Genomic DNA, 113441 nt, shown 5'->3' with positions numbered 1-113441 from the left:
AATCTAACCCTATCTCAGGATTTTTATGATCGATTTAATGAAGTTATTGTCGTAGACCATCACCGCCGAGATGATGACTTCCCTGAAAATGCAGTTTTGACTTTTATTGAAAGTGGAGCAAGCTCTGCTTGTGAATTGGTTACGGAGTTGTTACAATTCCAAGGGGCTCCAGAACGTTTGAGTAAAATCCAAGCTTCTATCCTTATGGCGGGTATAATGCTGGATACCAAGAATTTCTCTACGCGTGTTACTAGTCGAACATTTGATGTTGCCTCTTACCTTCGTAGTTTAGGAAGTGACAGTGGAGAAATTCAAATGATTTCTGCTACTGATTTTGACGAATATCGACGTATTAATGAGTTAATTCTTGCAGGCGAACGAATTACTGATGATATAATCGTTGCTACAGGAGATAACTATAAGTGTTATAATAATGTTGTGATTTCTAAGGCAGCAGATACTATGCTTGCAATGGCTGGAATCGAAGCAACCTTTGTTGTTGCTCGAACAAGTAATTCTACTGTAAACATATCTTCTCGAAGCCATAATGCGATTAATGTACAACGCATTATGGAAAAATTAGGTGGAGGAGGACATTTCAACCTAGCTGCCTGTCAGTTACGAGACTGTAGTGTTGCTCAAGCGCAAAATAAATTAATTGAAACTATTATGGGAGAGTTGGCTCCCAAGGAGGATTAAAATGAAAGTTATTTTCTTACAAGACGTTAAGGGTAAAGGAAAAAAAGGTGAAATTAAAGAAGTACCATCAGGTTATGCTCAAAACTTCTTGATTAAAAAGAATCTTGCTAAAGAAGCAACAAACCAAGCTATCGGGGAGTTGAAAGGAAAACAAAAATCAGAAGAAAAGCATGCTGCAGAGTTGTTAGCTGAAGCAAAACGTGTTAAAGAACAACTTGAGAAAGAAGAAAATCGTCTTCAATTTACTGAGAAGGTTGGACCAGATGGTCGTACATTTGGTTCAATTACAGCTAAAAAGATTGCGGAAGGACTTCAGAAACAGTTTGGAATCAAGATTGATAAACGTCATATTGAACTTGAACATCCTATTCGAGCGATTGGTTTGATAGAAGTTCCTGTAAAGCTTCATAAAGAAGTGAATGCACAAATTAAGATTAACATCAAAAATAGTGCTGAGTAATTGTTGACACTATAAGTAAATCTTGTAAAGGAGGGAATAATTGTGGCAGAAGCTCAAGAATTACGAGTGCAACCTCATGATTTAGTAGCGGAACAGTCTGTTCTGGGGGCTATTTTCATTAACCCGGAAAAGTTAATTACAGTTCGAGAGTTTGTCGAAGCAGATGACTTTTACAAGTATTCCCATCGTGTCATTTTTAAAGCAATGGTAACGCTGTCGGATCGAAATGATGCCATTGATGCCACGACAGTACGTACTATTCTAGATGACCAAGATGACCTCCAAAACATAGGGGGGATTTCTTATCTTGTAGATTTGGTAAATAGTGTTCCAACATCCGCAAATGCTGAGTACTATGCTAAGATTGTGGCTGAGAAAGCCATGCTTCGCCGTATTATAAATAGGTTGACAGAAACTGTAAACGAAGCATATGAGGGGGCAACTGAATCTGATGAAATTATTGCAAATGCTGAGAAAGCCTTAGTTGATGTTTCAGAGCATAGCAATCGTAGTGGTTTCCGTAAAATATCTGAAGTTCTTGATGTCAATTTTAATACTTTGGAGATGCGTTCACAGCAAACATCAGATGTTACTGGGTTACCAACAGGTTTCCGTGATCTTGACAAGATTACAACAGGTTTACACCCTGATCAATTAATTATTTTAGCAGCTCGCCCTGCAGTTGGTAAAACAGCCTTTGTATTGAACATTGCTCAGAATGTTGGCACCAAGCAAAATAAAGCTGTTGCAGTCTTTTCACTAGAGATGGGTGCAGAAAGCTTGGTTGATCGTATGTTGGCAGCTGAAGGGATGATTGATTCCCATGCTTTACGTACAGGTCAATTGACAGAGCAAGATTGGAATAATGTGATGATTGCTCAAGGGGCATTGGCTGAGGCACCTATTTATATAGATGATACCCCTGGTATAAAGATTACTGAGATTCGTGCACGGTCCCGTAAATTGTCACAAGAAGTAGAAGGTGGTCTCGGTCTCATTGTGATTGACTATTTGCAGTTGATTACAGGGACGCGACCAGAAAATCGCCAACAAGAGGTTTCAGATATTTCAAGGCAGTTAAAAATCCTGGCCAAGGAGCTCAAAGTTCCTGTAATTGCCTTGAGTCAGTTGTCTCGTGGGGTTGAACAACGTCAGGATAAACGTCCAGTCTTATCTGATATTCGTGAGTCAGGATCTATCGAGCAGGATGCCGATATTGTAGCCTTCTTATATCGTGATGATTACTACCGAAAAGAGGGTGAAGAACCAGAGAATGCGATTGAAGATAATACAATCGAAGTTATCCTAGAAAAAAACCGTGCTGGTGCGCGTGGAACAGTCAAGTTACTATTCCAAAAAGAATACAATAAATTTTCATCGATTGCTCAGTTTGAGGAATCATAATTTTCAGATTTAAGGAGATATATATGAGTGATGCATTTGCAGATGTTGCTAAGATGAAAAACATCAAGGAAGCTATTAAGTCACATGAAGGTCAGCTAGTAGAATTGACCCTAGAGAATGGACGTAAACGTGAAAAGAATAAAATTGGTCGATTGACAGAGGTTTATCCATCATTGTTTATTGTTGAATATCAAGATTTCAGTTCTCAAGCAGGAGCTATTAATAATAGTTATGTTGAATCTTACACTTATTCAGATATTTTGACTGAGAAGACTCTCATTCGTTATTTGAGTCCTGAGGAACAAGCTGAAATCGAAAATAAATAAGAAAAAGCCTTTACTTGGTTTTTTTTTCGTGGTATACTACTAAAGTATGTGAAATAATAGCAGGATAAAATGAAGCTCGTCAACAGGAAGTCGGCTAGAAAAGTAACCTTTGCTGTTTGGGCGAAGTCTTTCTGAACGAATCAGGTTTATCTAAAACGTTATTTCCTAAAAATATTTTTTATAGGAGGACATTATTAATGTCACGTTATACAGGTCCATCATGGAAACAATCACGACGCCTTGGTTTCTCACTTACAGGCACAGGTAAAGAATTGGCACGTCGTAACTACGTACCAGGTCAACACGGTCCAAACAACCGTTCAAAACTTTCAGAGTACGGTTTGCAATTGGCTGAGAAACAAAAACTTCGTTTCTCATACGGTTTGGGTGAAAAACAATTCCGTAACTTGTTCGTACAAGCTACTAAAGTTAAAGGTGGAACACTTGGTTTCAACTTTATGGTTCTTTTGGAACGTCGTCTTGACAACGTTGTTTACCGTCTCGGCCTTGCAACTACTCGTCGTCAAGCACGTCAATTCGTAAACCACGGTCATATCCTTGTTGACGGTAAACGTGTTGATATCCCATCATACCGCGTTGAAGTTGGTCAAGTAATCTCAGTTCGTGAAAAATCAGCTAAAGTTCCTGCTATCCTTGAAGCGGTAGAAGCTACTATCGGACGTCCAGCATTTGTATCATTCGATGCTGAAAAACTTGAAGGTTCATTGACCCGTCTTCCAGAACGTGATGAAATCAACCCAGAAATCAATGAAGCACTTGTCGTTGAATTCTACAACAAAATGCTTTAATTTTAAAATTATTGTATCGAAAAGCCCATTGTTATGGGCTTTTTTGTTTATCTTAAATCATTGATTTTTAGGTTTGTTCAGTTATTTGTTTAGTTACAAGTTTGTTTTCTAATATAAAAAAGTCCCTAGTCTAGTACAAGTGACTGGGGATTCGTAATATGATGATAGATGATTTTGAGGTATAAATTATTTATTATCCAATCCGCCTTCAAAATCTGCTGAAACGTTTGAAACGTAGTTGGTGAAGTAGCTTTCAAAATCTTTTTTTAGTTGGTCGTACTCCTCTTCGGAGTAATCTTTATCCTCTATATAAGCCTGAAATCTAGGAATTCCCAAATCTTTTTGGAGACGTTGGATTACTTCTGTCTTTGTCATAAGAACCTCTCTTTCATTCTTTATTTTACCACATTTCAAATTGTATGAAGCATACATGTTGTTTTTAAGGTTTACTTTTGATATACTGTCAAAGTTATTTAAGAAGGAGGCTACTATGTCTATTATTACACTAATTTTAGCTGGGATTGTTGCTTTGGAGCATCTCTATATCATGTATTTGGAAACTTTTGCGACACATTCAGACACGACTAGTCGTGTTTTCAATATGAGCAAAGAAGAACTTCAACGTGATTCTGTTACAAACTTATTTAAAAATCAAGGAATTTACAATGGCTTGATTGCTGTATTCCTCTTGTATGGAATTTTTACAAATAGTCAGCTACTTGTAACTGTTTTTGTACTCAATGTTTGCTTTGCTGCTATTTATGGTGCTATAACTGCCAATAAGAAAATTATTTTAACGCAAGGCGGACCCGCAATTTTGACCTTGCTTTCACTTATCATTTCCTTATTTTAAGGATTTTATTGTAAAAGAAAAAAGCTGCTTTAACTATTGAAATGGTTAACAGCTTTTTATGATTTTGAAGTTATTTTATTGTGGAATAAAGCGTAGAAGAAAGTCTGTCATTTCTTGAGGTGATTCTTTTTTCCCTTTATTTATCCAGGCTTGACAAGCACCAAAAATAGCATGCGCAAAATAAATACTGGCATAGTCTTTCTCGAATCCTTTGAGAGTTCTTTCTTCAGCAGTGGGATCAATGAAGTCCTCAGCTATCATACGCTGAAGTTTATGTATCAGAAAATCTTGAATTTCTTTTGATCCATTGGTAGACAATAGAGCTGATAGGAGCTTTTCACGAGTGAGAAATTCAAAGATTTCGAGAAAGGCTCCCTCTTTCTTTCCTTCATATTTATCAAAGATGTATTCTAGTTTATGAAAAAGCTCTTTCTGATAACTATCAATCATTTCATACTTATCTTTGTAGTGGGTATAAAAACTCGAACGGCTAATCCCAGCTGTTTGAACCAGACGAATGGTAGTAATATCATTGAAATCTTGGTCTTCAAGACATATTACTAAAGCATCTAAAAGAGCTTTTTTTGTTTGCGCGCGTCTTTGATCTTTTGACATACAAATCTCCTTTTATACACTTTTAGGCCATGTGTCCAAAAAGCGATTGTTTAACATTGATTTTCAGGTAAATGAGTTTATAATTGATTATATCATAAAAATAAACACAGTGTCTAAAAAGGAGAAATATGTTAGCAGAATTAAAGGCTCTTCTTAAAAGTCCAAAGCTCTGGATAACTATTATTGGTGTCTCATTGATACCTGCTTTATATAATCTAATCTTTTTGTCTTCTATGTGGGATCCTTACGGTAATGTGAAAAATCTGCCAGTGGCAGTGGTGAACAAAGATAAGAGCGCTAGTTTTCAAGATAAGACTCTGAATATTGGTCATGATATGGTAGACAATATGTCTAAAAACAAAAATCTAGACTATCACTTTGTGACTGAAAATGAAGCCCAAAAAGGAATTGAGGATGGTGATTACTATATGGTAATCACTTTTCCAGAAAACCTCTCAAGTAATGCAGCAAGTCTTTTGACAAATGATCCTAAGAAACTGGAAATTTCTTATCAAACAACAGCAGGACATAGCTTCGTTTCTTCAAAAATGAGCGATTCTGCCATGTCTAAGTTGAAGGATACCGTTTCTAAAAATATTACGTCAACTTATGTTGGAGCTGTCTTTAGGAGTATGTCTCAACTTCAGGGTGGTATGGGAACTGCAGCGAATGGGGCTAGTCAATTATATGCAGGTGCAGGCGCACTTCAGTCAGGGAGTCAGACCTTATCAAATGGCCTAGGGACTCTTGCTGGCTCTACTCAAACATTGGCTACAGGTGTTGATACCTTGAGTTCAGGCGCATCTGCCTATACTTCAGGTGTGTCAACTTTGTCAGGCGCTTTGTCACAGTTAAACGCGAACTCTGAGGCTGTTAATTCTGCTGCAGGTCAATTTGTATCAGGAGCAGAGGCCATGAATACCTTAGTTACAGGTGCAGATTCGTTGTCAACAGCGCTCAGTCAAATGGCTACAGCAACAAGTTTATCTGAAGAACAGCAAGCACAGCTGTCAACCCTGTCAACTAATTTAACTGAATTAAATACAGCAATTCAAAATCTTAATACAGCGGTAAGTAACACATCATTACCAAGTGGAACATCAACAACATCAGTAGATACAAGTTCAATAGCGACTTATCTTTCAAATATTTCTTCTGCAGCTAGCTCTATAGCTACAGCTAGTGCAACTGATAAAGCAAATGATTTGGCTGCGGTACAAGGAACAGCTGCTTATCAAAGTTTGACTGCAGATCAACAAGCAGAGATTACATCGGCAATTAGTAATGCAGGATCTACAGCTAGTAGTTATGCTTCAACTATTGCATCTGATGTGTCAAGTATGTCAACTGCTTTATCTAGCTTGACAGGTACGACAACAACTAGTAGTGGAGATTCAAGTAGTTTGGCTTCTCTACAAACGTCTATTTCAGGCATTGCAAGTTCGGCGAATGCTCTTCTTCCTGTAGCTTCATCAACGGTATCATCAATGCAAGCTAATATTGCTAATGTCAATTCAGTACTTGTCAATCAATTATCACCAGGAGCAACTCAAGTGGCATCAGGTGTGTCAACCGCTCAAAGTACTCTAGCAACAGGTGCAAGCGCACTTTCAAATGGTTTGTCAACTTATACTGGTGCTGTGTCAACGATTGCCAGTGGTGCTCAAACTCTAGATGCTAACAGTAGTAGTTTAATGAATGGTTTTTCTACTCTTCAAAGTGGAGCAAGTGCTCTCAATATAGGTGCCCAACAATTGGCAACTGGAGGAAATACCTTAACAAATGGATTGACAAGTCTGTCAACTAATCTTTCTACATTATCTGATTCATTAAACAAGGCTAACCAGCAACTCTCTCTTGTTTCTGTAAACTCAGACAATGCAAAAATGGTTAGTGCTCCTCTCAAAGAGAAGAAAACTGACAAGGATAAGGTTGACACTAATGGTGTGGGAATGGCTCCATATATGATCTCTGTTTCTCTTATGGTTGTCGCCCTTTCAACTAATGTTATCTTTGCTAAGAGCTTGACAGGAAGAAACTTTACGAGCCGTTTTGATTGGGCTAAGAATAAGTTACTTATCAATGGTATTATTACAACTATGGCTGCTATTGCCCTTTATATTGCCATTCGATTTGTAGGAGTTGAACCAAATCATCCATTAGCTACATTTGGTATGATTCTCCTTGCAGCATGGACTTTAATGGCGCTCGTTACAGCCCTTGTGGGTTGGGATGATAGATATGGTGCGTTTGCTTCCATGATTCTACTCCTTTTGCAGCTAGGTTCTAGTGCAGGGACTTATCCAATTGAACTTAGTCCTAAGTTCTTTAGGGTCGTCCAACCATTCTTACCAATGTCCTACTCCGTATCAGGTCTTCGTCAAACTATTTCAATGACAGGACAGATCTCAGATCAAGTACGTATGTTATTCATTTTCTTACTTATTTTTGTAGTTGTAGGTATTATTATTTATAGACCAAAGTCTGAAAATGAATAAACTAAAGGCCAGCTCTAATGTGAGCTGGCTTTTTATGTTATTCAACAGTTATATCACCGAGGTCTGAGGTAATGGTTAGTGTGTTATCCTTTGAGATCTTAAGGTTATTTGTGATATCTACCTCTCCTGAATGACTATCGGCTTGAACATTGAGCATGTAATCTTTAAGAGCTAGTTCAATATTGCCAGATGTAACATCCAGTTTATTGTGACCATTGAAAATCAGGTTATCTCCAGAGTAATCCCCCATTGCAATAGATAAATCTGAGTTAGTAAAAAGTGTACGATCACTATCAACACTACCAACATCAAGGTTAGCTTTTAGGTTGCTGACAATCATTTTAGTAAAAGTTAGGTCTCCTACATTTAGATTGATGTCTGCTTGTTTGATGGTGCTATTACTTAAATCTAGATTTCCAGTTGCTAAATCAACCTTTAAAAAATCAATCGTTTGTTTTTTAGGGAGTGTAATGACAATGGTTTTATTTCTGACTTCCTCGTTGAGAGTAGAAAGCCTTACTAAATCTTTTAATCCAAAAAAGTTAATATGTTTGTTAGAAGTCGAATCTAATTCAGAGTTGTTATCATTGATAGTCAATTTACCATCCTTTACAGATGTGTCAATTGGATTTTTTGTTTTTTGGTAGTAAGAAAGCGTTGCTTTGTTAACGTCACCATTTTTTATAAGCACATTGTAGCTACTACTTTTAATATCAATTTTATTGAAGTCCTTAACTTCTTTCTTGACATAATCTTGCTCACTTTTAGTTTGATTTTGTAAATCTGTTAAGCCACCTTGGCTATAACCCCAAGCTACTAATCCTCCTCCTAAAAATAGAGAGATAAGAGACACTCCGAGGATAATCTTTTTCCAAGTTTTCATGATTTTCTTCCTTTCTTGATGAGCCAATTAATCAATAGGGTAATTAGCTTTACAATAAGTTTACATATTTCAAATGAAACCCAAAGTAGTAAGAGTGCTCCTCCAAACATCAATAGACCTAGACCTATTCCAAACAGTGTTGAAGCTAGTGAAACATTTAAGAGAGAGAAGCTTGTAAAGAAAGTGTAAACACCACTAATGAGTAAGGCAAAAGTAAGAGATAAGGCAGTCACTATAACTGCAAAAATAATCAAAAGAAGTGTCAATAGCATAGCTAGGAAGAATAGTAGAATTGGTAAGGCGACTGGACTGGCTAAAACAGCTAGAATCGCAATCCAAAGGATAGTCGTTTTATTGCGTAAGCTACTCTCATCCTCAATAATCTTTTCGTCTAGAAGACGGCTAATGACTTCATGTGCGGCTTCCTTAGGTGTACCTAATTCTGCAATAACCTGAGCTTCATTTTCAGGTCCGGCCTCTTCAAAATATTCCATGAAATACTCGAGAGCCTCTTCGTAGTCCTTTTGTGGTAATTTTCGTAGATATTTTGTTAATTTGGCTATATATTCAGTCCTTGTCATGTCTTAATCTCCCTTCAACAATACCATCCAGAGTTTCTTTGTAGGTTAACCATTCTTCATTAAGAAATTGAAGTTGATTTTTTCCCTCTTGGGTAATACTGTAATATTTACGTTTACGCCCTTGATACGCTTGACTATAGGTGGTCATATAGCCTGCTTTCTCAAGCTTTTTGAGAATAGGATACAGTGTTGACTCCTTGATATTAGCCGCAAGCTTTATGGTTTGACTAATCTCATAGCCATAGGAGTCTTCTCTATCGATAATAGCTAGTATTAGGAACTCTATCAGGATTGACGATGTTGGAAAATACATAGTGTGCTCCTTTGTTTTTAGGATATGTATAAAAATTATATATAATTATTTTACACATTGAGTGTATCTCTTTTAGATAGATATGTCAATATTTTATATATAAAAATTTTATATAATAGGGATAATTTCTTTTTTATGATAATATGAAATCAAGGAGTTCTTATGACTATTAAAGATAAACTAGCTCATTACGAGCCGAAGCCACTAGGGGAGAAAGGACGCTATGCAGTGCTTATACCCTTGATATATGATGTCAAAACTGATAAGTATCAAATCCTTTACCAAGTACGAAGTGAGCATATTTCTCAACCAGGTGAGGTCTCTTTTCCTGGTGGCCGTGTCGAAGATGGTGAGACTTTTCAGGAAACTGCTATACGAGAAACGTGTGAGGAGCTAAACTTAATTCCTGACCAAATTGATATTTGGGGAGAGATTGATTATCTGATTCATCAGGGGAGAACCATCCATTGCTTTGTTGGAAAGATAAATATAGAAAATTGGGAGGATATTCATCCGAATGAAGAAGTGAAACGGTTGTTTACAGTTTATGTTGACACTTTGTTGACAGAGGAACCGATTTATTATAAAGTGACTTCTACCTTGAGTGGTGCGAAAGATTTCCCATTTTTTCTGGTGAAAAATAGAGAAAAATACAATTTTGGGTACAGTGAACGTCATATTCCTTTTTACAGAAACTTGACAGAAAATATATGGGGGATGACAGCTATGTTTACACACAGATTTACAGATATTCTGAAAGATTTAGAGTAAAAATAAAAGATCAACAATAATATGTTGATCTTTTTGCTATTAGTTAGTTTGTTTACTAGGTGTAAAAGAAGTAAAATTTATTTCTGAAATAGGATATCGGGTAGGTCTTTAAAGCTTAATGTATGGGTAGTTAGAGTATCGTGTTAGTAGAGGTTATGATGTTTTAGTGCTATTTATCCTAAGATTGATAATTCTATTAATTTTTCTTAGGTAGCTAACTATGTTGAAGAGTAAGTAAAACATATAACTATAAATAGTAATGCTCCAAAAATCCGGGACAATACTGAGACTATAGATAAATAAAACTGTTGAAATAACAAAAATTAAACAGCTACATATCATGGAAAGTAGAGGACACTCTTTTGAAGATAATAGGCTTTCTATGATTAAGGCAAAAGCAGGTAGCAACAGAGTTAGAATGATAATAATAAAGATGAAGCGTTGTGTATCATCTAGCATCAAGTTACCCAATGATTTACCTAGGTAAAAACGAGAATCACTCCCTCCAGGATAAATCAATTCTCTTGTCAAGGGACTAACTAGGATTAGGGTGTCAAATAGTGAGAAAGCCGCCCATCTCCCAATAGGGAAAGACCACCCTTCCTCAGATAATTCTCTTTGAGTTCTTTCTTCAGTTAATTCGAATTTGATTGTCATCAATATGTACCTCTTTTGGAAAGTCATTTTTTTGATTCAAGATATACCATCCATCTGGTAGTTCTGATTTTTTAAGTACCTGTTCTAATTGAGAATGTAAGTCAATTTCTTTGGAAGGGAAACTAGAAGGAAAATTCAATTGTACAACAAGTTTTTTGTTTCGTAAAGCATCTTTAAGTTAGCCGCCCAGAGCTTTAGAATGTCCCCCTTCATAAGTAGATAGCGTCGTGTCTGGTACAGGTTCTATCTGAACAATAATATTTTTAAAATCTTTATCAGTGTTTAAAGTTTTAGAGATGTCATTAATAAATTTTTGATTTTTAGGGTTGATCTTAATAGACTTTTTAACAAAGTCGTCCCAATATTCTCTTTCATCAGGTAAAATCTTATATTCACTATTTTGGCGATTAAAATCTGAGTCGCTTTCCGTTGGGCTGGCAATGAGTAACAAAAGTTAAACTTTAACCAGATAAAAACGAGATGAAATAGAATTTTGAACATTAGAAAAAAGCCTAGAAACATGCGTTTCATAGGCTTCTTTCTTAAAATGTTTGTTTCTTAATATGGCTTACTTTAGTGATGAAAGTCAAAAGAAAGAGTAGTGTAGATAGGATGATAGCTGGAAGGAAAAGACCTGTCCAATTAGTCATTCCCATTTTCAACAATTTGAGTGAATGGTTCATCAGACCAATCATTGCAAGGTTAATCACTAGGGAGATAAAGAATGCTAGTCCCGTTATAATAAGACTTTCCCAAAGTTTTGTATGCAACAGTTGAGCAGGGGAAACTCCTAATGTGGCTAACTGTTCTTGCTCTTTGGCCTCCTGGCGGACAGACAATAATGTCATGGAGACTACGTTTGCTAATATTAATAGTACAGGAGCTAGGAAAAAGGCAATAGAGGAAACTAATAATTCTAATTCACCGTCTTTTTGAAAGAAAGAAAAGATATTTTGTGAGAGTAGTTGAAAACTCCCAACCAATGTAATTCCTGTAACAACCGAAGCGTTAATGGCTTTAAGATAAGATTTTTGACTTAGAATTTGCCATTTTGCAAGGATTGGGGCGTACCTGTGGCTAAGTAGTATGGGTGATAAAAGTTTGATAATACCAATTTGAAGATAGGGAGATAGAGCATAGATAGCAAAAACATTGACTAGCATGAGGTAAAGCAAGGAACCAGTACCCAATATTGGTTCTGAATGATAAAACATAAATAAAAGGGAAGCATATAGGGCAACTAAAATAGCCCATGGGACTGCTTTCTTAACAATTATCCAAAATTTAAAAGTTTTTCGTTCGACTTTCTGTTTAAGGAGTTTACTGGTATAGAAGTACCCACTAACAAAAGCGAGACTTGAAATTAAAGCTACGGTAGCAAGCAGTGCCAACGGTTGAGAACCAAAGTTTAAATCTGGCATCATACCTTTGCCAAAATACTTCTGTAAATAATAATAGTAGTAACGGCTTATCGGTGTTGCAATGAGAGCACCAGGTATACTGGAAATAAATGCCATTAAACTAATTTGTCCAGCAACTAAAATTGACAACTGCCAGCGGTTAGCACCTAAAATTTCCCAAAGTTGATAATCCGATTTGAAATAATCTAAAAGACTAGCAGTGAGACTGGAAATAATAAGAAAAAGAGTTAACCCGCCAAAGAAAATGGGCATAAGGAATACTGGGCTTGGGTCTGTTTGAACACTGAGTAGTACGTCCTTGTTTGCTATAATATTAAAGTCGCCTGAAAGGGATATCCCTGAAATGAGACTTGCCATAAAAAAGACAGGTACAGTTGCGGTCCATTCTTTCCAACTATATCTCCATTGGTAATAAATGAGTTTTAACATGATTTATCTCTCCCTTACATCAGTCTCTATACCTAAAGCCTTAGTTAATTCTTCAGATTTAGGTTTTATAATTTCTTGGGAAATCAAACCATCCTTAAGGATGAGTGCTCGGTCAGTTTTTGAAGCTAGCTCAATATCGTGAGTAACCATGAGGATACATTTTCCCTGATTAGCTAGTGTTCTTAAAATATCAAAAACAATTTGACGAGAGGTACTATCAAGCGCACCAGTAGGCTCATCTGCAAAAATAATCTGACTATCTGCTAAAATAGCTCGTGCAATAGCTATTTTTTGTTGTTCACCACCAGATAAGGTTGAAGGGAAGGCTTTGCTATCTGCCTTAAATTGCAATTTTTCCAGTAAATCAAGTATCTCTTGGTTGTTGACCTTTTTGCCTGATAATCTTAAAGGTAAGGCGATATTTTCAATAATAGGTAGTGCAGGTACCAAATTATAGGATTGGAAGATAAATGCTAAGGACTCACGTCTTAGTTTAGCAAGTTTATTAGGACTAGTTTGATAGGGATCTAAACCTTGAATCTCAACCTTTCCTTGACTTGGTTGCAATAGACCTGACATACATTTTAATAGTGTTGATTTTCCAGAACCACTGACACCTAATATAGATATAAATTCACCATAGTTAGCTGATAAACTGAGACCGTTTAAAATCTGAATAGTCTTACCCTTGCTTAATTCAAACGACTTAGCAAGGTTTGTTACTTCGATTGCCTGTGTTTTCATAGTCATTCTCCTATAAGTTGACTTTTTTCTATTGTATCATTTTTAATAAGCTGTTGTAAGGGAATAAGTTGTAAGGGAATAAATAGTTTGGTAAATAAAAGTTAGAAATAATTCAATCAGACAAAACCGCAATTTAAGCACGAAAAAAGCCTAGAAACATGAGTTTCATAGGCTTTTCTTATCTTAATTATTTTACCTCAGTAAGGAATACTTAAAATCTATTTTAGTTGCTAGAAACCTTATTAAATCAACGTTTAAGGGTTGTTGATTTTGATAAAACTATCAAAGGTTGCCAAAAAGGTTGCTATGGGATTAAGGGGTTAGCTCTGCTATTTTGTTTAGATAAATATCTACCGCTTGAGTTTTATTTTTAGGAGCAAGTTCGGCATAAATGTCCATTGTAGTCTTGAGTGACTTGTGCCCCATCCGAACTTGTAATTCTTTCCAATTCATTCCAGCATTCAACATCATGGATGCGTGAGTATGGCGGAATAAGTGGAAACCATAATCTGGGAGACTAGCTTCACGCAATCGCTTTTTGAGTGTCGCACGTTCGTTTCTATCACACATATAGTTACCATAAATAGTAGGGAAGATTAACTTACTTTTTGGAAGACCATTTTTCTTGAAATAGAGGTTCATCTCATCATGGAAATTTTGAAGCTCCTCAATGATTTGGTACGGAACAGCTATTCGTCTGTTACCTGAATCAGATTTTGGTGTGTTTTTACAAACGACTTCGCCTTTCAAACCTAATTTTGGTTTTGCATTTTTCCAAACAAGTGTTTTACTAACTAGTATTTCGGAATTATCAAAATCAAGGTCATAGATAGTCAATGCTAATAGTTCATTGATTCTCATACCTGAAGCAAGTAAACTATCGCAAATAACTTTAAATCGGCGATTAGCTCTAGTATTAGGGAGACTGGTAACTTTACTTAGCCAAATTGATAAATCGTCATCATGTAGTACCATAATACGTTTTTGGTTGCTTTTGGGCTTTGGTGGGATTTTGATAGACTGAACGGGGTTAAATTTGAGTTCAAAATGTGTTATTCCAAAATCAAAAATATCACTTAATTTATGGGCAATAGCTCCAAAATCTTTAGCTGAACCCTTTTCAGCTCTCTTGATACCTGCATCCACAGATTCTTTAGATTTTTTTGCTAGTTGATTAACCCAGTTTTGTATATCTGATGAAGTAATTTTATCAGGTTGATACTGCCCAAATTTCGGAAGTATATAGGTATCAAGATAATTTCTTACTCGGTTTAGCGTGTTATCTGAACTAACCCAAGTCTCGTAATTTGAAAACCAAAGTTCTGCTAAGTCTGATAAAGTAGTAAGACTAACAGTTTCTTTCCTTGTTGAACCATTTTCTTCAAAATCAATTTTAGCTTGTATGATTTTTCGGTCTAAAGAACGTAAGGTTTTAGCTGTAATAGTTGTTTTGACTGGTTTTCCAGTTTTAGAATCAAGTCCTAAATAAATACTTTTAGCTGAATAACTAGTCTCGCCATTGTCCTTTGTTCTCTTTAAAATGCTTTTTCCTTTATGGATAATTTTTTCTGTATTCATGGTTGCTCTCTTCAATCAATCGAAGGATGAAAAAAGCTAAAATAGATTGTATTTCTCACTTTCTTTTTTGATACATCTATTTTAGCATATTTCTCTTCTAGTTACTGCTTAGAAAGTCAATTACATCATCTATACGGTAATAGACTGTCCTAGTACCCTCAATAGGCGGCTCTAATCGTTTTAGACCTTTGTTTTCCCATGATTTAAGTGTGTTGGGAGAAATACTGAGTAAGGAAAGAAGTTCTTTTTGCGTATAGATACCTGAAATACTCTTTTCACTATTCAAGTGTTTTAGCAACTCAATAATGGTATGAAGCATGTGTCCAATTTGCTTTAATTCAAAATTATTACTAGCCATACTAGTCTCACTTTCTTTGGAAAAATTTATTGAAATATGAGATACTAGCAGTAGGGGTAAGCTACTGCCTATCTCTCAATTTGTAGCATCACTCTTTGGCTTCTTGGCGGAATCTTTAGGGGTGATGTTATTTTTTTGATAAAAAATTTGGAAAGCGTCTTCAAGGAAGTCTTTGAAATTGAGTTTCTCAAGTTCTGCTCCAAATTTATTTAACCATAATCCTACATCTGGATTTGGAGTGTAGTTGGTCTCATACTCTTGAATTAGTCTAATGATGAAGTGATTGCGGGCTTGTGTTCCCCAAATTTCTTCAACTTTTTTCAGAAGAGGAAAGAACCCACTCCCTTTCATTAAATATGAAATCGTTGCTAGTAGGTCATTATTTCTAGAGTTCAAAGATTCAAGTTCTGGAAAGCTCCCGAATCCTTTAAGCAAGTCACTAGTGAATGGCAAAGGCTTACCAGACTCTGTATCATGAAAGCAGTACTTATCAATCATTTTATTGACAATAAGCTTGCTCAAATCTTGAGGGCTATCAACTTCAAGCAGTAAGGCTAAAATTTGATTACTGTATGTCCCTTTATAGGAGGCTTCCATACGAACCCAAGAATCGCAGTATTTGGTTAAGTGCATGTAACGACCTTGATTGTCTAGTTGCTCTTGGTATTTATTGTAAATACGTAACAGAGAATTGACATTTTTTTGCTTACTGCCCAGATAAATGGTTTGTGCATGGCCGTTTACTTCTTGAGCGCTGACTTTAGATACGTTCTTACGCCCCTTGTGATTCGTGACGATATATTGCCTTTTTTTTAGGCCTTGGTAAAGGTCATTGACAGACATTGGGTAGTTAAAGTAGTCAACAGCAAGGTCAATACGAGACAGGCGCAAATCATAATAATCAGCGTATAGCAATTGTGCGATATTGTGAACGTCAATCGCTTCACCGTAATAGTCTTGATAGGTGGCTTTATAGTGAGACAAAGCTGATGCGGAATATTTCAGTATAATTCCCATTGTGAAATTCTTTTCATGCCAGGCAATCGCAAAGTAATAGGGGAGTTGCTGAAAGGTAAAGCCATCTGTATAACCAGCTGGTGCTGTTTTCAGCGGAATATAGTCTCCAAAGAGAGTAGGCAGAGAGAGTCTCTCAGAAACCGTTTCTGCAATTGATGTTGCAATTTGAAACCATTTATCGGGGTATTCTCCTACGGTGTCTTCCGTGGGCTTGATAACAAAGGTTGCTTCATCAATGCTGGTCATAATAACTGGTTTGTGGTTGTTGTTTTTGTGAAGATATTTTTCAATTTCGTATTTACAATACATAAAGTACTTTCTTTCTATACGCCTAAAAAGTGATAATTAACTGGGCGGTCAAGTTTATTTTAGTTAACTATTGCCAATAAGGCAGTGAAATTCCTATGCTTTAATCATATCGTTTTGTGAAGTCAAAGTCAGCCTAAGTTTCATTTGGCAGGTAAATGCTTGATTTGATAGGCTTTTGGAGTAGTAGAAAGTTCTTTCCCTAAAGTGGGATATGTAAAATTTAAAATATAACAGGGAGTGGAACGGGGGTCTTTACATGTCCCCCGTATAACAGCCAGCTAAAGCTGGCGAGGCTGTAGGCCTGATCCTCCGCTTTTGAGCTACGGGGCAACAGCCTCTTCATCAAGAAAATAGCAGTCTGAACGTTGAATAGCTTCTCGAATCAGATTTTCTAAAGGAGACATGTTGTAACTTGGTACAAGAATATGGCGACTATTTTGACCATCTATCTTCATGTAGCCGACACCTCTGGAGTTGTTTCGAGCAATATCATCTTTTTCATCAGAAAAAAGCATGGCGACTGTCTCTTTAGATAATTTACCGAGTGCGATAACTGTACCGATAGAATCACGAGATAATCCCAGACTAGATTTATGAGCATCTTGCTGGGAAACAATGACATAAATCGAGAAGGAACGTCCCAATTGGATAAGACGAGTATAATCTTTAATGGCTTGTTCACGCTCTTTTTTATCTAGACTATTCTGCCATGCATTGAACTCATCAAAGCAAATCACGACAAATTCTCTGGAGGTATCCATTCCCTTTTGGCGGTTTTCAAGAATTGATAATGCTAAAGTAAGGAGCTCAGAGACTTCTTCAAAACGCTTAAAACCTTTACATCCGTCTAAAAAGGCAAAATCCGAGTCAGCCTTGTAGTCGCCGATTAGGAACGTGGCTCTTGGGTAGGTGTGAGCAAAGCGAGCCAATAATATTTTAGTCGCAAAAGTCTTACCTGACCCACTGGAACCTACCAAAAGAGCGTGGGGTACACGCTCAACAGGTATATCCCAGAAGAAATGGTTCCCATAATCAGCTAGATTTTTATCAAGAAAACATTTCATCTGTTAATCCTCCTATTTAGAAGTGTAAGAAAACCGAATTCCTAAATTTAGACAATACTGATCATTATACCGTAATCGTTCTCCGAATTGAGGCGTAACAGAAAGCCACTGCCCTTTGTCTGACCAGCTTTCATAGGTTGTAGATTTAGCTAGGTACTTGTTAAACTCTATTAAAAAGACTTGTTGAACATAGCTTTCTTCATTATCGATATCAATATCCTTTGATAACATAATTGGAAAACTAACAAGGTGAGAGCTATTGTCATCGTTACTTTGCAAGAATCGAATGTTGCGACTATCTAAAAGAAGTTTTTGACCTGAAACAGTGGCGCTTTTTTCAATTACCTGTTCAATATCTGCTGTGATTGTTGAAAGGTTTAACTGAAGCGCCTGAGCCTGTTTCTGCTTTTCTCTAATTTCACTTACCCTAAGAGCTAAATAAAGAAATCCAGCAAATAAGATTATCAACCAAGATATAAACGACATATAATAATTCCTTTATAAGGATAAGGGGAGATACTCCCCATTATCCATTAAACCAACTCAATAAAAGCAGACTTAGCTTTTATTGAAAGCGCAGCACGATTCCCGTTGGTGTATGCGTTGATAGAAACATTTTCGATAATGATTTCTACCTTCTCATCGAACAAAGAAGCAAAGTCAGAGACATTAACCGTATCAGCTTTGATATTTGTTTGATTGAATCGACCATCTGGAGTTCGTACACCGATAGTTAATTGGGTTTGACCAGTGCTTAGACCAGAAGTGAAATCTTTTACTTCTGATGCACCGATTAAACGCCCTTGAATTGTTACTTGTGTAGCTTCCATGAGCCACCTCTTCTCTAACCGTTTTGTTGAAAACGTCAATAAATACACGGCTTTTTATATCTATTGAAGATATGTAATTTTGTGTGATAGCTACCTCACACTATTATTGTAAAAAATTGGACGGTATTTTGTTACCTAACTAAAGCCTTTGCTTAACACATCCTGCTATAATAACTAATTGAAAGCAAAAAACTTTATTACAAGATGTTTGAAAGCGTTTTACCATAAACTTTTCATCACCCATTTAATTGTTAGTGATATAAATGATACAATAGGTTTATCAAGCTCAGGAGGTCCTTTTTTGTGATTAATAAAGTTAATAAGTTAGAAAAACGTATGTTAGTAACAGTTACTGTGAATCTGATGCACCGAATGGAAAGTTTTCAACGTTTCAAATTAGAACAACAAATTAGTGGTGATTATGATGCAAAGATTGCTTATTTAGTAGATAATTTTCGTGTTCATGAAAAAACAGCTGAAAATCTATTGTCTGGAAACATAGTTTCTTCAAATAATTATTTTGAAATTTTTACTTCTTTTGACCCTGATTCGCAAGACAAGGAGAGAACAGACTTAGAAAAACTCGCAGAACAAATCACTAATGAAATCGAGCAGGGAAACAATAAAACCATTGAAGAAGTTAATAGTATACTTATTAATAAATTAGAAAAAAATGATTTAAAAGAATTAGCCAAAAATAGCTTATCTACGTCATTAGAAAAGTCTGTATCTTCAAGTTTTGAAAAGGTAAAAAAACCAAGTAAAGGGACAAAGATTTCTGATTATGCATTAGTAGTGTGGAATAGTTATTTTTATAAATTTATTTCTGAGAAAGAAAATCTATTTCAAATTATTAGTAAATTTGATGCAGTCTCTAAAGTTTTTGACTACCTCCCTCTTGTTGAAACAATTTTTGAATCGGAAGATACAATTGCTATATTTTCTCAAGTAGCTGAGCGTTTACCTTTGTTCCGAATTGTTCAGGATTGGGAGGATTGGGATAATGTAGAAAATTTCATTAGGTCAGTTCAAGAACGAAATGGCTTTGACAACTACTTAAATTAGAGCGTACAAAAAAGCCAAGTCATTTTAGACTTGGCTCACTCTATCTGTTTTAATATGTCTCTGAGAGCTTTGATTGTTGGCTCTCTTTTTTCTTTAGGAAGATTTTCAATATCTTCAATGAGTTTAGTAAACTCTGTTTCTCTATCTTGTGTTTCTACATTAAAAAAGGTGCTGACATCAACTTGTAATGCCTTCATAATTTTCTCTATAGTATCTATTTTAACGTTTAACTGTTTGCTTTCTAAACGGTAAATGTAGTTAAAGCCAAGATCGGCTTTTTCTGCTAGATACTCTTGTGTTAGTCCTTTTTCCAGCCTTAAATGTCTGATTTGTTTAGCTACAAACTCTTTTAAACTATTATTATTTGTCATGACGATACCTCTCTATCATCATACAAGGTTACTTCATGAAAGTTACCACCCTTAGGAGACTGAACAATATATATCAATAGTATACAAAAGACTGTATAGTGTGGTATAATTCCAGTGAAACAGTCTTTTAAGATAGTTAATGAAAAAGGAGAAAACATTCATGTTTAAAGACAAAGTTCAGGGTCATGGCTCTATTAAGAAGTTGCGTACTGGTGCGGTAGTGTCTGTATTGGCGCTGTCGGTTGCTGGTGGGGTATCTGTCGTTAGTGCTGATGAGACAGCCCCAGCTAATACTACTGCAGGTAATGTAGAAGTGGTTGCGAAAGATGCTAAGGCTGAAACAGCCCCAGTAGCAAAGACTACTGAAGTTACGGCTCAACAAGTTGCTGATGCTAAGGTTGTAGCTAACCAGGCTAATCAAGCATTGAACGCTCAAGAGGGTGTTGTTGCTAGTGCTGAGAAGGCTGTTGCTGATAACCAAAGCACTATTTCTGGTTTAAATAACCAAATTACAGAGGTTGAGAAAGTTACACCTGAGATAGTTGAACAAGCTAAATCAGATCAAGCGAAAGCTAAAGAAACACTAGACCAAGCTACAACAGCTACGGCAAGTGCTGAGAATAGTCTTACTGATGCTACTAGCAAAGCTGAGGCTCAGAAAGACGTAATTGCTAAAGCTGAGTCAAATGTTGAAAAAACTGCGAGTGCCATTGATGATGCTGAGAAGAAAGTAGAGGCTCTTTCGGCTACTTCTGACACTGCTAAGTTGGAGCAGGATGTTAAGGATTTGACTGCAAAGGTTGCAGGGGATACTACTAGTGTAAAATCTGCTAAGAACTCTCTTGAGGCAGCTAAGTTGTCTGTATCTAACAAGGAACAAGCAATCAAAGACCAGAAATCCGTTGTAGCTACTGCTGAGGGTACTGTTGAAAGCTCTTCTAAAGCGTATGATACTGCTAAAGGAGCCCAAGAAGGTACTCAAGCGATGGAAACTTCTGCTAAGTCTGCTCTTGATGAGGCTAAGAAGGGTAAGGTTGTAGTAGAGCCTGTTAAGGTAGGCGAAATCACAGCTGTTACGGCTGATGGGGTATCCCTAAACAAGGGTGTTGCTTATTCTAACTTCTTAGAGACTAATGGTATTGTTGTAAATCAGGAGTATTTGGTTGCCATTAAAGCCCTTGCTAAGGGTACGGGGTCTGTTCAGGCTGTTAAGGACGCTATCAAGAAAGGTGATAAAAACGGGAATAGATTAGATATTGTTTCAGGACCTGCTTCCTCTAGTTATAAATCATGGGTTAAGGACATGTCTTTCGCTAACACAGATGCTACGACTAAGTTGGATGTTAACAATCTTTCTGACAGCCAGTTAACTGATTTGGCTTTGTTCTACACTGCTTTGCTTAATGATGTTCGATTTAAAGTGGGTACTAATTTAGTAACTGTAACCGATCAAAGTGTTGCTGAGGCTAAGAAGGTAGTGACTTCTATCTTTAACAAAAGGTTCCCAGATTACAAAGGCATGAATAATGCTCAGCTAGAGGCTAATGGTTTTTGGAATTCTATGTCTAACCCTAGCAATCCTTTGAAGGTTAACGGTACAACATTGATGAACGCTGTTAAGAGTACCGACTCAGAAGATACGACTATTATTGGGCAGGAGCCTGCTAATAGCGTAAACTATGATAACAACGATGGTCGTAAGCAGACTATGGCTGAGTTGAAAGCTAAGATTTTTGCTAATTTGGGTAATCAGCTCTTTGGTTTTGAGGGCAAGGGGTATCTTGGTAACGCTTATGGTGGTGTTGATGGTAAGCGTTCTGATAACTTTGATCTAGCTATGGAAGTTCTTGGTCTTAAGGGTACTTCTACTACGGCAGGTGTTGATCTTGGTTTCACAGATATTTTTAATGGTATGGTTGACCGTGCACCGAAAACTTATACTGTGTTAGGTAATGCTTACGGTAAGGCTATTAGCAACCCTTATCAAACACTTAAAAACCCTAAAGAAACTGTAACTCCAGTCTATAAGGACGTTGAACGTACAGTTGTGGATGATGTAGCAGTTGCTAAGGCTCAGGCAGACTATGATAAGACTGTTAAATCTAACCAAGATGCTAAGGCTAAGGTAGCTACTGCTGAGACTGCTTATAACACTGCTAGGGAAGCTCTTGCTACAGCTCAGAAACGTTTGGCTGATTTGGTAGGGGGTACTGTAGATATTCCAGGTCTTGAGAAAGCGTTGGCTGATGCTCAGACTCAACTTGAATCAGACCAAGCCTCTCTTCAGACTGCTAAGGAAACTCTTGCTTTGGCTAAGGCTAGTGCAGCAGACAAGTCCAAGGCTTTGGAAGTAGCTAAGAGTGTACTTGCTGAAGCTAAGAAATCAGACGTTATGGCTAAAGGGGTACTTGCTAAAGAGAAAGAAACTCTTGAGATTCTTTCTAAGGCTGTAGCAGTTGCTCAAACAGCTTTTACAGACGCTCATACTAATCAGGGAGTTGCTAAGACAAACTTTGTCACTGCTAGTGCTAAGGCTGACGACCTTGCTACTAAATTGGCTAATAAGGCTACGGTATTGGCTGACTTGAATTCTAAGCTTGCTGACGCCAAGGCTAAGTCTAGTGTACTTCGTGCTGAGCTTGAGACTGCTAGGGAGCGTTACGAAACTCTTAAGAAAGACTCAAACGCTAAGAACGTAGAATACCTCCGTTTGGCAACCTTGAAAGCTGAACAAGATAAGGCTGAGGCTGAAGTTCAGCGTTTGCAGGCTCTTAAAGATAAGGCTGATGCTATCGTTGCAAATGGTGGTGTTGTCGTACAGGTAGTCGATGCTAACGGTGATGTCATTGACGTAGTAGATGGTACTAAAGCAGTTAAGAACGCTGATGGGTCTATCGCTATTGGGGGTACTCATTATACTCTTAACAACGATGGCACTGTATCTAGGGTAGTTGTTCCTACGGCTGACAATGGGGTATCTTCTACTGGTGCTGTGAAGCAGGCAGGAGTGACACAAGTTGACGACAAGACCACTTACTCACGTGTTGAACGTGCAAAAGCACTACCAAACACAGGTTCACAAGAATCACTACTTGGTTTGTTTGGTGCAAATATGATTGCAGGACTAGGGATTGGATACGTAGGTAAACGTAAACGGAAGAATTAGGAGATAACTCATGGCGATAGTAATTCAGGAAGTCAGTGATGAACCAGGATGTACAGGTTGTGGGTGCGTACTTGCGCTGATACCTTTAGCGATTATTTATTTTAATAGAGATGCTATTATTACTGGCCTTATTTCTTTCTTAGGTGGACTAATGACAGTTGTAATCTGGATAATAGGAATTATAGTAGTATCTATTTTAGGTTACCATTTAATTAAGTATTTAATACAATACTTAAAAAATAGAAACAACTAAAAAGAAACTCTTCTTACATTAAAGTGTAGGAAGAGTTTTTGCAATATGTTATAATGTTCATTGTAGAAAAGTGAAGACGGTGGCTACTGTTTCTGAAAGTGAGGTGATGCCTATGGGCAACTCATCAAAATCTGACAGAAAGGAGGTAGCCTTGGTTGACCGCATTTGAAGTGGTGCAAACTATGTTAACATTTGGCAGTTTTGTCATTGGTTTAATAGGTTTGTGCTATAAAATCTTCAAGGACAACGACAAAAAATAATCCGTCCCCACTTTTGAGCGAGTAGGACGGATTAAATCTGTTATACGAGCCACCGTCTTAAACGGTTCTACATAGGAGTTGAGTTCCCGCTCAGCTCCTTTTCCTATTCTCATTATAACATTTATTTCTAAAAGTACCAAGAGAAAGCAAAAATCCTAGAAAAAATCTAGGACATTCTATTCTTCGATTGATGACTTTCTTTTTTATACTTTCAAAAAAGGTTGCCAAAAAGGTTGCCATAGAACTGATTTCAAATGATTTATAGTGAAATTCAATGTTTCAAAAACCCTATAAAATCAAGCTTTTTCAGCGTGCACTGAAATGTAATGAAACCTTATTTAACTTCAGTAAAGATTACGTGTTTACGCAATTTTGGTGAGTATTTTTTCAATTGAAGACGGTCTGGAGTGTTACGTTTGTTTTTTGAAGTAAGGTACAAGCGTTCACCAGATTCTTTGTGTTCAAGTGTAATATTTACGCGCATGGTATCTCCCTTCTATTATTTAGCTGCGTTAGCTTTAGCGATTTTACGTCCTTTGTAGTATCCTTTAAGTGATACACGGTGTGAACGTGAGTAATCTCCAGTTGTTTCGTCAAATTGTACTGATGGAGCAGTCAATTTGTAGTGTGTACGACGTTTGTTTTTCTTCGCTTTTGAAGTGTGACGTGCAGGTACTGCCATTTCTTTATTTCCTCCGAATTAATATTTATGTTCTTGATTTTAAATCAACTATAACAGAATAACATATCTTTTTTGTAAAGTAAAGTTACTTGACAAAAACTTTTTATCAACATATATAGTTAAAAGTTATATAAATTGATAGTAAATACATATTTCACAGCTATAACGGCAAGTGCTAGAATAGGCTTATTATAACATTAAATGAAAGAATAAAAAGGAGTAAATAACTATGAGTAAAGTACATTATCATTTTGATCATGTTGGTTCTTACCTTCGTCCACAAGCTCTAAAAGAAGCACGTGAAAAATTTGCCAATGGTGAGATTTCGCAAGAAGAATTACTGAAAGTGCAAGATGAATTGGTTAAGGAATTGGTTCATCATGAGATAGAAAATGGCCTTCAAGTCGTTTCTGATGGTGAATTTGGTCGTTCTTGGTGGCACCTTGATTTTCTATGGAATTTAACTGGTTTTGAAGCTTACCAACAAGAGGATTCATATAAATTCCATGGAGCTAAGACACGTACAACTAACGTTCGTATCAATGGTAAAATTGCTGAAAATCCTAATCATCCTTTCTATCGTGACTTTGAATATCTTAAATCAGTGACTCCTGAAGGAATTACTCCAAAAGTAACTATTCCAAGCCCATCACTTATCATTAACCGTGACCACCGTAGTGATCTTTATGCAGACTACTATGATTCATGGACTGATTTTCTTGATGATTTGGCTAAAGCTTATCATGATACCATCCAACATTTCTACGATTTGGGTGCACGTTATGTGCAATTGGATGATACAACTTGGGGTTATTTGATTCAACAGTTTGAGAATGAAAAAAATAATCCTGATAAAACAGCTGAGTTGGCAAAAATTGCTGAGGATGATGTGTACACTATCAATAAAGCTTTGAAAGGTCTTCCAGAAGATTTGACTTTGGCTACTCACATTTGTCGTGGGAACTTTAAGTCTACGTACCTTTTTGAAGGTGGCTATGATTCAGTAGCTAAGTATCTTGGTCAATTGAACTATGATATTTTCTTCTTGGAATATGATGATGCGCGTTCAGGTAGCTTCGCACCACTTCCAACGATTTGGAATAACCGTGACCATGTTGAATTGGTACTTGGTGTGATTACTTCTAAGGATCCTAACTTGGAAAATGTAGATGCTGTCATTGATCGTATCCATGAAGCGGCTGAACTTGTACCACTTAAGAACCTTGGGATTTCAACTCAATGTGGTTTTGCCTCAACTGAAGAAGGTAACATCTTGACTGAGCAAGACGAGTGGAATAAATTGCAATTGATTAAAACTATTACTGATAAGGTTTGGTCATAATAGAGAAAGTTCAGGGAACAGGCTCAGCTTGTTCTCTCTTTTTATGAATATAGAAAGGAAGTGTCATGAACTATAAAGAGGCAGGACAGAAGATTAATCATTGTGGCGGGCAAAGAGGTCTGTTTCTTTCTTACGTTGAAAAATCCTCCACCATTTCCCAAAAGCTGTATAAATTATGATAGAATAGAGTGATTATATCTGTAATAACGGAAAAGGAGGGCAGGTCTATTTGAGGCCTGTATCATCATTATGAAACTTCAAAAACCTAAGGGAACGCAGGATATTTTACCTGCGGATAGTGCCAAATGGCAGTACGTGGAAAATGTTGCACGTGAAACATTTAAGAAATACAATTATGGTGAAATTCGTACACCTATGTTTGAACATTACGAGGTCATTTCACGTTCAGTAGGTGATACAACTGACATCGTTACTAAGGAAATGTATGATTTTCATGATAAGGGAGACCGTCATATTACACTTCGTCCAGAAGGGACAGCACCAGTTGTACGCTCTTATGTAGAAAACAAACTCTTTGCGCCAGAGGTACAAAAACCTGTTAAAGTTTATTATATTGGATCAATGTTCCGTTATGAACGTCCTCAAGCAGGACGCTTGCGCGAGTTCCACCAACTAGGTGTAGAGTGCTTTGGATCAAAAAATCCTGCAACAGATGTTGAAACCATTGCTATGGCCTACCAACTCTTTAATACGCTTGGCATTAAGGATGTTACCCTTCATTTGAATAGCCTTGGAAATACTGAGAGTCGTCTGGCTTATCGTCAGGCCTTGATTGACTATTTGACACCAATGCGTGAAAGTTTGTCAAAAGATAGTCAACGTCGTTTGGATGAAAATCCTTTGCGAGTACTCGATTCAAAAGAAAAAGAGGATAAGGTTGCCGTTGAAAATGCTCCATCTATCCTTGATTATTTAGATGAAGAAAGTCAAGCGCACTTTGACGAAGTACGTACTATGCTCGATAGTCTTAACATTCCTTACGTGATTGATACTAATATGGTACGTGGTCTTGATTACTATAACCACACGATTTTTGAATTTATTACCACTATTGATAAGTCTGAATTGACAATCTGTGCAGGTGGTCGTTATGATAGTTTGGTTGAATACTTCGGTGGTCCAGAAACAGCTGGTTTTGGTTTTGGACTTGGTTTAGAACGCTTGCTTTTGGTTCTTGATAAACAAGGTATTGAGCTTCCGGTGGAAGAAAGTCTGGATGTTTACATTGCAGTACTTGGTTCAGGTGCCAATGGCAAAGCTCTTGAGTTAGTTCAAGCTATCCGCTATCAAGGATTTAAGGCTGAACGTGATTACCTTGGACGTAAGATTAAGGCGCAATTTAAGTCAGCAGATACCTTCAAGGCCAAGATGGTTATCACATTAGGTGAGAGTGAAGTGGAGTCAGGTCAGGTCAATGTCAAAAATAATGCTACTCGTGAGGAAGTTACTGTAAGTTTCGAAGAGCTAACTAAAAACTTTGCTGCAGTCCTCGAACAGTTAGAAAAGTAGGGGGCATATGGTTAGTATAGTTGATATGCTCAAACGGAGTGAAAAGTTCAGTTTGGCTTTTGATCGTAGTATGCCCATTCGTTTCCAACAACAGTTTTGGCAGTTGATTGCCTTTCTTGATAAACATGACATTACTTGGTTCAATGATGAGCCTGCAGGTGATCATGCGATGTGCCAGCAATTACTTGGTCAAGTTTGGCGTCAAGACTGTCAAGATGTGGTCTTGAGTTTTGAAACTCAGGAACGTTATTTGGGATGGCAGGTAGACGAGGAAACTGATGAACTTAGTGTTATCATTGAAGATGTTTACGGATTCCGTTGGAATAGTTTACTTGACTTAGAAACAGCTGATTATCGTTTTGAAGATTTTGAAGAGTTTGCTGAGGATTACGTGGATACTAGTGATTTGTTGAAACAATTTGGCAAATAGTTTTATAAAAAAGAAAGTCTATTAAAATTCTAACCTGAAATGGGTGGGGTTTTGATGGGCTTTTTGCTATAATAGTTAAGACTAAAAAATTAACGAAAGAAGTGTATTTATGGAACGTTCTATGTATGCCGGACGTGTTCGTAGTGAACACATCGGAACTACTATTACTTTGAAAGGTTGGGTATCTCGCCGTCGTAACCTCGGAGGTTTGATTTTTATCGATCTTCGTGACCGTGAAGGTTTGATGCAGTTGGTTGTTAACCCTGAAAATGCGGATGCTAATGTTGTTGAAACAGCTGAAAGCTTGCGTAGCGAATTTGTTATTGAAGTAACAGGAACTGTTGAAGCGCGTGAACAAGCTAATGTTAATTTGCCTACAGGTGCTGTCGAGCTTAAAGTTGAAGACCTTAAAGTCCTTAATGCTGCCAAAACAACACCATTTGAAATCAAAGATGGTGTTGAGGCTAGTGATGATACACGTATGCGTTACCGCTACTTGGATCTTCGTCGTCCAGAGATGTTGGAAAACTTTAAGCTCCGTGCAAAGGTAACCCACGCTATCCGTAATTATCTTGATGACTTGGAATTTATCGATGTTGAAACACCAATGTTGACAAAATCTACACCAGAAGGTGCTCGTGATTACTTGGTTCCAAGCCGAGTTAGCCAAGGTCACTTTTATGCTCTTCCTCAAAGTCCTCAAATTACTAAGCAATTATTGATGAATGCTGGCTTTGACCGTTACTATCAAATTGTTAAGTGTTTCCGTGATGAAGATTTGCGTGGAGACCGTCAACCTGAGTTTACACAAGTTGACTTGGAAACGTCATTCCTTAATGAGCAAGAAATCCAAGATATTACAGAAGGCTTGATTGCTAAGGTTATGAAAGAAACTAAAGGAATTGAAGTTACACTACCATTCCCACGAATGTCTTATGATGATGCCATGAATAACTATGGTTCTGACAAGCCAGATACACGCTTTGACATGCTTTTACAAGACTTGACAGAGGTTGTCAAAGGTGTAGACTTCAAAGTGTTTGCTGAGGCGCCAGCTGTTAAGGCGATTGTTGTCAAAGGAAATGCAGACAAATACTCACGTAAAAGTATTGACAAGTTGACAGAGTTTGCCAAACAATTCGGCGCTAAAGGTCTTGCTTGGGTTAAGATGACTGATGGAGCTCTAGCAGGTCCAGTTGCTAAATTCTTGACAAGTATTGAAGATAAGTTGACAAATGCTTTACACCTCGAAGAGAATGATCTAGTTCTTTTTGTAGCAGATACCCTTGAAATCGCTAATAACACACTAGGTGCTTTACGTAATCAAATTGCTAAAGAACTTGACATGGTTGACAACACTAAATTCAACTTCCTTTGGGTTGTTGATTGGCCAATGTTTGAGTGGTCTGAAGAAGAAGGACGCTATATGTCTGCTCACCACCCATTTACTTTGCCAACAGAAGATTCTGAAGCAGAGCTTGAAGGGGATCTTTCCAAGGTACGTGCTGTAGCTTATGATATTGTCTTGAATGGTTATGAGCTTGGTGGGGGTAGTCTACGTATCAATCATAAAGACCTACAGGAACGTATGTTGAAAGCCCTTGGTTTCTCTGAAGAATCAGCCTATGAGCAATTTGGATTCCTTCTTGAAGCTATGGACTATGGTTTCCCACCACATGGTGGTTTGGCTATCGGTCTCGACCGCTTCGTCATGCTTCTTGCAGGTAAAGATAATATTCGTGAAGTGATTGCCTTCCCTAAAAATAATAAGGCATCAGATCCTATGACTCAGGCTCCAAGTCTTGTGGCTGATAAACAGTTGGAAGAACTTGCCCTTCATGTAGATTTAGAAAATGAATAAAGCACCTCTTCATAAACATGTTAAATTTGTAGCGAAAAAGTCTGCGAAGAAAATGGGCGTTTTGCAGGCTGCACGTAGTATTTCCCGTGAAAAATATACTGAAAAAGTCTCAGCTTCTTTACTTTACGGGCTCTTATCGTCAATCGCCGTTAATTTCTTTTTTCAACCTGGACATGTTTACTCCAGTGGAGCAACAGGTTTGGCACAGGTTTTATCGGCATTGAGTGTTAGAACTTTGAGTTTTGAGATACCAGTATCATTGACTTTCTATGCGATTAATATTCCACTTTTGATTTTAGCTTGGTATAAGATTGGTCACAAATTTACCATCTTCACCTTCATTACGGTAACAATGAGCTCCCTTTTTATTCAGGCGATACCTCATGTGACCTTAACGGAGGATCCATTGATTAATGCTATTTTTGGTGGTCTGGTCATGGGAACAGGGATTGGTTTCGGTCTAAAATCACGTATCTCTAGTGGAGGAACAGATATCGTCAGTCTTACTATTCGTAAGAAAACGGGTCGTGATGTTGGAAATATCTCCTTGATTGTCAACGGGATTATCATGATTTTTGCAGGTATACTTTTTGGTTGGAAATATGCCCTTTATTCAATGGTGACAATTTTTGTCTCAAGCCGAGTAACAGATGCGATTTTCACAAAACAAAAGAAAATGCAGGCTATGATTGTCACAAGTAATCCCGACCCAGTTGTACGAATGATTCAGAAAAAACTCCACCGTGGAGTAACGATGATTAATGATGCGGAAGGGACTTATAATCACGAAAAGAAAGCAGTATTACTGGCGATTATTACGCGTGAAGAGTATACTGACTTCAAGCATTATATGAGAAAGGCAGATCCCAAAGCCTTTGTCTCCATCGCAGAAAATGTACATATTCTAGGTCGTTTTGTTGATTTAGATGACTAACAAAAAAGGAAGTTGACGAACGTTAGCTTCTTTTTTGTTGGAGAGAATTCTTGACGAAATGCCTGCTTGACTTTACAATATCAGTATGATTAGATTTTTAATTCCAACCGCAAAAGAAATGAAGGCCAGTAAGGAAGTTCCGTCTCAAAAACTATCCGAAAAGAGTGCAGCTATCCTAACTGAAATAGCAAAATTATCCACAGATGACTTGTCCACAGTTTATAAAATTAAACCTGAGCAGGCTGAGAAAGAGAAGCAGCGCTGGGATGCCATTTTATCTGGAGAAGCAAGGAGCTATCCAGCAATAGAGCTTTTTAATGGCTTGATGTATCGCCATATTAAACGTAGTGACTTATCCACATGTGAAAAAGATTTTTTAAGCCAACAGGTATTTATCACATCTTCTTTTTATGGGATTATTCCCGCTTTTTATCCGATTCAGGAACATCGTCATGACTTTCATACGAAGATTAAGGTTAATGGTCAGTCATTAAAAAGCTATTGGCGTGCTGAATATGATCAATTTTTGGAGGAGAATCAAGTTCCAGTTGTTTCTTTGCTTTCGAGTGAATTCGAGGATGTTTTTAGTCCAAGTCTTCGTAAGCAGTTATTTACGGTTAGTTTTATGGAAGACCGCAATGGGGTTCTTAAGACTCACTCTACGATTTCAAAAAAGGCAAGAGGGGCTTTCTTGACAGCTGTGATGGAGGAGAATTGTCAAACGATTAATGCTTTACGAAAATTGTCCTTTGATGAGTTTAACTATCGTGAGGATTTATCCTCTAATAATGAGCTAGTTTTTGTTAAAATCGTCTAAAAAAGTCTGAGTTATAAACTCAGACTTTTTCTTATAGCATATCTTTACGATCGACTTGTTCATAGTTGGTTTGACCGTCATTTAGCTTGTCCCAAATAACGACTTCTCCTTGATCAAGAGATTTTTTGACATCAATAATACGTTGATTAGATGATCCTCGAAACTGGAGCATAAGGTTCTTTTTAGTGATGTCAAAGCGGCCGTCAACGAGAATGTCAACGAGTTGAAGAAGTTCTAATTTATCAGGAGTTTCAAGCATCAACTCCTCCCAAGTATAACCAGTCCAAGACCAGATATCTTTTTCCGGGAGTTCCTTACGAATGCGTTTGACTAGGGGAATGAGAATTCCTGTGTTTAGGAAGGGTTCACCACCAAGTAGCGTGAGACCTTGTACGTAAGGTTGAGCTAGATCCCTCATGATTTGTTCTTCAAGTTCTTTAGTATAGGGAATTCCTGCCTTAAAGGACCAGGTGGCAGCGTTATAGCATCCCTCGCAATGAAACATGCAACCAGAGACGTAAAGGGAGTTACGTACGCCTTCACCATCAACGAAATTAAAGGCCTTATAGTCAATAATGCGTCCTTGGCTAAGGTCTTCAGACTTCCATTCTTGTGGTTTTGGTGTATTCCATGTCATGATTTTACTCCAAATCTATCCAATAGCGCTCAGTTTCGTTACGAATGTCCTCAAGTTGACCACCGTTGGCTAAGATAACAGCTCTGCTGGCAGGATTTTCCGTGCTACATGTCACCAGAGCACGATGAATGTTCTTTTCTTTAGCCACTTGCAGACCTTGATGAAGAGCTTCTTTTGCATAGCCTTTGCCCCTTTCAGAGGGACGGATGGAGTAGCCAATATGGCCAGCATGATTCAGCAATCCCTCATTTAGTCTCAGCCGTAGATTCAAAAAACCTAAAGCATGGCCTGATTTATCAAATGATACGAACTGAATTGATGGAACACGATTTTCCAGCAATCCTATTCCCAATTCTTTATTCTGGCTAGTTTCTAGCCACTCCTCATAATCAAAGTTCTCAGCATCCCAAAAGCCGCCGTCGTGGGCCGACTGGGTCTCTTCGAACTCTGTCATCATGTTAAGAATGGTTTCTTTATCTGCTAATGTCGGTCGGCGTAAAATCATATTATTTCTTCTTTCCAGCTTTTTTCAAAAGGGCTTGGACACGTGCTTTTTTATCGTTTTTGACGGTTGCATTTTTTTCGTGGTAACGTTCCACTTGTTGCATACCTTTATAATCTAATTGATATTTTCCCATTATATTCCTTTCTAAAAATGAAATAAGCAAAGCAGTTGGAAGGTATCATCCAGCTGCTTCTAGTTTATTATAATGTATTCTAGGTCTTATTAAAGGTGTTTACCTTCATATTTTATGGTTGAACCATTCATATGTTTCACACGGGCAGAGATTTCTTTGTGGCGTCCTTTAACCATTGGGCGTGCCTGTGGATTTCCTAGATAGCCACAAGTACGTTTGACAACATCAACTGTTTTAGGATCTGTGTTGCCACAGTTAGGGCACATGAATCCACGTTCTGTTGGGGTGAAGTCCCCTTCAAAGTCACACTTGTAGCATTTATCAATTGGAGTATTAGTGCCAAGATAGCCGACACGGTCGTAGGCAAAATCCCAGACAGATTCAAGTGCCTTAGGATTTTGTTGGAGGACTGGATATTCACAATAATGGATAAATCCACCGGTTGCACCAGCTTCTGGGTAAGCTTTTTCGAATTCTAATTTTTCAAATGGTGTTGGATTTTTACGGACATCGTAGTGGAAGGAGTTGGTGTAATATTCTTTATCTGTGATATCAGTTACGACACCGAATTTTTCAGTATCCAAGCGACAGAAACGATCTGTTAAACTTTCCGATGGTGTTGAATAAACAGAGAAATGATAATCATATTCGTCAGACCAACTTTCACAAGCATTTTTCATAGATTTAACGATATCTAACGTGAACGCTTTGGCTTCTGGATTAGTCTCCCAGTCACTACCATAAAAAACGGATGCTACTTCATAAAGCCCAATATAACCAAGTGATACAGTTGCACGACGATGTTTGAAGAGTTGATCTACATTATCGAATTTACCTAGACGTTGGCCAAAGGCCCCGTACTGATAAAGGATAGGTGCATTAGCAGGTGTAGCTTCTTTGACACGTTCAACTCGGTAAACAAGAGCATCTTTAGCAATTCCCATTCTTTCTTCAAAAATTTCCCAAAATTTATCTTGGTCTCCTTTAGACTCTAGGGCAATTCTAGGAAGATTAAGGGTGACTACGCCAAGATTCATTCGTCCAGAATTAACTTCAACGCCATTTTCGTTTTTCCAACCCTGAAGGAAGGAACGACATCCCATAGGGGCTTTAAAGGAACCTGTCAATTCAATGATTTTATCATATGATAGGACATCTGGATACATACGCTTTGTTGCACATTCAAGAGCTAGTTGCTTAATATCGTAGTTAGGTGAGCTAGGCTCTAAGTTAAGTCCACGTTTTAAGGTAAAAATGAGTTTAGGGAAAATGGCTGTACGGTGCTCGGAGCCAAGTCCTAAAATACGAACTTGTAGGATAGCCTTTTGGATTTCACGCTCAAACCAGTTTGTCCCTAAACCGAAACCGAGAGAGGTAAAGGGAGTTTGTCCATTCGAAGTGAAAAGCGTATTAATCTCGTATTCAAGAGATTGCATAGCATCGTAGATATCTTTACGCGTTTTGGCGCGTGCATAATCTTCACGTTTTTCTTCAGCTACCCACTCTTTAGCATCAGCTAAGTGTTTTTTGTAGTTAAGTTCTGCGTAAGGAGCTAAAAACTCATCGATACGGTCTGCAGTACAGCCACCATATTGACTAGAGGCAACATTTGCGATGATTTGTGAAATTTGAGCTGTTGCAGTTTGAATGGATTTAGGACTTTCAACTTCAGCGTTACCAATTTTAAAACCATTTGCCAACATGCCTTTGAAGTCAATCAAACAACAGTTGGTCATAGGTGTGTAAGGGCTGTAGTCTAAATCGTGGAAATGGATATCTCCCTTTTGATGAGCGTTTGCCACGTGTGGAGGAAGCATCTTAAGTCCTACAGATTTTCCAACAATACCTGCGGTTAAATCACGTTGTGTATTGTATAAATCACTATCCTTATTGGCATTTTCATGGACAACAGCCTGATCTTTATTAACCAGTTTGTTAATGGTAAAATTGATGTCAGTAGCCTGAGAACGCTCAAAATCACGTTTGGTACGGTAGTTAATGTATTCTTGAGCGATAGCGTATTCGTTAGCTTCGAGTAACTCATGCTCTACTATGCTTTGGATTTCATATATTTTAATATTGTGAGAGAAGCGATCATTGATTTCGGCCACAACACGGTTGGCAATTCCCTCCAATTTAGTCTCAATTAATGGTGTGATAGGTGTAATAGCTTTGCTTGCTTTGAGAATAGCTTCATATATTTTACTTGAATTAAAAGTAACCATACGCCCATCGCGTTTGATAACTTTGATATCGGGGTTGACTGTAACCTTTTCTTTTTCTAATGTAATCATCTAAAAATCACCTCGTTACTAATTATAGCACTAGGTAAAAAAAAATCAATATATTGTGGTACATTTTTATCTCAACCACTATATATTGATTTTTCTAACTATTTTAGGACATAGACAGTATATCGTTCAACGCCTTTTAAAGGTGCTTTTTTATAGTTTTTTGAAAGTGTCGATTTAACCTCAGAAGGCAATTGCGTATCTTGCTGGACAACGATATATTGTGCAGAATCCTGAATAAGAGTGTCTAAAAGAGCCTTTTGATGACTTGATTTAGCTGTATTAAGTTTTGGAAGAACAAATTGTGAGGCTGCTTTACGACCGCTTTCCAAATAAATTTTTGCTGATGAATCGTAAACGTAGATAGTTTCATCTTTTTTGGTATTTTTAGCGAGGTAATTTGCAACAGTACTACGTTCAGTATTATTTCCTAAATTAAATAGGAACATAATGATTGGCATCGCTAAAGCAAATGCAAAGACTGCAATAGGTAAGAAGTAATTACGACTAAGGAAGATATCAAAAACTTTAAGTGTGTGAATATGGTTACCATTACGACGTCGGTGAGAAGTTCGCTCTGCTCTCTTTTTAATAGCATCATCTAAAGAAAGTGCTGTCAAGACTAGACCATAAGGTACGATGTTGAGAATACTGTAAAGTCCAAAACTTTGAGAGAACAAGCTGTAAACCACTGTAAAGATAAAACTAAGGAGTAGTACCCACTTGATACTCTTATCTTTAGCATCGCCCATAAGGTGGTTGCTTGTAGTCAGTGCACCAATAAGTAATCCAGAGCCTATAACAGCAAAACTTTGGTAAGCTAACGTAAGTAGGAAGTCATTTTTTTCTATAGCGAGTTGTGTAAAGTTGTAAACCAAAACTTGGTTAATATAGTCCGACGTAATTTGTAAATTTAGGATAAAGTAAAGACATAGATACAATACTAGAATGTTACCAAAAATAATACAAAGAACTTGATAAAAACCACGAGCAAAGTGTTTGTTGACAAGGTTGTAAACGAAGATTGTCACAAGTGACAATATCCAGAAAATAAGAGTTCGAGCTTCAAAAAGAGCTCCCGCAGTGCCAGCGAAGCCGTAAAGAATAAAGGCTTCATCACGACTGTGACCCGCAAAGTAACGAGTTAAGAAGAAGATGGCACCTAGGACAAAAGGCATAGCAAATTGGATAGGGTAGAGTCCACCAAAGCCTATTGTTCCATTAGTGACATAGAAAATAATACTAATTAGAGTGGCAATTTCCTTCTTATTTGTCATGTGCATGACAGTCTTGTAAAGGTAACTTCCAGAAAGATAGTAGGTAAGGCATTGAATAGGAATCAGCCAAAGAGTTGATCCTAAACGGAAAGCCAGAGAAACTAGGAAGTAATAAAAGAACCCACCTGTCGCAAAAAAGTCAGAGTAAGGTAAGCTACCATTGGCAAACATTTTTGCAATGTAAAGGTTTTGAGACTGTATATTATTGGCAAAGTCTGTAAAGCAGGGAACTGATATACTAAAAATACTCAAAATCAAACTGAGAATCAGGATATGACCTTTATGCTTCCGTGGAATTGAAATCTTAGTTTTTTTCTCTGTTTGAGAAGAATTAGAATCTTCTGTTTGTCCCTGAATTGTCACTTCAATCTTTTCGGATTGATTATCTTGTGTATGAGATCGATGGTGGCTTCGATGATAACCTTGGTAGCCACTTGAATCTAAAGTATTGTCTTTGTTGTATGGACTCACAATTAAACTCCTTTGTTGACATTTAGAAAGTTATAAATAAAAGGGTCTTATCCCCTAATTGTCTTATTTAAAGTATATCAGATAATATCATTTAGTCAATTTTCCTCTAATTTCTTACATTTAAGAAAAAATATCTAAAAAAGAGACTGAGATACAATATCCCAATCTCTTTTGAACAAGTCATTTCTTTGACTATGGCATTGATTATTTTTTAGTTTTCGTCGATGAAACTATTGAAAACTTCTTCAATCATATCCCATTCAGCATCTGAATCTTCAGGGATTGGTTGAAGGTCGCCTTCAGTACCATCTTCATTTTCAGTGAATGAGTATGCTTGGATCTCGATTTCTCCATTAGCATCTTCTTCAGCACCAGCTGGTACCAAAAGAACATAGTTTTTACCAAATTCTTCGCGTCCATCAATAGTCAACAAGATTTCAAAAAGTGTTTCATTTCCTTGTTCGTCTACTAAAGTGATGACTTCATGATCATGGTTGTGGTCGTGATTGTGTGACATATTGTTCTCCTTTTTGAAGAGAGCGCTGAATAGTGATGAAAATCTAGTATATTTGCCTGGCAGTTTACTAGATTTTCGCATGGCTATTAGGTCTCTATTACACTTTCTTAAAACATTCGATCGAGGTAGTTTTGTAGAATAAGTTGGGCAGCTAATTTATCAATAACTTTTTTACGTTTACCACGGCTGACATCTGCTTGTTCAACTAACATACGCTCGGCTTGAACAGTTGTCAAGCGCTCATCTTGGTAATCTACAGGAATTCCAAAGGTTTCCCTGATTTTGTCACCATAAGCTTTGCTTGCCTCAACACGTGGTCCTTCAGTGTTATTCATATTTTTAGGAAGACCAACAACAAATTTTTCTACCTTATATTCTTTAACGAGCTCGCCTAGTCGGTCAAAACCAAACTCTTCAGCCTCCTCGTCAATTTTGATAATTTCAACGCCTTGGGCTGTAAAACCGAGGGGATCACTAATCGCAACTCCTACTGTTTTTGAGCCAACATCAAGTCCCATTACTCGCATTAGAGGTCAATTCCATTTCCTTTAAGATAATAGCGAACGAGTTCTTCAACGATTTCATCACGTTCGTATTTACGAATCTGGTTACGGGCGTCATTATAACGCGGAACATAAGCAGGGTCACCGCTCAGAACATAACCGACGATTTGGTTGATAGGATTATAACCTTTCTCAGCCAACGAACGGTAGACATTTGTCAAAGTATTACTGATTTCATCTTTGCTACCGTCGTCTAGGTTGAAACGAACAGTTTCATCTGTAAATCCCATACTGACACCTTCTTTCTATAAGAATTATCTGTTAGTTCTTTATTATAACATAAGTATAGTCAAAAGGGAAAGACGATGAACAAAAAAAGAGATGACTAAAGTCATCTCTCTTAATATCCAATAAGATTAAACGCGTTCAACTTTACCAGATTTAAGCGCACGAGCTGAAGCCCAAACTTTTTTAGGTTTACCATCAACAAGGATAGTAACTTTTTGAAGGTTAGGTTTAACGGCACGTTTAGTTTTGTTCATAGCGTGTGAACGGTTGTTTCCAGAAACAGTTTTACGTCCTGTAAAGTAACATACTTTAGCCATTTCGTGTTTTCCTCCTAGGTAGAATTTATTACGGATGTGCTAGCACCACATACCAAAACATTCTATCATAAGAATTTAGGTTTGACAAGAACTATTTATAATTTCTTTTTATAACAAAATAGTATATGCTTATTATAATAAGAAAAAATCAGTTAAAAAAGGAGAGAAGATGCCAGATAATCTTGCTCTACGTATGCGTCCACGTACAATTTCAGAGGTGATTGGCCAGAAGCATTTGGTTGGTGAGGGTAAAATTATTCGCCGTATGGTAGAAGCGAATATGCTGTCGTCAATGATTCTCTACGGGCCACCTGGAATCGGGAAGACCTCAATAGCTAGTGCTATTGCAGGAACAACAAAATATGCCTTTAGAACCTTTAATGCTACTGTTGATAGCAAGAAACGCCTACAGGAAATTGCGGAAGAGGCTAAATTTTCAGGTGGCTTAGTTCTGCTTCTAGATGAGATTCATCGTTTGGATAAAGCTAAACAAGACTTTTTATTACCACTCTTAGAGAATGGTAATATTATCATGATTGGGGCTACAACGGAGAATCCGTTTTTTTCTGTCACACCAGCCATTCGTAGCCGTGTACAAATATTTGAGTTGGAACCCCTCTCTAACGAGGATATTAAGGAAGCTATCCAAGGTGTTATAGAGGACAAGGAGCGTGGCTTTGACTTTGATGTCCAGTTAGATGAGGATGCTCTAGACTTTATTGCTACAGCTACTAATGGAGATTTACGTTCGGCTTATAATTCCTTAGATTTAGCTGTCATGTCGACGCCAGCTTCAGAAGATGGGCTTCGCCATATTACTTTAGATACAGTGGAAAATAGCTTACAGCGTAGTTATATCACTATGGATAAAGATGGTGATGGACACTATGATGTGCTCTCTGCCTTGCAAAAATCTATTCGAGGCTCTGATGTTAACGCCAGTCTTCATTATGCAGCACGTTTGGTTGAAGCAGGAGATCTTCCTAGTTTAGCCCGTCGATTGACAGTGATTGCTTACGAGGATATTGGTTTAGCCAATCCCGATGCGCAAGTTCACACGGTCACGGCTCTGGAAGCTGCACAGAAGGTGGGTTTCCCAGAGGCACGTATTTTGATTGCCAATGTAGTTGTTGACTTAGCTTTATCTCCTAAGTCGAATTCGGCTTATATGGCTATGGATGCTGCCTTGGCAGACCTTAGAAAATCAGGGAATTTACCTATTCCTCGTCATTTGAGAGATGGACACTATGCTGGAAGCAAGGAACTGGGCAATGCACAAGATTACAAGTATCCCCATGCTTATCCTGAAAAGTGGGTCAAACAACAATATCTTCCAGATAAATTAAGAGGTGTGAATTATTTCCAACCCAATGAAACCGGGAAATATGAAAGAGCTCTTAGAGCTAATAAAGAACGGATCGATAAGTTATCTAGGTAATACGAGAGGGATCAACGAAAACGATTGCAAAAAAATTGATTTTTCCTCTTGCAATAATTTTCAAAAGTGGTATTATAAAAACATAGAAATTGCTGTGGTATACGAATCCACATATAAGTGTTGACCGACTAATTTTTGTATTATCGGGAGACAGAGGTCTATTAACAGTGTGCATGCTGGCTCACCCAGAAGCAACTGAAGTTAGTAGCGAGTCGCCCACCTGCTTTTTTACGTCGCGGGTTCAATACAAACCGTGGATCATCGGTACCAATACAGCATCCAGCCTCCTTAGCTCAGTTGGTAGAGCAGTGGACTCTTAATCCATGGGTCACAGGTTCGAGCCCTGTAGGGGGCAGTCTAATATCGAAAAGAGACTTGATTGTAGGTCTCTTTTTTATTTTTCTAAGAAAGAACTCACTTTAAACAGAACTTTACGTGCTGGCTTGTCCAAACGATAATTCCTTCTAAGATATATGCTTTGTGTTATGATATTAGTCAGGAAACAGAATTGAAAAAGGAGACATGTGTTGAAAATTGCAATCATTGGCTATAGTGGTTCTGGAAAGTCGACTTTGGCAAGTTTTCTAGGTCAACACTACAATTGTGAGGTGCTTCATTTAGATAAAATTCATTTCACATCAAACTGGAAAGAGCGGACAGTTAATGAAATGACTGATGATATCTCAAAATTTATGTTACAAAAGGATTGGATTATCGAAGGGAATTACTCGACTTGTCTTTATGAAGAACGTATGAGAGAAGCTGACTGTATTATATATTTCAACTTTAATAGAGTTAATTGTCTCTATCGGGCTTTTAGGAGATATTTAAAATACAAGGGGCGGACGCGTCCTAGCATGGCGGAAAATTGTAATGAAAAATTCGATTTCGAATTTGTGAAATGGATTCTATTAGATGGACATTCACAAAAGAATGTAACGAAATTTAAAGTTGTTGTAAAAAAGTATCCTGACAAAACAATAGTTTTAAAGAATCAAAAGCAGTTAAACGATTATATTATGAAGAAGGTTAAATAACTGCTATAATAATTTAGTCATAAAATAGTTGGGAGCTCTACATAAGATGTGAGATTAAAAATATATAGTAAGAAATTAGTTGCAATCTTGGTTGTAACTGTCAGAATATTTTGATATAAACGCTTTCATCGTTGAACAATTAGTCTCTTTTCTGATATAATAAAATGTAACGCAAAACTTGTGGGTGAAATTCCCACCGTGAAGTTTTTCAAGAAAGGTGGGGACAGCCTCGTAAAGGTGGAGCTGTCCGTTATCAAAATAATATGACATCAGTAGTTGTTGTGGGTACCCAGTGGGGTGATGAAGGTAAAGGGAAAATTACAGATTTCCTAAGTCAAGATGCCGAAGTGATCGCACGTTATCAAGGTGGAGACAATGCAGGTCACACGATTGTTATCGATGGTAAGAAATTTAAATTGCACTTGATTCCATCAGGTATTTTCTTCCCAGAGAAAATCTCTGTTATCGGGAACGGTGTAGTGGTCAATCCTAAATCACTTGTCAAAGAGTTGGAATATCTTCATGCCGAAGGTGTGTCAACAGAGAGCCTTCGTATTTCTGACCGTGCGCACGTTATCTTGCCGTACCACATTAAACTTGATCAACTGCAAGAAGCTGCTAAAGGTGATAATAAGATTGGTACAACTAACAAAGGTATTGGTCCTGCCTATATGGATAAGGCTGCGCGTGTAGGTATCCGTATTGCAGACCTTTTGGACAAAGAAATCTTTGCTAATCGTTTGAAAACAAACTTAGCTGAGAAAAACCGTCTTTTCAGTAAGATGTATGAGTCAGAAGAGTTATCATTCGATGAGATTTTCGAAGAATACTACGCTTACGGACAACAAATTAAACAATACGTCACAGATACATCTGTTATCTTGAATGACGCTCTTGATGCAGGTAAACGTGTCCTCTTTGAAGGAGCTCAAGGGGTTATGCTTGATATTGACCAAGGTACTTACCCATTTGTAACGTCATCAAACCCAGTTGCGGGTGGTGTTACAATTGGTTCAGGTGTTGGACCTTCTAAAATTAATAAGGTTGTGGGTGTATGTAAGGCCTATACGAGCCGTGTTGGTGATGGTCCTTTCCCAACTGAGTTGTCTGATGAAGTGGGTGAACGTATCCGTGAAGTTGGTCATGAATATGGAACAACAACTGGACGTCCACGTCGTGTAGGATGGTTTGACTCAGTGGTGATGCGCCATAGCCGTCGTGTATCAGGTATCACAAACCTCAGCTTGAACTGTATCGATGTTCTCTCAGGTCTTGACACTGTAAAAATTTGTGTCGCTTATGATCTTGATGGTGAGCGTATTGATTACTACCCAGCTAGTCTTGAGCAATTGAAACGCTGTAAACCAATCTATGAAGAATTGCCAGGTTGGGAAGAAGATATCACAGGTTGCCGTAGTTTAGATGAGCTTCCTGAAAATGCCCGTAATTATGTTCGTCGTGTTGGTGAGTTGGTCGGTGTACGTATCTCTACCTTCTCTGTAGGACCTGGACGTGAACAAACAAACATTCTTGAGAGTGTTTGGTCAAATATCTAATAATGAAGACAAAGAATCTAGAAAACTAGGTTCTTTTTTCTTTAGTCAGTAAACAGAATAAGGCCATATATGACTTGATAACTGTTAGAAAAAACGCGTGCCAATTTTTCGATAGTATTAGGAAAGAAGTCTTTCTATTTAATTAGTTTTTCGGTATAATATGGTTTGATTAAATGAAAATTAACGAGAACCTACTTTCATAATTTAGGAGTATGTTCACAATTGTAACAAAGAGAATAAGTGAACAGATTTCTTAAGAGCTTTGGGTAAGAGGTGAGTAATGAATAAGGTTGTATTTGTTTGTCTGGGAAATATTTGTCGAAGCCCTATGGCAGAGTTTGTAATGAAAGCGCTTGACCAGGATGGGTCTTTGCATATCGAAAGTCGTGCAACTTCTTCTTGGGAACATGGAAATCCAGTTCACCAAGGAACCCAAAAGATTTTAAGGCAATATGCGGTTTCTTTTGATTCTTCCAAAAGTTCACAACAGATAAGTCGGTCAGATTTTGAATTCTTTGATTTGATTTTGGGGATGGATGAGTCAAATGTTGAGGATCTTCTACAAGTATCTGCGGGTCGTTATGACGATAAAATTAAGCTCTTTAGACCTGGCGGGGTTCCGGACCCATGGTACACAGGTGATTTTGAAGAAACATACAATTTGGTAACTGCAGGTTGCCAAGACTGGTTACAGTGGATTAAGGATAGACAATGAATTTTAAACAGCTAAAGAATTTTGATTTCAAAAATATTGATCGTAATCGATTTGAGCATATCACGGTAGGGATTATTATTTTATGCGCTCTGTCCTTGTTGTTGGTGACTATAAAAACGCAACATTCTATTAAAATTGATGGGACTAAAATTACCTATAAAGGCCAGATGCAGAACCATCGTTTAAACGGCCAAGGAACTCTGACTTATGATAATGGTGATACCTATACGGGTGGATTTAAAAATGGTTCCTTTAATGGTAAAGGAACTTTTAAATCTCACGAAGGTTGGACTTATGAAGGTGAGTTCAAGTCTGGTCAAGCAGATGGGCAAGGAAAATTGACTACTGAAAATAAGGCTATCTACAAAGGAAAATTTAAACAGGGGATTTTTAAAGGATGAGAATTAACTGGTTTTCTTATATTCGTGTGACAGGGCTTTTTTTGGTTCTTGTCTATCATTTCTTCCCAAGTATTCTTCCTGGGGGATTCATTGGTGTTGATGTCTTCTTTACCTTTTCAGGCTATCTAATCACGGCACTTTTGATTGATGAGGTATCTAGGACGCATCGCATTGATTATCTTGGTTTTATGCGACGACGCTTTTACCGTATAGTACCACCACTTATACTGATGGTGCTTATATGTACCCCTTTAGCACTCTTGGTTCGAAATGATTTTATTGCAGGCATCGGGCGCCAGATCACCTCTGTTATCGGTTTTGTAACTAACTATTATGAAATTTTAACTGGGGGGAATTATGAGAATCAGTTTAACCAGCATATCTACCTCCACACATGGAGTCTGGCTATTGAGGTTCATTATTATATTCTCTGGGGTGCCTTACTTTGGTTCCTAGCAAAGCGTGTTAAGCATCAAAATCAATTTAGAAGCCTAGTTTTCATGCTATCTCTTGCTTGCTTTACGGTGAGTTTCCTCTCAATGTTTATTGGTGCTTTCTTTGTTGATGGTTTTTCCCGTTTGTATTTTTCTTCAATTACGCATGCTTATCCTTTCTTTTTAGGTTCGCTATTTGCGACGCTTTCAGGTGTACATGAGACGACTGCTAGATTCAAGAAAAATGTTCGCCTATGGGAACTTAAAAAGGCAGTCCTTTATATGGTTGGTAGCTTTGCTCTGCTCTTATTGTTGGGCTTAGTCCTTCATTTTGAAGAACGTATTACCTATCTATTTGGGTTTGTTTTGGCTAGTTTGTTTACGGCTGTCATGATTTACTCTGCACGTATTCTCCATGAGAAGTTACTTGGTAAATCAGAGCCTGCTGTTATTAGTTATTTAGCGGAAATCAGCTACAGCGTCTATTTGTTCCATTGGCCCCTATATATTATCTTTAGCCAATTAACCAATAATATCATTGCAGTCATACTGACAACAATTTTGTCAATTGTTTTTGCGACACTTTCCTACTATATAATAGAGCCATTTATTGCAGGAAGAAAGGCAAGTATCTTTGGAATAGATTTGGACTTGACACCTTACCGACATATTGTGCTCTATGTCTTCAGTGGGCTCACCTTAATTACAGTGCTCATTTCTCTCTTTGCACCAGCTGTTGGGGACTTTGAGAAAGACTTGGAAGCTAACGGATTGTCACAAGCTCAAACTAAGATGAAATTGACGCGTACCAATGCGGAGAATAGTCAGGCTACTTCATTTGGTGTGAATAAAGGAGTGACAATTCTAGGGGACTCTGTTGCCCTTAGGTCGAAAGATCAGATTGAATCAAGTATTGATAATGTCACTATAGATGCAGTAGTCAGCCGTAATCTATCAACAATCAATGACTTACTTAAAGATTATGCGGATAGTAACGCTCTTGCCAAGGATGTTGTTATTGCTGGTGGTGTTAATGAGATTGATGATTACAAAGGTGTTATTAATAAAATTATCAAGAATTTACCTAAGGGTCACCGCATTATCTTTGTGACACCATACAATGGTAGTAAGTCTGGAAATGAAGCTGAATCTCTAGTTCAGTTACGTAAGTATGAGTTAGAGATGGCTAAGAAATATGACTTTGTGACGGTTGCTGATTGGTATCAAATTGCTAAAGAAAATATTACTATTTGGAATCGTACAGATGGGGTTCACTTTGGTTCCGATAGTGACTCTATTAACCGTGGTGCTAAATTATATACTAATACAATCAAAGAGGCTATCGCGAAAGCAGATAAGAAATCTGTTAAAGGTGGTAAAAAATAATCCAAATAATAAAAAGAGAAGGCAAGGGTTGTCTTTTCTTTTTGTGAACAAATTTTGACTCAGTTTTTTGTTTTGTGCTAAAATAAGCCTATGGCAAGAATATTGGATAATGACTTACTAGGAGATGAAGAGTACGTTGAACGTACCCTTCGCCCTCAGTACTTTAAGGAATATATTGGTCAAGATAAGGTTAAGGACCAATTAAAAATTTTTATAGAAGCAGCTAAACTCCGTGATGAGGCTCTAGACCATACCCTTTTGTTTGGCCCACCTGGTTTGGGTAAAACGACTATGGCGTTTGTAATAGCCAATGAGATGGGAGTGAATTTGAAGCAAACGTCTGGGCCGGCAATTGAAAAGGCTGGTGATTTAGTTGCCATACTTAATGACTTGGAGCCGGGGGACATCTTATTTATTGATGAGATCCATCGTATGCCTATGGCAGTGGAAGAAGTTCTTTATAGTGCTATGGAAGATTACTATATCGATATTATGATTGGAGCAGGTGAAACAAGTCGTAGTGTTCACCTAGACCTGCCTCCCTTCACTTTGGTTGGTGCGACCACACGAGCAGGTATGTTGTCAAATCCTTTGAGAGCTCGCTTTGGGATTAATGGTCATATGGAATATTATGAGTTACCTGATTTGACAGAGATTGTAGAACGTACTTCGGAAATCTTTGAAATGACAATAACACCAGAGGCAGCGTTGGAATTAGCACGTCGTAGTCGCGGAACACCACGTATTGCTAACCGCCTACTTAAGCGCGTGCGAGACTATGCTCAAATCATGGGTGATGGTATCATTGACGATAAGATTGCAGATAAGGCATTGACTATGCTTGATGTAGATCATGAGGGGTTAGACTACGTTGACCAAAAAATCCTCCGAACTATGATTGAGATGTATGGGGGAGGGCCCGTTGGCTTAGGTACTTTATCAGTTAATATCGCTGAAGAGCGAGAAACAGTAGAAGATATGTATGAACCTTATCTAATCCAAAAAGGTTTCATTATGCGTACACGAACAGGACGTGTCGCAACGGTTAAAGCCTATGAACACATGGGGTACGACTACACTCAAGAAAGTTGATAAAAAATCCATCTAAGGTGGATTTTTTGTTTACTCAAAAAAGAAAATAAAGAAAAAGGAAAAAAACTTTAAAAACCCCTTGCAATGAGTGGGTTCTTTTGTTATTATATTATGGTGCTGTAAATACAGCGCTTAGCTATGATACAAGAGGTTGCGACACGCCTGGTTGCACTGCCACGCAATCCGTGTTGGTTTTCTTGAGGAGCTAGCCTATTATCTTAAATAGACGAAAGAGGAGAAAAAATGGCAAACAAAAAAATTCGTATCCGTTTGAAAGCTTACGAACACCGTACGCTTGATACAGCGGCTGAAAAAATCGTAGAAACTGCAACTCGCACTGGTGCGACAGTTGCTGGACCAGTTCCACTTCCAACTGAACGTAGTCTCTACACAATTATTCGTGCGACTCACAAATATAAAGATTCTCGCGAACAATTTGAAATGCGTACACACAAACGTCTTATCGACATCATCAACCCAACTCAAAAAACAGTTGACGCTTTGATGAAACTTGATCTTCCAAGTGGTGTGAACGTCGAAATCAAACTTTAATTTAAAGATTGATTCATTGAGCATAAAAAACGCTCGTTAAAAACTTTTTTGAGCATGAAAAACGCTCATAAAAAACTTTTTGAAATATATTAAAGTAAAGGAAATATTTTCTCATGACAAAAGGAATCTTAGGGAAAAAAGTGGGAATGACTCAAATCTTCACTGAAGCAGGTGAATTTATCCCTGTTACTGTCATCGAAGCTACTCCAAACGTTGTGCTTCAAGTTAAAACTGTTGAAACAGACGGTTACGAAGCAGTTCAAGTTGGTTTTGACGACAAACGCGAAGTATTGAGCAACAAACCTGCCAAAGGCCACGTAGCGAAAGCTAACACAGCTCCTAAGCGCTTCATTCGTGAATTCAAAAACATTGAAGGCTTGGAAGTTGGATCAGAAATCACTGTTGACACATTCGAAGCTGGAGATGTTGTTGACGTAACTGGTACTTCAAAAGGTAAAGGTTTCCAAGGTGTTATCAAACGCCACGGTCAATCACGCGGACCTATGGCTCACGGTTCTCGTTACCACCGTCGTCCAGGTTCAATGGGACCTGTTGCGCCTAACCGTGTTTTCAAAAACAAACACTTGGCAGGACGTATGGGTGGCAACCGTGTGACAATTCAAAACCTTGAAGTTGTACAAGTTATCCCAGAGAAAAACGTTATCCTTATCAAAGGTAACGTACCAGGTGCTAAGAAATCTCTTATCACTATCAAATCAGCAGTTAAAGCTGCTAAATAATAAGAAAGGAGAAATCAGTTAAAAATGGCAAACGTAAAACTATTTGACCAAACTGGTAAAGAAGTTAGTACAGTTGAACTTAACGACGCTATCTTCGGTATCGAACCAAACGAATCAGTAGTATTTGATGTCGTAATCAGCCAACGTGCTAGCCTTCGCCAAGGTACTCACGCGGTTAAAAACCGTTCAGCAGTATCAGGTGGTGGACGTAAACCATGGCGTCAAAAAGGAACTGGACGTGCTCGTCAAGGTTCTATCCGCTCACCACAATGGCGTGGTGGTGGTGTTGTCTTCGGACCAACTCCACGTTCTTACGGATACAAACTTCCACAAAAAGTTCGTCGCCTTGCATTGAAATCTGTTTACTCAGCTAAAGTTGCAGAAGATAAATTTGTAGCAGTTGAAGCTCTTTCATTTGCAGCTCCAAAAACTGCTGAATTCGCAAACGTTCTTTCAGCTCTTAGCATCGATTCTAAAGTACTTGTTATCGTTGAAGAAGGAAACAAATTTGCTGAACTTTCAGCACGTAACCTTGCAAACGTAACTGTTGCAACTCCTGCAACTGCAAGTGTACTTGACATCGTAAACGCAGATAAACTTCTTGTTACTAAAGAAGCTATCTCATCAATCGAGGAGGTTCTTGCATAATGAATTTGTATGACGTAATCAAAAAACCTGTTATCACTGAGAAATCTATGATTGCTCTTGAAGCAGGAAAATACACTTTCGAAGTTGATACACGTGCACACAAACTCTTGATCAAACAAGCAGTTGAAGCTGCATTTGAAGGTGTTAAAGTTGCTAGCGTGAACACTGTAACTGTTAAACCAAAACAAAAACGTGTTGGACGTTACACTGGTTTCACTTCAAAAACTAAAAAAGCTATCATCACTCTTACAGCTGATTCTAAAGCAATCGAGTTGTTTGCAGCTGAAGCTGAATAATCAAAGGAGAAATTAACGTGGGTATTAAAGTTTATAAACCAACGACAAATGGCCGTCGTAACATGACTTCTTTGGATTTCGCAGAAATCACTACAAGCACTCCTGAAAAATCATTGCTTGTTTCTCTTAAGAACAAAGCTGGTCGTAACAACAACGGTCGTATCACTGTACGTCACCAAGGTGGCGGACACAAACGTCACTACCGTTTGATTGACTTCAAACGTAACAAAGATGGCGTTGAAGCAGTTGTTAAAACAATTGAGTATGATCCAAACCGTACTGCAAACATTGCTCTTGTACACTACACTGACGGGGTTAAAGCTTACATCATCGCACCTAAAGGTCTTGAAGTAGGTCAACGTATCGTTTCAGGTCCAGATGCGGATATCAAGATTGGTAACGCTCTTCCACTTGCAAACATCCCAGTTGGTACAGTTATCCACAACATTGAGCTTCAACCAGGTAAAGGTGCTGAACTTATCCGTGCCGCTGGTGCTTCTGCTCAAGTTTTGGGTCAAGAAGGTAAATACGTACTTGTTCGTCTTCAATCAGGCGAAGTTCGTATGATTCTTGGTACTTGTCGTGCAACTATCGGTACTGTAGGTAACGAACAACAATCACTTATCAACCTTGGTAAAGCCGGCCGTAATCGCTGGAAAGGTATTCGCCCAACAGTTCGTGGTTCTGTAATGAACCCTAACGATCACCCACATGGTGGTGGTGAAGGTAAAGCACCAGTTGGACGTAAAGCGCCATCTACTCCATGGGGTAAACCTGCGCTTGGTCTTAAAACTCGTAACAAGAAAGCTAAATCTGACAAACTTATCGTTCGTCGTCGTAACGAAAAATAATTTAGTCGCTTAGCACATAACATCCGCCAACTCGGTAGCACTTCTTAGTGCAAGCCGCTGTGGTACATTCAATTTAAAGGAGAAAACTACAAAATGGGACGTAGTCTTAAAAAAGGACCTTTCGTCGATGAGCATTTGATGAAAAAAGTTGAAGCTCAAGCAAATGACGAAAAGAAAAAAGTAATTAAAACTTGGTCACGTCGTTCAACGATTTTCCCAAGTTTCATCGGATACACTATCGCAGTTTATGATGGACGTAAACATGTTCCTGTTTACATTCAAGAAGACATGGTAGGTCACAAACTTGGTGAATTTGCACCAACTCGTACTTACAAAGGTCACGCAGCTGACGATAAGAAAACACGTCGTTAATAGGAGGAGGACACAATGGCAGAAATTACTTCAGCTAAAGCAATGGCTCGTACAGTGCGTGTTTCACCTCGTAAAACACGTCTTGTTCTTGATCTTATCCGTGGTAAGAACGTTGCTGATGCAATCGCAATCTTGAAATTCACTCCAAACAAAGCAGCTCGCATTGTTGAGAAAACTCTTAACTCTGCTATCGCTAATGCAGAAAACAACTTTGGTTTGGAAAAAGCTAACTTGGTAGTATCTGAAACATTCGCAAACGAAGGACCAACAATGAAACGTTTCCGTCCACGTGCGAAAGGTTCAGCTTCACCAATCAACAAACGCACAACTCACGTAACAGTAGTTGTGTCAGAAAAATAAGGAGGTAAACTCGTGGGTCAAAAAGTACATCCAATTGGTATGCGTGTCGGGATCATCCGTGACTGGGATGCAAAATGGTATGCTGAAAAAGAATACGCAGATTACCTTCACGAAGATTTGGCAATCCGCAAATTCATTCAAAAAGAACTTGCAGACGCTTCAGTTTCAACTATTGAAATTGAACGTGCTGTAAACAAAGTTATTGTTTCACTTCACACTGCTAAACCAGGTATGGTTATCGGTAAAGGTGGATCAAACGTTGATGCTCTTCGCGCTCAACTTAATAAATTGACTGGAAAACAAGTTCACATCAACATCGTTGAAATCAAAAAACCTGATTTGGACGCCCACCTTGTTGGTGAAACTATTGCTCGTCAACTTGAGCAACGTGTTGCTTTCCGTCGTGCACAAAAACAAGCTATCCAACGTGCAATGCGTGCTGGAGCTAAAGGAATCAAAACTCAAGTATCAGGTCGTTTGAACGGTGCAGATATCGCCCGTGCAGAAGGATACTCTGAAGGTACAGTTCCACTTCACACACTTCGCGCTGATATCGATTACGCTTGGGAAGAAGCTGACACAACTTACGGTAAACTCGGTGTTAAAGTTTGGATCTACCGTGGAGAAGTTCTTCCAGCTCGTAAAAACACTAAAGGAGGCAAATAACAAATGTTAGTACCTAAACGTGTTAAACACCGTCGTGAATTCCGTGGAAAAATGCGCGGTGAGGCTAAAGGTGGTAAAGAAGTATCATTCGGTGAATATGGTCTTCAAGCTACAACTAGCCACTGGATCACAAACCGTCAAATCGAGGCTGCTCGTATTGCCATGACTCGTTACATGAAACGTGGTGGTAAGGTTTGGATCAAGATCTTCCCACACAAATCATACACTGCTAAAGCTATCGGTGTACGTATGGGTTCTGGTAAAGGGGCACCTGAAGGTTGGGTAGCACCAGTTAAACGTGGTAAAGTAATGTTCGAAATCGCAGGTGTTTCTGAAGAAGTTGCACGTGAAGCACTTCGTCTTGCTAGCCACAAATTGCCAGTTAAATGTAAATTCGTGAAACGTGAAGCAGAATAAGGAGAAGACATGAAACTTGAAGAAATCAAAAAGTTTGTTGCTGAGCTTCGTGGCTTGTCTCAAGAAGAGCTTGCTAAAAAAGAAAACGAACTTAAGAAAGAACTTTTCGACCTTCGTTTCCAAGCTGCAGCAGGTCAACTTGATCAAACTGCCCGTTTGAACGAAGTGAAAAAACAAATTGCACGTGTTAAAACTGTGCAATCTGAAATCAAATAATAGATTGGGAAAGGAGCATTTCTAATAATGGAACGTAATCAACGTAAAACCCTTGTTGGACGCGTAGTATCTGATAAGATGGATAAAACAATCACAGTTGTAGTTGAAACTAAACGTAACCACCCAGTCTATGGTAAACGTATCAACTATTCTAAAAAATACAAAGCACATGATGAAAACAACGTTGCTAAAGAAGGCGATATCGTTCGTATCATGGAAACTCGCCCGCTTTCAGCTACAAAACGCTTCCGTCTTGTAGAAGTTGTGGAAGAAGCTGTTATTATCTAATAAAACTAAAAGGAGACAATTGAAATGATTCAACAAGAAAGTCGCTTAAAAGTTGCTGATAATAGCGGTGCTCGTGAAATCTTGACTATCAAAGTTCTTGGTGGTTCAGGACGTAAATTCGCTAACATCGGCGACGTAATCGTTGCAACTGTTAAACAAGCTACACCAGGTGGAGCTGTTAAAAAAGGTGATGTTGTTAAAGCTGTTATCGTTCGTACAAAAACTGGTGCTCGCCGTCCAGACGGTTCATACATCAAGTTTGATGACAACGCTGCAGTAATCATCCGCGATGACAAAACTCCTCGTGGAACTCGTATCTTTGGCCCTGTTGCACGTGAATTGCGTGAAGGTGGATACATGCGTATCGTATCTTTGGCGCCAGAAGTACTTTAATCTGAATTAACACAAACTTAGTCCCCTGATATATTCAGGGTGCCCATTAGGGCGTAAGAAATAATAGGAGAAATACTCAAATGTTTGTAAAAAAAGGCGATAAAGTTCGCGTTATTGCTGGTAAAGACAAAGGAACTGAAGCAGTAGTTCTTAAAGCTCTTCCAAAAGTAAACAAAGTTGTTGTTGAAGGTGTTGCAATCATCAAAAAACACCAAAAACCATCAACTGAAAACCCTCAAGGTGCTATCGTGGAAAAAGAAGCACCAATCCATGCTTCAAACGTTCAAGTTCTTGACAAGAACGGTGTAGCTGGACGTGTAGGTTACAAAGTTGTTGACGGCAAAAAAGTTCGTTACAACAAAAAATCAGGCGAAGTGCTTGACTAATCACGAAGGAAAGGAGAAAGTATTAAATGGCTAACCGTCTTAAAGAAAAATACACTAACGAAGTAATTCCAGCTTTGACTGAAAAATTTAACTATTCTTCAGTTATGGCTGTGCCAAAAGTTGATAAAATCGTTATCAACATGGGTGTTGGTGAAGCTGTAAACAACGCTAAAACTCTTGAAAAAGCTGCTGCTGAGCTGGCACTTATTTCAGGTCAAAAACCATTGATTACTAAAGCTAAGAAATCAATCGCTGGCTTCCGTCTTCGTGAAGGTGTAGCGATCGGTGCTAAAGTTACCCTTCGTGGTGAACGCATGTACGAATTCTTGGATAAATTGGTATCAGTATCACTTCCACGTGTTCGTGACTTCCATGGTGTTCCAACTAAATCATTTGATGGACGTGGTAACTACACACTTGGTGTTAAAGAACAACTTATCTTCCCAGAAATCAACTTCGACGATGTTGATAAAGTACGTGGTATGGATATCGTTATCGTAACTACTGCTAACACTGACGAAGAAGGTCGTGAATTGCTTAAAGGCCTTGGAATGCCTTTTGCAAAATAATCTAGGAGGTAAATAAATTGGCTAAAAAATCAATGATTGCTAAGAACAAACGCCCTGCGAAGTTCTCTACGCAAGCTTACACTCGTTGCGAACGTTGTGGACGTCCACACTCAGTTTATCGCAAATTTAAACTTTGCCGTGTTTGCTTCCGTGAATTGGCTTACAAAGGTCAAATTCCAGGTGTTACCAAAGCTTCTTGGTAAAAACATGGTACATTTAAGTTAGTTTCACCTAATTTGAATGTATTTAACACAATCTGAGCCTAGCTCAATCATTAACTAGCAAGTGAATTATTCAAACTACTAGTAAGAGGAGAAAATATAAAATGGTTATGACTGACCCAATTGCAGATTTCTTGACACGTATTCGTAACGCTAACCAAGCTAAACACGAAGTACTTGAAGTACCTGCATCAAACATTAAAAAAGGTATCGCTGAAATCCTTAAACGTGAAGGTTTCGTAAAAAACGTTGAAGTTATCGAAGATGACAAACAAGGTATCATTCGCGTATTTTTGAAATACGGACAAAACGGTGAACGTGTTATCACTAACTTGAAACGTATCTCAAAACCAGGTCTTCGTGTTTATTCTAAACGTGAAGATGTTCCTAAAGTTCTTAACGGACTTGGAATCGCGATCATCTCTACTTCAGAAGGTCTTTTGACTGACAAAGAAGCTCGTCAAAAGAACGTTGGTGGAGAAGTTATCGCTTACGTTTGGTAAGAAGCTGATACTAAGCACTTATCTCAAATGATTTGTGCGAGTTTCGTTAATTATATTCGATGAAACTCATCCCCGTGAAAACTAGTCACTCTGTGGCTTGATAATCTAACAGGAGAATTAAATACTATGTCACGTATTGGTAATAAAGTTATTACTTTGCCTGCTGGTGTCGAAGTAACAAACAACGATAACGTTGTTACTGTTAAAGGACCTAAAGGCGAACTCACTCGTGAGTTTAACAAAAACATTGAAATCAAAGTTGAAGGCAACGAAGTTACACTTCACCGTCCAAACGACTCAAAAGAAAACAAAACAATCCACGGTACTTCACGTGCAAACTTGAACAACATGGTTGTTGGTGTTTCTGAAGGTTTCAAAAAAGAACTTGAAATGCGCGGTGTCGGATACCGTGCGCAACTCCAAGGAACAAAACTTGTTCTTTCAGTTGGTAAATCTCACCAAGACGAAGTTGAAGCTCCAGAAGGTATTACTTTTGAAGTACCATCTGCAACTTCAATCGTTGTAAGTGGTATTAACAAAGAAGTTGTTGGTCAAACAGCTGCTTACATCCGTAGCCTTCGTTCACCAGAACCTTACAAAGGTAAAGGTATCCGTTACGTTGGTGAATACGTACGTCGTAAAGAAGGTAAAACTGGTAAATAATAGGATTTCATCCTTGTGGCTATTCTTTTTGGATTGCCTACTTACCAAAAGCTCTCATGAGCAAGCATTATAATTAAGAGGTGAAAATTGTGATTTCGAAACCAGATAAAAACAAACTCCGCCAAAAACGCCACCGTCGCGTTCGCGGAAAACTCTCTGGAACTGCTGATCGCCCACGTTTGAACATTTTCCGTTCTAATACAGGCATCTACGCTCAAGTTATTGATGACGTAGCGGGTGTAACGCTCGCAAGTGCATCAACTCTTGATAAAGAAGTTTCTAAAGGAACTAAAACAGAACAAGCCGTTGTTGTCGGTAAACTTGTTGCTGAACGCGCAGTAGCTAAAGGTATTTCTGAAGTGGTGTTTGACCGCGGTGGATATCTCTATCACGGACGTGTTAAAGCTTTGGCTGACTCAGCTCGTGAAAACGGATTGAAATTCTAATAGGGAGGACACTTAATAATGGCATTTAAAGATAATGCAGTAGAACTTGAAGAACGCGTAGTTGCTATCAACCGTGTTACTAAAGTTGTAAAAGGTGGACGCAACATGCGTTTTGCTGCTCTTGTTGTTGTTGGTGACCGTAATGGTCGCGTAGGATTTGGTACTGGTAAATCTCAAGAGGTTCCAGAAGCTATCCGTAAAGCAGTTGAAGCAGCTAAGAAAAACCTTATCGAAGTTCCTATGGTTGGTACAACTATTCCTCACGAAGTTCGTTCAGAATTTGGTGGAGCGAAAGTATTGTTGAAACCAGCTGTTGAAGGGGCTGGTGTTGCCGCTGGTGGTGCAGTTCGTGCCGTCATCGAATTGGCTGGTGTTGCTGATGTAACATCTAAATCACTTGGTTCAAACACTCCAATCAACATCGTTCGTGCGACTGTTGAAGGATTGAAACAACTTAAACGTGCTGAAGAAGTTGCGGCTCTTCGTGGCATCTCAGTATCTGACTTGGCATAAGAAAGGAGATAACAATGGCTCAAATTAAAATTACTTTGACTAAGTCTCCAATCGGACGCAAACCAGAACAACGTAAAACAGTTGTTGCTCTTGGACTTGGTAAATTGAATAGCTCAGTTGTTAAAGAAGACAACGCTGCTATCCGTGGTATGGTCAACGCAGTATCTCACTTGGTAACTGTAGAAGACGTTAAATAAAAATTGATTTAAGTCGTGAGGGTTCCCTTGCGACTTAAACTGAATTTCATGTATAGGCGAGTTTCTAATTAAGCTACCTTACTTGGTTAGAGGCGCTAGCATTTTACAAAAAGAGGAGAAAATAATAATGAAACTTCATGAATTGAAACCTGCTGAAGGTTCTCGTAAAGTCCGTAACCGTGTGGGTCGTGGTACTTCATCTGGTAACGGTAAAACTTCAGGCCGTGGTCAAAAAGGTCAAAAAGCTCGTAGCGGTGGTAGCGTACGTCCAGGATTTGAAGGTGGACAAACTCCATTGTTCCGTCGTCTTCCAAAACGTGGATTCACTAACATCAACGCTAAAGAATACGCACTTGTAAACCTTGATCAATTGAACGTCTTTGAAGATGGTACAGAAGTAACTCCAGCAGTTCTTAAAGAAGCTGGAATCGTTCGTGCTGAAAAATCAGGCGTTAAAGTTCTTGGTAACGGCGAATTGACTAAGAAATTGACTGTTAAAGCAGCTAAATTCTCAAAATCTGCTGAAGCAGCTATCACTGCTAAAGGTGGTTCAATCGAAGTCATCTAATGAGGGGTAACTCATTATGTTCTTTAAACTATTAAAAGACGCATTGAAAGTCAAAAACGTTCGTAATAAGATTTTATTTACAATCTTCATTATTTTCGTTTTTCGTGTAGGGACTCATGTAACAGTTCCTGGTATCAATGCGGAAAGTTTGAAACAATTAAGTGATTTACCTTTCTTGAACATGCTTAACTTGGTGTCTGGTAATGCCATGAATAACTTCTCTATCTTCTCGATGGGGGTTAGTCCTTACATTACAGCATCAATCATTGTCCAACTTTTGCAGATGGATATTTATCCAAAATTTGTAGAGTGGGGCAAACAAGGGGAAGTTGGTCGTCGTAAATTGAACCAAGCGACTCGCTACATCACTCTTGTTTTAGCCTTTGTTCAATCGATTGGTATTACAGCAAGTTTTAATACTCTCTCATCAATTTCATTGGTTAAAACACCAAGTGTTTCAACCTACTTATTGATTGGGACAATTCTAACTGCTGGTAGCATAATTGTGACATGGCTGGGTGAACAAATCACAGATAAAGGTTTTGGTAATGGTGTGTCAATGATTATCTTTTCAGGGATCATTGCTTCTATTCCAAAAATGTTCTCAACAATTTACGAGGATTTCTTTGTCAACGTTCGTTCAGGAGAATTGACTCGTTCATATATCATAGTTGCTTTGCTAATTGTGGTAGGTTTGGCGATTGTCTTCTTTACGACATTTGTTCAACAGGCAGAATATCAAATTCCAATTCAATATACTAAATTAGTTCAAGGGGCTCCAACGAGTTCTTACCTTCCATTGAAAGTTAATCCGGCTGGTGTTATTCCCGTTATCTTTGCTAGCTCGATTACAACAATTCCTAGTACTATTCTTCCATTCTTATCGAAGGTTACATGGTTATCACACTTACAAGGACTACTCTCGTATAATACACCTAGTGGAATGATTACTTACGCGATATTAATTATCTTGTTCTCATTCTTCTACACATTTGTCCAAGTAAATCCTGAAAAAACTGCTGAAAATCTTCAAAAGAATGGGTCTTACATTCCTAGTGTTCGTCCAGGTCGTGAGACTGAAAAGTACATGTCTTCATTGCTTAAGAGATTGGCAACAATCGGGGCTGTATTTCTCGCGTTTATTTCATTGGCTCCTATTGCGGCTCAACAGTTTATGCACCTTACAAGCTCAATCGCGCTTGGTGGTACATCTCTCTTGATCTTGATTTCAACTGGTATCGAAGGTATGAAACAACTTGAAGGTTACCTATTGAAACGTCAGTACGTTGGATTTATGAATCTTGAAGACTAAGTCTTCTCATGAACAATTGAGAGGGAAAGAAAGGTTACTTTCTGTCCCTTCTCTTTTGTTTTTTGATAACTCTACCAATGTTTTAAAACGTTGATAGAGTTATTTGAAAACAAAAATAAGGAGTTCGTAAGATGAATCTTTTAATTATGGGTCTACCAGGTGCTGGTAAAGGGACTCAAGCTGCAAAAATTGTTGAAGAATTTGGTGTAGCTCACATCTCAACTGGCGATATGTTCCGTGCTGCTATGGCTAACCAAACAGAAATGGGAACTTTGGCAAAATCATTCATCGATAAAGGTGAATTGGTACCAGATGAAGTGACAAACGGAATCGTTAAAGAGCGTTTGGCTGAATCTGATATTGCTGAAAAAGGTTTCTTGCTTGATGGTTATCCACGTACTATTGAGCAAGCTCATGCATTGGATGAAACATTGAAAGCACTTGGTATTAAACTTGACGGTGTAATCAATATTGAAGTTAATCCAGAGAGCTTAGTTGAACGTCTTTCAGGTCGTTTTATTTGTCGCTCATGTGGTGCAACTTACCATAAAGTATTCAACCCAACTAAGGTTGAAGGGACATGTGATGTTTGTGGCGAACATGAATTCTTCCAACGTGAAGATGATAAACCTGAAACTGTTAAACGTCGTCTTGACGTAAACATTGCTCAAGGTGAGCCAATTATTGCACATTATCGTGAGCTTGGTCTTGTATCAGATATTCAAGGTAACCAAGATATCGATGATGTATTTGCTGATGTTAAAAAAGCGATTGCAGCAATTAAATAATTATATAATCTTACTTGCGTATCAGACTTAAGCATGTTATAATACTTTAGTCTGGCTTATAATTGTTACCTCTGTGCTTAGAGGAAATCAAATCGAAATTTTAGGGGGGACTTTTGCGTGGCAAAAGAAGACGTGATTGAAATTGAAGGTAAAGTTGTCGAAACTATGCCTAATGCTATGTTTACTGTTGAATTGGAAAATGGACACCAAATTTTGGCGACAGTTTCTGGTAAAATCCGTAAAAACTACATTCGTATTTTGGTCGGTGACCGTGTGACTGTTGAAATGAGTCCTTATGATTTGACACGTGGACGCATCACATACCGCTTTAAATAATCGAAATAATTGGAGGGATTAAAACATGAAGGTAAGACCATCGGTTAAACCAATTTGCGAATACTGTAAAGTTATTCGTCGTAACGGTCGTGTTATGGTAATTTGTCCAACAAATCCAAAACACAAACAACGTCAAGGATAATATAGAAAGGAGAAATCATGGCTCGTATTGCTGGAGTTGACATTCCAAACGATAAACGTGTAGTAATTTCACTTACTTACGTATACGGTATCGGACTTGCAACATCTAAGAAAATCTTGGCTGCTGCAGGCGTTTCTGAAGACATCCGCGTTAAAGATTTGACAAATGATCAAGAAGACGCTATCCGTCGCGAAGTGGATGCAATCAAAGTTGAAGGTGACCTTCGTCGTGAAGTTAACCTTAACATCAAACGTTTGATGGAAATCGGTTCATACCGTGGTATCCGTCACCGTCGTGGACTTCCTGTCCGTGGTCAAAACACTAAAAACAATGCCCGCACTCGTAAAGGTAAAGCTGTTGCGATTGCAGGTAAGAAAAAATAATTAAAATAAAATAGGAGGTAAAAACATTGGCTAAACCAACACGTAAACGTCGTGTGAAAAAGAATATCGAATCTGGTATTGCTCACATTCACGCTACTTTCAATAACACTATTGTTATGATTACAGATGTGCATGGTAATGCTGTAGCTTGGTCATCAGCTGGTGCTCTTGGTTTCAAAGGTTCTCGTAAATCTACACCATTTGCTGCTCAAATGGCTTCTGAAGCTGCTGCTAAATCTGCACAAGAACACGGTCTTAAGACAGTTGAAGTAACTGTTAAGGGTCCTGGTTCAGGTCGTGAGTCTGCTATCCGTGCTCTTGCTGCTGCTGGTCTAGAAGTAACAGCAATCCGTGATGTAACTCCTGTACCACATAATGGTGCTCGTCCTCCAAAACGTCGTCGTGTGTAATTTTTAATAACAATAGTACACAAGATTCGTTTCGAGGGAGTATAATAAATGATTGAGTTTGAAAAACCAATAATAACAAAAATTGATGAAAATAAAGATTACGGCAAATTTGTCATCGAACCACTAGAACGTGGTTATGGTACAACTTTGGGTAACTCTCTTCGTCGTGTACTTTTGTCATCACTTCCAGGTGCTGCCGTAACATCAATTAAGATTGATGGAGTACTCCACGAATTTGATACCGTACCAGGCGTACGTGAAGACGTGATGCAAATTATCCTTAATATTAAAGGACTTGCTGTAAAATCTTACGTCGAAGACGAAAAAACAATCGAACTTGATGTCCAAGGTCCAGCTGAAGTTACTGCTGGAGATATCTTGACTGATAGCGATATTGAAATTGTTAACCCTGATCATTATCTTTTCACTATCTCTGAAGGAGCTTCTTTAAAAGCGACTATGACAGTAGCCACAAACCGTGGTTATGTTCCAGCAGATGAAAACAAGAAAGATGATGCACCAGTGGGAACATTGGCTGTAGATTCAATCTACACACCAGTGAAAAAAGTCAATTATCAAGTTGAACCTGCTCGTGTAGGTAGCAACGATGGTTTTGATAAATTGACAATCGAAATCATGACAAACGGAACAATCATCCCTGAAGATGCCCTCGGTCTCTCGGCTCGCGTTTTGATTGAACACTTGAACTTGTTTACTGACCTTACTGATGTTGCTAAAGCTACTGATGTAATGAAAGAAACTGAAAAAGTGAACGATGAAAAGGTGCTTGACCGTACCATCGAAGAACTTGATTTGTCTGTACGCTCATATAACTGTTTGAAACGTGCCGGTATTAATACCGTTCATGATTTGACAGAAAAAACTGAGCCTGAAATGATGAAAGTCCGTAACCTAGGTCGTAAATCTCTTGAAGAAGTCAAAGTTAAGTTGGCTGATCTTGGACTTGGACTCAAAAACGATAAATAATAATATAGGAGGATAACATGGCTTACCGTAAACTTGGACGCACAAGCTCACAACGTAAAGCGGTTCTTCGTGATTTGACAACAGATCTTATCATTAACGAAGCAATCGTTACAACTGAAGCACGTGCTAAAGAAATCCGTAAAACAGTTGAAAAAATGATCACTCTTGGTAAACGTGGTGATTTGCACGCACGTCGTCAAGCAGCTGCATTTGTACGTAACGAAATTGCATCTGAAAGCTATGATGAAGCAACTGATAAATATACATCAACAACTGCTCTTCAAAAACTTTTCTCAGAAATCGCACCTCGTTATGCTGAACGTAACGGTGGATACACTCGTATCCTTAAAACAGAACCACGTCGTGGCGATGCTGCCCCAATGGCAATCATCGAACTTGTTTAATTTTTATCAATTTTGTTGAGTGTTATGATGATGGAATAGCTTAGCTTTTCTTAGTCTAGCTCTGGTCTACCGCTGGGCATACGCCTAGCGGGAACACTCATCATAAAAATGGGAATAAATAAGCATGTAACGCTTGTTTACGAAAGGTAATACTGTTATTTTTCGTAAGCAGGCGTTTTTTTGGGGTATAAATCGTCTGAATATTTTGATATAATGGAATAAGCTTATTTTAAAAAGGGGGACATTATTTTGACAACAGCCAAGGAACTGCTTAAGCAAAGGTATTATGAGCCAATTAAGGAGCAACCCGAATTATTTGTGGGGATTGAGTTGGAATACCCTGTCGTTAATTTGAGTGGTAATGCTACAGATGTCTCTCTTACAAAACAGTTACTAGTCTATCTCTTGGATAATTTTGATTTTCAAGCTGATAAGTATGATTCTGATAACAATCCTATTCAGCTTATTGATAAAGCTTCTGGAGATATGATTCTTTTTGAAGTTTCCTATAATACGATTGAGTTTGCTTTTGCAAAGGCTGAAAGAATCTCTGAAGTTGAGGAACGCTTGGATGCTTACCTCGGTATAATCCAACCTTATCTTCAGAATTATAATCATGAGTTGCAAGGTTGGGGAGTGAATCCAAACTGGGCAAAGAATGATAATAGGCCTGTTAAATCTCCTCGTTATGAAATGCTTATGGATTTTCTCGAGCTCTCTATAGCAAAGAATGATTCTTTCTTTCACGATTATCCTGAATATGGCTCTTTTATTTGTGGGAGTCAGGTACAGTTAGATGTCTCCAAAACAACCTATTTGAGGGTCCTAAATGCTTTTAATCAAATAGAGGGTCCCAAGGCGGTATTATTGGCAAACTCTGAATTTTGGGGCTCTGATTGGGATTTAGCGCTTTCTCGTGATGTTTTCTGGGAGAATTCTATGCATGGTGTGTTTGAGGAAAATGCAGGAGTATTTCCGGAGGTGTTTAAAAACGAAGATGACTTTTTTTCTTACTTGTCTGAGACGGTCATTTTTACCGCTAAACGTGGTGACGAAACCTACTATTTTGAACCAATACGTGCTAAAGACTATCTAAGTACACCATATGTCAAAGCACGCTCTATTCATGGCGAAGTAGTCACTATTGAGCCAAGTGAGGAAGATTTTAAGACTCACCGTTCTTATCAATTCCAAGATTTAACGACGCGAGGGACTATTGAGTTTCGCAGTGTTTGTACTCAGCCTTTCTCAGCAACTTTTGCACCAGCAGCCCTTCATCTTGGCCTTTTAGTTAACTTAGAGACACTAGAAAGTATTTTAAAAGACACATCTTTATTTGAAGTTTTTGATTATGATTATCTTAGAATTCGTTGCTTGTTTTCGAAAAAGGAAATCTCAAAGGATGATTTCAAATTGATTTTGCCTTTGACAGAGGCTCTACTAACTTGTGCAGAGGATGGGCTTAAAAATCGTGGCTTTGGAGAAGAAGTTTACTTAGCTCCTCTTCAAGAACGATTAGCTGCTTTGAAAAATCGTTTAGACTAATTCCAGATAGTATATAATGTTTCAGAAAAACAAAAAAAGTCAAAAAGCTTATTGACAATAGCATACAATAAATGGTATTATATAATAGTTGTTTCGAAAGAGACAAAAGATAGTTTTAAGAAAAAACTTTCAAAAAAGTATTGACACTGATTGTCAAACTTGATATAATGACTAATGTAGTTAGCGGAAATGGCGGAATTGGCAGACGCGCAGGACTAAGGATCCTGTGACCGCTTTAGGTCGTGAGGGTTCAAGTCCCTCTTTCCGCAGAGCAACCAGTCAAGAGACTGGTTTTTTTGTATTAAAAAATCAAAACGCTTACAAATTGTAGAAAAACTAGTTTTTTGAATCTAATTGTGATAGAATAAACAAGTAAACGGGTTCAAGCCCAAAAAAATATAGGAGGCCTTTATAATGGCAATCGTTTCAGCAGAAAAATTTGTCCAAGCAGCTCGTGACAATGGTTACGCAGTTGGTGGATTTAACACAAACAACCTTGAGTGGACTCAAGCTATCTTGCGTGCAGCAGAAGCTAAACAAGCTCCAGTGCTTATCCAAACTTCTATGGGTGCAGCTAAGTACATGGGTGGTTACAAATTGTGTAAACTTCTTATCGAAGAATTGGTTGAATCAATGGGTATCACTGTACCAGTTGCTATTCACCTTGACCACGGTCACTACAATGATGCTTTGGAATGTATCCGTGTAGGTTATACTTCAGTTATGTTTGACGGTTCACACCTTCCAGTTGAAGAAAACCTTGAAAAAGCAGCTAAAGTTGTTGAATTTGCACACGCTAACGGTGTATCAGTTGAAGCTGAAGTTGGTACAATCGGTGGTGAAGAAGATGGTATCATCGGTGATGGTGAATTGGCACCAATCGAAGATGCTAAAGCTATGGTTGCAACTGGTATCGACTTCCTTGCAGCAGGTATCGGTAACATCCACGGTCCTTACCCAGAAAACTGGAACGGACTTCACCTTGACCACTTGCAAAAATTGACAGAAGCTGTTCCTAACTTCCCAATCGTATTGCACGGTGGATCAGGTATTCCTGACGATCAAATCCAAGCAGCTATCAAACTTGGTGTTGCTAAAGTTAACGTTAACACTGAATGTCAAATCGCATTTGCTAAAGCAACACGTAAATTTGTTGCTGAATACGAAGCAAATGAAGCAGAATACGACAAGAAGAAACTCTTCGACCCACGTAAATTCTTGAAACCAGGTTTCGAAGCTATTACAGAAGCTGTTGAAGAACGTATCGACGTATTCGGTTCAGCAAACAAAGCATAATTAGCTTATTAAAACAAGGTCTTTTCTGGATCTTGTTTTTTTGTACTAAAATAACTAGTTGGTATCTGCCAATTAATCTGTGATTGAGAGTGAATAAATTTTAAAGAGTGGATATGGCTTTGGTTGATAGATTCTATTTCCTAACTTTTTAAGATATGCTATAATATGAATATGTTTGATAATTATATTGTACCTGTATTTTTTGGTGGTGGAGCTCTTGCTCTACTAGGTTTAGTGTTATTTGGTTGGGCCTTGCCTTCATTTTTGAAGGGTAAGTGGTCTTATTTGATTTCTTTGCTAGGTTTAGTTTTGGTTGCTTTTGCCTATTTTGATTCAGCGATTGTTATCACTTATAAAATCTGGCTTGGATTGCTAGGTGTTATCATGATTGGTTGGGGCCTTCCTTTCAACAATCGCAAGGGACGCCGTGCAATGACTATTTTTTGGGCCATCATGGCAATCGTTGTAGGTATTGCTGCTATTGCATTTACTATTGCTTATGGTGTTATTAACCGCCACTAACATGAAACTGTAAAACATGCTATAATAATGGCATGTTTTATTTTATGACCCTATCATTTATTATCATGCCTGCTTTGGGTTGCTTCTTAATAGGTTTGGCTTTTGCTAAATCAGATCGTTGGGACTTTTCCTGGAGTCTATCCTTAGTAGGTTTGGTGGCCTTTATTTCTTCTTTTTGGCATATAGCACGCGTAGATTTATGGTTTATGCTAAGTTATAGTGTTGGTCCTTTTTTGATGGGATTTGGTTTCTCCTGGGACTTAAGTAAGAAACGCCGTAGGCAGTTATTATTATTAGGGGCATTTTTCCTTGTCTTTTTTGTGATTCTGTACTATCTTATTGTGCGAATCCTGAATACAGCTGTTGTCTAAAGGAGGGCTGTTGTGATGTTGCTAGATTTAGAAGAGAAGACACGTGTTCTGGTAGAAGATATTGTTGAACGTTCAGCTATTGGGAGAGGAGCTATCTTTGTCTTGGGACTGTCTTCTAGTGAGGTTGCTGGTGGGACTATCGGCAAAGCCTCTAGCCGCGAAATTGGTCAACGAATTGTGAAAACTATTCTTGAGGTTTTGGAACCTAAAGGGATTTTCTTGGCTGTTCAGGGCTGTGAACATTTGAATCGTGCTTTGGTTGTTGAGCGTGAGCTTGCCATGGCTAAAGATTTGGAAATTGTGAATGTTCTTCCGACCTTGCACGCTGGGGGAAGTGGTCAGCTGGCTGCTTTCGACTACATGAAGGATCCTGTTGAGGTGGAGGAAATTGTCGCTCAGGCTGGTATTGATATTGGGGACACCTCTATTGGTATGCATGTGAAGAGGGTCCAAGTTCCTCTTCGCCCTATTACTCCAGAATTAGGTGGTGCTCATGTGACTGCTTTGGCTAGTCGTCCTAAGTTAATTGGTGGAGCTCGTGCAGAGTATCTAGCAGATCCTATCCGTAAAAACTAAAAAGTATCGGACATTCTTGTCCGATACTTTTTCTGTTAGCAGAGCCCTTTCTTTCAATGATGACGCTTGGCATAATCGACAAATTTGAATTTTTCAAGTTTGTGGCGACTTTCCGTAAATTGGAACTGTTTTCCATTGTTTAAATAAACTTTTGAACGGACACAGACAACGTGCTGGTCCTTACCTAGGTCGATAAGAATCTTATCTTGATCGGTAGCGTTATCGATAGTGATTTCTTTAAAGGCGTGGGAAATGCTAAGGTTGAGCAGATTCTCATTGTAGTCGTAAATAGAGTATTCAGCAATACTACGGTTTAGTTGCGGAACAAGGCTGGCATCTAGGTAATCAATATCTATGACAGAGGCACAGCTATCAACGACTCTTTGACGAACAACACGCCAAACCTGTCGGCTATTAGAAAAACCAGTTCTTTCTGAGAGTTTTGAATCAACAATGATTTTATCCAGAGAAATAACGTTGGTTTGCGAATTAAGGCCTTGTTGTTCGATTAGCTCCTGGTAACTAGTAAGGTCAGACACAGGAAAGTTGATTTGTTCCTGGTTAATAACCTGAGAGCCAGAGCCATGAATCTTTTTGACCAAGCCTTCTTCAACGAGTAAAGTTAATGCCTTTCGTATAGTATCTCTACTAACCTGGTAAGATTGAACCAGTTCTTGCTCGGTGGGGAGAAAGTCTCCCACTTGATACTTTTGCTCATGGATAGCTTTTTCTAAATCCTTATAAATAATCTGATATTTTTTCATCTTTCTCCTCATTTGTAGGTAAAAAAACATACAACCGATATTTTTTTATAAAAATATGTTAAAAAAATCCCGGAACACTTGCAGACAAATTTGCAATCGCTTACAATCAGTTTATCAAGTCAATCAGATATTGTCAAAAAAGAAAAGGAGATTCAAATGGGTAAATTTGAACAAGAATCCAAAGATCTGCTTGCTGCAATCGGGGGTAAAGAAAATGTGACTGCTGTTACTCACTGTGCGACGCGTATGCGTTTTGTTCTTGGTGATGACAAGAAGGCAGATGTGAAAACAATCGAAGCCATTCCTGCTGTTAAGGGGACTTTCACCAATGCAGGTCAATTCCAAGTTATCATTGGTAATGATGTGCCAATTTTTTACAATGATTTTACTGCTGTATCAGGGATTGAAGGTGTTTCAAAAGAAGCTGCTAAATCAGCTGCTAAGAGTAATCAGAATCCAGTTCAGCGTGTTATGACAACTCTAGCGGAAATCTTTACACCTATTATTCCAGCTCTTATCGTTGGGGGATTGATTCTTGGTTTCCGTAATGTTCTTGAGGGTGTACATTGGTCAATGCTTGACGGTAAGACAATTACCGATGTTTCTCAGTTCTGGTCAGGAGTGAATCACTTCTTGTGGTTACCTGGTGAAGCTATTTTCCAATTCTTGCCTGTAGGTATTACTTGGTCTGTTTCTCGTAAAATGGGAACTAGCCAAATTCTTGGAATTGTTTTGGGTATCTGTCTGGTGTCACCACAATTGCTTAATGCTTATTCAGTAGCATCGACACCAGCGTCTGAAATTGCTAAGGATTGGGTTTGGGATTTTGGATTCTTTACTGTTAATCGTATAGGTTATCAAGCGCAAGTTATTCCTGCCCTTCTTGCTGGTTTGTCACTTTCTTATCTTGAAATTTTCTGGCGTAAACATGTACCAGAAGTAGTATCAATGATTTTTGTACCGTTCTTGTCATTGATTCCAGCCCTTATTTTGGCTCATACTGTTTTAGGTCCTATTGGTTGGACTATTGGCCAAGCTCTTTCAACAGTGGTTCTTGCTGGTTTGACAGGTCCTGTAAAATGGCTTTTCGGTGCTGTTTTTGGTGCCCTTTATGCGCCGTTCGTTATCACTGGACTTCACCACATGACCAATGCAATTGATACTCAGTTGATTGCGGATGCTGGTGGAACAGCTCTTTGGCCTATGATTGCTCTATCAAACATTGCTCAAGGTTCAGCAGTCTTTGCTTACTATATTATGCATCGTCATGATGAACGTGAGGCTCAAATTTCACTTCCGGCTACTATTTCAGCTTATCTTGGTGTTACAGAACCAGCCCTCTTCGGGGTTAACGTCAAATATATTTACCCATTTGTTGCGGGTATGATTGGTTCATCTATTGCAGGTCTTCTATCAGTAACCTTTAACGTTACAGCGGCCTCTATTGGTATTGGTGGGTTACCTGGTATTCTATCAATTCAACCTAAGTATATGATTCCATTTGCAGGAATTATGCTTGTTGCTATTATTGTACCTATGGTCTTGACTTTCTTCTTCCGCAAAGCGGGTCTCTTTACTAAGACAGAAGATGATACAGAACTTAAGGAAGAATTCGCAGCTCAAGAAGAGGCTGAATTTGCATCACATACTGCTACTCCAACGGCTCTTGCTGAATCAGCAGAGGTTGTTAGCCCACTTGCTGGCCAAGTTAAACCACTTAGCCAAGCCACAGACCCAGTCTTTTCATCAGGTGTAATGGGACAAGGTGTTGTCATCGAACCAAGTCAAGGCGAATTGGTTTCACCAGTGAATGGTACAGTGACAGTACTCTTCCCAACTAAGCACGCAGTAGGTATCGTTTCTGAAGAAGGTGTTGAAATGTTGATGCACATTGGTATGGATACGGTTAGCCTTGACGGAAAAGGCTTTGAATCACATATTAAACAAGGTGATAAAGTTGTTGTTGGTCAACAATTGATTAGCTTTGATATGGATATTATCAAAGAAGCTGGTTTGGTCACTGAGACTCCAGTTATCATTACAAATCAAGATGATTTCCAAGCAGATGTTGAAGGGAATCTTCCACGTGATATCAAACGCGGCGATGTTCTCATGATTGCTCATCAAACAAAATAAGCTAAGGGGTGGAGACGTCACGGTTCCACCTCTTCATATAAAGAACAAAAGAGGAAAAATTACATGGCATTAGATAAAACAAAGGTTGTATACCAAATTTATCCAAAATCATATAAGAACACTACAGGAAATGGAATCGGTGATTTCAGAGGAATCATTGAAAAGATTCCCTACCTAGCAGAGTTGGGCGTGGATATGGTTTGGCTCAATCCTTTCTATCCAAGCCCACAACGTGACAATGGCTACGATATTTCAGACTATACAGCCGTCAACCCTGTTTTTGGGGATATGGCTGACTTTGAAGAAATGATCCGTGTCGGGAAAGAGCACAAGATTGATTTCATGTTAGACATGGTGCTCAATCATTGCTCAACGGAGCATGAGTGGTTCCAAAAAGCATTGGCTGGTGACAAGTATTACCAAGATTTCTTCTTCATTCAGAACCAACCAACTGATTGGTTGTCTAAATTTGGTGGTTCTGCCTGGGCTCCTTTTGGAGATACAGGAAAATACTATCTTCACCTTTTTGATGAAACACAGGCAGACCTTAATTGGCGGAATCCCAATGTTCGTAAGGAGTTGTTTAAGGTAGTCAACTTCTGGCTAGACAAAGGTGTCAAGGGTTTTCGTTTTGATGTGATTAACTTGATTGGTAAGGACGAGGTTTTAGTAGATTGTCCGGAAAATGAAGGGAAACCTGCCTATACGGATAAACCCATTGTCCATGACTATCTACACATGATGAATGAAGCGACTTTTGGAGCTGACGATAGCTTTATGACAGTTGGAGAGATGTCATCGACAACCATTGACAACTGTGTTCTCTACTCAGCACCGGAGCGTCACGAGCTGTCTATGGCCTTTAACTTCCACCATTTAAAAGTGGACTATGAAGATGGACAAAAATGGGCTATTGCTCCCTTTGATTTTGAAGAACTCAAGCGTCTCTACCACACCTGGGGCAAGGAAATGAGCGATCGTGGTGGATGGAGTGCCCTCTTCTGGAATAACCACGACCAACCTCGTGCCTTGAATCGTTTTGTGGATATCAAGAACTTCCGTAATGAAGGAGCGACCATGCTAGCCGCTAGCATTCACTTGTCACGTGGAACACCTTATATCTACATGGGTGAAGAGATTGGAATGATTGATCCAGACTATGATTCGATGGAAGATTACGTGGATGTGGAATCCATCAATGCTTACCAAATGCTCTTGGACCAAGGTAAATCTCCTGAGCAAGCCTTCAAGATTATCCAAGCTAAGTCACGAGATAATTCTCGTACGCCAATGCAATGGGATGCTTCTGAAAATGCAGGCTTTTCAACAGGTACTCCATGGTTGAAAGCTGGTAAATCTTACAAAGACATTAACGTTGAAAATGAGATTAATGGACCAATCTTTAAATTCTATAAAGAATTAATTCGCTTGCGTAAAGAAATGCCTATCATTTCAGAAGGAAGCTACCAGCCAGCACTTGAAGATAGCAAGAAGGTCTACGCCTTTGAACGCCACTTAGACGGTCAAAAACTCTTGGTGCTCAATAATTTCTATGGAAGTGAAGCTGAAGTGGTGATTCCAGCAGAATACCAGTCAGGGCGCGTGCTCTTGTCAAACTATGACGATTCGGAGCTTGCTGAAAAGGTAGTTCTTAAACCATATCAAACCTTGGCAATCCTAGTTAAATAAGCCAATTTTTCCTCGGCAAATGCTTTTGCTGGGGAATTTTGTTATAATGAAAGCACTTTTAATGTTGATGGAGGAAGTGTAATGACACGCTTACAAGATGATTTTTACCATGCGATTAATGGTGAGTGGGAAAAGACAGCAGTGATTCCCGACGATAAGCCTCGTACAGGTGGTTTCTCAGATTTAGCAGATGAAATAGAAGACCTCATGCTTGAAACAACTGATCAGTGGTTGGCAGGAGAGAATGTTCCTGACAATGCTGTTCTACAAAACTTCATTAAGTTTCACCGTATGGCTGCGGACTTTGACAAACGTGAGGCAGTTGGTATCGAGCCTGTTAAGCCTTTGATTGAAGAATACAAGCAACTCTCGTCATTTTCAGAGTTTGCTTCGAAAATTGCTGAGTACGAGATGGCTGTTAAGCCTAATGCGTTCCCGTTTGGTGTGTCTCCAGACTTTATGAATGCCCAATTAAATGTTCTTTGGGCTGAAGCGCCACGTATTATTTTACCTGATACAACCTATTACACTGAGGATAATGAAAAGGGAAAGGAGCTTTTGGGAATTTGGCGTGAGATGCAGGAAGAACTCCTTGAGAAATATGGCTTCACAGCTGAAGAAATCAAAGATATCTTGGACAAGGTTATCGCTCTTGATGCTAAATTAGCCAAGTATGTCCTTTCGAGTGAAGAATCTTCCGAGTATGTAGAACTCTACCACCCATATGATTGGGCAGACTTTACTAAGCTGGCGCCAGAACTCCCACTTGATAATATTTTCACGGAAATCTTGGGTCAAGTTCCTGATAAAGTTATCGTTCCTGAAGAACGCTTCTGGACAGAATTTGCAGCGGAATATTACTCAGAAGCAAATTGGGAGTTGCTTAAGGCGGACTTACTTATCGATGCTGCTACATCTTGGAATGCCTATTTGACAGACGAGCTTCGTATCTTGGCTGGAAAATATGGTCGTGCGCTTTCAGGAACACCACAAGCTATGGAAAAGAAAAAGGCTGCCTTCTATTTGGCACAAGGGCCTTACAATCAGGCTCTAGGACTTTGGTATGCAGGTGAAAAATTCTCACCAGAAGCAAAAGCAGACGTCGAAGCCAAAGTGGCAACCATGATTGATGTTTATAAATTACGCCTTCAAAAAGCGGATTGGTTGGCACCTGAGACACGTGAAAAGGCTATTACGAAACTGAATGTCATCACACCTCATATCGGTTATCCAGAAAAATTGCCAGAGACCTATGATAAGAAGATTATTGATGAGAACTTGTCACTTGTTGAGAATGCACAGAAGTTAGTCGAAATTTCAGTTGCACATAGTTGGAGCAAGTGGAATCAACCTGTTGATCGAAGTGAGTGGCATATGCCTGCCCACATGGTTAATGCTTACTATGATCCACAGCAGAACCAAATTGTTTTCCCAGCAGCTATCCTGCAAGCACCTTTCTATGACCTTCACCAATCGTCATCTGCTAACTATGGTGGAATCGGTGCTGTTATCGCCCATGAAATCTCTCATGCCTTTGACACTAATGGTGCTTCCTTTGATGAGAATGGTAGTCTTAAGAACTGGTGGACTGAAGAAGACTATGCAGCCTTTAAGGAACGTACTGACAAGATTGTGGACCAGTTTGACGGTTTGGACTCTTACGGTGCTAAGGTCAACGGCAAACTGACTGTTTCTGAGAACGTGGCAGACCTTGGTGGTGTGGCCTGTGCCTTAGAAGCGGCTAAACGTGATGAAGATTTTTCGGTTCGTGAATTCTTTGTTAACTTTGCGACGATTTGGCGTATGAAGGCGCGTGAAGAATACATGCAAATGTTGGCCAGCGTGGATGTTCATGCCCCAGCTAAATGGCGTACCAATGTTATCGTGACCAACTTCGACGAATTTCACAAAGAATTTGACGTCAAAGAGGGCGACGGTATGTGGCGCGCCTCAGAAGATCGTGTCATTATTTGGTAAAAAGAGATGAAATCTGTCCAAAATGGGCAGATTTCTTTATTTTTATTAATGTAAGGGTTTACATAATGTATAGAAAGCGCTATAATAGACTTGTGTTAAATCTTGTGAAGTTTTTAACAAGTATTCAAAGGAGTTTCATATGACTAAACAAACTAAAGATATTCAAACAGTAATAGATGAATTGGCAACAAAAGGGGTTGAAGCTCTCGATGCCATGTCTAACTTTACGCAGGAGCAAGTGGACCACATTGTTCACCAAGCTGCGATTGCTGCCCTAGATAAACATATGTATTTGGCAAAATTGGCTGTTGATGAAACAGGCCGTGGTATTTATGAAGATAAGGCCATCAAAAACATGTATGCTTCTGAGTACATTTGGAATAGTATTAAATATGACAAAACTGTAGGCGTTATTGCTGAAGATAAAGAACAAGGCTTGGTTTCTATCGCTGAGCCAGTCGGCGTTATCTGTGGGGTGACACCAACAACTAACCCAACTTCAACAACGATTTTCAAAGCCCTTATCGCTCTTAAGACTCGTAACTCTATCGTCTTTGCCTTCCACCCATCAGCTCAGAAATCATCTGCAGAGGCAGCTCGTATCGTCCGTGATGCAGCTATTGAAGCGGGTGCACCTAAGAACTGTATTCAGTGGATTGAAGAGCCATCTATCGAAGCAACTGGTCTTTTGATGAACCATCCTAAGATTGCAACAGTACTTGCGACTGGTGGGCCTGGTATGGTTAAGGCAGCTTATTCAACTGGTAAACCTGCTCTTGGTGTAGGAGCTGGGAATGTACCATCTTATATTGCTGCTGATGCTAAGATTAAACGTGCTGTCAACGATATCATCGTTTCAAAAACTTTTGACAATGGTATGATTTGCGCTTCTGAACAAGCAGCTATCGTTGATGCATCTATTTATGATGAAGTTAAGGCTGAATTTGAGGCACATCAATGTGTCATCATTTCTAAAAAAGCTGATATTGCTAAATTAGAAAAAGTCGTTCTTAATGAAGCGCGTACAGCTGTAAACGGCGCTATTGTAGGTCACTCAGCTATTGAAATTGCTGAAAAAGCTGGTCTTAAAGTACCTTCAGGGACGAAAATGCTTTTGGCAGAAATTCCAGATGCAACAATGGAACACCCACTTGCCTTGGAAAAATTGTCTCCAGTACTTGCCCTTATCAAATCTGATGGCGTTGAAGATGGATTCAAAAAAGCAGAAGGCATGCTCAATTTGGGAGGTCTTGGACATACAGCTGTTATCCACACTGAAAATGAAGAGCTCCAACTTCAATACGGTATCCGTATGAAAGCTTGCCGTGTCTTGGTGAATAGCCCATCGGCTGAAGGTGGTATTGGTAATATCTACAACAACATGATTCCATCATTGACTCTTGGTTGTGGTTCACACGGTCATAACTCAGTTTCACACAATGTTAGCTCATTTGACCTCTTGAATGTCAAAACATTGTCAAAGCGTCGCAATAACATGCAATGGTTTCGTGTCCCACCAAAAATCTTCTTCGAAAAAGATTCAATAACTTACTTGCGCCACATTGAAGCTGAGCGCGTGATGTTGGTTTGTGACCCTGGTATGGTTCAGTTTGGTTACGCTGACTTGGTTAAACGCCAATTGGAACTTAACCGCCATAAACCAGCAGTAGATGTTTTCTCAAATGTTGAGCCAAATCCATCTACGAATACAGTTTATAAAGGGTTGGAACGTTTTGTAGACTTCCAACCAGATGTGATTATCGCTCTTGGTGGTGGTTCTGCAATGGATGCTGCTAAGGCTATGTGGATGTTCTTTGAACACCCAGATGTAAGCTTCTTCGGAGCTAAACAAAAATTCTTGGATATCCGTAAACGTACTTACAAGATTCCTTACGCTCAGAAGACAACATTTATCTGTATCCCAACAACTTCAGGTACAGGTTCAGAGGTAACGTCATTTGCGGTTATCACTGATAGTGAAACTCACATCAAGTACCCATTGGCAGATTACGCTTTGACTCCGGACATTGCTATCGTTGACCCTGCTTTAGTAATGAGTGTGCCTGCTAGTGTTACAGCGGATACAGGTATGGACGTTTTGACGCACGCTATTGAGTCTTACGTATCAGTAATGGCTAGCGACTATACACGTGGACTTTCACTTCAAGCGATTAAACTTGTTTTTGAAAATCTTGAACATTCTTATCGCTTTGGTGATGAAGAATCACGTGAAAAGATGCATAATGCATCTACAATGGCTGGTATGGCCTTTGCCAATGCCTTCCTTGGGATCAACCACTCACTCGCTCACAAGGTTGGTCCTATGTTTGACATTCCACACGGACGTACTAACGCGATTTTGATGCCTCACGTTATCCGTTACAATGGTAGTGATCCTCAAAAACACGCTATGTTCCCTAAATATGACTACTTCCGTGCAGACAAAGATTACGCAGATATCGCTCGCTTCATGGGATGGGGTACTGACAAACAATCGGATGCTGAATTGGTTGAAGTTTTGGCACAAAAAGTTTACGAATTGGGTGTTGCCGTTGGTATTGACATGAACTGGAAGGGACAAGGGGTTACTAAGAAACTTCTTCAAGACACTGCCTATACTTTGGCCGAACATGCTTATGAAGACCAATGTACAACAGCTAATCCGAAAGAACCACTTATTTCAGAATTGAAAGAAATTATCGAAATTGCCTTTGATTACAAAGGGTAAGCGATAGACAAAGGTAGCTCTATAAGGGCTACCTTTTTTGCTAGAAATCCTCTATATTAGAGTGTTTATCCAAATTAAAAATAAAGGACTTTCCTGAATAAGATAGAAAAACGCTTTAAGAATTGTTATAATAAGCCGATAGGATAGTAACTGCTTACTTCAATCCTGGTCAAGAATTAAAAGAATCAAGGTACCCAGTAACCTCAAAGAATATTGTGGTGAGGGTAAATCCAAAGATATCACTTTTTCAACTAAGAATGACACCAAAGATAAATTTTAAAAGAAAATCTGGGATAGAAATTCCGGATTTTTTCTGGTATTTAAATAAAATTAAACAAGTGAAATCCGAATGCTTTTCTCACAAGTTGCAATATGTGTAGAAATTTTCTGACAATTATGCTACAATAGAGTCACAGACTATCTAAAAAAGAGGATTTACCATGACACTTGTATACCAATCAACACGTGACGAAAATAATAAAGTAACAGCTAGTCAGGCTATTCTTCAAGGACTGGCAACAGACGGTGGCTTGTTCACCCCATTGACAACACCTGAAGTTACTTTGGAATTTGATCGATTGAAAGATGCTTCTTACCAAGAAGTTGCTAAATTAGTCTTGTCTGCTTTCTTGGATGATTTTACTGAAGAAGAATTGGATTACTGTATCACAAATGCTTATGATGACAAGTTTGATACAGCTGCCATTGCACCAGTAGTTAAACTTAAGAACCACTACAACCTTGAACTTTTCCATGGTTCTACTATCGCTTTCAAAGACATGGCCCTTTCAATCTTGCCTTACTTGCTAACAACATCAGCTAAAAAACAAGGTGTTGATAACAAGATTGTTATTTTGACAGCGACATCAGGTGATACTGGTAAAGCTGCCATGGCTGGTTTTGCAGATGTCCCTGGAACTGAAATCATTGTCTTTTATCCAAAAGATGGTGTTTCAAAAATCCAAGAATTGCAAATGACAACTCAAACGGGTGCTAACACTCATGTTATTGCCATTGATGGTAACTTTGACGATGCCCAAACAGATGTGAAACGTATGTTTAATGATGTTGATTTGCGTGAGAGATTGTTGGCTCATCATACGCAATTCTCATCAGCTAACTCAATGAACATTGGTCGTTTGGTACCACAAGTGGTTTACTATGTCTATGCCTATGCGCAGTTGGTTAAGGCAGGTCATATCCAAAACGGAGATAAGGTTAACTTCACAGTACCAACAGGAAACTTTGGTAACATCTTGGCGGCTTACTATGCACGTCAAATTGGTGTCCCAGTTGGTAAATTAATCTGTGCTTCTAACGAAAATAATGTCCTTACAGACTTCTTTGCAACGGGTACTTATGACAAGAAACGCGATTTCAAGGTAACAACAAGTCCTTCTATGGACATTTTGGTATCTTCTAACCTAGAACGCTTGATTTTCCACCTTCTTGGTAATGATGCTACTAAGACTAAAGAGCTTATGGATGCACTTGTGACTAAGGGTGAGTATACTTTGGCTGATGCAGATAAAGAAATTCTTGATTTGTTTGCAGCAGGTTTTGCAACTGAGGATGAAACAGCTGCTGAAATCAAGCGTGTCTATGATGAAGACAAGTATATCGAAGATCCTCATACAGCAGTTGCCTCAGCCGTTTACGAAGCATACGTTCAAAAGACAGATGACCACACACCAACAGTTATCGCTTCAACAGCTAGCCCTTACAAATTCCCACGTGTGGCTGTTTCAGCTGTCACTGGTAAAGACAGTGGGGATGATTTCAAAGCAGTAGAAGATTTGCACCAACTTTCAGGTGTAGCTGTCCCAGCGGCTGTAAACGGACTTGAACATGCAGAAGTTCGCCATAAAACAGTTGTTGCAGCAGCTGATATGCAAAAAGCAGTTGAAAGCTATCTTGGTGTATAAGAATAAAAAATAGGAGCTGAGAAATCAGCCCTATTTTTATCAATATAAAAGAAAATGTTATGACAGAAACAAAGAAAATTCTAAACATAGCCTTGCCTGCTATGGCTGAAAACCTCTTACAAATGTTGATGGGGGTTGTCGATTCTTACCTAGTGGCTCAGGTGGGTATTGTCGCTATATCGGGGGTTTCCGTAGCCAATAATATCATTACGATTTATCAGGCTATCTTTATTGCGCTGGGGGCTTCGAGTGCCAGTGTCATTGCTAGAAGCCTAGGAAAAGGAGATGTTAAAGCGACTAACAGAGATACCTGGGATGCTATTATTATTACCCTTGCTCTTAGTATCGTCTTGGGTCTACTCTCCATTTTTGGTGGTGGGGCCATTCTTAATCTTTTAGGTACTGAGCAATCTGTGACTCAGGCTGGTAGTCTCTACCTTGCTCTTGTCGGTGGAGGAGTGGTCTTCTTAGCCTTGATGACTACTTTTGGTAACATCCTACGGGCCAAGGGACGGCCTCGTATTTCCATGGTCGTCAGTCTTTTGACCAATGTTCTAAATGCTATTTTATCTTCTTTAGCCATCTTTGTGGGCCATTGGGGGATTATTGGGGTCGCAACGGCTACGGTTTTCTCTCGTCTGGTTGGGACAGTGATACTCTGGCAAGCGGTGAAACTGGATGTGAAGCAGCTTGAAATTACCAAACCTTTTAATAGAGAGTTGTTGGGCATTGCTCTACCAGCAGCTGGTGAACGACTGATGATGCGTGCTGGAGATGTAGTTATCGTGGCCATCATCGTTACCTTTGGTACAGCTGTTGTCGGTGGTAATGCCATTGGTGAAAACCTCACTCAGTTTAACTACATGCCTGGTATGGGAGTCGCAACGGCTACAGTTATCTTGGTTGCTAATAGTCTGGGTCGAGGGGATAAGGCGCAGATGAAGCGTATTATACGAGAGTCTTACTGGATTTCAACTTTCTTGATGGTTTTGGTTTCCGGAAGCATCTTACTTTTTGGCCAAGGATTATCAGGTCTCTTTACAGATAATAAAGCAGCTATTGCGGCTAGTCAGGTCGTTATTCTTTATTCTTTCCTTGGGAATCCTGTGACTTCGGGGACTCTAGTCTACACAGCAGTTTGGCAAGGTCTGGGTAAGGCTAAGATGCCTTTCTATGCGACAACTATTGGAATGTGGATTATCCGAATTTTCTCAGGATACTTCCTTGGGGTGAGTCTGGGAATGGGTCTTGCAGGTGTCTGGATTGCAACGGTTGTTGATAATATATGGCGTGCGGTTTTTCTCTACGTGATGTATCGTCGTTATCTCGCAAAGAGACAGTTTAGATAATAACATGATGGGGAGATGTTCTTATTCAAAAGGTATCTTCCTCTTATTTTTTACAAGTAGTCTCGAATATGATAAAATAAACTGATAAAAACTTTTTGAGGTAGTAATTATGACTGTAAAAATCAATACAAAAGATGGTCAAATCGAATTGTCAGATGATGTCATCGCAACAGTAGTTGGCGGTTCAGCAACAGAAATTTTTGGCGTTGTCGGTATGGCAAGTAAGAGTGCTATCCGAGATAATTTTCAAGCACTTCTTGGAAAAGAAAACTACGCAAAAGGAGTTGTCGTGAAATCTACTGATGCAGGTATCACTGTGGATGTCTACACTGTTATGAGTTATGGTGTTAAGATTAGTGAGGTTTCAAAAAATATTCAAGAACGTGTGAAATTTAATCTTGAGAATCAACTCGGTATCAAGACTGAAACAGTAAATGTTTACGTTCAAAATATCAAAGTCGTAGGAGAAAACTAGTGTCTAAAATTACAACAAGCTTGCTTCAGGAGATGGTCCAAGCGGCAGCAACGCGTCTAGGTAAGCAAGCAGAATATGTGAATTCACTCAATGTCTTTCCAGTACCAGATGGAGATACTGGAACAAATATGGGAATGACTATGGATAACGGAGCCAAAGCTGTCGCAGATCAAACAGCTTCAACAGTTGGTGAAGTTGGTCAGATTTTGTCTAAAGGTCTCTTGATGGGTGCCCGTGGTAACTCAGGTGTTATTACGTCACAATTGTTCCGTGGTTTTGGTCAAAGCATCAAGAATAAAACGGAACTTGACGGCCAAGATTTAGCTTACGCCTTCCAATCAGGTGTTGAAGTTGCGTATAAAGCTGTTATGAAACCTGTCGAAGGAACAATCCTTACAGTATCACGTGGTGCAGCTTCAGCAGCGGTTAAGAAAGCTGAATCTACTAATGATGCTGTTGAGGTTATGCGTGCAGCTCTTGATGGGGCTAAGGCTGCCTTGGCTAAGACACCAGAGATGCTTCCAGTTTTGAAAGAAGTTGGTGTAGTAGACTCAGGTGGTCAAGGTTTAGTCTTTATTTATGAAGGTTTCTTGTCAGCCCTCACAGGTGAGTATATCGCTTCAGAGGATTTCCAAGCGACACCTGCTACTATGACAGAGATGATCAATGCAGAACATCATAAGTCAGTTGCAGGTCATGTTGCAACAGAAGATATTACCTTCGGGTACTGTACAGAAATCATGGTTGGTCTCAAACAAGGTCCAACTTATGTGAAAGACTTTGACTATGAAGAGTTTCAAAATTACTTGAGTAATCTTGGGGATTCGCTCCTTGTTGTTAATGACGATGAAATTGTAAAAGTTCACGTTCATACAGAGGATCCAGGTCTTGTCATGCAAGAAGGTCTTAAATATGGTGCTCTTGTCAAAGTTAAGGTTGACAACATGCGTAACCAACACGATGCACAAGTTCAAAAAGCAGAAGCCACTCAAGCTTCGTCTTCTGTTCCTAAAGACTTTGCCCTTATTGCAGTTGTTGCCGGAGATGGACTTGCAGATATCTTCAAATCACAAGGTGTTGACTATGTGATTTCAGGTGGTCAAACAATGAACCCATCAACAGAAGATATCGTTAAGGCAATTGAGCAGGTTAATGCCAAGAATGTTATCATCTTACCAAATAATAAAAACATCTTTATGGCAGCACAATCAGCTGCTGAAGTAGTAGATGTCAATGCGGCTGTTGTTGAAACACGTACGGTTCCACAAGGCTTTACAAGCTTGCTTGCTTTCGATCCTAGTCAAAGTATCGAAGCGAACGTTGAAGCTATGACAGCTAGTCTTTCAGATGTAACAAGTGGTAGCGTGACCTTGGCGGTACGTGACACAACTATTGATGGTCTTGAGATTCATGAAAATGATATCCTTGGTATGGTTGATGGTAAGATCCTTGTGTCTACACCAGATATGGACCAAGCCCTTCTTGACACCTTTGACAAGATGATTGACGAAGACAGTGAAATTGTTATGATTTACGTCGGCGAAGAAGGTAATCAAGAACAAGCTCAAGCACTTGCGGAAAAATTGGAAGAGGCTCATGAAGATATCGAAGTTGAAATCTTCCAAGGAGATCAACCAGTTTATCCATACCTCTTCAGTGTAGAATAATTTTGAAATAATCATTTAGGAAGTCTTAGGGCTTCCTTTTTGTTTTGTCAGTTTTGATACGGCTGGGACTTCTTTTTGAAATTACAGAAATATTCTGAAAATTCCTTGACATTACTTTCCAAAGTGGTAACATATGTTGTAAGAAATTTTATAGATTGAAGGTAACATCATGAGAAGTGATATGATCAAGGTTGGTGTTGATAAGGCACCAGCACGTGGACTTTTGTATGCGACTGGGCAAGTTAAATCTGCCAAGGATATGCAAAAGCCTTTCATTGCTATTTGTAACTCTTATATTGATATTGTTCCAGGACATGTCCACTTACGTGAATTAGCGGATATTGCCAAGGAGGCTATCCGTGAAGCTGGTGGTATTCCTTTTGAGTTTAATACCATTGGTGTGGATGACGGGATTGCCATGGGGCATATTGGGATGCGTTACAGTCTTCCATCTCGTGAATTGATTGCCGATTCTGCAGAAACAGTTATTAATGCCCACTGGTTTGACGGGGTTTTCTACATTCCTAACTGTGATAAGATTACACCAGGGATGATTTTGGCGGCCATGCGTACTAATGTGCCAGCGGTATTCTGTTCAGGTGGACCTATGAAGGGTGGCGTGGATATGACTGGTCATCAGGCTACTTTATCAAGCTTGTTTGAAGCTGTAGGTACTTATCAGGCTGGAGATATGAGCAAGGAAGAGCTTGATTATTTAGAGAAAAATGCCTGTCCAACTTGTGGTTCATGTTCAGGAATGTTTACTGCCAACTCAATGAACTGTTTGATGGAAGTTTTGGGTCTTGCCCTTCCAGGTAACGGTACTATCCTAGCCGTTTCAGACGAACGTCGTGAATTGGTTCGTCAAGCAGCCACAAAATTGATGGATAACATCAAAAACAATGTTCGCCCACGTGATATTGTGACTAAAGAAGCCATCGATGATGCTTTTGCTCTTGATATGGCCATGGGTGGTTCAACCAATACTGTCCTTCATACCCTTGCTATTGCGCGTGAGGCTGGTATTGACTATGACCTTAAGGACATTAATGAGATTGCTAAGAAGACACCTTATCTCTCTAAAATTGCTCCTTCCAGCATCTATACCATGCATGATGTACATGAAGCAGGTGGTGTTCCAGCAATTATTAATCAGTTGATCAAGAAAGGTGCCATTAAGGGTGATCGTATTACGGTTACTGGTAAAACCTTGAAAGAAAATGTAGCTGGTGCTGAAATCAAGAATGAAGAAATTATTCATCCAATCGAGCATCCTATCTCACCAGTTGGTGGTTTGTCTATCCTTTATGGAAATATTGCTCAGGATGGGGCTGTTATCAAGGTTGGTGGTGTAGATCCATCTGTTAAAACTTTCCGCGGTAAGGCTATTTGTTGTGATTCACAAGATCAAGCCCTTGAGTTGATTGATAATGGAACGGTTAAGAAGGGCCATGTTGTTGTCATTCGTTACGAAGGTCCTCAGGGTGGACCTGGTATGCCAGAAATGTTGGCGCCAACTTCTAAGATTGTCGGACGCGGTCTTGGTAAGGATGTGGCACTGATTACGGATGGTCGTTTCTCAGGAGCAACTCGTGGTATTGCAATTGGTCACGTATCTCCAGAAGCTGCGGAAGGTGGCAATATCGCCCTAATAGAAGATGGCGATGAAATTGTGATTGATCTTCCAAATCGTACCCTTGATCTACTTGTCGATGATGCAACCCTTGAAGAACGTCGCAAACATTTGAAACCTTTCAAATCAAAAATTTCAAGTGGTTGGTTGCGTCGTTACACTGCTTTTGCTAAATCAGCTAATGTCGGTGGAACTCTGATGAGTGATGAAGAATTTGAAGAACGTAAAGCAGAACGTCAAGTACAAGAAAAAAACTAAGAATATTATTTCCGAAGAGTTTGTGATATTTTTCTCTGAAACCCTTGCAAATTTAGTTAAAAATGTTATTATAGTATACAAGGTTTTGAATTTTTAGACAATTCGAAAAAAACAATTGCTAAAGGAGGTCCATGTGGAGAAAATTGAACTTGAAGAAGCACGCTCTGGTGCTGATTTGATTCTTGATACACTTCTTGAACTTGGGATTTCAACTATTTTTGGGTATCCTGGCGGAGCAGTTCTTCCTTTGTATGATGCTATTTACAAAAATGAAGAGATTAATCATATTTTGTCTCGTCATGAGCAAGGAAGTCTGCACGAAGCTGAAGGTTATGCTAAATCAACTGGAAAACTTGGTGTTGCTCTTGTAACGAGTGGTCCCGGTGCAACGAATGCTATTACCGGGATTGCAGATGCTATGAGTGATAGTGTACCTCTCCTGGTCTTTACAGGTCAGGTAGCAACATCAGGTATTGGTAAGGATGCCTTCCAAGAGGCTGACATTGTCGGAATTACTATGCCAATTACCAAATACAACTACCAGATTCGTGATACGGCTGATATTCCTCGTATTATTCGAGAAGCGGTTCATATCGCAACGACAGGACGTCCTGGTCCGGTTGTTATCGACCTTCCAAAAGATGTCGTAGCTAAGGAAACAGCCTTCATCAACGATCCTGAAATTAACCTTCCAAGTTACCAACCGACGCTAAGACCAAACGAAATGCAAATCAAGAAAATCTTGAAGCAGTTGGGTAAAGCTAAGAAGCCGGTTATTGTAGCTGGAGGTGGGGTGTCTTATTCTGAATCTGCTAAGGAGCTAGTTGCTTTTGCAGAACGCTACCAAATCCCAGTTGTTACAAGTCTTCTAGGACAAGGGACAATTGCTACTAGTCATCCCCTTTTCTTGGGGATGGGTGGTATGCACGGTTCATATGCGGCTAACATTGCTATGACTGATGCTGACTTTATGATTGCCATTGGTTGTCGTTTTGATGACCGTTTGACAGGTAATCCTAAAACATTTGCTAAAAATGCTAAGGTTGTCCATATTGATGTAGATCCAGCTGAGATTGGTAAAATTATTGAAGTGGACCTTCCGGTTGTTGGTGATGCTAAACAAGCCCTTGAAATGCTCTTAGCAGAACCGATAGTTCAGAATAACACTGAAAAATGGATTGAAAAAGTTACAAAAGACAAAGAGCGTGTACGTTCTTACGATAAGAAAGAACGTATGGTACAGCCTCAGGCAGTTATCGAGCGTATCGGTGAATTGACTAAGGGTGACGCCGTTGTTGTTACTGACGTTGGTCAACATCAAATGTGGACAGCTCAGTATTATCCATACCAAAATGAGCGTCAATTGGTGACCTCAGGTGGTCTTGGAACAATGGGATTCGGTGTCCCAGCAGCAATTGGTGCCAAAATTGCTAATCCTGATAAAGAAGTTATCCTCTTTGTTGGTGATGGTGGTTTCCAAATGACGAACCAAGAATTGGCTATCTTAAATATTTACAAGGTGCCAATTAAGGTTGTTATGTTGAACAATCACTCGCTTGGTATGGTACGTCAATGGCAAGAGTCCTTCTACGAAGGGCGTACATCAGAGTCTGTCTTTGATACTCTTCCAGATTTCCAATTGATGGCTCAAGCTTACGGCATTAAGTCTTACAAATTTGATAATCCAGAGACAATTGATCAGGATTTGGAAGTTATCAAGGAAGACGTGCCAATGTTCATTGAGGTGGATATCTCTCGTAAAGAGCATGTCTTGCCGATCGTTCCGGCTGGTAAGAGTAATCACGAAATGTTGGGGGTGAAGTTCAATGCGTAGAATGTTAACAGCTAAACTTCAGAACCGTTCGGGTGTCCTTAACCGCTTCACAGGTGTTCTTTCACGACGTCAGGTTAATATTGAAAGTATCTCTGTAGGGGCTTCTGAGGATCCTAACGTTTCACGTATTACGATTATTATTGATGTGAACTCTCAAAATGAAGTGGAACAAATCATCAAACAGCTTAATCGTCAGATTGATGTGATTCGTATCCGTGATATCACGGATCAGCCACACTTGGAACGTGAAGTTATCCTAGTTAAGGTAACAGCACCAACTTCTAAGCGTGCTGAAATCTTGGCGATTATTCAACCTTTCCGTGCTTCGGTGGTTGATGTGGCTCCAAGCTCTATCACTATCCAGATGACTGGTGATGCTGAAAAGAGCGAGGCGCTTCTACGAGTTATTCGTCCTTACGGAATCAAGAATATTGCTCGTACGGGTGCTACTGGATTTACCCGTGATTAAAAAATCCAACCTAAATTTGTTAACCCAGCCTTGAAAAGGCAATAAAATATTTTTTTAGAAAAGAGACATATTATTATGGCAGTTCAAATGGAATATGAAAAAGATGTAAAAGTAGCAGCACTTGACGGTAAAAAAATCGCCGTTATCGGTTACGGTTCACAAGGTCATGCGCATGCACAAAACTTGCGTGATTCAGGTCACGATGTGATCATCGGTGTTCGTCCAGGTAAATCATTTGATAAAGCTAAAGAAGATGGTTTTGATACTTACACAGTAGCAGAAGCAACTAAATTGGCTGATATCATTATGGTTTTGGCACCAGATGAAATTCAAAAAGATATCTATAAAGATGAAATTGAGCCAAACTTGAGTGCAGGCAAAGCTCTTGGTTTTGCACACGGATTTAACATCCACTTCGAATTCATCAAAGTTCCTAAAGATGTTGATGTCTTTATGGTTGCTCCTAAAGGACCAGGTCACTTGGTACGCCGTACATATACAGAAGGCTTTGGTGTTCCAGCACTTTACGCAGTATACCAAGATGCTACAGGCAATGCTAAAGACATCGCTATGGATTGGGCTAAAGGTATTGGTTCTGCACGTGTTGGATTACTTGTAACAACATTTAAAGAAGAAACTGAAGAAGATTTGTTTGGTGAGCAAGCGGTTCTTATGGGTGGGTTGACACATCTTATTGAAGCTGGTTTTGAAGTCTTGACTGAAGCAGGCTATGCACCACAATTGGCTTACTTTGAAGTGCTTCACGAAATGAAATTGATCGTTGACTTGATCTACGAAGGTGGATTCAAGAAAATGCGTCAATCATGTTCAAATACTGCAGAATTTGGTGACTTTGTAACTGGTCCACGTGTCATCGGTCCAGAAGTCAAAGAAAACATGAAAGCTGCCCTTGCTGATATCCAATCAGGTAAATTTGCACGTGAATTCGTTGAAGACCATGATGCTGGCTTCCCACGTTTGAAAGCTTACCGTAAAGAAGCTGAAGAGCTTGAAATTGAAAAGATTGGTGCTGAATTGCGTAAAGCAATGCCATTCGTTGGTCAAAATGACGATGACGCATTCAAAATCTATAACTAATGTGATAGTCTCAAAAACCAGTCTAGTACTGGTTTTTTTGTGTTCTGAAGAGAGTAGTTGGGAATCCGACTGCTTTTTTTGGTAAAAAAACTCACTCCATTAAGGAGTGAGAATAGCTATAAATTAGTAAGTCAAGACAAAGTTTTTCTTCTTACCACGACGGATAACAGTAATTTCATTATCAATTTTATCTGCATCTGAGAGGGTGTAATCCAAGTCTTGTACACGTTCACCATTGATGTAGATAGCACCGTTTTGTACATCTTCACGTGCTTGGCGTTTAGAAGGTGAAATTTTTGCATTGACGAGAAGTTCAACGATGTTCAAATTTTCATCTGCTGAAATCTCATAAGTTGGGACACCGTTAAGGGCAACTTTAAGGTCGCGTGCTGAGAGAGCTTTAAGATTACCAGCGAAGAGTTGTTCAGTGATGTGAACAGCTTGTTCGTAGGCTTCTTTACCGTGAACCAAAGTAACAACTTCACGAGCTAAAACCTTTTGTGCTAAACGTTGGTGACGAGCTTGGTCAAATTCTTTACCGATTTCTTCGATTTCTTCAAGTGACAAGAAAGTGAAAATCTTCAAGAAGCGAACAGCATCATCATCCATAACGTTGAGCCAGAATTGGTACATTTCGTAAGGTGTTGTTTTAGTAGCATCAAGCCAGACAGCGTTACCTTCAGATTTACCGAATTTTTTACCAGTTGAATCTGTGATAAGAGGAACTGTGATAACATGTCCAGATTTATCTGCTTTACGACGCAAGAGCTCAGTACCTGCTGTCATGTTACCCCATTGGTCAGAACCACCAATTTGGAGGGTTACGCCGTACTTATCGTTGAGTTCGTAGAAATCGTAACCTTGCATGATTTGGTAGGCAAACTCAGTGTAAGAGATACCTGTTTCGATACGTTTCTTAACAGATTCTTTACTCATCATGTAGTTAACTGTGAAATATTTACCCACGTCACGCAAGAAATCGATGAAGCTGACTGATCCAAACCAATCATAGTTGTTGACCATAACGGCTTTGTTGTCACCATTTTCAAAATCAAGGAAACGAGAAAGCTGACCTTGGATTTTTTCAACCCAACCTTCAACGGTTTCTTTGGTTTGGAGGCTACGTTCAGCATCTTTAAATGATGGGTCACCAATCAAACCTGTTGCACCACCAACGAGGGCGTAAGGTTTGTGTCCGGCCAATTGAAGTCGGCGACTTGTGAGGATAGCTACAAGGTGTCCAAGGTGGAGACTGTCTGCTGTTGGGTCATAACCAGTGTAGTATGAGACTGGTCCCTCTTCAAAGGCTTTTACAAGGGCTTCTTCATCTGTGGTTTGAAAAATCAAGCCACGTGCTTTTAGTTCTTCAAAAATTGTCATGATATTCTCCAGTAAAGTATATTCTGCACCATTATACCAAAAGAAAGTAGGCCTATGCAAGCTTTGTCAAAGTTTGTTATAATAGGCTTTGAGGTATTTCTATGAATTTTGAAAAAATAATAAATTATTTTAGACGACTAGGGCAGGCTATTCGCACAAAGTTTGCTGGTTCTAGGTCTAAAAGAGGGGATAAATCTTTTAATGAAAGGAAGGCTACAACTGATTCTAAGTGGAATCGTAAGCAAGTGAGAAAGTCGCCTGAGGACAGGATGACACTCTTAGACATGGGTGATGTTTTCTTAAAAACCTTAAAGCTTTTGTCTGATTTCTTTTATGTGGTTATTATCGTCCTTACCTTGTTCGGTGCAGGAATTGGTTTGGGGTATTTGGGGAGTCAAATTGAGTCTGTTCCGTCGATTAAGGACAAAACCTTGTTGCATCAGATTAGTGAGGTTAGTTTGGTATCTTCGATGAGCTATTCCGATTCCAAGAAGATTGCGGATATTGATACTGACTTGCTGAGAACACCTATTGAGAGTGATGCGATTTCTAACAATGTCAAAAATGCCATCATTGCGACTGAGGATGAAAATTTTAAGAAGCATAAGGGTGTTGTGCCAAAAGCTGTCTTTAGAGCCTTGGCATCCTCAGTCTTGGGAGTAGGTTCCTCTAGTGGTGGTTCAACACTAACACAGCAGCTGATAAAACAACAGGTTACAGGAGATACTCCAACATTTAGACGTAAAGCGGCAGAGATTATCTATGCCTTACAACTGGAACGTCGTGCTTCGAAAAATGAAATTTTAACTGATTATCTGAATGTTTCTCCTTTTGGACGTAATAACAAGGGGAAAAATATTGCTGGTATCGAAGAGGCTGCACAAGGGATTTTTGGGGTCTCTGCAGCGGATTTGACAGTTCCTCAGGCTGCCTATCTGGCAGGTTTACCACAGAGCCCAATTGTCTATTCACCCTATACTGCGGATGGACAATTAAAAAGCGCAGAGGATCTTTCTTATGGCTTGGCACGTCAGCAAGATGTGCTCTACAATCTCTATCGAGGGGGGTATCTAGATAAGTCACAATACGAAAGCTATAAGAATTATGACGTTACTAAAGATTTCAAGGCTGGGGAGAGCTCTGATTCAGTAAGTCATGACTATTTGTACTATTCAGTCATGTCTGAAGCTCAAGATGTCATGTATGATTACCTCGTTAAACGTGACAAGGTATCGAGTCAAGATTTGAAAAATGATAAGACAAAGGAAACCTATCGTGAGATGGCCCTTAAAGAGCTACAAACCGGTGGCTACAGCATTAAGACGACGATTGATAATGCAGTCTACCATGCGATGCAAGATACTGCTAACCAATATGGAGGTCTACTTGATCAGGGTGGAAATAACGGGGTCGAAGTTGGAAATGTACTCATGGACAATGCGACTGGAGCAATTCTAGGATTTGTTGGTGGTCGTAATTATGAGAATAACCAGAATAACCATGCCTTTGATACGGCACGCTCCCCAGGATCATCTATTAAGCCTATTATTGCTTATGGAATTGCTATTGATCAAGGTTTGATGGGTAGCTCAAGTATCCTTTCTAACTACCCAACTAATTTTACGGGTGGAACGCCTATTCTCCATGATGGTGATAAGGGTACAACTATGATGAACCTCCAAGAGGCACTCAATACCTCATGGAACATTCCAGCCTTTTGGACTTATCAAATGCTTCAACGTCATGATGTTGATGTTGAGGGTTACATGACCAAGATGGGTTATAAGATTGCTAATTACAATATCGAGAGTTTACCTCTTGGTGGAGGAATTGAAACCACGGTTGCCCAACAGGTAAATGCCTATCAAATGCTTTCAAATGGTGGCGTCTATGAGAAGGGTCATATGATTGATAGTATTACTGATCGGACTGGCGAAGTTATCTATCAGCATAAATCTGAAGGGGTTCAAGTCTTTTCAAGAGCTACGGCTAGCATCATGGATAACCTGCTCAAGGAAGTTGTAGTTAAGGGAGCGACAACGCAATTTCATTCTGAATTGAAAAATGTCAATGGTGCAGCAGCCTCAGCGGACTGGATGGGTAAAACAGGAACGACAGATAATTTTGCGGATGCTTGGTTGATCGTCTCAACGCCTGGTATTACTCTTGGTGGTTGGGCTGGTTATGATGACAATGCACCTACCAATCCTAAAACGGGTTACACCTACAATGCCCAATATATGGCTCGTTTGACTTCCGCTATCTATAATGCTAATCCAGGTATTTTTAAAACGGGAGATAAGTTTAACATGGATTCAAGTGCCATAAAAGCCAGTGTCCTTAAATCAACAGGTCTTAAGCCGGCAACAGTGTCAGTCAATGGTCGTAATGTTTCCGTTAGTGGCGAAATGGTTGATAGTTACTGGGCTAAAAATGGACCTGGCGATACAATCTACAAGTTTGCCATTGGCGGAACGGATAGTGACTACCAAAAAGCTTGGTCTAGTATTCTTGGAGAACATTAGGCTGTATTCAAGAATACTTGCAAAATAGTTAAAATTTAGGTATAATATAGATAACTATTTGTCGTCTTATTTGGTTGAAATATTGTCCAATCAAGAGATACAGCAGTTAAATCAACGTTTTTTCGGTCAGATTTAGCTGCTATTTTTGTGCTTATTTTTAGGATTTTTGGCTATTGTAACGCATATTTAAAGGTTCTAAAAATTCACAGATTAAAGTTTTCGCTTATCGTTAATCGGGTAAGTGGATGTTAGTATCTAATCACTTGATATCGGGACAAGCAACTGAAAAAGGCAGGAGACAAATATTTAAAGTGCACGACTTGCAAAGCAGGTCTCGAATGTAGAAAAGGAGTAGAAGACTTGGCAGGACATGACGTTCAATACGGGAAACATCGTACCCGTCGTAGTTTTTCAAGAATCAAAGAAGTTCTTGATTTACCAAACTTGATTGAAATCCAAACGGATTCATTCAAAGAATTCTTAGATACTGGTCTTAAAGAAGTTTTTGAGGATGTACTTCCTATCTCAAACTTCACAGACACTATGGAATTGGAATTCGTTGGTTACGAATTGAAGGAACCTAAGTACACACTTGAAGAAGCTCGTATCCACGATGCATCATACTCAGCACCTATCTTTGTGACTTTCCGTCTTATTAACAAAGAAACAGGTGAAATCAAAACTCAGGAAGTCTTCTTCGGAGATTTCCCTATTATGACTGAGATGGGTACTTTCATCATCAATGGTGGTGAACGTATTATCGTTTCTCAGTTGGTGCGCTCACCTGGTGTTTACTTTAACGATAAGGTTGATAAAAACGGTAAAGTGGGTTACGGATCAACAGTTATTCCTAACCGTGGGGCATGGCTTGAGCTTGAAACAGATTCAAAAGATATCGCCTACACTCGTATCGACCGTACACGTAAGATTCCATTCACAACACTTGTGCGTGCGCTTGGATTCTCAGGTGACGACGAAATTGTTGATATCTTTGGTGATAGCGAGTTGGTTCGTAACACTGTTGAAAAAGATATCCACAAAAATCCAGCAGATTCGCGTACTGATGAAGCACTTAAAGAAATTTATGAACGACTTCGTCCAGGTGAACCCAAAACTGCTGACAGCTCACGTAGCTTGCTTGTAGCTCGCTTCTTCGACCCACGTCGTTACGACTTGGCTGCTGTTGGTCGTTACAAAGTTAATAAAAAACTTAACATCAAGACACGTCTTTTGGGACAAACAATTGCTGAAAACTTGGTAGATCCTGAAACAGGTGAAATCCTTGTTGAAGCTGGTACTGAAATGACACGTGATGTGATTGATTCAATCGCAGAACACTTGGATGGTGATTTGAACAAATTTGTATACACACCAAACGATTATGCAGTGGTTACAGAACCTGTTGTTCTTCAAAAATTCAAGGTCGTTGCACCAAATGATCCAGATCGTGTGGTTACAATTGTTGGTAATGCCAACCCAGATGATAAAGTTCGTGCTTTGACAACAGCGGATATCTTAGCTGAAATGAGCTACTTCCTCAACCTTGCTGAAGGTATTGGTAAAGTAGATGATATCGACCACCTTGGTAACCGTCGTATCCGTGCCGTTGGTGAATTGCTTGCTAACCAATTCCGTATTGGTTTGGCTCGTATGGAACGTAACGTGCGTGAACGTATGTCAGTTCAAGATAATGAAGTCTTGACACCACAACAAATCATCAATATTCGTCCTGTAACTGCAGCTGTTAAAGAATTCTTCGGTTCTTCACAGTTGTCACAGTTCATGGACCAGCACAACCCATTGTCAGAGTTGTCACACAAACGTCGTTTGTCAGCCTTGGGACCTGGTGGTTTGACACGTGACCGTGCCGGATATGAAGTTCGTGACGTGCACTACACGCACTACGGTCGTATGTGTCCAATTGAAACGCCTGAAGGACCTAACATCGGGTTGATTAATAACTTGTCCTCATACGGACACCTTAACAAGTACGGTTTTATTCAAACACCATACCGTAAGGTTGACCGTGCAACTGGTAAAGTAACCAACGAAGTGGTTTGGTTGACTGCCGACGAAGAAGATGAGTACACAGTTGCTCAGGCTAACTCTAAATTGAACGAAGATGGAACATTTGCAGAAGAAATCGTTATGGGTCGTCATCAAGGTAATAACCAAGAGTACCCATCACACCTTGTAGATTTCGTGGATGTTTCTCCTAAACAGGTAGTTGCCGTTGCGACAGCATGTATTCCTTTCTTGGAAAACGATGACTCTAACCGTGCCCTCATGGGTGCCAACATGCAACGTCAAGCTGTGCCGTTGATTGATCCAAAAGCTCCATTTGTTGGTACTGGTATGGAATATCAAGCTGCCCACGATTCAGGAGCTGCAGTTATCGCTCAACATGACGGTAAAGTTGTTTACTCTGATGCTGATAAAGTTGAAGTTCGTCGTGAAGATGGTTCGCTTGATGTTTATACTGTTCAAAAATTCCGTCGTTCAAACTCAGGTACTGCCTACAACCAACGTACTTTGGTTAAGGTTGGCGATATTGTTGAAAAAGGTGACTTTATCGCTGACGGTCCATCTATGGAAGGTGGCGAAATGGCCCTCGGTCAAAACCCTATCGTCGCATACATGACATGGGAAGGTTACAACTTCGAGGATGCCGTTATCATGAGTGAGCGTCTTGTGAAAGATGACGTTTATACATCTGTTCACTTGGAAGAGTTCGAATCAGAAACACGCGATACAAAGCTTGGGCCTGAAGAAATTACACGTGAATTGCCAAACGTTGGTGAAGAAGCCCTTAAAGACCTTGACGAAATGGGTATTATCCGTATTGGTGCTGAGGTTAAAGAAGGTGATATTCTTGTTGGTAAGGTAACACCTAAGGGTGAAAAAGACCTTTCTGCTGAAGAACGTCTTCTCCATGCTATCTTTGGTGATAAATCTCGTGAAGTACGTGATACATCACTCCGTGTTCCTCACGGAGGTGATGGTGTCGTTCGTGATGTTAAAATCTTTACACGTGCAAACGGTGATGAATTGCAATCAGGTGTTAACATGCTTGTTCGTGTTTACATCGCTCAAAAACGTAAGATCAAGGTTGGAGATAAGATGGCCGGTCGTCACGGTAACAAAGGGGTTGTTTCTCGTATTGTTCCTGTTGAAGACATGCCTTACCTTCCAGACGGTACACCAGTTGATATCATGTTGAACCCTCTTGGGGTGCCATCACGTATGAACATCGGTCAGGTTATGGAACTTCACCTTGGTATGGCTGCTCGTAACTTGGGTATTCACATTGCAACACCAGTCTTTGACGGGGCAAGCTCAGAAGATCTCTGGGATACTGTTCGTGAAGCTGGTATGGACAGCGATGCTAAGACAATCCTTTACGATGGACGTACAGGTGAGCCGTTTGATAATCGTGTGTCAGTTGGTGTCATGTACATGATCAAACTTCACCACATGGTTGATGATAAACTACATGCCCGTTCAGTTGGTCCTTACTCACTTGTTACTCAACAACCTCTTGGTGGTAAAGCACAATTTGGTGGACAACGTTTCGGTGAGATGGAGGTTTGGGCCCTTGAAGCTTACGGTGCATCAAACATTCTTCAAGAAATCTTGACTTACAAGTCTGATGACGTTAATGGACGTTTGAAAGCCTATGAAGCTATCACTAAAGGTAAACCAATTCCAAAACCAGGTGTACCAGAATCATTCCGAGTACTTGTTAAAGAATTGCAATCACTCGGTCTTGATATGCGTGTCCTTGATGAAGACGATCATGAAGTTGAATTGCGTGATCTTGATGAAGGTGAAGATGACGACGTCATGCACGTTGATGATCTTGAAAAAGCACGTGTACAACAAGCCCAAGAAGCTACTGAATTAGAAAAAGATAAAGAAGAAGCTTCAGATAAAACAGAATAAAATAAGCTTTAGAGAGGGAGTTAAATCTCTCTGCTAAGGTAGCTGATAAAGGTTAGAATAGCGCTGCTATTGTCAATAGAACAAAAGAAAGGTAATACTAGTGGTTGACGTAAATCGATTTAAAAGTATGCAAATCACACTAGCTTCACCAACCAAGGTCCGTTCATGGTCTTATGGTGAAGTTAAGAAACCTGAAACAATCAACTACCGTACGCTCAAACCAGAACGTGAAGGTCTCTTCGACGAAGTGATCTTTGGTCCTACTAAAGACTGGGAATGTGCGTGTGGGAAATACAAACGTATCCGTTATAAAGGTATCGTTTGTGACCGCTGTGGTGTTGAAGTAACACGTGCTAAGGTTCGTCGCGAACGTATGGGTCACATCGAGTTGAAAGCACCAGTATCACATATCTGGTACTTCAAGGGAATCCCTTCTCGTATGGGATTGACTTTGGATATGAGCCCTCGTGCGCTTGAAGAAGTTATTTACTTCGCAGCTTACGTGGTTATCGATCCAAAGGAAACGCCACTTGAGCCAAAATCTCTCTTGACTGAACGTGAATATCGTGAAAAATTGCAAGAGTATGGTCATGGTTCATTTGTCGCTAAAATGGGTGCAGAAGCAATACAAGATCTCTTGAAACAAGTAGATTTGGAAGCGGAAATTGCTGAACTCAAAGAAGAGTTGAAGACAGCAACTGGTCAAAAACGTGTTAAAGCAGTTCGTCGTTTGGACGTTCTTGATGCCTTTTACAAGTCTGGTAATAAACCAGAATGGATGGTGCTTAACATCTTGCCAGTATTGCCACCAGATCTTCGTCCGATGGTTCAATTGGACGGTGGTCGTTTTGCAGCATCTGACTTGAACGACCTCTACCGTCGTGTTATCAACCGTAATAACCGTTTGGCTCGTTTGCTTGAGTTGAGTGCTCCAGGTATCATCGTGCAAAACGAAAAACGTATGTTGCAAGAAGCGGTAGACGCTCTTATTGATAATGGACGTCGTGGTCGTCCAATCACTGGACCAGGTAGTCGTCCACTTAAATCTTTGAGCCACATGCTTAAAGGTAAACAAGGCCGTTTCCGTCAAAACTTACTTGGTAAACGTGTCGACTTCTCCGGACGTTCCGTTATTGCCGTTGGTCCAACACTTAAAATGTATCAATGTGGTGTTCCCCGTTTGATGGCCATCGAACTTTTCAAACCATTTGTTATGCGTGAAATCGTTGCGCGTGAATACGCAGGTAACGTGAAAGCTGCTAAACGTATGGTTGAACGTGGTGACGAACGTATTTGGGATATTCTTGAAGATGTTATCAAGGAACACCCAGTACTTCTTAACCGCGCACCTACCCTCCACCGTTTGGGTATCCAGGCCTTTGAACCTGTCTTGATTGATGGTAAGGCCCTTCGTCTTCACCCATTGGTATGTGAGGCCTACAATGCCGACTTTGACGGTGACCAAATGGCCATCCACGTTCCATTGTCTGAAGAAGCTCAAGCTGAAGCACGTTTGCTCCTTCTTGCGGCAGAACACATCCTTAACCCTAAAGACGGTAAACCAGTCGTAACGCCATCTCAGGATATGGTTCTTGGTAACTATTACTTGACAATGGAAGAAGAAGGCCGTGAAGGTGAAGGTATGGTCTTCAAGGATATTGATGAGGCAGTTATGGCTTATCGTAATGGTTATGTTCACTTGCATAGCCGTGTAGGTATTGCAGTAGACAGCATGCCTGATAAACCTTGGAAAGAAAACCAACTTCACAAGATTTTGGTTACAACTGTTGGTAAGATTCTCTTTAACTCAATCATTCCATCAGAAATTCCATATCTTCAAGAAACAACAAATGAGAACTTGACAGATAGTACACCAGATAAATACTTCCTTGAACCAGGTCAAGATATTCAAACAGTTATTGATAGTTTGGAAATTAATGCACCATTCAAGAAGAAAAATCTTGGTAACATCATTGCTGAAACCTTCAAACGTCTTCGTACGACTGAAACATCAGCCTTTCTTGACCGTTTGAAAGACCTTGGTTACTACCACTCAACTCTTGCTGGTTTGACAGTGGGTATCGCCGATATCCCAGTTATCGATAACAAACAAGAAATTATTGATGCTGCTCACCACCGTGTTGAAGAAATTAACAAGGCCTTCCGTCGTGGTTTGATGACAGATGATGACCGTTATGTTGCTGTTACAACAACATGGCGTGAAGCGAAAGAAGCCCTTGAAAAACGTCTGATTGAAACACAAGATCCTAAGAACCCAATCGTTATGATGATGGACTCAGGAGCTCGTGGTAACATCTCTAACTTCTCTCAACTTGCCGGTATGCGTGGTTTGATGGCTGCTCCTAACGGACGTATCATGGAATTGCCTATCCTTTCAAACTTCCGTGAAGGTTTGAGCGTTTTGGAAATGTTCTTCTCTACTCACGGTGCGCGTAAAGGTATGACCGATACGGCCCTTAAGACAGCCGACTCAGGTTACCTTACTCGTCGTTTGGTTGACGTTGCCCAAGATGTTATCATTCGTGAAGATGACTGTGGAACAGACCGTGGTCTTCTTATCCGTGCGATTACTGATGGTAAAGAAGTTACGGAAACACTTGAAGAACGTCTTCAAGGTCGTTACACTAAGAAATCAGTCAAGAATCCTACAACAGGTGAAGTCATCGTAGGTCCAGATACTTTGATTACTGAAGACATGGCTGCTGCTATTGTCAATGCTGGTGTTGAAGAAGTAACTATCCGTTCAGTCTTTACATGTAACACACGTCACGGTGTTTGCCGTCACTGTTACGGTATCAACTTGGCAACAGGTGATGCGGTTGAAGTTGGTGAAGCAGTTGGTACGATCGCCGCTCAATCTATCGGGGAACCTGGTACACAGCTTACTATGCGTACCTTCCACACCGGTGGGGTAGCCTCAAATACCGATATCACACAGGGTCTTCCACGTATCCAGGAAATCTTTGAAGCACGTAACCCTAAAGGGGAAGCGGTTATCACTGAAGTTAAAGGTACTGTTATTGAAATCGAAGAAGATGCTGCAACACGTACTAAGAAAGTCTTCGTTCAAGGTAAGACTGGAATGGGTGAATACGTTGTTCCATTTACAGCTCGTATGAAAGTTGAAGTGGGTGACGAAGTACACCGTGGTGCGGCCTTGACAGAAGGTTCAATCCAACCTAAACGTCTCCTTGAAGTACGTGATACCTTGTCAGTTGAAACTTATCTTCTTGCAGAAGTACAAAAAGTTTACCGTAGCCAAGGGGTAGAAATCGGTGACAAACACGTCGAAGTAATGGTTCGTCAAATGCTTCGTAAAGTACGTGTTATGGATCCAGGTGATACAGACCTCCTTCCAGGTACACTTATGGACATTTCTGACTTCACAGATGCTAACAAGGATATTGTTATTTCTGGTGGTGTTCCTGCAACATCTCGTCCAGTCCTTCTTGGTATTACGAAAGCCTCACTTGAAACAAATTCATTCTTGTCAGCGGCTTCCTTCCAAGAAACAACACGTGTCCTTACAGATGCAGCTATCCGTGGTAAGAAAGACCATCTCCTTGGTCTTAAAGAAAATGTTATCATTGGTAAGACTATCCCTGCTGGTACAGGTATGGCTCGTTACCGTAACATTGAACCACTTTCAGTTAACGAAGTTGAAGTTATTGAAAACATTGCTGTTGATGAAGCAATTGTGGAAACATCTGAAGACTAAAATGAAATCAAAAGAACTCACAATGAATTGTGGGTTCTTTTCGTATTTATATGACTAGAATCTCTTCAATTTTTGATAAATATAAAATATAAGACCATATTTTTTATCTTTTCCAGAAAATTTTGTATAATAAGGACACTAAAGATGAAGTGAGAAAGAAAAATGTACCAAGTAGTTGAAATGAAAGGGGATTTGGAACCGTGGTGGTTCCTGGAAGGCTGGCAAGAGGATATCATCAGTACTAAGGAATTTGAAAATTTTTACGATGCCCTCAAGTACTATAAAAAACTTTGGTTTGCCATGGAAGAAACCTTGCCAAGTTATATCAGCCGTAGTAGTGTCATGACTGCTTTTTGGGATCAAGAGGATAAGCACTGGTGTGAGGAGTGTGACGAGTACTTGCAGGTCTATCGATCGATTGCACTTTTAGATGAGTGGCAGGAAATTCCTGAGGAAAAACACCGTCCGGGATATGAAAAGCGAAATGACCTTCCAAGTCATGCCCACTGTAAAATTAAACTTTAAACAATGCAGAAGCTCGAATTTTTTCGAGCTTCTTTTCATTTTTTAAAACTTTTTACGAATAGGTCTATGAGGAGGTCCTTATGGTAACAGAATTTGCTAAGGAAATAATCAAAAATGCTGATAGTTGTGGGGCTCAAGACATCTATGTCATTCCACGTCAGGATAATTACGAGCTCTATATGCGAGTTGGCCAGGAGAGGAGATTAATTGATGTATATCGGCCTGATTTCATGGCTAGTCTTATTGGTCACTTTAAATTTGTGGCGGGAATGATGGTGGGTGAGAAGCGTAGGAGTCAACTAGGTTCCTGTGACTATGATTGTGGTGACGGTCACTTGGTTTCTCTGCGTTTATCAACTGTTGGAGACTATCGAGGTTTGGAGAGCTTGGTTATCCGTATCCTACATTCCGAACGTCGAGAATTAGTGTATTGGAATCAAGGAATCCAGCCTATTATGGATGCCTTGGATTATCGAGGACTGTATCTCTTTGCAGGTCCCGTAGGTTCTGGGAAGACCACACTTATGCATGAGTTGGTTCAGGAGCGTTTTAAGGGGCAGCAGGTAATTTCGATTGAGGATCCTGTTGAAATTAAACAGGATAATGTCTTGCAACTCCAGGTGAATCAAGCAATTGACATGACCTATGATAATTTGATTAAGTTATCACTACGTCACCGCCCGGATGTTTTGATTATTGGAGAGATTCGAGATAAGGAGACTGCTCGAGCGGTTATTAGAGCTAGTCTGACGGGAGTTACTGTTCTTTCAACTATTCACGCAAAGAGTGTGGCAGGTGTTTATGAGCGTCTTCTGGACCTTGGTGTAGATAAGTCTGAGTTGGATAATGCCCTTCAAGGGATTGCCTACATGCGTTTGATTAAGGGGGGAGGTGTGATTGATTTTGCCTGTGAAAATTTCCAAAGCCATTCGTCAACCAGCTGGAATCAGCAGTTGGAAGGCTTGGTTAAACAAGGATATCTCACTGAAGGGGATATCCAAGGGGAAAAAATTAAAGATTAATCAGCAACTCAAGGTTATCCAGCTTTTCAAACAACTTCTAAAGGCAGGGTTTACCTTGACTGAAATCGTAGCTTTTTTGGAGCGGAGTCACTTGTTGAAAGAATCGTCATTGTCTCTTATGAAAGCGAGTTTAATGCAAGGCGACAGGTTGGATCAGATGTTTGCTGCAGTGGGCTTTTCGGACAATATTGTTACTCAGATTACCCTTGCTGATAAGCATGGTAATCTTCTAGGAAGTTTAACCAAGATTGAAACCTACATGCTTCGTATGACCAAGGTTCGTAAGAAACTCATGGAGGTAGCGACCTACCCTATTCTACTTCTGGGTTTCCTGATTCTGATTATGTTGGGGCTCAAAAATTATCTTCTTCCTCAATTGTTAGAGGGGGATGGTAAGGAGAATTGGGCTGTACAGTTGGTTCAGATTTTTCCCCAGCTCTTTTTTGTGACTTTGTGCGGACTTCTTGTATTAAGCTTAATTCTCTATCTATGGGCCAAACGCCAGCCAGCCCTTGTCTTTTATCGACGAATGGCAAAAATCCCTTTTATAGGCCAAACTGTCAGGCTATATACGACTGCCTATTATGCTAGAGAATGGGGAAATCTCTTAGGGCAAGGTATTGACTTGCTAGACTTAGTTGCTCTAATGAAAGAGCAAAAATCAAAGCTCTTTCGTGAGCTGGGGGCTGATTTAGAAGAAGCCTTGATGCTAGGACAGAGTTTTCCTGACCGTATTGCTAGTCACCCTTTCTTCACTAAGGAGCTATCCTTAATTATTGCTTATGGAGAGGCCAATGCTAGGTTGGGCTATGAGTTAGAAGTCTATGCTGAAGAGGTTTGGCAGACTTTCTTTAACCGTCTTAATAAGGCAACAACCTTTGTGCAACCCCTCATTTTTGTTATTGTTGCTGTCGTGATTGTAATGATCTATGCAGCCATGCTATTACCAATGTATCAAAATATGGAAGGAATGATGTCATGAAAATGATGTTGAAAAAATTGAATGCCGTTAAACTACGAGCTTTTACACTGATTGAAATGTTGGTCGTGCTTCTCATTATCAGTATTCTCCTTTTGCTCTTTGTACCTAACTTGAGCAAGCAGAAGGATTCTGTTAAAGAGACTGGAAATGCGGCTGTGGTCAAGGTCGTAGATTCTCAAGCAGAACTTTATGAAATGAAGAATAACAAGACAGCTAGCTTAGCCGCTCTTGTTTCAGAAGGTCAAATCACGCAAAAACAGGCAGATTCATACAATGATTATTATGCGAAACATGGTGGCGAAAGCCGCTCAGTGGCCAATTAGAGCCTTTACCTTGTTGGAGAGTCTGGTGACTCTAGCAGTGGTTGCCTTTCTCACTCTGAGTTTGTCAGGCTCAGTCACAGGTATTTTTCAGCAGGTTGAGACTAATCTTTTTTATCTACGCTTTGAGTACCTATACCGAGATAGTCAGCGCTTGGCAGCGGCGGCAGGATCCAATGTTGAATTGCGGTTGACCAAGGATAAAATCAGTAACGGAAAATCCAGTCTGGTGATTCCTAAAAATATTCATCTGGATAAGGGGCAGACGCTAGTGTTTGATGCCAAAGGAGGTAACTCTAGCCTCACGAAGATTCGTTTTTCAAGTGATAAGGAGGTGGTGACCTATCAGCTTAACATGGGCAGCGGTAAATATAAAAAGACGGTCTCTTAGAGGCTATATTCTTATCGAAAGCCTGGTAGCAATGGCTGTTTTAGTACTCGTCAGTGGTCTTATCTTGGATCAGATCAATACCAATCGTAGGCTAATGGCTAGGAATCTCCACCAACAGGAGGTCTTGAGTGTGGCTACCATGGCAGTTCAGACAAAACAGGATCAGTTGACCTTAAATGGCATCACAGTGACAGTAAAACGTAGCAAGCGAGGTATTGCGGTTTATGAATCAGGAAAGGAGATTATTCATGTCTCTCAATAGCAAGGTTCGTGCTTTTACCCTCTTGGAATGTCTAGTAGCTCTATTGGTGATTGCTGGTTCAGTTCAAGTTTATCAAGGTCTGACTACATTATTGGTGAGCAATGTTAAGCAGGTCAAGCAACAAGAAAACCAAGACTGGCTTCTATTTGTCCAACAAATGGAGGCAGAGTTAGAAGGTTGTCAGTTGGTAAAGGTAGAAGGGAACAAACTCTATGTTAAGCAGGATAATCAAGACCTGGCTTTTGGACTTTCAAGTGCTACTGATTTTCGAAAAACAAATGCTGACGGTCGAGGCTACCAACCCATGCTTTTCAATGTAAAATCTAGTACGATAAGTCAAAATAACCAGATAGTCACCATCCAAGTGACTCTAAAAAATGGGCTACAAAGGAGTTTTGTTTATGCTTTTGAAAAAACAGGTTAGGGGAGGCGTTCTCCTTTACGCTCTTTTTATGGCTGGCATTTTCATACTTCTTCTTCATGTTTATCTGGAACGGGTGGTTGCTAGCTCTAGACAAAATCAAGCGCAAATGACCTCCAGTCAAAGTCGTCTCATGGCAGAGATGACCATGGACTTGGCGGATAAGGAAGCAGGTGCTTTTAGTTTTTCTCAGGGTACTACGACTTATGAGGTTAAGGACAAACAAGTGATTGTTAGAGTTGCCAGTAAAGGCCAAATCAAGACCTATCGTTATGTGAAGAAGCAGGAGCAGAAATAGAAATTCTCTTTCCTTTTTGATATGATAGAAGGACGGAGGAAATCATGAATTTTGAAGCAATTGAGACAGCCTTTGAGCTGTTGTTAGAAAATGTCCAAACCATTGAAAATGATCTTGGAACCCATGCTTACGATGCCCTTATTGAGCAAAATTCCTATTATTTGGGGGCTGAGGTAGCTAATGAAGTCATCATCAAAAACAACGAGAAATTACGTGCTCTTGATCTAAGTAAAGAGGAGTGGCGTCGTGCTTTTCAGTTCTTGTTTATCAAGCTAGGGCAATTGGAAGCCTTACAAGCCAATCATCAGTTTACACCTGATGCTATTGGATTTATCATCCTCTACCTACTCGAAGGGTTGACCCAGGACGACCAATTAGATGTTTTGGAGATTGGTTCGGGGACAGGAAACTTGGCTGAAACGCTTCTAAATAATAGTCAGAAAACCCTTAATTATATGGGAATGGAAGTTGACGATCTCCTTATCGATTTGTCAGCTAGCATTGCTGATGTGGTGAATTCGAGTGCAGTTTACATTCAAGAAGATGCTGTTCGACCACACATTCTCAAAGAGAGTGATGTTATTATCAGTGACCTACCTGTTGGTTACTACCCTAATGATGAGATTGCGAGTCGTTTCAAGGTTGTAGCAACTGGTGAACACACCTATGCCCATCACCTTCTCATGGAGCAATCACTCAAGTACTTGAAGAAAGATGGTGTTGCTATTCTTTTGGCACCAACTAATCTTTTGACAAGCCCACAAAGTGATTCGCTTAAGAAATGGCTATCAGGATATGCTGATATTATTGCTGTTATCACTCTTCCAGAAGCAGCTTTTGGCAATAAACATAACATGAAGTCTATCTTTGTGCTTAAAAAACAAACTGAAAATGCTCCTGAGACCTTCGTTTATCCACTTAGTGATTTGCAAAACCCAGAGGTCCTCAAAGATTTTACAGAGAATTTCCAAAAATGGAAATCAGATAATTCCATTTTCTAGCAAAACATGTTAGAATAGGACTATATTATTGAAAGCGTTTTACAAAGAGGTGGCTTATGACAAAAACAATAGCAATTAATGCAGGAAGCTCAAGCTTGAAATGGCAACTATATGAGATGCCAGATGAAGTTGTTCTTGCTAAGGGTTTGATTGAACGTATCGGCTTGAAAGATTCTGTTTCAACAGTAAAATTTGCTGACCGTTCAGAATCGCAAACTCTAGATATTGCTGACCATGTTCAGGCAGTAAAAATCTTGCTTGATGATTTGATTCGTTTTGATATTATCAAGAGCTATGATGAAATTACAGGTGTTGGTCACCGTGTAGTTGCTGGTGGAGAATATTTCAAAGAATCAAGCTTGGTGGATGAAGATGCCTTGGCTAAGATTGAAGAATTGTCAGCCTTAGCACCTTTACACAATCCAGGTGCAGCTTCAGGGATTCGTGCCTTTAAGGAGCTCCTCTCAGATATTACGAGTGTTGCTGTTTTTGATACAGCCTTCCATACGTCTATGCCAGAAGTGGCCTACCGTTATCCAGTGCCTAATCGTTACTATACAGACTACCAAGTCCGTAAGTATGGAGCACACGGAACTAGTCACCAATATGTTTCTCAAGAAGCAGCTAAGTTGTTAGGTAAGCCAATTGAAGAAACTAAGATTATCACAGCCCATGTGGGAAATGGTGTTTCTATTACTGCCGTTGATGGTGGTAAATCAGTAGACACATCAATGGGGTTGACACCACTTGGTGGCGTTATGATGGGAACACGTACTGGGGATCTTGACCCTGCGATTATTCCATTTGTTATTGACCGTGAGCCTGAAATGGCAGATGCTGAGCGTATCCGTCACGTCTTTAATAAGGAATCAGGTCTTCTTGGTATTTCTGAAAAATCAAGTGATATGCGTGATATCATTTCTGGTAAGAATGCTGGCGATGAAAAATGTGCCTTGGCCTATGATCTTTATGTGGATCGTTTGCGTAAATACATCGCTCAATATTTCGGTGTGTTGAACGGAGCGGATGCTATCGTCTTTACAGCAGGTATTGGTGAAAACTCTGCAGAAGTTCGTGCTTCAGTTTTGGAGGGTCTCACTTGGTTTGGTATTGAAGTGGATCCTGAAAAGAATGTCTTTGGACATGTTGGCGATATTACAACAGCAGAGTCACCTGTTAAAGTTTTTGTCATCCCAACAGATGAAGAGTTGGTGATTGCGCGTGATGTTGAGCGCCTTAAATCTAAATAAGTTATCAAAAAATTGATAAGACCAGAAAAGTTGGCTGAGCAATCAGTCAGCTTTTTTGAATGCTCTGACAGCACCATTTGCCTATGCCAGTATGTTTAGTTCAATAAGTAAAGAAAACTTTACAAAAAATGTAAAAAAGACTTTACAAAATATGTAAAGTGAACTATACTATAAATGTAAAGTTAACTTAACAAAGAAAAGTAAGGAGTTTAACTATTTGAGAATAAACGATAAGGTTGAGGTACCACATGGAAACAAAAATTCAGGAACTTCGCAAGGCTAATAAGATTAGTCAGGCAGAGTTAGCAGACGAGATGGGAGTCACGAGGCAGACCATCATTTCACTCGAAAAAGGACGCTATAATGCGTCCTTGGAACTAGCTTTTAAAATTGCTAGGTATTTTGGAAAGACTATTGAAGAAGTCTTTATTTTTGAGGAAGATTAAGGATAAAAGATATGTTAATAAAAATGTTATTAGGAAAGAAAAAAACAGAGGACGAGTTTAAGAAATACATCGCACGAGTAGCTTGTTCCTTTTTTTCTTTGGGTGTTTTAGGCTTGTTTATTGTTCGCTCTAACAGTCTTAGTGACTATGCTCTAGGATTAGTATTGGGATTTACTATTGGGGCTTATCTCTTGTCGATCTATTATTTTGCTACTCTTAGTCATCCTAAACGCCTTCACCAGATGTATATTGCCGCCTACGATGAGCGAAATAAGCAGATTTTGAAGGCGTCAGCAGTCGCAACTCTGATTCTAGAATTTTTGCTTATATTTGCTTTGATTGCCCTATATGCCTTTGTCAATATTCAGTTGCCATATGTTACAGTCCTATCTGTTTTGCTCTATGGCTTAGTTGTAGGATTTGCTCTTATTCGTCTGATTCTATCTAAAATAGGATAAGATTTCCTAATTATACCTCTATTTTCATAGTGGCTTGTCAAAACAGTAGATTTGTATTATAATAAAAGTACAAAATAACAATAAAAAGAGGTAGCTTATTATGAACAAAGAGTCCATTTTAAAACGTTTTCTTTATTTTTTACTGGCTTTCCTAATTTTGTGTATTGAACAAGCTCCAACCATATTTGTTCGTGTTAAAGACGTGAGGGCAGTGAGTCTCCTAATTTTGGTTATGCTACTCATTAGTGCAGGAGCTCTTTTCTTAGGAAAACGCATGGGGCTTCTTGAGGGTTTCAAGATACTTTCTTCCTTAAAGGCATGGGGTATGATTGGCTTGACCTACCTAGGTATTTACATTGTTACTAGGGTAGGTGGGATGGTCATGCAAATGGAGGGCGTTAGTAATAGCACCAATCAGGCAGCCATAGAAAATGCCCATATGAATCCCTTTGTTCTCATAACAGTTACGGTGATTATGGCACCGATTGTGGAAGAGTTGATTTTTAGAGGGCTCCTCATGGGACGTGTCTTTAATCTAGATTCTATTGTTGGGTTGACTCTAAGTAGTTTACTCTTTGGCCTTGTTCATATGCCTAATAGTATCGGTGTCTGGATTATATATGCAGGTATGGGGTTTACCCTTGGGACAGTATATCGTAAGTGTCAAAAGTTAGAGTACTGTATCATAGCCCATATGATTAACAATGGTATTGTGGTTTCAATGATGCTACTTTTACAATTTTTAGCACCATATATCAAATAAAGCTCGGAATTTTCCGAGCTTTTTCTTTTTTATAGTTTTTGAGCTTTACCAATGGTTGTATCAATACTTGAAGCCACACTATGGGTAAGGCCTGTACGCTCAAGGTCCATGAGACCGGCGATAGTAGTGCCACCAGGGCTACATACCTTGTCAATAAGATCATGTGGACTGTCGCTACCTAGACTGAGATTTTCAGCAGTAGCTAGAACGGTCTGTGTGGCAATGGTCAAAGCAACTTGCTTACTTAGGCCATTTTTGACACCAGCTTTAGCCAGAGCCTCGATAAAGAGGGCGATGTATGCCGGACTAGAGCCAGCTAGGGCAGTGAAGGTATCAAAGTCCTTCTCAGCCAATTCAACAGTAGTTCCAAAACTATCTGTGATTTCCTTGGCAACTGCCAAAAGGCCCTCGGATACTTTATCATTGGTGCAAAGACCGGTAGTACTCTTAAGAATCTGAGCATTAAGGTTCGGCATGATACGAATAAGAGGAAGGTCTGGGCTGGTGAGTGAAGCGAGGCGTTCCAAGGTTACTCCAGCAGCCATACTCATGATAGGTTGATGGAAGTTGAGACCAGCTAGTACCTTATCAAACATTTGAGGTTTGATACCTAGTATGACCAGGTCAGCCTTATCCAACAATTCCTGATGGGAAGCAGCAGCTTCAACCTCTAGTTCCTCTGCAATTTGGCGCGAACGAGCCAAAGAAGAACCTGAAATAATGATACGATGTGAGCTTGTATTTAGGCCGTTGATAATGGCTGTTGCCATTTTTCCGACACCGATAAAACCTATAATCATGGGTTACTCCTTATCTTAATAGTTTTTAATCAAATCTACTGTTGAGCAATCCAACTTCTTAACAATAGCTTGTAAGAAAGCCTGTGCTTCTAGGAAGTCATCCATCGCATAAAGGGTTTGGTGCGAGTGAATGTAGCGGGCACAAACACCGATAGTTGTTGATGGAACACCAGCATTCTTCAAGTGAGCGGCACCAGCATCTGTTCCGCCCGCAGCACAGTAGTATTGGTATTTGATACCAGCTTCTTCAGCTGTAGTCAAAAGGAAATCTTTCATATTTGGCAACATGATGTGACCTGGGTCGAAGAAACGAATAAGGGTACCATCACCTACCTTACCTTGATTGCCATAGATATCACCTGCAGGAGAACAGTCTACTGCAAAGAAAACTTCAGGATCAAATTTAGTGGTAGAAACATGGGCACCACGTAAACCAACTTCTTCTTGAACATTGGCACCAGCGATTAGAGTATTGTTGAGTTCTTGATCCTTAACGTTTTCCAAGAGTTCACGAATCATGAGAACACCATAACGGTTATCCCAAGCTTTAGAAATGACATTCTTTTGATTGGCTGTGAGGATCGTTTCTGATTCAGGAATGATGACATCACCTGGGAAAACGCCGTAGGCATTAGCCTCTTCTTGGGTGGCAAAACCAGCATCAAAGACGATATCAGAAACACTAGGAAGACTTGAAGCCCCACCGCTAGCACGTAAGAAATGAGGTGGCACTGAACCTGAGATGACAGGATAGATATGACCGTCACGAGTGTGTAGGGTGAAGCGTTGTGAGCTGACAACCAGTGGGTTCCAACCACCAAGTTCGACGACACGGAAAGTCCCATCTGCCTTGATTTCTTTAATCATAAAACCAACTTCGTCCATGTGGGCAGCCACAAGCACCTTAGGGGCATTTTCTGCCTGGCTATGCTTGATACCGAAAATACCACCGAGACCATCTGTTTGTACCTCATCTACAAGTGGTGTGATATGTTTGCGAAGGTAGTCGCGTACAGGAGCCTCAAAGCCAGAAGTGGCCTTGAGTTCGGTTACTTCTTTAATTTTGTCAAATAGGGTAGTCATAAAATCCTCCTTGAGTAGTACTTGCTACTATTTTAGCACGATTCTTAAGAGATAGGTAGCCTCTCCCCATTCCTCTAAAATTATGGTAAAATGTTTCTTATGAAACGTAAAACATTGGCCTTGTTTGCTGGGGGCGTAGGAGCTTTAGGTCTCTTGGCAATGACAGAGAAGTATAGACAGTCACGCGTAGAAATGAAGGAAGCTGCATTAATCCAAGATATTAGACAAGAATTATCACATCTTGGACCCATCGCAGTTCTTTACACGAATCCTACGGATAAAGAAAATCCTGGGCTCACAGGAGGTATCGTCTTAGAGGATGGACGTGCCTATAGCTTTGTTTATGCAGAGGACAAGGTGACCTATGAGGAGGAACAAGCATGATTATTCCTAAGAATTTTGAAGAACTGGCAAGCTATGTCGAGAGTGATCAAAAAGTGGTCTTCTTTTTTACTGCCGATTGGTGTCCGGACTGCCAGTTCATCTACCCTGTTATGCCTGAAATCGAAGCCCTCCATCCAGATATGACCTTTGTGCGTGTTAATCGTGATGATTATATGGCTCTGGCACAAACTTGGAATATTTTTGGTATCCCAAGTTTTGTTGTGACTCAGAAAGGTCAGGAATTGGGACGCTTGGTCAATAAAGCTCGTAAAACTAAAGAAGAAATCACTGCCTTTTTGGCAACAGTATAAGGAGAACCCATGATTTTTGCATACAATAAGGAACAAGTTGGCGATGTTTTGTTGGTTATCTTGGAAGATACTAAAGACATCAAACGTAGCGTAGAACGTAAAGGTAAAGTGGCGCGTGTCACAGCTGATGAAACAGGCAAGACTCTTGCTTGGAATATTTTTGAAGTGTCAAGCCTCATTGATATCAAAGGTAACGGTCAAGTTTTCTTGTCAGACCAAGATGTAGCTGTTTTGAACGAGGAATTGGCTAAAGAGGGCTTTGAAGAGCGTTTGGAAAACACACAAGGTCCAGTCTTTGTGGTTGGACAAATTGATGAAATGGTTGCACATCCAGACAGTGACCACCTTAACATCTGCCAAGTAAACATCGGTGATAAGAAGGTGCAAATCGTAGCAGGAGCACCAAACGCAGCGCTTGGACTTAAAACAATCGTAGCTCTTCCTGGTGCTATGATGCCTAGTGGTGCCCTTATCTTCCCAGGAAAACTTCGTGGTGAAGATAGTTATGGTATGATGTGTGCCCCACGTGAGTTGGCACTTCCAAATGCCCCACAAAAACGTGGTATTATTGAACTTGATGATTCAGCAGTAGTCGGTGAGGCTTTTGATCCAGCCAAACACTGGAAAGGGTAAATAAGACAAGAAGCGGTAAGTAAGCCGCTTTTTTGTTTGTCATAAAGAAAGTTTATGGCTAATCATAAAAAAGAAAGATTATGCAAGTTATAATATTTTTCTTAAAATGTAATCAATATTTACTTTAGGAGGTACTTATGCTTACAACTGTTCTTTCTGGTGGGCTCATTGGTCTGATATTCGGATTCATTTTGCAACGAACTCGTTTCTGCTTGACTGGTGGTTTCCGAGACATGTATATTGCTCGTAATAATACCTTATTTTACGCTTTTCTTGTTGCAATCACAGTAGAAAGTATAGGAGTACTTTCTCTGATTAAATTAGGTATTATTGGAAACCCTTATGAAGAATTTTCCGTGTTAGGAGCAATTGTGGGTTCCTATCTATTTGGTATTGGAATTGTTCTCGCTGGGGGATGTGCCACAGGGACGTGGTATCGTGCCGGTGAAGGTCTCCTAGGGAGTTGGGTTGCACTATTATTTTATATGATAAGTGCAGCAGCTATGAAATCAGGATTTCTTGTTCCTTTGAATCAATTAATAGCCAAGCGATGGGTAATTAATGATGATTTAGCTGGTCAATTAGGAATTCCGGTTTGGTATTTTCTTGTTTTCTTAGTAGCTATAACAAGTTTTGTTGTCATTCGAGAGTTACGTAAGCCCAGACGTCAGATTGCTTCGCTTCCATCAAAATATAAGGGAGTGAGACACTATCTTTTTGAGAAAACTTACCATAAATATTTTGCAGGACTTCTAATAGGTCTTGTTGCTTTAATTGCTTGGCCTACCAGTCAGTTGACGGGTCGTGTTGGAGGGTTAGGGATTACAACTCCCTCAGCACATCTAATTAGTTATATTATCACAGGTGATAGTAAACAGCTTGGTTGGGGTGTTTTTCTTGTATTGGGGATTTTTCTTGGTTCCTTTCTTGCTGCAAAGGGTTCTCGAGAGTTTCGTTGGCGCTTGCCAGACTTGTTAACCATCGGTAAGAGTACACTAGGGGGTATTTTTATGGGAATCGGTGCTTCATGGGCTGGTGGCTGTACGATTGGTAATGGTTTAACAGCTACAGCAATTTTTTCTAGTAAGGGATGGATTGCTTTACCAGTGACTATTTTAGGTGTTTGGACGGCTTCCTATATTATCTTTGTAAAACCCAACAAAAATTAAGAGGAGAATATCATATGGCTTTGATAAAACTTGAAACGGGTGGATTGGTATGTCCATTCCCATTGATTGATGCGAAGAAAAAAATGGCTGAATTAGCTACAGGTGATGAGTTGTTGATAGCTTTCGATTGTACGCAAGCAACGGAAAGTATACCAAACTGGGCTGCAGATAATGATTATCCTGTGACGCGCTTTGAACAAGTCGGTCCTGCTTCATGGGAAATTGTGGTTCAAAAACGTTGAGCTAGCTAAACGAGTAGAGAAAATTTAAAGATCAATTTTTGTAACAAAAATATCTTATGGAGTACTATTTCTAGAAAAATAATATTCTTCGAGTAGTAGAGGGATTCTCTCGAAAAAATTTGTAAAACTATTTAAAATAAACCACTTTTTACTCCCTCTTACGAATAGATAGGTGGAGGTAAAAAATGTATAACAAAGTAATTTTAATTGGACGTTTGACAGCAACACCTGAAATAGTTAAGACTGCTAGCGACAGGTCTTTTACACGTGTCACAGTTGCGGTTAATCGTCGCTATAAGACGCAAAATGGTGAGCGTGAGGCTGACTTTATCACAGTAGTGGTTTGGGGACGTTTAGCTGAGACCTTGGCATCTTATGCTAGCAAGGGAAGTTTAATTTCTCTTGATGGTGAGATTCGCACTCGTAAGTATGATAAGGATGGTCAAACTCATTACGTTACTGAAGTGCTTTGTTCCTCTTTCCAACTTCTGGAGAGTCGTGCTCAGCGTGCTGTTAGGGAAAATAATACTGACAATGACTTGGCTGACCTGATTTTAGAAGAAGAACTTCCCTTTTAGTTTATCCTTTGTACTAGCTATTTAAGTCTTCTATCTTTGAAGCAATCACTCCAAAAAATCATTATCTTGTTCCATACCTTGTTTTAAAGAATTGTTGGAGACGAAATATTAAACACTTATTAGACTAATAAATAGTAAAATTAGATAAGGCTTAGGATGATAGGTGTTTAAAAGTATAGATAGAGTAGAGAAATTGATTCGAAAAACCTTTAAATGTAGTTATAATATGTTTTTTGCCGTTTGGTGGATTAGCCAAAACAGTGTACACAATTAACAATTTTCTCTTATTAAAATCATTTTTTATTACCCATTTTTAAATTAAATGATAGAAGTTTCGTGATAAACTATAGTAGGCATTACTTGTTTGGAAGGAAAGTGTGAAATATCACAACTATAACACTATCCTTGTAATTGTTTGAGACAGTTGCATTTTTATTTATAGTTGTGAGGCCATAGGCTGATTCAAAGATTTCACAGACAATTGACTATGACACTCCGACTGACATATAAATTAGGATGTTAAGCGGTCGTTGACTTTTCGTCTAGACTTGGGGGAACACATTGGTGTGATTCCTAAGACTCACCAAACTAATGTGTTTGAAGCTAGGATGATTCGTCTTAGCTTTTTTTTGTGCCTTTTGGAAAGGGAATGTTTTTCTTATGCTATAATAGAGGGACTAAGCGAGACAGCATCTCGTTAATCTTGGAACAGGAGTAAGACTAATGCTTGACTATAGCCAAGAAGAGAAAGAGTTCTTTATGTCTGAGGCTCTTAAGGAGGCCCAACAATCTCTAGATAAAGCAGAAATTCCAATTGGTTGTGTTATTGTTAAGGATAGAGAAATCGTTGGTCGTGGGCATAATGCGCGTGAGGAGCTCAACCAAGCTATTATGCATGCGGAGGTCATGGCCATTCAGGAGGCCAATAGGACAGTGGGCAACTGGCGTTTGTTAGACTGCACCCTTTTTGTGACTATTGAACCCTGTGTCATGTGTAGTGGGGCCATTGGCCTAGCTCGTATTCCCAAAGTTATCTATGGAGCATGCAATCAAAAATTTGGTGGTGCAGGTAGCCTTTATGATATTCTAAGAGATGAGCGTCTCAATCATCGCGTAGAAGTAGAGACTGGTGTCATGGAGGAAGAGTGTGCTAAGATTATGCAAGACTTTTTCCGCCAGAGTCGTGAACGCAAAAAAGAAGCCAAACGATTGGCTAAATTAGAAGTCGTGCAAGATATGTAAACAAAAGTGCAAGTCCCTTTGGACTTGCACTTTTTAATGGAAGAAGAGTATTTTTGTTTTCCTGAAGGCAGTTTAGGTCACTCTTTCTATGATTTTTTTTCTTTTTCTCTTGTTAAAAGAAAAATAGGCATAAAGAGGATTAGAGTACCAAAAGCGGACTTCAAATTAGTATCAATAATTGGTGTTCCTAATCGTACATGAAAGATAAGGTTGATTAGGAGTATCAAAAGTAGGCTACCGATAATTCCAGCTAAAGCTATTTTTACGAGTAAATAGTTATTCGTTTTAGGTGATTGATTAGCAGTAGTATCATTTGTTTGATTTTTTGTATGTTTCATGAGTTATCATCCTCAAAATCTTTGAGATGTCAGCTGAGTTCTGTTAGTTAGTGGGTGAGGTTATAGAAAGACTTACCTGCAGCATAGCTAAGGTCATAAGTCAGTTTTGCAGCAGCGATGCCAACAGAAATAGCGGCCCAAGGAACTACTCCACCTGATACAGCTTCAAGTTCTTGAGTAGTCAGGTTTTTACGATTGTTAATGGTCTTAGTCATTGTTCATATGTCCTTTCTTTTATCGTGCAGAGTCCATGTAGCCATTGTAGGCTCCAACACATACAAGTGTTCCAATAGGTCCTGAAGCTAGGCAGAGCCCTCCAATGGCAAGGTTGGTCTTCCATCCGCCTCCTGTTACTGAGGCTAGCTCAGCTGCCTTCATTTCTTTGTTAATCATTGTCATTCTCCTTTTTTTTATTTTTGGTGAGTTTTTAAATCTCATACCCTCTCACCACGAGTTACGAGATATGTTAAACATGACTTCTCCTTTAAATAAAGTCAGCCATGTCACTAGCTTTTGGTACTTTCCTCAAGCTATGGATTTATTATAAGGTGAAGAGAAATAAAAAAGTAGTGACATTTATGTCACTATGGCATTGCTAGTCTTATCATAAGTTCTCTATTTGCAATCACTTCAATTTATGGTATAATACTTTTCGGAGCAACATCTGTGCGTGAAGCGGGTCAGGGGAGGAATCCAGCAGCCCTAAGCGATTTCAGGTGTGTGCTCTTTTTTTGTGTTAAGGAGGATTTATGGCCAAATTTAGTGTTTTTAAAGATCAAGAGAGTCTTTTTGCTTGTCCTATCTGTCGGGCACCAATGCATTTGGATTTGTCTAGCTTGGTTTGTCAGAATAGGCATACCTTTAATATCGCCAAGCAGGGCTTTGTCAATTTTTTGAGACAGACTAAGGGAGATAAGCACTATGATATGGCTTCTTTTGAAAAGAGGAGCCAGATTTTAGCAGCAGGCTATTATGATCCTATCCTGGAGGTGATTTCAGAGCGTTTGCGTGATCTTCCTAAACACTCGCATGTTCTAGATGTTGCCTGTGGTGAGGGCTACTATAGCCGTCAGTTGGCTCAAAAGTTTAACAAGGATTTCATGGCCTTTGACTTGTCTAAGGATTCTATCCTTCTTGCGGCACGTCAAAATCCTCAGAAAAATGTAGCTTGGTTTGTTGGTGATTTGGCTCAATTGCCCTTACGTGAACACGGTATCGATGTCATTTTAGATATCTTTTCACCAGCTAATTATCAAGAATTTGGACGACTTTTGTCTGATCATGGCTTGATTTTCAAGGTTATTCCTCACGAAGATCATCTTAAAGAGTTTCGCCAACTGTTACCGGAGGTGCAAGTTTATTCTAACCAGGATGTTCTGGAACATTTTCAAGAGTCCTGTGAGCTTTTGGAGCGTGTGACGGTTACTAAGACTTGGTCTATGCCATCAGAGCATGTTCAAACATTTGCTGAGATGACACCTCTTTTCTTCCATGCCAATAAGGATACTTTGGACTTGACTTCAGTGACGCAATTAACGGTTGCAGGAGAACTGCTGATTGGCCGTATTAGATATGATAAGCAATCCTAACAGTCGTTGGGATTTTTTTGGCTCCTTGTCAACTGTAGTGGGCGAAAAGCTAACATCTAGAGAGGACCTGATAGGTCTTC

General features: G+C 39.4%; 128 protein-coding genes, 2 tRNA genes, 2 other RNA genes and 1 pseudogene (1 of these 133 running past the window's edge). 99 read left to right on the top strand and 34 right to left on the bottom strand.

Going from position 1 to position 113441, the window contains the following annotated elements:
* From RDY04_RS06035 to rpsD, 5 genes are all read left to right on the top strand, one after another.
* Positions 1-699 carry the final stretch of a DHH family phosphoesterase gene (locus tag RDY04_RS06035; RefSeq protein WP_303952454.1) on the top strand. 1266 nt of this gene lie to the left of the window's left edge, so the window shows 699 of its 1965 coding nt (coding positions 1267-1965); the start codon falls outside the window, past its left edge; its stop codon occupies positions 697-699.
* A gap of 1 nt (position 700) precedes the next feature.
* Entirely contained in the window at positions 701-1159 is a 459-nt protein-coding gene (gene rplI / locus RDY04_RS06030) for a 50S ribosomal protein L9 (RefSeq protein WP_295496465.1), read from the top strand.
* Between the two features lie 42 nt (positions 1160-1201).
* Complete coding sequence (dnaB, locus tag RDY04_RS06025) at positions 1202-2563, top strand: replicative DNA helicase (protein WP_303952451.1); 1362 nt, start codon at positions 1202-1204, stop codon at positions 2561-2563.
* A 23-nt stretch (positions 2564-2586) separates the two neighbouring features.
* A complete protein-coding gene (locus RDY04_RS06020; RefSeq protein WP_002885699.1) occupies positions 2587-2889 on the top strand; it encodes a Veg family protein in 303 nt (100 codons plus the stop codon).
* A gap of 197 nt (positions 2890-3086) precedes the next feature.
* Entirely contained in the window at positions 3087-3698 is a 612-nt protein-coding gene (rpsD, locus tag RDY04_RS06015) for a 30S ribosomal protein S4 (RefSeq protein ID WP_002885833.1), read from the top strand.
* Between the two features lie 186 nt (positions 3699-3884).
* Here rpsD and RDY04_RS06010 read toward each other — a convergent pair whose 3' ends face one another.
* The gene (locus RDY04_RS06010) at positions 3885-4073 is read right to left on the bottom strand and encodes a hypothetical protein (protein ID WP_003095232.1); all 189 of its coding nucleotides are present in this window, start codon (positions 4071-4073) and stop codon (positions 3885-3887) included.
* Between the two features lie 115 nt (positions 4074-4188).
* On the opposite strand from RDY04_RS06010, the gene RDY04_RS06005 reads away from it, so the two are divergent.
* Entirely contained in the window at positions 4189-4551 is a 363-nt protein-coding gene (locus RDY04_RS06005; RefSeq protein WP_303952447.1) for a DUF1304 domain-containing protein, read from the top strand.
* A 75-nt stretch (positions 4552-4626) separates the two neighbouring features.
* Here the strand turns inward: RDY04_RS06005 and RDY04_RS06000 are convergent, their stop codons facing one another.
* Complete coding sequence (locus RDY04_RS06000) at positions 4627-5166, bottom strand: TetR/AcrR family transcriptional regulator (protein ID WP_295495991.1); 540 nt, start codon at positions 5164-5166, stop codon at positions 4627-4629.
* A gap of 128 nt (positions 5167-5294) precedes the next feature.
* Between RDY04_RS06000 and RDY04_RS05995 the strand changes: the two genes are divergently transcribed.
* Complete coding sequence (locus tag RDY04_RS05995) at positions 5295-7664, top strand: YhgE/Pip domain-containing protein (RefSeq protein WP_303952444.1); 2370 nt, start codon at positions 5295-5297, stop codon at positions 7662-7664.
* Between the two features lie 37 nt (positions 7665-7701).
* On the opposite strand, the gene RDY04_RS05990 is transcribed toward RDY04_RS05995, so the two are convergent.
* From RDY04_RS05990 to RDY04_RS05980, 3 genes are read right to left on the bottom strand one after another with little or no spacing between them, the layout of a single operon-like run.
* Positions 7702-8547 (bottom strand): DUF4097 family beta strand repeat-containing protein, encoded by an 846-nt coding sequence (locus RDY04_RS05990; RefSeq protein ID WP_303952442.1) that lies wholly within the window; start codon positions 8545-8547, stop codon positions 7702-7704.
* Positions 8544-9128: a DUF1700 domain-containing protein gene (locus RDY04_RS05985; RefSeq protein WP_154864044.1), complete on the bottom strand. Its 585-nt coding sequence runs from the start codon at positions 9126-9128 to the stop codon at positions 8544-8546. The genes RDY04_RS05990 and RDY04_RS05985 overlap by 4 nt, the downstream gene beginning before the upstream one ends.
* Entirely contained in the window at positions 9115-9441 is a 327-nt protein-coding gene (locus RDY04_RS05980; protein ID WP_002887098.1) for a PadR family transcriptional regulator, read from the bottom strand. Before RDY04_RS05980 ends, RDY04_RS05985 begins: the two co-directional genes overlap by 14 nt.
* Positions 9442-9603: 162 nt before the next feature.
* Here RDY04_RS05980 and RDY04_RS05975 point away from each other — a divergent pair, with 162 nt between their 5' ends.
* Positions 9604-10212, top strand: coding sequence for a CoA pyrophosphatase (locus RDY04_RS05975; RefSeq protein WP_303952439.1), 609 nt, complete (start codon positions 9604-9606; stop codon positions 10210-10212).
* Between the two features lie 153 nt (positions 10213-10365).
* Here the strand turns inward: RDY04_RS05975 and RDY04_RS05970 are convergent, their stop codons facing one another.
* The 10 genes from RDY04_RS05970 to RDY04_RS05925 all read right to left on the bottom strand — a co-directional run bounded on the left by RDY04_RS05970 (position 10366) and on the right by RDY04_RS05925 (position 18619).
* A complete protein-coding gene (locus RDY04_RS05970; RefSeq protein ID WP_303952437.1) occupies positions 10366-10869 on the bottom strand; it encodes a hypothetical protein in 504 nt (167 codons plus the stop codon).
* Positions 10870-11047: 178 nt separating this feature from the next.
* The gene (locus tag RDY04_RS05965; protein ID WP_303952435.1) at positions 11048-11320 is read right to left on the bottom strand and encodes a hypothetical protein; all 273 of its coding nucleotides are present in this window, start codon (positions 11318-11320) and stop codon (positions 11048-11050) included.
* Positions 11321-11411: 91 nt separating this feature from the next.
* Entirely contained in the window at positions 11412-12719 is a 1308-nt protein-coding gene (locus RDY04_RS05960) for an FtsX-like permease family protein (protein WP_303952433.1), read from the bottom strand.
* Positions 12720-12722: 3 nt separating this feature from the next.
* On the bottom strand, positions 12723-13463 hold the full coding sequence (locus RDY04_RS05955) for an ABC transporter ATP-binding protein (protein WP_014632505.1): 741 nt from the start codon (positions 13461-13463) through the stop codon (positions 12723-12725).
* Positions 13464-13775: 312 nt separating this feature from the next.
* Positions 13776-15041 (bottom strand): site-specific integrase, encoded by a 1266-nt coding sequence (locus RDY04_RS05950; protein ID WP_303952430.1) that lies wholly within the window; start codon positions 15039-15041, stop codon positions 13776-13778.
* Positions 15042-15138: 97 nt separating this feature from the next.
* On the bottom strand, positions 15139-15399 hold the full coding sequence (locus tag RDY04_RS05945) for an AlpA family transcriptional regulator (RefSeq protein ID WP_195675568.1): 261 nt from the start codon (positions 15397-15399) through the stop codon (positions 15139-15141).
* Positions 15400-15474: 75 nt separating this feature from the next.
* The gene (locus RDY04_RS05940) at positions 15475-16725 is read right to left on the bottom strand and encodes a replication initiation factor domain-containing protein (protein ID WP_247918374.1); all 1251 of its coding nucleotides are present in this window, start codon (positions 16723-16725) and stop codon (positions 15475-15477) included.
* Positions 16726-17045: 320 nt separating this feature from the next.
* Positions 17046-17789: a type IV secretory system conjugative DNA transfer family protein gene (locus RDY04_RS05935; protein ID WP_045771984.1), complete on the bottom strand. Its 744-nt coding sequence runs from the start codon at positions 17787-17789 to the stop codon at positions 17046-17048.
* A gap of 12 nt (positions 17790-17801) precedes the next feature.
* A complete protein-coding gene (locus RDY04_RS05930; protein WP_303952424.1) occupies positions 17802-18275 on the bottom strand; it encodes an RNA-binding protein in 474 nt (157 codons plus the stop codon).
* A 47-nt stretch (positions 18276-18322) separates the two neighbouring features.
* Complete coding sequence (locus RDY04_RS05925; RefSeq protein ID WP_303952423.1) at positions 18323-18619, bottom strand: hypothetical protein; 297 nt, start codon at positions 18617-18619, stop codon at positions 18323-18325.
* A gap of 303 nt (positions 18620-18922) precedes the next feature.
* Between RDY04_RS05925 and RDY04_RS05920 the strand changes: the two genes are divergently transcribed.
* On the top strand, positions 18923-19684 hold the full coding sequence (locus tag RDY04_RS05920) for a hypothetical protein (protein WP_303952421.1): 762 nt from the start codon (positions 18923-18925) through the stop codon (positions 19682-19684).
* 35 nt (positions 19685-19719) lie between these two features.
* Here RDY04_RS05920 and RDY04_RS05915 read toward each other — a convergent pair whose 3' ends face one another.
* Positions 19720-20055, bottom strand: coding sequence for a helix-turn-helix domain-containing protein (locus RDY04_RS05915; RefSeq protein WP_303952419.1), 336 nt, complete (start codon positions 20053-20055; stop codon positions 19720-19722).
* 160 nt (positions 20056-20215) lie between these two features.
* On the opposite strand from RDY04_RS05915, the gene RDY04_RS05910 reads away from it, so the two are divergent.
* From RDY04_RS05910 to RDY04_RS09605, 3 genes are all read left to right on the top strand, one after another.
* Positions 20216-23221 (top strand): SEC10/PgrA surface exclusion domain-containing protein, encoded by a 3006-nt coding sequence (locus RDY04_RS05910; RefSeq protein ID WP_303952417.1) that lies wholly within the window; start codon positions 20216-20218, stop codon positions 23219-23221.
* Positions 23222-23231: 10 nt separating this feature from the next.
* The gene (locus RDY04_RS05905) at positions 23232-23474 is read left to right on the top strand and encodes a hypothetical protein (protein ID WP_303952416.1); all 243 of its coding nucleotides are present in this window, start codon (positions 23232-23234) and stop codon (positions 23472-23474) included.
* A gap of 182 nt (positions 23475-23656) precedes the next feature.
* A complete protein-coding gene (locus RDY04_RS09605; protein ID WP_369683902.1) occupies positions 23657-23734 on the top strand; it encodes a putative holin-like toxin in 78 nt (25 codons plus the stop codon).
* 334 nt (positions 23735-24068) lie between these two features.
* Here the strand turns inward: RDY04_RS09605 and rpmG are convergent, their stop codons facing one another.
* Both rpmG and rpmF read right to left on the bottom strand, forming a co-directional pair.
* The gene (gene rpmG, locus RDY04_RS05900) at positions 24069-24218 is read right to left on the bottom strand and encodes a 50S ribosomal protein L33 (RefSeq protein WP_002262412.1); all 150 of its coding nucleotides are present in this window, start codon (positions 24216-24218) and stop codon (positions 24069-24071) included.
* Between the two features lie 15 nt (positions 24219-24233).
* Positions 24234-24416: a 50S ribosomal protein L32 gene (rpmF, locus tag RDY04_RS05895; RefSeq protein ID WP_002885630.1), complete on the bottom strand. Its 183-nt coding sequence runs from the start codon at positions 24414-24416 to the stop codon at positions 24234-24236.
* 229 nt (positions 24417-24645) lie between these two features.
* Here rpmF and RDY04_RS05890 point away from each other — a divergent pair, with 229 nt between their 5' ends.
* From RDY04_RS05890 to yaaA, 6 genes are all read left to right on the top strand, one after another.
* Positions 24646-25758: a vitamin B12 independent methionine synthase gene (locus RDY04_RS05890; RefSeq protein WP_303952413.1), complete on the top strand. Its 1113-nt coding sequence runs from the start codon at positions 24646-24648 to the stop codon at positions 25756-25758.
* A gap of 249 nt (positions 25759-26007) precedes the next feature.
* Entirely contained in the window at positions 26008-27288 is a 1281-nt protein-coding gene (gene hisS, locus RDY04_RS05885; RefSeq protein ID WP_303952412.1) for a histidine--tRNA ligase, read from the top strand.
* A 7-nt stretch (positions 27289-27295) separates the two neighbouring features.
* Positions 27296-27718 carry a hypothetical protein gene (locus RDY04_RS05880; RefSeq protein WP_070475396.1) on the top strand — a complete coding sequence of 141 codons (423 nt, stop codon included), beginning with the start codon at positions 27296-27298 and terminating at the stop codon, positions 27716-27718.
* 109 nt (positions 27719-27827) lie between these two features.
* Positions 27828-29579, top strand: a complete 1752-nt coding sequence (aspS, locus tag RDY04_RS05875) for an aspartate--tRNA ligase (RefSeq protein WP_303952409.1) — start codon at positions 27828-27830, stop codon at positions 29577-29579.
* Positions 29572-30513, top strand: a complete 942-nt coding sequence (locus RDY04_RS05870; protein ID WP_278628575.1) for a YitT family protein — start codon at positions 29572-29574, stop codon at positions 30511-30513. Before aspS ends, RDY04_RS05870 begins: the two co-directional genes overlap by 8 nt.
* Positions 30514-30598: 85 nt before the next feature.
* Entirely contained in the window at positions 30599-31330 is a 732-nt protein-coding gene (gene yaaA, locus RDY04_RS05865) for a peroxide stress protein YaaA (protein WP_303952407.1), read from the top strand.
* A 31-nt stretch (positions 31331-31361) separates the two neighbouring features.
* Here yaaA and nrdG read toward each other — a convergent pair whose 3' ends face one another.
* From nrdG to rpmB, 9 genes are all read right to left on the bottom strand, one after another.
* Positions 31362-31967, bottom strand: coding sequence for an anaerobic ribonucleoside-triphosphate reductase activating protein (gene nrdG, locus RDY04_RS05860; protein WP_295493275.1), 606 nt, complete (start codon positions 31965-31967; stop codon positions 31362-31364).
* Between the two features lie 4 nt (positions 31968-31971).
* On the bottom strand, positions 31972-32472 hold the full coding sequence (locus RDY04_RS05855; RefSeq protein ID WP_303952406.1) for a GNAT family N-acetyltransferase: 501 nt from the start codon (positions 32470-32472) through the stop codon (positions 31972-31974).
* A 1-nt stretch (position 32473) separates the two neighbouring features.
* Complete coding sequence (locus tag RDY04_RS05850; RefSeq protein WP_002885877.1) at positions 32474-32605, bottom strand: hypothetical protein; 132 nt, start codon at positions 32603-32605, stop codon at positions 32474-32476.
* Positions 32606-32694: 89 nt separating this feature from the next.
* Positions 32695-34899 carry an anaerobic ribonucleoside-triphosphate reductase gene (nrdD, locus tag RDY04_RS05845; protein WP_303952403.1) on the bottom strand — a complete coding sequence of 735 codons (2205 nt, stop codon included), beginning with the start codon at positions 34897-34899 and terminating at the stop codon, positions 32695-32697.
* A gap of 98 nt (positions 34900-34997) precedes the next feature.
* Positions 34998-36644, bottom strand: coding sequence for a hypothetical protein (locus RDY04_RS05840; RefSeq protein ID WP_303952401.1), 1647 nt, complete (start codon positions 36642-36644; stop codon positions 34998-35000).
* Between the two features lie 211 nt (positions 36645-36855).
* A complete protein-coding gene (locus tag RDY04_RS05835) occupies positions 36856-37161 on the bottom strand; it encodes a DUF1292 domain-containing protein (protein ID WP_002887079.1) in 306 nt (101 codons plus the stop codon).
* A 107-nt stretch (positions 37162-37268) separates the two neighbouring features.
* Positions 37269-37688: a Holliday junction resolvase RuvX gene (gene ruvX, locus RDY04_RS05830; RefSeq protein WP_303952398.1), complete on the bottom strand. Its 420-nt coding sequence runs from the start codon at positions 37686-37688 to the stop codon at positions 37269-37271.
* Positions 37688-37954: an IreB family regulatory phosphoprotein gene (locus RDY04_RS05825; protein ID WP_002885737.1), complete on the bottom strand. Its 267-nt coding sequence runs from the start codon at positions 37952-37954 to the stop codon at positions 37688-37690. The genes ruvX and RDY04_RS05825 overlap by 1 nt, the downstream gene beginning before the upstream one ends.
* Positions 37955-38080: 126 nt before the next feature.
* Entirely contained in the window at positions 38081-38269 is a 189-nt protein-coding gene (rpmB, locus tag RDY04_RS05820) for a 50S ribosomal protein L28 (RefSeq protein ID WP_002885786.1), read from the bottom strand.
* A 169-nt stretch (positions 38270-38438) separates the two neighbouring features.
* Between rpmB and RDY04_RS05815 the strand changes: the two genes are divergently transcribed.
* From RDY04_RS05815 to RDY04_RS05600, 44 genes are all read left to right on the top strand, one after another.
* Positions 38439-39707: a replication-associated recombination protein A gene (locus RDY04_RS05815; RefSeq protein ID WP_303952394.1), complete on the top strand. Its 1269-nt coding sequence runs from the start codon at positions 38439-38441 to the stop codon at positions 39705-39707.
* An 86-nt stretch (positions 39708-39793) separates the two neighbouring features.
* A non-coding RNA gene (ssrS, locus tag RDY04_RS05810) (6S RNA) lies at positions 39794-39989 on the top strand.
* Positions 39990-40062: transfer RNA gene (locus tag RDY04_RS05805), tRNA-Lys, on the top strand.
* Positions 40063-40234: 172 nt separating this feature from the next.
* Entirely contained in the window at positions 40235-40744 is a 510-nt protein-coding gene (locus tag RDY04_RS05800; protein ID WP_303952392.1) for a DNA topology modulation protein, read from the top strand.
* Positions 40745-41007: 263 nt separating this feature from the next.
* Positions 41008-42300, top strand: coding sequence for an adenylosuccinate synthase (locus RDY04_RS05795; RefSeq protein ID WP_303952391.1), 1293 nt, complete (start codon positions 41008-41010; stop codon positions 42298-42300).
* A 280-nt stretch (positions 42301-42580) separates the two neighbouring features.
* The gene (locus RDY04_RS05790; RefSeq protein WP_037621236.1) at positions 42581-43015 is read left to right on the top strand and encodes a low molecular weight protein-tyrosine-phosphatase; all 435 of its coding nucleotides are present in this window, start codon (positions 42581-42583) and stop codon (positions 43013-43015) included.
* Complete coding sequence (locus RDY04_RS05785; protein ID WP_303952388.1) at positions 43012-43416, top strand: hypothetical protein; 405 nt, start codon at positions 43012-43014, stop codon at positions 43414-43416. The genes RDY04_RS05790 and RDY04_RS05785 overlap by 4 nt, the downstream gene beginning before the upstream one ends.
* Positions 43413-45236, top strand: a complete 1824-nt coding sequence (locus tag RDY04_RS05780; RefSeq protein WP_303952385.1) for an acyltransferase family protein — start codon at positions 43413-43415, stop codon at positions 45234-45236. The genes RDY04_RS05785 and RDY04_RS05780 overlap by 4 nt, the downstream gene beginning before the upstream one ends.
* A 90-nt stretch (positions 45237-45326) precedes the next feature.
* Positions 45327-46328, top strand: a complete 1002-nt coding sequence (gene ruvB / locus RDY04_RS05775) for a Holliday junction branch migration DNA helicase RuvB (RefSeq protein WP_003091891.1) — start codon at positions 45327-45329, stop codon at positions 46326-46328.
* A 243-nt stretch (positions 46329-46571) separates the two neighbouring features.
* The gene (rpsJ, locus tag RDY04_RS05770; protein WP_002885653.1) at positions 46572-46880 is read left to right on the top strand and encodes a 30S ribosomal protein S10; all 309 of its coding nucleotides are present in this window, start codon (positions 46572-46574) and stop codon (positions 46878-46880) included.
* A 113-nt stretch (positions 46881-46993) separates the two neighbouring features.
* Positions 46994-47620, top strand: coding sequence for a 50S ribosomal protein L3 (rplC, locus tag RDY04_RS05765; RefSeq protein WP_002885755.1), 627 nt, complete (start codon positions 46994-46996; stop codon positions 47618-47620).
* 24 nt (positions 47621-47644) lie between these two features.
* Positions 47645-48268, top strand: coding sequence for a 50S ribosomal protein L4 (gene rplD, locus RDY04_RS05760; protein ID WP_002885795.1), 624 nt, complete (start codon positions 47645-47647; stop codon positions 48266-48268).
* Positions 48268-48564, top strand: coding sequence for a 50S ribosomal protein L23 (locus tag RDY04_RS05755; RefSeq protein WP_002887066.1), 297 nt, complete (start codon positions 48268-48270; stop codon positions 48562-48564). The genes rplD and RDY04_RS05755 overlap by 1 nt, the downstream gene beginning before the upstream one ends.
* 17 nt (positions 48565-48581) lie before the next feature.
* Complete coding sequence (rplB, locus tag RDY04_RS05750) at positions 48582-49415, top strand: 50S ribosomal protein L2 (protein ID WP_064519327.1); 834 nt, start codon at positions 48582-48584, stop codon at positions 49413-49415.
* 93 nt (positions 49416-49508) lie between these two features.
* Positions 49509-49787 (top strand): 30S ribosomal protein S19, encoded by a 279-nt coding sequence (rpsS, locus tag RDY04_RS05745; protein WP_000533765.1) that lies wholly within the window; start codon positions 49509-49511, stop codon positions 49785-49787.
* Positions 49788-49802: 15 nt separating this feature from the next.
* Complete coding sequence (rplV, locus tag RDY04_RS05740; protein ID WP_002887063.1) at positions 49803-50147, top strand: 50S ribosomal protein L22; 345 nt, start codon at positions 49803-49805, stop codon at positions 50145-50147.
* Positions 50148-50159: 12 nt separating this feature from the next.
* On the top strand, positions 50160-50813 hold the full coding sequence (gene rpsC / locus RDY04_RS05735; RefSeq protein WP_002885727.1) for a 30S ribosomal protein S3: 654 nt from the start codon (positions 50160-50162) through the stop codon (positions 50811-50813).
* A 3-nt stretch (positions 50814-50816) separates the two neighbouring features.
* Positions 50817-51230, top strand: coding sequence for a 50S ribosomal protein L16 (gene rplP, locus RDY04_RS05730; RefSeq protein ID WP_000960950.1), 414 nt, complete (start codon positions 50817-50819; stop codon positions 51228-51230).
* 9 nt (positions 51231-51239) lie between these two features.
* Entirely contained in the window at positions 51240-51446 is a 207-nt protein-coding gene (gene rpmC, locus RDY04_RS05725; protein WP_002885754.1) for a 50S ribosomal protein L29, read from the top strand.
* 27 nt (positions 51447-51473) lie between these two features.
* Complete coding sequence (gene rpsQ / locus RDY04_RS05720) at positions 51474-51734, top strand: 30S ribosomal protein S17 (RefSeq protein WP_002885836.1); 261 nt, start codon at positions 51474-51476, stop codon at positions 51732-51734.
* A 24-nt stretch (positions 51735-51758) separates the two neighbouring features.
* Positions 51759-52127: a 50S ribosomal protein L14 gene (gene rplN, locus RDY04_RS05715; RefSeq protein ID WP_002885711.1), complete on the top strand. Its 369-nt coding sequence runs from the start codon at positions 51759-51761 to the stop codon at positions 52125-52127.
* Positions 52128-52207: 80 nt separating this feature from the next.
* Complete coding sequence (gene rplX, locus RDY04_RS05710) at positions 52208-52513, top strand: 50S ribosomal protein L24 (RefSeq protein WP_002946158.1); 306 nt, start codon at positions 52208-52210, stop codon at positions 52511-52513.
* Positions 52514-52539: 26 nt separating this feature from the next.
* Positions 52540-53082, top strand: a complete 543-nt coding sequence (gene rplE, locus RDY04_RS05705; protein WP_002887058.1) for a 50S ribosomal protein L5 — start codon at positions 52540-52542, stop codon at positions 53080-53082.
* Between the two features lie 17 nt (positions 53083-53099).
* Entirely contained in the window at positions 53100-53285 is a 186-nt protein-coding gene (locus RDY04_RS05700) for a type Z 30S ribosomal protein S14 (protein ID WP_001085699.1), read from the top strand.
* A 122-nt stretch (positions 53286-53407) separates the two neighbouring features.
* On the top strand, positions 53408-53806 hold the full coding sequence (gene rpsH / locus RDY04_RS05695; RefSeq protein WP_002885642.1) for a 30S ribosomal protein S8: 399 nt from the start codon (positions 53408-53410) through the stop codon (positions 53804-53806).
* A gap of 126 nt (positions 53807-53932) precedes the next feature.
* The gene (rplF, locus tag RDY04_RS05690) at positions 53933-54469 is read left to right on the top strand and encodes a 50S ribosomal protein L6 (protein ID WP_002887056.1); all 537 of its coding nucleotides are present in this window, start codon (positions 53933-53935) and stop codon (positions 54467-54469) included.
* An 89-nt stretch (positions 54470-54558) separates the two neighbouring features.
* The gene (gene rplR / locus RDY04_RS05685; protein WP_002885810.1) at positions 54559-54915 is read left to right on the top strand and encodes a 50S ribosomal protein L18; all 357 of its coding nucleotides are present in this window, start codon (positions 54559-54561) and stop codon (positions 54913-54915) included.
* 18 nt (positions 54916-54933) lie between these two features.
* Positions 54934-55428: a 30S ribosomal protein S5 gene (gene rpsE, locus RDY04_RS05680; protein WP_002885626.1), complete on the top strand. Its 495-nt coding sequence runs from the start codon at positions 54934-54936 to the stop codon at positions 55426-55428.
* A gap of 14 nt (positions 55429-55442) precedes the next feature.
* Complete coding sequence (gene rpmD, locus RDY04_RS05675; RefSeq protein ID WP_002885773.1) at positions 55443-55625, top strand: 50S ribosomal protein L30; 183 nt, start codon at positions 55443-55445, stop codon at positions 55623-55625.
* Between the two features lie 127 nt (positions 55626-55752).
* Positions 55753-56193 (top strand): 50S ribosomal protein L15, encoded by a 441-nt coding sequence (gene rplO, locus RDY04_RS05670; protein WP_303952370.1) that lies wholly within the window; start codon positions 55753-55755, stop codon positions 56191-56193.
* 16 nt (positions 56194-56209) lie between these two features.
* The gene (secY, locus tag RDY04_RS05665) at positions 56210-57505 is read left to right on the top strand and encodes a preprotein translocase subunit SecY (RefSeq protein ID WP_295493208.1); all 1296 of its coding nucleotides are present in this window, start codon (positions 56210-56212) and stop codon (positions 57503-57505) included.
* 131 nt (positions 57506-57636) lie between these two features.
* The gene (locus RDY04_RS05660; protein WP_002885632.1) at positions 57637-58293 is read left to right on the top strand and encodes an adenylate kinase; all 657 of its coding nucleotides are present in this window, start codon (positions 57637-57639) and stop codon (positions 58291-58293) included.
* Positions 58294-58410: 117 nt separating this feature from the next.
* Positions 58411-58629, top strand: a complete 219-nt coding sequence (infA, locus tag RDY04_RS05655; RefSeq protein ID WP_001040189.1) for a translation initiation factor IF-1 — start codon at positions 58411-58413, stop codon at positions 58627-58629.
* Positions 58630-58654: 25 nt separating this feature from the next.
* Entirely contained in the window at positions 58655-58771 is a 117-nt protein-coding gene (rpmJ, locus tag RDY04_RS05650) for a 50S ribosomal protein L36 (protein WP_000868345.1), read from the top strand.
* Positions 58772-58788: 17 nt separating this feature from the next.
* A complete protein-coding gene (rpsM, locus tag RDY04_RS05645) occupies positions 58789-59154 on the top strand; it encodes a 30S ribosomal protein S13 (RefSeq protein WP_002885820.1) in 366 nt (121 codons plus the stop codon).
* Between the two features lie 26 nt (positions 59155-59180).
* Complete coding sequence (gene rpsK, locus RDY04_RS05640; protein WP_002887520.1) at positions 59181-59564, top strand: 30S ribosomal protein S11; 384 nt, start codon at positions 59181-59183, stop codon at positions 59562-59564.
* 48 nt (positions 59565-59612) lie between these two features.
* A complete protein-coding gene (locus tag RDY04_RS05635) occupies positions 59613-60551 on the top strand; it encodes a DNA-directed RNA polymerase subunit alpha (protein ID WP_003091894.1) in 939 nt (312 codons plus the stop codon).
* 17 nt (positions 60552-60568) lie between these two features.
* The gene (gene rplQ, locus RDY04_RS05630) at positions 60569-60955 is read left to right on the top strand and encodes a 50S ribosomal protein L17 (protein ID WP_002885709.1); all 387 of its coding nucleotides are present in this window, start codon (positions 60569-60571) and stop codon (positions 60953-60955) included.
* A gap of 249 nt (positions 60956-61204) precedes the next feature.
* A complete protein-coding gene (locus tag RDY04_RS05625) occupies positions 61205-62500 on the top strand; it encodes a gamma-glutamylcysteine synthetase (RefSeq protein ID WP_303952363.1) in 1296 nt (431 codons plus the stop codon).
* 183 nt (positions 62501-62683) lie between these two features.
* Positions 62684-62769 (top strand) — tRNA-Leu (locus RDY04_RS05620).
* A gap of 145 nt (positions 62770-62914) precedes the next feature.
* Complete coding sequence (locus RDY04_RS05615) at positions 62915-63796, top strand: class II fructose-bisphosphate aldolase (protein ID WP_003092040.1); 882 nt, start codon at positions 62915-62917, stop codon at positions 63794-63796.
* A gap of 165 nt (positions 63797-63961) precedes the next feature.
* On the top strand, positions 63962-64318 hold the full coding sequence (locus RDY04_RS05610; protein WP_303952361.1) for a hypothetical protein: 357 nt from the start codon (positions 63962-63964) through the stop codon (positions 64316-64318).
* Between the two features lie 32 nt (positions 64319-64350).
* Entirely contained in the window at positions 64351-64689 is a 339-nt protein-coding gene (locus tag RDY04_RS05605) for a hypothetical protein (protein WP_303952359.1), read from the top strand.
* A 15-nt stretch (positions 64690-64704) separates the two neighbouring features.
* On the top strand, positions 64705-65265 hold the full coding sequence (locus tag RDY04_RS05600; protein WP_295493121.1) for a TIGR01440 family protein: 561 nt from the start codon (positions 64705-64707) through the stop codon (positions 65263-65265).
* A gap of 53 nt (positions 65266-65318) precedes the next feature.
* Here RDY04_RS05600 and treR read toward each other — a convergent pair whose 3' ends face one another.
* The gene (gene treR / locus RDY04_RS05595) at positions 65319-66029 is read right to left on the bottom strand and encodes a trehalose operon repressor (protein ID WP_303952357.1); all 711 of its coding nucleotides are present in this window, start codon (positions 66027-66029) and stop codon (positions 65319-65321) included.
* Between the two features lie 156 nt (positions 66030-66185).
* Between treR and treP the strand changes: the two genes are divergently transcribed.
* The 12 genes and pseudogenes from treP to ilvC all read left to right on the top strand — a co-directional run bounded on the left by treP (position 66186) and on the right by ilvC (position 85267).
* The gene (treP, locus tag RDY04_RS05590) at positions 66186-68165 is read left to right on the top strand and encodes a PTS system trehalose-specific EIIBC component (protein WP_303952354.1); all 1980 of its coding nucleotides are present in this window, start codon (positions 66186-66188) and stop codon (positions 68163-68165) included.
* A gap of 63 nt (positions 68166-68228) precedes the next feature.
* The gene (gene treC, locus RDY04_RS05585) at positions 68229-69854 is read left to right on the top strand and encodes an alpha,alpha-phosphotrehalase (RefSeq protein WP_303952352.1); all 1626 of its coding nucleotides are present in this window, start codon (positions 68229-68231) and stop codon (positions 69852-69854) included.
* A gap of 81 nt (positions 69855-69935) precedes the next feature.
* The gene (locus RDY04_RS05580) at positions 69936-71831 is read left to right on the top strand and encodes a M13 family metallopeptidase (RefSeq protein WP_303952350.1); all 1896 of its coding nucleotides are present in this window, start codon (positions 69936-69938) and stop codon (positions 71829-71831) included.
* A gap of 115 nt (positions 71832-71946) precedes the next feature.
* A pseudogene (adhE, locus tag RDY04_RS05575) lies at positions 71947-74559 on the top strand (bifunctional acetaldehyde-CoA/alcohol dehydrogenase); the annotation flags it as partial.
* A 440-nt stretch (positions 74560-74999) separates the two neighbouring features.
* Complete coding sequence (gene thrC, locus RDY04_RS05570; RefSeq protein WP_303952348.1) at positions 75000-76484, top strand: threonine synthase; 1485 nt, start codon at positions 75000-75002, stop codon at positions 76482-76484.
* 59 nt (positions 76485-76543) lie between these two features.
* Entirely contained in the window at positions 76544-77833 is a 1290-nt protein-coding gene (locus RDY04_RS05565; protein ID WP_303952346.1) for an MATE family efflux transporter, read from the top strand.
* A gap of 109 nt (positions 77834-77942) precedes the next feature.
* Positions 77943-78308, top strand: a complete 366-nt coding sequence (locus RDY04_RS05560; protein WP_003092032.1) for an Asp23/Gls24 family envelope stress response protein — start codon at positions 77943-77945, stop codon at positions 78306-78308.
* Positions 78308-79975 (top strand): DAK2 domain-containing protein, encoded by a 1668-nt coding sequence (locus RDY04_RS05555; protein WP_303952344.1) that lies wholly within the window; start codon positions 78308-78310, stop codon positions 79973-79975. Before RDY04_RS05560 ends, RDY04_RS05555 begins: the two co-directional genes overlap by 1 nt.
* A 169-nt stretch (positions 79976-80144) precedes the next feature.
* Positions 80145-81866 (top strand): dihydroxy-acid dehydratase, encoded by a 1722-nt coding sequence (gene ilvD / locus RDY04_RS05550; protein ID WP_303952343.1) that lies wholly within the window; start codon positions 80145-80147, stop codon positions 81864-81866.
* A 133-nt stretch (positions 81867-81999) separates the two neighbouring features.
* Complete coding sequence (locus RDY04_RS05545; protein ID WP_303952341.1) at positions 82000-83700, top strand: acetolactate synthase large subunit; 1701 nt, start codon at positions 82000-82002, stop codon at positions 83698-83700.
* Positions 83693-84169, top strand: a complete 477-nt coding sequence (gene ilvN / locus RDY04_RS05540; RefSeq protein WP_295493888.1) for an acetolactate synthase small subunit — start codon at positions 83693-83695, stop codon at positions 84167-84169. Before RDY04_RS05545 ends, ilvN begins: the two co-directional genes overlap by 8 nt.
* Before the next feature lie 75 nt (positions 84170-84244).
* Positions 84245-85267, top strand: coding sequence for a ketol-acid reductoisomerase (gene ilvC, locus RDY04_RS05535; protein WP_002887024.1), 1023 nt, complete (start codon positions 84245-84247; stop codon positions 85265-85267).
* 123 nt (positions 85268-85390) lie between these two features.
* On the opposite strand, the gene tyrS is transcribed toward ilvC, so the two are convergent.
* Positions 85391-86647, bottom strand: a complete 1257-nt coding sequence (gene tyrS / locus RDY04_RS05530; RefSeq protein WP_002885869.1) for a tyrosine--tRNA ligase — start codon at positions 86645-86647, stop codon at positions 85391-85393.
* 101 nt (positions 86648-86748) lie between these two features.
* On the opposite strand from tyrS, the gene pbp1b reads away from it, so the two are divergent.
* The 16 genes from pbp1b (at position 86749) to RDY04_RS05450 (ending at position 104992) form a co-directional block, all read left to right on the top strand.
* A complete protein-coding gene (gene pbp1b, locus RDY04_RS05525; protein ID WP_303952337.1) occupies positions 86749-89172 on the top strand; it encodes a penicillin-binding protein PBP1B in 2424 nt (807 codons plus the stop codon).
* A 360-nt stretch (positions 89173-89532) separates the two neighbouring features.
* On the top strand, positions 89533-93114 hold the full coding sequence (gene rpoB, locus RDY04_RS05520; RefSeq protein ID WP_303952335.1) for a DNA-directed RNA polymerase subunit beta: 3582 nt from the start codon (positions 89533-89535) through the stop codon (positions 93112-93114).
* A gap of 100 nt (positions 93115-93214) precedes the next feature.
* Positions 93215-96853: a DNA-directed RNA polymerase subunit beta' gene (gene rpoC / locus RDY04_RS05515; RefSeq protein ID WP_303952333.1), complete on the top strand. Its 3639-nt coding sequence runs from the start codon at positions 93215-93217 to the stop codon at positions 96851-96853.
* Between the two features lie 162 nt (positions 96854-97015).
* Positions 97016-97378, top strand: a complete 363-nt coding sequence (locus tag RDY04_RS05510; protein WP_303952331.1) for a DUF1033 family protein — start codon at positions 97016-97018, stop codon at positions 97376-97378.
* 80 nt (positions 97379-97458) lie between these two features.
* Positions 97459-98400 carry a competence type IV pilus ATPase ComGA gene (comGA, locus tag RDY04_RS05505; protein WP_303952329.1) on the top strand — a complete coding sequence of 314 codons (942 nt, stop codon included), beginning with the start codon at positions 97459-97461 and terminating at the stop codon, positions 98398-98400.
* Complete coding sequence (gene comGB / locus RDY04_RS05500; RefSeq protein WP_303952327.1) at positions 98282-99382, top strand: competence type IV pilus assembly protein ComGB; 1101 nt, start codon at positions 98282-98284, stop codon at positions 99380-99382. Before comGA ends, comGB begins: the two co-directional genes overlap by 119 nt.
* Before the next feature lie 8 nt (positions 99383-99390).
* Complete coding sequence (gene comGC / locus RDY04_RS05495) at positions 99391-99705, top strand: competence type IV pilus major pilin ComGC (protein ID WP_037611125.1); 315 nt, start codon at positions 99391-99393, stop codon at positions 99703-99705.
* Complete coding sequence (gene comGD / locus RDY04_RS05490) at positions 99665-100093, top strand: competence type IV pilus minor pilin ComGD (protein WP_303952325.1); 429 nt, start codon at positions 99665-99667, stop codon at positions 100091-100093. The genes comGC and comGD overlap by 41 nt, the downstream gene beginning before the upstream one ends.
* A 31-nt stretch (positions 100094-100124) precedes the next feature.
* On the top strand, positions 100125-100355 hold the full coding sequence (comGE, locus tag RDY04_RS05485) for a competence type IV pilus minor pilin ComGE (RefSeq protein WP_303952323.1): 231 nt from the start codon (positions 100125-100127) through the stop codon (positions 100353-100355).
* The gene (gene comGF, locus RDY04_RS05480; RefSeq protein WP_303952321.1) at positions 100342-100779 is read left to right on the top strand and encodes a competence type IV pilus minor pilin ComGF; all 438 of its coding nucleotides are present in this window, start codon (positions 100342-100344) and stop codon (positions 100777-100779) included. Before comGE ends, comGF begins: the two co-directional genes overlap by 14 nt.
* The gene (gene comGG / locus RDY04_RS05475) at positions 100757-101074 is read left to right on the top strand and encodes a competence type IV pilus minor pilin ComGG (protein ID WP_303952320.1); all 318 of its coding nucleotides are present in this window, start codon (positions 100757-100759) and stop codon (positions 101072-101074) included. The genes comGF and comGG overlap by 23 nt, the downstream gene beginning before the upstream one ends.
* A 44-nt stretch (positions 101075-101118) precedes the next feature.
* Positions 101119-102075 carry a class I SAM-dependent methyltransferase gene (locus tag RDY04_RS05470; protein ID WP_303952319.1) on the top strand — a complete coding sequence of 319 codons (957 nt, stop codon included), beginning with the start codon at positions 101119-101121 and terminating at the stop codon, positions 102073-102075.
* Positions 102076-102131: 56 nt separating this feature from the next.
* Positions 102132-103325 carry an acetate kinase gene (locus RDY04_RS05465; RefSeq protein ID WP_303952318.1) on the top strand — a complete coding sequence of 398 codons (1194 nt, stop codon included), beginning with the start codon at positions 102132-102134 and terminating at the stop codon, positions 103323-103325.
* A 248-nt stretch (positions 103326-103573) separates the two neighbouring features.
* Positions 103574-103771, top strand: a complete 198-nt coding sequence (locus RDY04_RS05460) for a helix-turn-helix transcriptional regulator (protein ID WP_002885716.1) — start codon at positions 103574-103576, stop codon at positions 103769-103771.
* A gap of 11 nt (positions 103772-103782) precedes the next feature.
* Complete coding sequence (locus RDY04_RS05455) at positions 103783-104229, top strand: CAAX protease (protein WP_303952315.1); 447 nt, start codon at positions 103783-103785, stop codon at positions 104227-104229.
* A 100-nt stretch (positions 104230-104329) separates the two neighbouring features.
* Complete coding sequence (locus RDY04_RS05450; RefSeq protein ID WP_303952313.1) at positions 104330-104992, top strand: CPBP family intramembrane glutamic endopeptidase; 663 nt, start codon at positions 104330-104332, stop codon at positions 104990-104992.
* A gap of 29 nt (positions 104993-105021) precedes the next feature.
* On the opposite strand, the gene proC is transcribed toward RDY04_RS05450, so the two are convergent.
* A complete protein-coding gene (proC, locus tag RDY04_RS05445) occupies positions 105022-105792 on the bottom strand; it encodes a pyrroline-5-carboxylate reductase (protein WP_064520010.1) in 771 nt (256 codons plus the stop codon).
* Between the two features lie 15 nt (positions 105793-105807).
* Positions 105808-106875, bottom strand: a complete 1068-nt coding sequence (gene pepA, locus RDY04_RS05440) for a glutamyl aminopeptidase (RefSeq protein ID WP_303952310.1) — start codon at positions 106873-106875, stop codon at positions 105808-105810.
* A gap of 99 nt (positions 106876-106974) precedes the next feature.
* Between pepA and RDY04_RS05435 the strand changes: the two genes are divergently transcribed.
* The 7 genes from RDY04_RS05435 (at position 106975) to tadA (ending at position 111434) form a co-directional block, all read left to right on the top strand.
* Complete coding sequence (locus RDY04_RS05435) at positions 106975-107259, top strand: DUF4651 domain-containing protein (RefSeq protein WP_303952309.1); 285 nt, start codon at positions 106975-106977, stop codon at positions 107257-107259.
* On the top strand, positions 107256-107570 hold the full coding sequence (locus tag RDY04_RS05430; RefSeq protein WP_303952307.1) for a thioredoxin family protein: 315 nt from the start codon (positions 107256-107258) through the stop codon (positions 107568-107570). Before RDY04_RS05435 ends, RDY04_RS05430 begins: the two co-directional genes overlap by 4 nt.
* Before the next feature lie 9 nt (positions 107571-107579).
* Positions 107580-108203, top strand: coding sequence for a YtpR family tRNA-binding protein (ytpR, locus tag RDY04_RS05425; RefSeq protein ID WP_303952305.1), 624 nt, complete (start codon positions 107580-107582; stop codon positions 108201-108203).
* 137 nt (positions 108204-108340) lie between these two features.
* Positions 108341-109372 (top strand): YeeE/YedE family protein, encoded by a 1032-nt coding sequence (locus tag RDY04_RS05420; protein WP_303952304.1) that lies wholly within the window; start codon positions 108341-108343, stop codon positions 109370-109372.
* A 14-nt stretch (positions 109373-109386) separates the two neighbouring features.
* Entirely contained in the window at positions 109387-109614 is a 228-nt protein-coding gene (locus RDY04_RS05415; protein ID WP_003095911.1) for a sulfurtransferase TusA family protein, read from the top strand.
* A 185-nt stretch (positions 109615-109799) separates the two neighbouring features.
* Positions 109800-110192 carry a single-stranded DNA-binding protein gene (locus tag RDY04_RS05410; protein ID WP_303952301.1) on the top strand — a complete coding sequence of 131 codons (393 nt, stop codon included), beginning with the start codon at positions 109800-109802 and terminating at the stop codon, positions 110190-110192.
* Between the two features lie 723 nt (positions 110193-110915).
* Positions 110916-111434, top strand: coding sequence for a tRNA adenosine(34) deaminase TadA (gene tadA / locus RDY04_RS05405; protein WP_117646807.1), 519 nt, complete (start codon positions 110916-110918; stop codon positions 111432-111434).
* Between the two features lie 86 nt (positions 111435-111520).
* Here the strand turns inward: tadA and RDY04_RS05400 are convergent, their stop codons facing one another.
* The 3 genes from RDY04_RS05400 to RDY04_RS05390 are packed head-to-tail and all read right to left on the bottom strand — an operon-like array spanning position 111521 to position 112165.
* Positions 111521-111772 (bottom strand): hypothetical protein, encoded by a 252-nt coding sequence (locus tag RDY04_RS05400; RefSeq protein ID WP_014635104.1) that lies wholly within the window; start codon positions 111770-111772, stop codon positions 111521-111523.
* 47 nt (positions 111773-111819) lie between these two features.
* Entirely contained in the window at positions 111820-111987 is a 168-nt protein-coding gene (locus RDY04_RS05395) for a class IIb bacteriocin, lactobin A/cerein 7B family (protein WP_117646806.1), read from the bottom strand.
* Between the two features lie 19 nt (positions 111988-112006).
* Positions 112007-112165 (bottom strand): class IIb bacteriocin, lactobin A/cerein 7B family, encoded by a 159-nt coding sequence (locus RDY04_RS05390; RefSeq protein ID WP_303952295.1) that lies wholly within the window; start codon positions 112163-112165, stop codon positions 112007-112009.
* Between the two features lie 256 nt (positions 112166-112421).
* Between RDY04_RS05390 and ffs the strand changes: the two genes are divergently transcribed.
* An RNA gene (gene ffs / locus RDY04_RS05385) (signal recognition particle sRNA small type) lies at positions 112422-112507 on the top strand.
* 14 nt (positions 112508-112521) lie between these two features.
* Positions 112522-113361: a methyltransferase domain-containing protein gene (locus tag RDY04_RS05380; RefSeq protein WP_303952293.1), complete on the top strand. Its 840-nt coding sequence runs from the start codon at positions 112522-112524 to the stop codon at positions 113359-113361.
* The last annotated feature ends 80 nt before the right edge of the window (positions 113362-113441 follow it).

Origin of the sequence: uncultured Streptococcus sp., from assembly GCF_902463925.1 — a bacterium.
Taxonomy (GTDB): Bacteria; Bacillota; Bacilli; order Lactobacillales; family Streptococcaceae; genus Streptococcus.
This window is presented reverse-complemented; position numbering and strand designations above follow the sequence as displayed.

Coding starts and splice junctions, on each gene's coding strand:
- rpsM (WP_002885820.1), top strand. CDS start 58,789: ATGGCTCGTATTGCTGGAGTTGACATTCCAAACGATAAACGTGTAGTA.
- comGD (WP_303952325.1), top strand. CDS start 99,665: ATGCGAAACATGGTGGCGAAAGCCGCTCAGTGGCCAATTAGAGCCTTT.
- RDY04_RS05415 (WP_003095911.1), top strand. CDS start 109,387: ATGGCTTTGATAAAACTTGAAACGGGTGGATTGGTATGTCCATTCCCA.
- comGG (WP_303952320.1), top strand. CDS start 100,757: ATGCTTTTGAAAAAACAGGTTAGGGGAGGCGTTCTCCTTTACGCTCTT.
- treP (WP_303952354.1), top strand. CDS start 66,186: ATGGGTAAATTTGAACAAGAATCCAAAGATCTGCTTGCTGCAATCGGG.
- RDY04_RS05925 (WP_303952423.1), bottom strand. CDS start 18,619: ATGGAAGCTACACAAGTAACAATTCAAGGGCGTTTAATCGGTGCATCA.
- rplI (WP_295496465.1), top strand. CDS start 701: ATGAAAGTTATTTTCTTACAAGACGTTAAGGGTAAAGGAAAAAAAGGT.
- RDY04_RS05855 (WP_303952406.1), bottom strand. CDS start 32,472: ATGATTTTACGCCGACCGACATTAGCAGATAAAGAAACCATTCTTAAC.
- RDY04_RS05955 (WP_014632505.1), bottom strand. CDS start 13,463: ATGAAAACACAGGCAATCGAAGTAACAAACCTTGCTAAGTCGTTTGAA.
- RDY04_RS05410 (WP_303952301.1), top strand. CDS start 109,800: ATGTATAACAAAGTAATTTTAATTGGACGTTTGACAGCAACACCTGAA.
- RDY04_RS05990 (WP_303952442.1), bottom strand. CDS start 8,547: ATGAAAACTTGGAAAAAGATTATCCTCGGAGTGTCTCTTATCTCTCTA.
- nrdG (WP_295493275.1), bottom strand. CDS start 31,967: ATGACATGGAATACACCAAAACCACAAGAATGGAAGTCTGAAGACCTT.
- RDY04_RS06000 (WP_295495991.1), bottom strand. CDS start 5,166: ATGTCAAAAGATCAAAGACGCGCGCAAACAAAAAAAGCTCTTTTAGAT.
- RDY04_RS05600 (WP_295493121.1), top strand. CDS start 64,705: ATGTTGCTAGATTTAGAAGAGAAGACACGTGTTCTGGTAGAAGATATT.
- rpsS (WP_000533765.1), top strand. CDS start 49,509: ATGGGACGTAGTCTTAAAAAAGGACCTTTCGTCGATGAGCATTTGATG.
- RDY04_RS05890 (WP_303952413.1), top strand. CDS start 24,646: ATGAGTAAAGTACATTATCATTTTGATCATGTTGGTTCTTACCTTCGT.
- rplF (WP_002887056.1), top strand. CDS start 53,933: ATGTCACGTATTGGTAATAAAGTTATTACTTTGCCTGCTGGTGTCGAA.
- secY (WP_295493208.1), top strand. CDS start 56,210: ATGTTCTTTAAACTATTAAAAGACGCATTGAAAGTCAAAAACGTTCGT.
- RDY04_RS05580 (WP_303952350.1), top strand. CDS start 69,936: ATGACACGCTTACAAGATGATTTTTACCATGCGATTAATGGTGAGTGG.
- rplV (WP_002887063.1), top strand. CDS start 49,803: ATGGCAGAAATTACTTCAGCTAAAGCAATGGCTCGTACAGTGCGTGTT.
- RDY04_RS05565 (WP_303952346.1), top strand. CDS start 76,544: ATGACAGAAACAAAGAAAATTCTAAACATAGCCTTGCCTGCTATGGCT.
- RDY04_RS05510 (WP_303952331.1), top strand. CDS start 97,016: ATGTACCAAGTAGTTGAAATGAAAGGGGATTTGGAACCGTGGTGGTTC.
- treR (WP_303952357.1), bottom strand. CDS start 66,029: ATGAAAAAATATCAGATTATTTATAAGGATTTAGAAAAAGCTATCCAT.
- RDY04_RS05380 (WP_303952293.1), top strand. CDS start 112,522: ATGGCCAAATTTAGTGTTTTTAAAGATCAAGAGAGTCTTTTTGCTTGT.
- rpsD (WP_002885833.1), top strand. CDS start 3,087: ATGTCACGTTATACAGGTCCATCATGGAAACAATCACGACGCCTTGGT.
- pbp1b (WP_303952337.1), top strand. CDS start 86,749: ATGAATTTTGAAAAAATAATAAATTATTTTAGACGACTAGGGCAGGCT.
- RDY04_RS05790 (WP_037621236.1), top strand. CDS start 42,581: ATGAATAAGGTTGTATTTGTTTGTCTGGGAAATATTTGTCGAAGCCCT.
- treC (WP_303952352.1), top strand. CDS start 68,229: ATGGCATTAGATAAAACAAAGGTTGTATACCAAATTTATCCAAAATCA.
- ruvX (WP_303952398.1), bottom strand. CDS start 37,688: ATGCGAGTAATGGGACTTGATGTTGGCTCAAAAACAGTAGGAGTTGCG.
- hisS (WP_303952412.1), top strand. CDS start 26,008: ATGAAACTTCAAAAACCTAAGGGAACGCAGGATATTTTACCTGCGGAT.
- nrdD (WP_303952403.1), bottom strand. CDS start 34,899: ATGATTACATTAGAAAAAGAAAAGGTTACAGTCAACCCCGATATCAAA.
- RDY04_RS05940 (WP_247918374.1), bottom strand. CDS start 16,725: ATGTATTGTAAATACGAAATTGAAAAATATCTTCACAAAAACAACAAC.
- RDY04_RS05785 (WP_303952388.1), top strand. CDS start 43,012: ATGAATTTTAAACAGCTAAAGAATTTTGATTTCAAAAATATTGATCGT.
- RDY04_RS05850 (WP_002885877.1), bottom strand. CDS start 32,605: ATGGGAAAATATCAATTAGATTATAAAGGTATGCAACAAGTGGAACGT.
- rpmG (WP_002262412.1), bottom strand. CDS start 24,218: ATGCGCGTAAATATTACACTTGAACACAAAGAATCTGGTGAACGCTTG.
- ilvD (WP_303952343.1), top strand. CDS start 80,145: ATGAGAAGTGATATGATCAAGGTTGGTGTTGATAAGGCACCAGCACGT.
- RDY04_RS09605 (WP_369683902.1), top strand. CDS start 23,657: ATGTTAACATTTGGCAGTTTTGTCATTGGTTTAATAGGTTTGTGCTAT.
- RDY04_RS05815 (WP_303952394.1), top strand. CDS start 38,439: ATGCCAGATAATCTTGCTCTACGTATGCGTCCACGTACAATTTCAGAG.
- ytpR (WP_303952305.1), top strand. CDS start 107,580: ATGATTTTTGCATACAATAAGGAACAAGTTGGCGATGTTTTGTTGGTT.
- RDY04_RS05915 (WP_303952419.1), bottom strand. CDS start 20,055: ATGACAAATAATAATAGTTTAAAAGAGTTTGTAGCTAAACAAATCAGA.
- comGA (WP_303952329.1), top strand. CDS start 97,459: ATGGTAACAGAATTTGCTAAGGAAATAATCAAAAATGCTGATAGTTGT.
- RDY04_RS05930 (WP_303952424.1), bottom strand. CDS start 18,275: ATGTCGTTTATATCTTGGTTGATAATCTTATTTGCTGGATTTCTTTAT.
- RDY04_RS06005 (WP_303952447.1), top strand. CDS start 4,189: ATGTCTATTATTACACTAATTTTAGCTGGGATTGTTGCTTTGGAGCAT.
- RDY04_RS05960 (WP_303952433.1), bottom strand. CDS start 12,719: ATGTTAAAACTCATTTATTACCAATGGAGATATAGTTGGAAAGAATGG.
- rplN (WP_002885711.1), top strand. CDS start 51,759: ATGATTCAACAAGAAAGTCGCTTAAAAGTTGCTGATAATAGCGGTGCT.
- comGF (WP_303952321.1), top strand. CDS start 100,342: ATGTCTCTCAATAGCAAGGTTCGTGCTTTTACCCTCTTGGAATGTCTA.
- pepA (WP_303952310.1), bottom strand. CDS start 106,875: ATGACTACCCTATTTGACAAAATTAAAGAAGTAACCGAACTCAAGGCC.
- thrC (WP_303952348.1), top strand. CDS start 75,000: ATGACACTTGTATACCAATCAACACGTGACGAAAATAATAAAGTAACA.
- rpsJ (WP_002885653.1), top strand. CDS start 46,572: ATGGCAAACAAAAAAATTCGTATCCGTTTGAAAGCTTACGAACACCGT.
- rplQ (WP_002885709.1), top strand. CDS start 60,569: ATGGCTTACCGTAAACTTGGACGCACAAGCTCACAACGTAAAGCGGTT.
- RDY04_RS05660 (WP_002885632.1), top strand. CDS start 57,637: ATGAATCTTTTAATTATGGGTCTACCAGGTGCTGGTAAAGGGACTCAA.
- RDY04_RS05905 (WP_303952416.1), top strand. CDS start 23,232: ATGGCGATAGTAATTCAGGAAGTCAGTGATGAACCAGGATGTACAGGT.
- RDY04_RS05975 (WP_303952439.1), top strand. CDS start 9,604: ATGACTATTAAAGATAAACTAGCTCATTACGAGCCGAAGCCACTAGGG.
- RDY04_RS05935 (WP_045771984.1), bottom strand. CDS start 17,789: ATGAAATGTTTTCTTGATAAAAATCTAGCTGATTATGGGAACCATTTC.
- rpmD (WP_002885773.1), top strand. CDS start 55,443: ATGGCTCAAATTAAAATTACTTTGACTAAGTCTCCAATCGGACGCAAA.
- RDY04_RS05980 (WP_002887098.1), bottom strand. CDS start 9,441: ATGTATTTTCCAACATCGTCAATCCTGATAGAGTTCCTAATACTAGCT.
- RDY04_RS05995 (WP_303952444.1), top strand. CDS start 5,295: ATGTTAGCAGAATTAAAGGCTCTTCTTAAAAGTCCAAAGCTCTGGATA.
- rpsH (WP_002885642.1), top strand. CDS start 53,408: ATGGTTATGACTGACCCAATTGCAGATTTCTTGACACGTATTCGTAAC.
- RDY04_RS05420 (WP_303952304.1), top strand. CDS start 108,341: ATGCTTACAACTGTTCTTTCTGGTGGGCTCATTGGTCTGATATTCGGA.
- rpsE (WP_002885626.1), top strand. CDS start 54,934: ATGGCATTTAAAGATAATGCAGTAGAACTTGAAGAACGCGTAGTTGCT.
- RDY04_RS05870 (WP_278628575.1), top strand. CDS start 29,572: ATGAATAAAGCACCTCTTCATAAACATGTTAAATTTGTAGCGAAAAAG.
- RDY04_RS05755 (WP_002887066.1), top strand. CDS start 48,268: ATGAATTTGTATGACGTAATCAAAAAACCTGTTATCACTGAGAAATCT.
- RDY04_RS05470 (WP_303952319.1), top strand. CDS start 101,119: ATGAATTTTGAAGCAATTGAGACAGCCTTTGAGCTGTTGTTAGAAAAT.
- rplO (WP_303952370.1), top strand. CDS start 55,753: ATGAAACTTCATGAATTGAAACCTGCTGAAGGTTCTCGTAAAGTCCGT.
- rpmC (WP_002885754.1), top strand. CDS start 51,240: ATGAAACTTGAAGAAATCAAAAAGTTTGTTGCTGAGCTTCGTGGCTTG.
- rpmJ (WP_000868345.1), top strand. CDS start 58,655: ATGAAGGTAAGACCATCGGTTAAACCAATTTGCGAATACTGTAAAGTT.
- RDY04_RS05465 (WP_303952318.1), top strand. CDS start 102,132: ATGACAAAAACAATAGCAATTAATGCAGGAAGCTCAAGCTTGAAATGG.
- aspS (WP_303952409.1), top strand. CDS start 27,828: ATGGAACGTTCTATGTATGCCGGACGTGTTCGTAGTGAACACATCGGA.
- RDY04_RS05880 (WP_070475396.1), top strand. CDS start 27,296: ATGGTTAGTATAGTTGATATGCTCAAACGGAGTGAAAAGTTCAGTTTG.
- comGE (WP_303952323.1), top strand. CDS start 100,125: ATGGCTGTTTTAGTACTCGTCAGTGGTCTTATCTTGGATCAGATCAAT.
- RDY04_RS05430 (WP_303952307.1), top strand. CDS start 107,256: ATGATTATTCCTAAGAATTTTGAAGAACTGGCAAGCTATGTCGAGAGT.
- rpsQ (WP_002885836.1), top strand. CDS start 51,474: ATGGAACGTAATCAACGTAAAACCCTTGTTGGACGCGTAGTATCTGAT.
- RDY04_RS05950 (WP_303952430.1), bottom strand. CDS start 15,041: ATGAATACAGAAAAAATTATCCATAAAGGAAAAAGCATTTTAAAGAGA.
- RDY04_RS05945 (WP_195675568.1), bottom strand. CDS start 15,399: ATGGCTAGTAATAATTTTGAATTAAAGCAAATTGGACACATGCTTCAT.
- RDY04_RS05560 (WP_003092032.1), top strand. CDS start 77,943: ATGACTGTAAAAATCAATACAAAAGATGGTCAAATCGAATTGTCAGAT.
- rplX (WP_002946158.1), top strand. CDS start 52,208: ATGTTTGTAAAAAAAGGCGATAAAGTTCGCGTTATTGCTGGTAAAGAC.
- RDY04_RS05970 (WP_303952437.1), bottom strand. CDS start 10,869: ATGACAATCAAATTCGAATTAACTGAAGAAAGAACTCAAAGAGAATTA.
- tyrS (WP_002885869.1), bottom strand. CDS start 86,647: ATGACAATTTTTGAAGAACTAAAAGCACGTGGCTTGATTTTTCAAACC.
- rpmF (WP_002885630.1), bottom strand. CDS start 24,416: ATGGCAGTACCTGCACGTCACACTTCAAAAGCGAAGAAAAACAAACGT.
- RDY04_RS05395 (WP_117646806.1), bottom strand. CDS start 111,987: ATGACTAAGACCATTAACAATCGTAAAAACCTGACTACTCAAGAACTT.
- RDY04_RS05835 (WP_002887079.1), bottom strand. CDS start 37,161: ATGTCACACAATCACGACCACAACCATGATCATGAAGTCATCACTTTA.
- proC (WP_064520010.1), bottom strand. CDS start 105,792: ATGATTATAGGTTTTATCGGTGTCGGAAAAATGGCAACAGCCATTATC.
- rpmB (WP_002885786.1), bottom strand. CDS start 38,269: ATGGCTAAAGTATGTTACTTTACAGGACGTAAAACTGTTTCTGGAAAC.
- RDY04_RS05450 (WP_303952313.1), top strand. CDS start 104,330: ATGAACAAAGAGTCCATTTTAAAACGTTTTCTTTATTTTTTACTGGCT.
- tadA (WP_117646807.1), top strand. CDS start 110,916: ATGCTTGACTATAGCCAAGAAGAGAAAGAGTTCTTTATGTCTGAGGCT.
- RDY04_RS05460 (WP_002885716.1), top strand. CDS start 103,574: ATGGAAACAAAAATTCAGGAACTTCGCAAGGCTAATAAGATTAGTCAG.
- RDY04_RS05605 (WP_303952359.1), top strand. CDS start 64,351: ATGTTTTATTTTATGACCCTATCATTTATTATCATGCCTGCTTTGGGT.
- RDY04_RS05400 (WP_014635104.1), bottom strand. CDS start 111,772: ATGAAACATACAAAAAATCAAACAAATGATACTACTGCTAATCAATCA.
- yaaA (WP_303952407.1), top strand. CDS start 30,599: ATGATTAGATTTTTAATTCCAACCGCAAAAGAAATGAAGGCCAGTAAG.
- RDY04_RS05435 (WP_303952309.1), top strand. CDS start 106,975: ATGAAACGTAAAACATTGGCCTTGTTTGCTGGGGGCGTAGGAGCTTTA.
- RDY04_RS05910 (WP_303952417.1), top strand. CDS start 20,216: ATGTTTAAAGACAAAGTTCAGGGTCATGGCTCTATTAAGAAGTTGCGT.
- rplC (WP_002885755.1), top strand. CDS start 46,994: ATGACAAAAGGAATCTTAGGGAAAAAAGTGGGAATGACTCAAATCTTC.
- rplP (WP_000960950.1), top strand. CDS start 50,817: ATGTTAGTACCTAAACGTGTTAAACACCGTCGTGAATTCCGTGGAAAA.
- RDY04_RS05390 (WP_303952295.1), bottom strand. CDS start 112,165: ATGATTAACAAAGAAATGAAGGCAGCTGAGCTAGCCTCAGTAACAGGA.
- RDY04_RS06020 (WP_002885699.1), top strand. CDS start 2,587: ATGAGTGATGCATTTGCAGATGTTGCTAAGATGAAAAACATCAAGGAA.
- RDY04_RS05985 (WP_154864044.1), bottom strand. CDS start 9,128: ATGACAAGGACTGAATATATAGCCAAATTAACAAAATATCTACGAAAA.
- ilvN (WP_295493888.1), top strand. CDS start 83,693: ATGCGTAGAATGTTAACAGCTAAACTTCAGAACCGTTCGGGTGTCCTT.
- ruvB (WP_003091891.1), top strand. CDS start 45,327: ATGGCAAGAATATTGGATAATGACTTACTAGGAGATGAAGAGTACGTT.
- RDY04_RS05615 (WP_003092040.1), top strand. CDS start 62,915: ATGGCAATCGTTTCAGCAGAAAAATTTGTCCAAGCAGCTCGTGACAAT.
- RDY04_RS05635 (WP_003091894.1), top strand. CDS start 59,613: ATGATTGAGTTTGAAAAACCAATAATAACAAAAATTGATGAAAATAAA.
- RDY04_RS06010 (WP_003095232.1), bottom strand. CDS start 4,073: ATGACAAAGACAGAAGTAATCCAACGTCTCCAAAAAGATTTGGGAATT.
- ilvC (WP_002887024.1), top strand. CDS start 84,245: ATGGCAGTTCAAATGGAATATGAAAAAGATGTAAAAGTAGCAGCACTT.
- RDY04_RS05780 (WP_303952385.1), top strand. CDS start 43,413: ATGAGAATTAACTGGTTTTCTTATATTCGTGTGACAGGGCTTTTTTTG.
- RDY04_RS05825 (WP_002885737.1), bottom strand. CDS start 37,954: ATGGGATTTACAGATGAAACTGTTCGTTTCAACCTAGACGACGGTAGC.
- RDY04_RS05795 (WP_303952391.1), top strand. CDS start 41,008: ATGACATCAGTAGTTGTTGTGGGTACCCAGTGGGGTGATGAAGGTAAA.
- rplE (WP_002887058.1), top strand. CDS start 52,540: ATGGCTAACCGTCTTAAAGAAAAATACACTAACGAAGTAATTCCAGCT.
- RDY04_RS05610 (WP_303952361.1), top strand. CDS start 63,962: ATGAATATGTTTGATAATTATATTGTACCTGTATTTTTTGGTGGTGGA.
- RDY04_RS05455 (WP_303952315.1), top strand. CDS start 103,783: ATGTTAATAAAAATGTTATTAGGAAAGAAAAAAACAGAGGACGAGTTT.
- rplD (WP_002885795.1), top strand. CDS start 47,645: ATGGCAAACGTAAAACTATTTGACCAAACTGGTAAAGAAGTTAGTACA.